Source organism: Streptomyces sp. NBC_01288 (genome assembly GCF_035982055.1).
In the GTDB taxonomy this organism is placed as follows: Bacteria; Actinomycetota; Actinomycetes; order Streptomycetales; family Streptomycetaceae; genus Streptomyces.
Genome location: NZ_CP108427.1, coordinates 7,312,862 through 7,428,204, shown reverse-complemented (window position 1 = coordinate 7,428,204; position 115,343 = coordinate 7,312,862). Strand labels below are relative to the sequence as shown.

Genomic DNA, 115,343 nt, shown 5'->3' with positions numbered 1-115,343 from the left:
TCCGGGCAGCCAGACCGGGACCTGCTCTCCTAGAGCATCGGCCAGCGCTGCGTCGACCGCGTAGACGGGCCGCTTGCTAAACCAACCGTGGCTGGTCCGCAAAGGCAGCCGTCCGAGGCGGGTGGCGTTCGCTTCCTCAGGTCGTGCCGTGGCCAGCCGGGCAAGTAGCTGTAGCGTCTGAAGCACGACGGCCTCGACCGTGCTGGCATCTGCCTCGGAGAGTTCTTGCCGTTTGGTCTCCTTGGCGATTTCTCTGATGACAGCGACGGCATCGTCCACACCGGGCTCTGGAACGCCAAGCGCCTTCCAGAACGCCTCGTCGTCGTCCAGGGCTGGGGCGAAGGTGCCCCAGCAGCCGAAGACCGCGAGTCCGCGGAAACAGTCCCGTGGCTTGCGCCACCCAGAGGTGGTGAGGACCAGCCCTGTTCCGCTGTTAAAGGCGCGGGTGATTTTTGCGAGCATGCCAGCCATTCGCCCGCGGTTCTCGGCGAGGCGTTCCGCCAGGGCCTGGTAGAGAATCCGGGCAGCCGGGTGATCATGCAAGCCGCTCCGGCTGCTCTGTTGTCGCAGTTCTCGCAGGCACTTGAGCAGGTCATCAACGCCAGCCTCACCGGTGACGCCGAGAGCGGTCAGCACCTCTCCCCGCTTACCCACCACTTCTTGCAGATCCTGGTGGAGGAACCCGGCCCCGTTGTCCCCGTAGACGGCGACAGTGCCGGTCGTCCGCTCCCGCAAGTCGGCTGGGGCGGTGGGCACCCCGTCCCGGTTGTCCAGCCAAGGCGTGTACTTGAGCTGCCACAGCCAGAAGGCGTCCGTCTCACCGAGGTCCACCCAGCCGTACGAGTCCTTCACTGCGCGGACCGTGGCGTGCTCGGAGAGAGTGCTCCAGGTACGTCTGAGTACCCGCAGGAGAGCGGCAGCCCTGCGTCGCCTCGCCAGCGCGTCCTGTTCCCGGGCAATGTCCCGCGCAACGGCCGCCAAGACGGGGCTGTCATATTCATGGAGGGTGAACGTAGCGCCCTTGGCCCGTAGATGGTCGCTGCGCTCCTTGGGGTGAGGAGTTTGGCTCACCCGCACGCCCTCGTTAGGGTACGAGCCGCTGTACCGGTGTTCGGCCTTCGGGTGCGCGCGAAGCCGGGGTGTCGTCGAGGCACCGAGCAACCGCAGGAACGCCTGTGCTCCCAGACCGGTGCCAGCGCCTCGCAGAACCTGGACATAGCGGGAACGCAGCCAGGAAAGTCCGCGTACCCGACCAGCGGCTAGCTCGAAAGTACCCTCGCGGTCCGCACCGTCCAGACCAGCCGGCAGATACGAGTCGGCAGGGGCGACCTCGACATCCTCGCGCTGCCCGTCAGATCCGTACCGCCGAGCCTTGAGGAGGATCGCCTTACCCACATCGCGGCCCAGCGCCACGCGTTCCTTCGCCGGCACACGCAGGAATCCGTCACGCAAGGCAAGCAATTGCCCGTCATCCAGGCTCAATGGGCCGTTGTCACGGCGGGCACCACGGGCCGCGAGCCGCCGAACGGCCGGCACCGGATCCTCGCCGGTGACAAAAACACCCCTCTCGCCTAGCCAATCACGGACCCTGCTCGACTCGGCCGTAGGCACCAGATAGGCCTGGTGCAGGACCCGGCTGAATCCCAGAGCTGCGGAGAGACCACGAGCCTGGTCCGTGAAGACGATCGGGGCGTCGGCGCCCGGGACGGAGTATCGCTCCCCGTCGACGTCAACCAGCCACCGCAGCCACAAGAGCGGGATCGCCTCATCGACCCCGATAGCCGTCGCGGCGAGGGCGACTGTGGCCTCCGGTGTACGGGACGTGTCATTGAGCAGTTTCAACGCGTCCTGGACACCGACGTTCGCTGGCGCCGCGCCGCCGTTCTCCGCCCAGTCCTCCAGAACATCGCGCCACCGGCCACCGGCATCCCGTGCCAGCTCCGGCAGGATTGCTTCGCGTTCCACCACACCGGCGATCTCAGCCTCGGTGAGCACGCCGATAAGTGCCGCGTCCGCCACAGCGAGGTGCGAGAGACCAAGGCTGCGGCCTTCCCCAGGCATCAGCAGACGTAGTTCGTGTGACACCTTCGCTCGGGCCCGGTCCAGCAGGAGTTTCTCCAGGGCGGATTCAGGGCTTTTGGTCTGCTGAACGTCACCAGGTAGCGGCACGCTCTGCCATGCCTCCGCCGGATCCTGCCGGAACTGCCGAATCACCGCCGCCGCCCAGAGATCTGCAACCAAGGGGCACAGGGCAACGTTCCAGTCGGTGTCATTCAGCTGCTGACGGCTGGGGTTGGGGTCGAACTGCGCGCTCACACAGACGGGTACGCCCAATTCCATGACAGGAAGCCCTACATGCAGGCGCCCAGGCGCCGCATGAAGGGCGGCCTCCACGCCGTGCTGTGGCAGGGCGACAGCGAGCGTTGTTTCGTCGCCAACGGCCTTGCGCGTTCGGCTTACTCCTTCGGGGCTCTGGATGACTGCATGGCTCACACTCCAGGACTCGCCATCCGTAGCACGTGCCGTCCTCGTCGTGACCGTGGTCGCGACACCGCCCACCGCTGCCTCGTGGTGCTGTGCCTCACCCCATTGCAACGCCAGCTCGCGCCGGGCGCTGCAGTCCTCATCCGTGTGGATTACCGTACGGACGCGGTCGAGGAACAGCAGCGCCCCGTCTCCCCAGTCGTCGAGCCACTCGTCCACATCCTCGCTGGCGATGAGTCCAGGCTCTGCGAAAGGCATCCGCAGAACGGTCCAACCGTCGTCGGCCACAGCCTTGGGGATCGGGTAGGGCTCCGGGACAGCCACGTGCGGATCACCGATCCGCACCCGGTAGTCGCAGCAGTACACCTCCAGTACGGGCGAGAGCCGTCGCAGAGTCATCAGCCCGATCCCGAAGCGGCCCGTCGAGTCGGGATCCTCGGCTTTGCTGGTCAACCAGGGCATGGCCAGCGCCATGACGTCCGGCAGCTGCACCGGACTCCCGTCATGAGCGACGAGCAGCTCTGTGTCACGTACGAGAATCCGAACCTGAGAGGCCCCGAGGTCATCGGCGTTCTGCACGATTTCCGACAACCCCTGCAGACGGTCGGTGGACAGATCCCCACCGTTCTCACGCTGACGCTCCAGGCCGTACCGCATCTGCCCGGGCAACCTGGCAAAGAGTTCACCCAACTTAGCGACCGCGGCATGCGTCGCATCCGCTCCTTCAGGCTCAGGTATATCCGCCGCGCCAGCCAACCCCTCCATGTCAAAGAGCTTCTCCGCAGCGCGAACCGCCCGCTCAATCGCCCCCGTCATCCCGCCCCCAGATCGGCAGCTCTCAGCCTACGAGCGTAGATGGTCCGCCCCGATCTAAACGGACAATGTCGCGTTCCGTCTCCGCGCGCTCGACCTACTCACGCAGTGCAGCGATCCAGGCAGCCTCCGGCCGTTCGGCCTTCTCTGCGGCCTACACCCAGCGCCTCAGCGTCTGGCAGCGATGCGCGCATCCATGGTGTGGCCAGGGGGCCATATCGTTCCGAGCAATGCTCATGACTTGTGGAGTGGCCTCGGATTGGAACGCGACGGACATACCTTTCGGAGTGATCGACTTCTGGTCATCGAGTAGGACCGCATAGCAGCACGGGTCGGGAAGGCACGCCCGTGCTCAACGTATTGAATGCCGACGGCTCCACCGAAACCGGCTCTCTGATGGACGACATCGTCCGCGAGGGCGCGAGGCGGCTGCTGGTCACTGCTCGGGAGGCCGAAGTCAACGCCTACATAACCGAGTTGGGCGATCAGCGTGACGCGGCAGGTCAGCGGCTGATGGTCCGCAACGCTACCCCCGGGAACGCGCGTGGCCGCCGGATCAGTGGAGGGGAAGGCGCCGCGGGTCGACGAGACGACCGGTGAGTGCAAGCAATTCCCCTCGAAGATCCTGCCTCCTGGTGCCGTCGATAAGTGATCTCCACCAGTACGCCGAGGCGCAAGCCTGCCCGGCCCATCTCGCCGCGGCACGCTCCCAGCACGCCTCTTCGCCTACCAGCTCAGCACGGTGTAGTAACCCGTTCCTACTGGCCCGCCGCCGAAGATCCTGTCGTGCCTCTTACTCGACTCCACGGCTGCACCAACCACCTGTGAACGACGCCCCACACCAGGTGCGGGACGTGCAGGATCTACTTCTCAGCGCGGATGCCGGCAGGTTCTACGTCCCATCCGGACCTGCCGACGGCTGAGCATCCGCCAAGTCCGCATCTCCTGCCACGATGACCTTGCCGAACAGCCACACCAGACGTGTTGCCCGCACTGTGCCGAGCGCCATGGCCAGCTCCGCGAGCCAGTGCACCCCGCGCGTGTCCCTCTCCGTAATGTCCAGAACCGTGGCCAACAGGCAGAGCCCCGAGACCACCAGAGTCGCCCCCAGGATGCTCACCCAGTTCCGTCTGAACTGCGGGCCCTGCATCGGATGTGTGCGCAGCGTCCGCATCCGCTGTCCGGTGGACGCGGCGTATTGAGCGATCGCCGCAGTGATGAAGCTGCCGATGATGGCTGCGACTGTCGCCGTCGCCGTGTAGACGTTGACGCGCTGCTCCCGCGCCGGCCAGCCCAGTACATCGCCTCTGCCGGTGATCAGCACAATGCCCAGATGCGCGCCGGTGATCACGAACGCGACAATCCAGTCCAGGCGCGGCCGCCCCACCCATCGGACCCACAGCCAGTCCAGCACCGCTTACTCACCCCCTGAGCTGCCGCTCAGGCTAGCGGTCGGTACTGGCAGGCTTCTTGCAACTCCTGCGCGTGCGTGCGCGCAGCTCCGAAGACAGCGTTGACCGCGAACTGCAGGTCCACCGACCGTCCATCGGTGAATGCGACCGGCACATCGCACTGGGCGGTGATGCGGTGCTCCAGAAAGTCGAGCGGCTCATACTCCAGGGACTGCCGGTGCGGGTCGCGGATCGCGACCTGCCCGTTGACGGAGCGCACCACACCCGACTCGTCCATCCATTCGTCGAGGTCGGGGATGAACTGCAGGACATCACTGCGTAGTTGGGTCGCGGCCCGGTTTCTGCGAACCAGGCTGAGGCGCCCTCCGCGCCTGGGGACTCGCAGACTGAGAGTGATGGCAGTGTCGGGGTGCCGCTGCCCGAAGCTGCGGAGCGAATGCCCCAGCTCGGATTGCGCGTTCAGAGCTCCGACACTGTCCGCCGGGGCACCCTCCAACTGCACGGTCAGCTCCGACACTGCTTCTATGCGGTTCAGTTTTTCGCGAGCCCGCGCATGGATGACCGGCTTCAAAACGACCTCACCCCACGGGAGTCCAACGCCGTTCAGCCACTTGGTGATGGCGCTGACCCGCGGTGCGGAGAAGCCGCCATGGAGGGTACCGATGATGTTCCCGTATGGCAGGAAGCAGAGGGTCGTCACGTGCACGACATCGGTGCCGGCCGCGAGCCGCAACGCTTCAATGGTGCCGTTGCTGTGATCGAGTTGGTGAGGCACCTCTCCAGTGATCTTAGCGAGGAGGAGATGATCCTCGGAGGTGGCCGCATCGACGGCCCCGATCAGCCGATCTTCACCACTCTGCACACTGCGTTCGTCAGGCGGTGCGGCCGAGATGCGGCCGAGGAAGCCCCGCCAGTCCTGAGGCTCCATGCGTGGCTGGTGGTTCTTGGCCTCGACGATCTCGAAGAAAAATACTGTGCGCTTGCGCATCGTTCCGGCCATTTCGCCTCCCCCTACTGCTGGCATGGCCCACATGATCGTAGGCACATTTCCCGAGGATCACCGAGCACCGTCCACAGATGGCCGAAAGCTACAGCCTGAGATGCGCCAACTACCGTGCGCGCAAGGGGAGTTTCACGCCCCAGGCCTTGTATGCGGCCTCCGATCTGGCAAGGTGATCGATCATTGGATTAGTTTCGAGAAGCCGTGATTCTCCGCCTCAGGCCAGTAGCACCGGCACACGTCGTACCGACGAGCGGATCCGGCTGCGAAAGGTGCGTGAACGGCGGTGGCGGCAGTAGGCGGCCCGGCGACCCCCAAGCCCGGCCAGCACCAGCCGAAGCGCTGGTACCAAACTCGGCCATCCCCCTTTCCGTGGGAGCAGGCGGCTCTTGACCACATCAAGCAGCGGATGCCGGTCACTGCCCCGAACTACTCGTGGTCGACCTTCTCCTTCACTGCCATGAGCGGCCGCATCAATGAGTGCGACCTGCTCATCGCAGTACCCCGGGGCCTATATCTGGTCGAACTGAAAGGGCACCCCGGCCGGGTCGCGAACAGCGGCGACACCTGGAGCTTCCACGCCCCCGACGGCCGGATCCGTACGATCCGCAACCCTCTGCACCTCACCGACCTCAAGTCCAAGGAGCTGAAATCCCGGCTCCAGGAAGCGGCCCGCGAGCTCTACCCGAGCCTCCGCGTCCCCCGTATCGACCCGGCCGTCTTCCTCTCCGACCCTCTACTCCAGAGCGAATTGGACACAGTTCAGCGCACCCATGTCTACGGACGTGACGGCGTCCGGAGCGGACTCCCGGGGATCTGGGACGAGTTCCTCAGCCTGCCGCCGGAGCGCGAGAACTGGCGGGTCAGGGAGGACTTCACCCGGAACCTGCCCGAGTTGATGAAGAAGATCGGGGTGCGGGCATCGACCGCTCACCTCGACTTCGGCGACGGCTGGAAGCTCGCCTCCCGCCCTCTGGACGCGGGCCCCACGTGGGAGGACCGGCTCGCCGAGCGCAAGGAGATGATCCACGAGGAAGGCCGGGTCCGGGTCTATCTCGTCGAGCAGCAGGCGAGCGAGGAAAAGCGGCGTTCTACGAGCCGTGCCGCCGAGCGCGAGTATCAGGTGCTGCAGGGCATCGCCCACCGAGGTATCGCCCAGGCCGTGGCCCTGCGCCAGCATCAGGGCGGCCCCGCTATCCTCTTCCGCCACCGGGAAAGCGATCTGCGGCTGGACAACTACCTTGCCGTGTACGGCGCGAAACTGACTGAAGCGGTACGCCGTGACATGGTGCGCCAACTCGCCGAGGCCGTCCGCTACGCCCACCGCCGCTCGCTCTATCACCGTGCGCTGGCGGCCCGTTCGGTATACGTCAGCGCACGCGAGAGCGGCAGCGACCCCGTTCTGCGAATCATCGACTGGCAGGCGTCCGCCCGCGACTTCGACACCACCTCACTGCGCTCGCTGGGCGAGAGTTCCTTCACTGGGGAGCACATCGAGGACGCCGCCCAGTGCTACCTCGCACCCGAGACCGACGCCGACTACCCGGACCCGGTGGACCTCGATGTCTTCGGCATCGGCGCGGTGGCGCATCACATTCTGACCGGGATGCCTCCCGCAGAGACCCGTACCGCGCTCAAGGAGCGACTCACGGCCGACGGCGGACTGCACATGTATGCGGTCAGCGACGCCATGGACGCCGGACTCGACGAGCTGGTGTACGCCGCCACCCGAGCCTCCGTCGACGATCGGCTGGACTCGGCCGACGCCTTCCTCAAGCAACTCGATAATGCCGAACAGGCCAGCGCCGCCCAGGCCGTCGCTGTGGAGGCCGACCCCCTCACTGCCACCCCCGGTCAGGCCGTCGACGGCGATTGGACCGTCGAGCGAGTCCTCGGCTCGGGTGCCACGGCACGTGCGCTGTATGTGACACGCGTTACCGAGGACGAGCGCGGCACAAGGGCGGCGGAAGAGCGGGTCCTCAAGGTCGCCCTGGACGCAGACAAGAACGAGCGTCTCGCCTCCGAGGCCGCAGCCCTTCAACAGATCAGCAGCGGACGCATCGTCAAACTGTACGAAGGTCCGCGGACCATTGGCGGCCGGACCGTCCTCGCTCTGGAGTACGCGGGCCCCGAAACACTCGGCCAGCGGCTGGCCAGCCATGGGCAGCTGGGCTACGAGGAACTGGCGTCCTTCGGCGAGGACCTTTTCACCGCGCTGGACGACCTTGCGGCCAGAGGTATGCGCCACCGCGACCTCAAGCCTTCCAATCTCGGGATCAAGGTCCGGGACGACGACGAGCAGCAGCTCGTGCTGTTCGACTTCTCCCTGGCCAATGTCTCCGATCGGGACATCAAGGCGGGCACCCGCGGCTATCTCGATCCGTTTCTGGGCGATGCACGGCGTCCTATTTACGACGACTACGCGGAGCGGTACGCCGCCGCCGTCGTCCTGCACGAGATGGCCGCCGCCGAGCGCCCCATGTGGGGCAACGGCGCGGACGATCCGCTCACAGCGCTGAAGGACGAGCTTCCGCTGCTCGCCGCCGACGCCTTCGTGGGGGTTTTGAGGCCCGGTCTCGAAGCATTCTTCGAGCGGGCCCTGCACCGGGACGTCAACCGCAGGTTCGAGTCGCTGCGGCAAATGCGGGACGCCTGGCGGGCGATCTTCACCGAGGCCGACCGCACCCAGCCTCCGCCGACCACCGACACCGTCTCGATACTGGGGGCCGGCGGGCTGCCGGAGGGGCTCTCCGAGGACGACATCCGGGATCTGTACGCGGAGAGGGCGAAGCTCGGAACGACCCTCAGGGATGCAGGGCTGACCGAGCGGGCGGCGGCTGTGGCCGAGGAACTCGGCGCGGTGACAGTCCGCGAGCTACTGGATGTGCCGTTGCCCCGCTTCCGGGGCAAGCGCGGGATCGGCGCGGTCGTCAAGAAGGAGCTCAACCGACGACACCGTCAGTGGACGTCTGCCCTGCGGCCGAGGAAGCCCAAGGCCGTGGCCGTGCCGGTACAGCCCACGGTGCCAGCGGCGGACGACATGCTCGGCGCCGAGCATGAGGCCCGGCAGAACGTGGAAAGGCTCGCCGCGCTCCTCAACCCGGTATTGGCCGGCCGCAAGGACAACAAGCGGCCGCAGGTCGTCGCGGCCTGGCTCGGGCTCGATGGAAAAGCGGAGCCGGGCGCCTGGCCGACCAACCGGCAGGTTTCGGAATCGGTCAAGGCCTCCGAGTACACGGTCTCCAGGCACCTAGGATCGGCGATCGGCGAGTGGGCCTCTGCGGACTGGATGACCCTCCTGTGCGGTGAGCTGGTGGAAGCCGTCCAGGATGCAGGACGCGTGATGACCGCCCGCGAACTGGCCCGGGTGCTCAGCGCGGGTCATGGCTCCGAGAGCGAATCCACCGAGGGCACGGAGGCCGCCGCGCTCGCCGTCGTACGAGCCGCTGTCGCCGCCGAGACCCTCCTCACCGGCCGCGACGAGGACCATGAGCCCCGGCTCGCGCAGATGCGGCGGCGAGGGCGTCTGATCGTAGCCCTGGAGTCGCTGGACGGCTCCGACGATCCGACTTCCGATGAACTCGCCGCATACGCCATAGAGTTGGGCGAGGCCGCCGAGAAGATCGCCGCCGCTACACCGCTGCCGGACCGCGCCGCGACGCTCCGTGACCTGCGTGCAGTGCGCACACCGGAAGGCATGGACCCGCTCCCGGACGCCCGGCTCGTCACCCTGGCCGCAGCGACTTCGGTAGGTGCCGCGGCCTCGCCCCGACTTGAGCTGTACCCCCGGACATTGGAGCTGTGGCGGGCTCTTCAGATCTCACAGGCCGCGGCGGGTGTACGACGCGAGGTCGGCATCAGCCTGGAGGGGCTGCTGGCTCGGTTGCGTTCCCGCTTCCCCGAGATGGTGCTGGGCAAGCCCACGTACATCGAGGTCGAGGACGCGCTCAAGAAGGCTGGCTTCCCGCTGACGTACGAGACGGCCGAGGCGCGCTTCAAGCCTCCAGTGCCGGTCTCGGCGGTGACCGGCAGCAGCTGGCTGTACTCCTCCACCGGCACGGTGACCGGAGCCTCTCGTGCGCTGGCGGCGGGAGCCGCCGCCGGGCGCGAGCCGTCGTTGCTGCTCGCCGCGAAGCTCGACTCCGCAGTACGGGAGGGCGGTTTCCTCGCACTGAACGTGCACGTCAAGCGGTTACGGGGTGAGACGGGTTCGGTTGCGGACGCGGTGGCCGAGGCATTCCCGGTCGTACCGGTGAGCCTGGCACGGGTCTTCCTGGAGGAGTTCCGGGCGCTGGCGGGAGAGCACGGCACGGACTGGTCCAAGGTGCTGGGCGCGGACACCCGGTACACAAGGAGCGGCGAACTCCCCGGCGGGCTGCGGTCGTTCGTGGTCCGGGTCTGGCCTCGCGTCGCTGCGCAGTTGGAGAAGACGGCTTCGCGGGAGCCGGGGACAGTGTTGTTCGTACATACATCTGGGCTGCTCGCGCACTACTACGAGGCGGGTGGGCACGACCTGCTGGTCGGCTTGCAAGCCGGTGCGCGCAAGCCAGGCGGGCGACCGCACGGACTGTGGTTGCTCACCCCTTCGCACAATCCGCAGGGCGGACCGGAGCTGGACGGTCGCACGGTAGAGATAACCGGCGGCGACGCGGAACGCGTGGTACTGACCGAGGGCTTCCTGAAGGACTTGGCCACCATCTGGGCCGCACATCGAGAGGGTTTGGGACAGTGAGCGCACGCGGTAGCGGCCAGGATGGATTACTGAAGGACCTCCGCAAGCAGGTCGCGCTCCTGGAGGACGACTTGCGGGCGCGCAGCGACTCGGAGGAGGAGTACCGGGACAGGCTCGCAGACGAGTACGCGCGCGCCTGCGCCGCCGGGCGGACAGCGGCCATGTACGAGGCATGGCGCGACGAACGGGTCATGCAGGTCGCGGCAGCGTGGGTGCTGGGATGCGTCTTCGTCCGATTCTGCGAGGACAACGGGCTAATCGCGCGTCCGTGGCTAGCAGGTGTCGGCGAGCGGCTCAAGGACGCAGAGGACCACGACACGGCGTTCTTCGCCGCGAACCCGGAAAAGAATGACCGTGACTGGATCATCGCGGCGTTTGATCATCTTGCTGGCACCAACCCGACGGTGGCGGGGCTCTTCGACCGCGTGCACAACCCATTGTGGGAGATCTCGCCTTCGTATGAGGCAGCAACGGCGTTATTGAAGTTCTGGCGGCGGGTTGGTTCGGGCGGCGAGATCGTGCACTCGTTCGTGAACGAGGACTTGGACACTCGATTCCTGGGTGACCTATATCAGGATCTGAGCGAGCACGCGAGGAAGACGTACGCGCTGCTCCAGACCCCGGTGTTCGTGGAGGAGTTCATCCTCGATCTGACATTGGAGCCGGCGGTGAAGGAGTTCGGCCTAGAGCCCGTCGTCTCCCTTGTCGACGGGCACGGCATCGTACGGGAACTCCCCGCAGGCCTGCGCACGATCGACCCGGCGTGCGGCTCTGGGCACTTCCTGCTGGGGATGTTTGAGCGGCTGCTGGAGAAGTGGCGCGACTTCGACAAGGGCGCGGATGACTGGACGCTGATCCGGCGGGCGCTGGATGCAGTGCACGGGTGCGACAAGAACCCGTTCGCAGTGGCTATCGCGCGGTTCCGGCTGATGATTGCCGCGCTCAAAGCGGCGGACGCGAAGCGGCTGGACACGGCTCCCGGGTTCCGGATCAACCTGGCCGTGGGGGACTCTTTGCTTCACGGACGCGGAGCCCCAGGGGTTCGCCAGGGGCTGTATTCCGATCATGAGCAGTTCTTCTACACCACCGAAGACATATACGACTTCACGAAGAGTTGCGACCTACTCGGGAGAGGTTCGTACCACGTTGTAGTCGGCAACCCGCCTTACATCACAGTAAAGGATAAGCAGGAAAACCTGGCCTACAGGGAACGGTACGACACGTGCGCAGGAACGTACGCGTTGTCGATACCGTTCGCGCAGCGGATCTTCGAGTTAGCGGTGCGCACCAGCGGGTCAGAGCGCGCGGCAGGATTTACGGGCCAGATCACGGCAAACTCCTTCATGAAACGCGAGTTCGGAAGAAAACTGATCGACTGGTTCCATCAAAAAGTTGACTTGACACATGTCATCGACACTTCCGGCGCCTACATTCCGGGGCACGGGACGCCAACGGTTATCTTGGTTGGGCGAAATCGCACGGCCTACCAAGAAGATTTAGTCCGTACTGTCATGGGAATACGCGGCGAACCCTCGCAGCCGGATGACGCATCAAGCGGTCTCGTCTGGTCCGCCATTTATCAGCAGATCGATCAACCTGGCAGCGAGAGCGAATGGGTCTCGTCAGTCGATTCTGCACGTAATCAGCTCGCAGAGTATCCATGGTCCCTAAGCGGTGGCGTGGCTGGGGAAATCGCCGAGGAGATCGCATCAGGACGGCAGAAGCTGGGCTCCAGGGCTACCAGCATCGGGCGAACCACAGCAACTGGCGCCGATGATGCCTTTTTCCTCCCGGACGTAAGTACCGCACGACGCCTCAGGGACCATTCGGCAATTCGAACGCTGATCACGGGTGACGTCGTTCGAGATTTCAGATTCACAGATTCGGTCGCAGTTCGTAACCCTTATTCAGGCCCAGAAAACCGACAGACCATCAATTCGGACCACCATCTCATCAAACACAGTTTATGGCCCTTCCGAACTCAATTATCGAAGCGCGTCATCTTCGGCAAAACTATAATCGAGAACGGTTACCCTTGGTATTGCCATCTCGAGAACTATTCGAGCAAGCTCACAACCCCGAAGGGAATATCTTTCGCCTTCGTTGCCACGCATAATCACTTCACTCTCGACACCCAGTCGCGCTTATTTAATCGTTCCGCGCCGGTGATCAAACTGCCGGATAGTGCGAGCGAGGACGAGTACTTGGCACTGTCGGGAGTACTCAATTCGTCGGCAGCATGCTTCTGGCTCAAGCACGTCTGCCACGACAAGGGTAGCCAGTCCGGCACCGGTGGCTTCATGCACGATGAATGGGAACGCTTCTACGAATTCGCCGGGGCTAAACTTCAGGATTTCCCCCTGCCCGACCGGCTTCCTCTATCCCTCGGCCGCATCCTCAACTCTCTCGCTCAAGACGTCGCCATTCACGAGCCCTCGGCCATATGCGCCGCGGACGAGCCGCCCACGCCCATCCGCCTCGATGCCGCCCGGGACACCTGGACCCGCGCCCGCCAGCGCATGGTCGCCCTCCAGGAGGAGCTCGACTGGGTGGTGTATCACTCCTACGGACTCCTCGCTGACGACGAGGTAGCCCGACTTACAGCCTCCTCGCTCAGCACCATTCCCCAAGTGAGCCTCGGAGAGCGGGCATTCGAGATCGTATTGGCTCGGAAGCAAGCAGCTGGCGAGGCTGAGACTGTGTGGTTCGGGCGGCACGGCTCCACCCCCATCACCGAGATCCCAGCCCACTGGCCGGACTGGTACCGGGATATCGTGCAGGCCCGCATCGACACCATCTCCGCCCGCCACGACATCGCGCGCATCGAGCGTCCCGAGTGCAAGCGCCGCTGGGCCACTGACCCCTGGGAAAAGCAGGAGAAGGCCGCTCTGCGGACCTGGCTACTCGACCGGTGCGAGAACAAGTCCCTCTGGTTCCACATCCTCAATGACTTCGAGCAACCCCGCACCCTCACCATCGGCCAGCTCGCAGACGAACTCGAAAGGCTCCCGTACGCGGACGCGATCCGCAACACTGCTTCGCTTTACGCCGCCCATCTTGGCAAGCCGAACCTCTCCCTCGCCCAAGTCCTCCAAGATGTGGTCGACGCGGAGCACGTGCCCTATCTCGCCGCGTACCGCTACAAGGACACCGGACTTCGCAAGCGCTCGCAGTGGGAGGACGTCTGGGACAAGCAGCGCAAGGAGGACCGCACCGGCGAGCACCTCGACATCGCCGTACCCCCCAAGTACGCCTCCGCGGACTTCACCAGGCAGTCCTACTGGTCGAACCGCGGAAAGCTGGACGTCCCCAAAGAGCGCTTCGTGTCCTACCCGGACGCGAACCCGGACTCCGACCCGACCCTCCTGCTCGGCTGGGCCGGCTGGGACCAACGCGACCAGGCCACTGCCTTGCTGAACATCGTCACCGAGCGCCGCAAACAGCAGGACTGGCCCGCCGAGCGCCTCGCACCGCTGCTCGCCGGAATCGCGGAACTGATGCCGTGGCTTCGGCAGTGGTTCGGAGACGCGGACGACGAGTGGGGCGAGGAGTCGGCAGCCGAAGAGTTCCAGAGCTTCCTGGACGGGGAGTTGGCACGCGAACAGCTCACCCCAGCCGCACTCACCGACTGGCGTCCAGCGAATGCGACCCGTGCACGCAAGACGAAGAAAACGGCAACGACGGCCATGAAGAAGGCGACGGAAGACGATGAGTAACAGTGGCAGCGACCTCTACCTCCGGGACGTGCTGGACCTGCCTGAGTCCGTGCTCGCCGGGTCATTCAAGGTCGAGCTGTCCGGCGGCTTCGATCAGACCGCCGAGCGAGTGCGCGAGTATGTGGTCACCCCGCAGCTGGAACAGTCCCTCCGTCGGGCGCTGAAGATCGTTGAGGCGTCCGTGCGTGCGGGGTCGTCCAACGCCGCGTATCTTCACGGCTCGTTCGGCTCCGGCAAGAGCCACTTCATGACCGTGTTGCACGCCATCCTCTCCAACGCCCCGGCCGCCCGCACCAAACCCACACTCCAGCCGATCATCGCGGACCACGACACATGGCTGCGGGACCGGAAGTTCCTGATGGTGCCGTTCCACCTGGTCGGCGCGACGGACCTCGACTCAGCGATCCTCGGCGGCTATGTCGCCACGGTTCGGCGGCTGCACCCGGACTCACCTGTGCCGCCGGTCTACCGGGCGGACGCGATGTTCGACGACGCCCGCCGCCAGCGGGTGTTCTTCGCGGACGACGCGCAGTTCGTACGCTGGCTCGGTAACCCCGCGCTGCCGGAGGAAACGAATACCGCCCCACCACAAGCCGCCGACGACGAAAGCGACCTAGAGGACCTCGACGTCAAGGAGGCCCCGAAGGTCTGGACCCCGGCCCTCCTCGACCTCGCCTTAACATCCGCCCCCGGCGAGCAGGTCCGCGACTGGCTGGCGTCCGCACTGCTCTCCGGCCCGTACTCCTCGTACTCCCGTGGCGCGCTCGGCGCGAAGAACGCCTTTCTGCCCCTCGAAAACGGGCTGGACACCATCAGCCGGCACGCCAAGTCCCTTGGATACGACGGCCTGATCCTGTTCCTCGACGAGCTAATCCTCTGGCTCCAGGCTCATCTGCGTGAGCGGACCTTCGTCAATGACGAGGTCAACAAACTGGTCAAGCTGATCGAGTCCGGTACGGGTGGCCGCGCGCTGCCGGTCGTCTCCTTCATATCCCGCCAGCGCGACCTGTCCGAGCTGATCGGCTCGGACGCAGTTGGCGCGGAGGCCAAGAACCTGGAGCAGCAGGTCAAATACCTGGCGGGCCGTATCGATCCAATCAGCCTGGAGGACCGCAACCTCCCGGAGATCATCAAGGAGCGGGTCCTCAAGCCGAAGGACGATGCCGCCAAGGCCGTACTTGAAGCGGCCTTCGCCCGGGTCGAGACATCCAACCAGTCAGTACGCGATGTGCTCCTAGACGCCAACGGCGCCACCCATGCCGACTGGGCCGACTTCAAGGCCCTTTACCCGGTCTCGCCCGTCCTCCTCAACGTCCTGGTCGCGCTCTCTGGCGCTCTCCAGCGCGAGCGCACCGGCCTCAAGCTGCTCCAGCAGATGCTCTACAAGAGGCGCGAAGACATGAAGGTCGGCGAGTTGATCCCGCTGGGCGACCTGTGGGACGTACTGGCCGAGGGGATGGGAGAGGCGTTCACGGACCGGCTGCGCAGCGAGGCGGAGGCGGCAACTCGCTTCCACGGCAAGGTGACGGAGCATCTGCTGCAGAAATACGGCTCCCCGGACGACACCAAGTTCAAGGCCGACGACCGGTTCGTCAAGACGATGCTGCTCGCCTATCTCGCCCCTGAGGTGCCGGCCCTCGCCCGGCTGACCGGGCCGCGCCTTTCCGCGCTCAACCACGGCTCGATCCGCTCCCGCACCGGGCAGGAGGACCGGATCGTGGTCAAGCGGATGCAGGAGCTCCAAGCACAGTTCCCCGGCGAGCTGCGCAGTGACGGCAACGACGTGGACCCGGTGTTCACGCTGCATCTGTCCGACCTGGATGTGGAACCGATCCTGGACAGCGTCGGCGAGAAGGACACTCTCGGTGCACGCAAGCGGTGGGTGCAGGAGTGGCTGTGGCGGGAGCTGGTGATCGCCGACAATGGCACGCTCGTCGCCGACCGCGAAATCGTCTGGCACGGCACCCGGCGGACGGCCGAGTTCGTCTTCGAGAACGTGCGCGATACGCAGATCCTCCCCGACACACAGTTCGAGCCGTCCGCGCCGGACCGGATCCGTTTCGTCATCGACTATCCCTTCGACGATGACGACAAGGGCTTGCCCAGCGCGGACGAGAACCGGGTCTTCCGGTTGCAGCGGGAGAAGCCGGATGCGCCGACCGTTGTATGGCTGCCGTCCTTCCTCTCCGCTCAGCGGGGGACCCAGCTCGGCCGGCTCCTGAAGATCAACTACCTGCTGGAGCGCGACCGGTTGAAGGACTTCGCAACCCATCTGTCCTCCGACGACCAGGTACGTGTCAAACATCAGTTGGAGGCGCAGCGCGAGACCCTCGTCTCGCAACTGGGTCAGGTGCTGCACCAGGCGTACGGGATCGCCAAGGCCAACGAGACCGACCTTGGGGCCCAGGTCACCGAGGGGAAACACGTCCACTCGCTGTATGCCGGACACGTTCCGCAGCTCCAGGGCGGCGGCGTCTTCAAGTACAACCTGCTGAAGCTCGCCGATGGCCTGCTGGACGCGATGTATCCCAAACATCCGAACTTCGACCGCCAGGAGAGCCGCAAACCGGTCACTCCCGCGAAGTTCAAGATGGCGTACGGGTGGATCGCGAAGGCTATGGACGACGGCTCGCGCCGGGTCGTCGTCGACGGCCGCGAACTGACGGATGTGGCGCGGATCGTGCATCCCTTGGAGTTGGGTGAGGTGCACGACGGGCCGCTGAACGTCTCCACGGACTGGCGCCGTCACATCGACCAGCAGGCGGCCAAGCACGGCGCGAAGGGCGACTTTCCGGTCGAGGACATCCGCACCTGGATCGCCGAGCTCGGCTGGACGGGCCTTGACAAGCTGGTCTCGAACCTGGTGATCGCGACGTACGCGCTGCTCTCCGACCGCTCCTGGATCTACCGTGGCAAGGCCGAACAGGCCCCTGCGCTCGATCAGTTCGGTCCCGGCTGGGCACTGCGGGCGCAGGAGCGGCCCAGCGAGGACGAGTTCACAGCGGCGCACACGCGGGCCGCCGCGCTGTTCGGCACGAGCGTGCCGCAGGTGCTGTTCACCAGGAATGTCAACGCGCTCGCGTCGGATGTTCGTGCGAAGGCCGAGGAGCGCGAGGCTGCTGTCAATGGGCTGCGGCGCGCACTGACCCGGTACCGAAGTGCCCTCGGCATCAGCGGGGAGGCGCTGAGCGCCCGCGAGCAGTCGGTGCGGGACGCTGCCGATCTGCTGGCGCGGATCAAACAGAACCTAGAGGCGACACCGCTCGCGCGGGATCTGGCGGCTGCGACATATCTGAGCACCGATGTGGTGCTGGCCAAGACGATGTCCTCGGCACAGCGGGTATTGGAGGCGCTGGAGCGTACCGACTGGGATCTCATCGACAGCGTACGCAAGTACACCGGGCGCGGGGACGGTCTCGCCGACCGGTCCGGGCTGCTGCTCGCCGAGATCGCGGACGCGGCAGGGGCCGACGAGTTCGACACGGATCTGGCCCCGGTACTGAGCAGCGCGCGCGGCCAGGCCGTGGCTCTGATCAACGAGGCAGCGCGGCTCAGCACGGTGACACCCGTGGCGCCCGTCGCGCCCCCGCCGCCCGCGCCTGTCGAGTCGGAGGCGATCGTCCCCCCTGCCCGGGCCGAGGACGACAGGCCGACCACGCACAGTCAGTCGCCATTGCCGTCCACGCCGACCACGCCGACAACCACCCGGCGGTCTCGGCGAGTGAAGGCCACGGACAGCGAAAGTGTCCTGGAAGCCGCACTCAGCAGGGCCCTGGCCGACGTACAGGGCGAGATCCGGGACTATGCGGCCGCGCACCCGGGCGTCGAGATCGAGATCAACTGGCAGGTGCTGCACGCGACTCAGGGCGACAGCGCGAGCGTGCCGGGCGGCGAGGACTGATGGGAGCCACAGTGCCCGAACTCGACCAGCGGGTCGTTACCGGGCTACTCACCACGCGCCTTGCCCACACGAAAGGCCGGCGGCTTGTGCTGGTCCACGGGAAGTACGCGTCCGACGGGCCCACGGAGTTCACCGTGCCGATCGGCGACGGCGAACGGCGCAGGGTTCGGGTCACGCACACCACTTCGGTGCTCGGCCTCACCGATGCCTGGCAGGCTCATCTGGCCACCGAAGGCGCGGACCTGCTGGTGGTCACCACTGATGTGCACGGTGACCGGATCGGCCTCGATCTGCTGGGCGAGATGGTGCGTTCGCAGATCATCGCCGTCGACGAGGCCGACATCGTCAAGCAGCTCTTCGGCGCCGCAGACCTCGACCCGCGGATGCGACGGGACCCGTGGCTGTGGCTGCCCGGCGCGCTGATCGTCGCCGAACCGGTGGCCGGCTGGCCGCAGCACGGGGCCGTGCTCACCCTGGACGCGGCGATGCGAGCCCTCGTCGGGGTGCGGCTCGGGCTTGAGGGCGTCTTCGAGGGTGGGGCATCGGTGGACGTCGATGCGCTGCTCACCTGGTCCCGTACGCCCGGCGGCCCGGAGCGCTTTGCCGCGCTGCCCGAAGCCGAACAGCAGGGCATCACCGACTGGCTGGCACAGAGCGCCGGCGAGGCCGCCCCTGTACTGCTGCGGCTCGCGCTCCGCGGCCGGGGGACCGAGGCAACCGCGCTCGGTGTGCTGGCGTCCGTCATGACCGGAAAAGCCGCGTCGGCCGACGCGGCCGTCGCACTGGGTACGGTCTTTGGCATGGTCGGTTCCCGGCCCTCCGAACTCCGCGCCTACGCACGGGCGGTGGAAGGCACGCTGACCCGCTGGATCGGTGAGGCGGCGGGGCGGGGGCCGCAGAGCATCGATGCCCGGCAGCGGGTGCTCGACGTACTGCTCCAGGCCGACGAGCTGGCGGGCAGCGCCCATCTGACATCTGCGCTCGCCGACAACCCGTTTCTTCCCTCCGGCTTCCAGTCACGACTGCATCGGCTGGCCGAGGCGCTTACTGAGGAACCGGAGGAGGCACAGGCAGCCTGGGATCACGTTCAGGAGCATCATCTCGCCGCCGACTTCTATCCGAAGCGGGTCGAGCTGGCGCGCATGGCGGTACGGCTGAGGCACTGGCTGGACGGGCAGGAGCCTGTGGTGTCCTCGGTCGACCAGGCCGTGCACACACACGTCGCCGACTGGGGGTGGGTGGACCGGGCGCTGGCCCAGCTGTGGGTGGGCGACGCCGAGGCCGAGGCCGCTCTGGTCGAGGCGTACCGCACCGTGCACGACGCGGCGCGACGGCGGCGAGCGGTGCTCGACGAGACCTTCGCGGCCGAGCTCGGGCCGTGGACGCAGCACGCAAGTGCTGCGCAGCCCGGTGGAGTGCTGCTCATCGAGGACGTACTGCGGACGGTCGCCTTGCCGCTGGCAGCCGAGCGGCCGCCGCTGGTGCTCGTCCTGGATGGGATGAGTAGCGCGGTCGCGGCTCAGCTCGGCGAAGAGCTGACAGGTGTGGGGCGGTGGCGCGAACTGTCCGGCGGGGGGCGGAGGGCGGCCGCGGTCGCGACGATTCCGTCGGTAACGTTGCTCAGCAGGGCCACACTCTTGTGTGGGCGTCCGGTGTCGGGCGGGCAGAGCGTGGAGAAGGAGGGATTCGCCGCTTTCTGGCAGGAGAACGGGCATGCTGCAGCCCTCTTCCACAAAAACGAGATTCCCGGGCCTGCGGGGCACCTGCTCGATCCGCGACTGGTCGCGGCGATCGCCTCGGACGCCGTGGTGGGTGTCGTTCTGGACGCCGTCGAAGAGAGCCTCGACCACGGCCAACGGAGCTCACTCGCGGACTGGGCTGTGAACCGTGTTAAGTACCTCCCCGAGCTACTCAACTCCGCGCGTGGGCAAGGGCGTCCTGTGGTGCTGGTGTCCGATCACGGCCATGTGCTGGACCGGCAAGGGTCCGAGGTGGGACCGGTGGATGCTGAGGGTGTTGAGTCGGCCCGCTGGCGTACCGGGACGACGGTCAGTGAAGGCGAGGTCGTGCTGGACGGACCGCGGGTGCTGGAGAACGGCGGCCGCGTCACCGTGCCCTGGTCGGAGGAGATCTGCTACACCCCGCGCAGAGCCGGGTACTACGGCGGTGCGGCGCTCGCCGAGATGACGGTGCCGGTGCTGGTGCTGGCGCCGTCTGCCGACCTCGCGCCCGTGGGGTGGGCCGAGTTGCCGCGTGAGTCCGTGCAACCGTCGTGGTGGGAGGCGAGTACCGCACTGGCGCCGGTGACGGCTCCCGCTCCCGCACCGTCCTCCAAGCCTGTGAGGAAAACGCCGTCAGCCAAGCCGAAGGCCCGGCCGCAGGAGGGTGAGCTCTTCACCGACGACGCGGTCCCGGTTCCCGTGGCCAAAGCAGCGCCCGCCGTGCCGGCTCCGCACACGCTCGGCCGCCAGATCGTCGACACCAAGATCTACGAGCAGCAGGGCAAGTTCGTCCGCAAAACCCCTGACCGCAAGGTGGTGGCCGCCGTCATCGACGCACTCGAAGCCTCGGGTGGCACGCTCTCGCTCGCGGCGGTCGCCGCGGCCGCTGTCGCTTCGGGCGGCCGCACGCACACGCGCCCCGAGGGCTTCGTCACCGTGCTGACCCGGCTGCTAAACATCGAAGGCTACGAGGTCGTCAGCCTGATCGACTCCCGGACCCGGGTCCGGCTCAACCGCGAGACATTGCGCGAGCAATTCGAACTGCCCAAGGGGAGCGCATGAGCGCCGCACCCGTGAGCGCGGCCCGCCGCCGCGAGGTCATTGACGCGCTGCGGCGCGGGACCGTGCCCCGGTCCGGCCTCGACCTGTTCGCAGTCGGCCTGGAACGCTTCAGGCCCGCGCTGGACGAGCGGATCGCCACGATCACGACAGGCGGCGCGGCCTTCCATGCGGTCCGGGGCGAGTACGGGTCCGGCAAGACTTTCTTCGCGCGCTGGCTCGCCGAACGAGCGAAGCGGGCGGGGCTCGCCGTCTCCGAGATCCAGATCTCGGAGACAGAGACGCCCCTTCACAAGCTGGAGACGGTCTACCGGCGGCTCACCGAACGGCTGACCACCGCGACCGAACCTGCCAGTGCGCTGCGCTCGGTGATCGACGGATGGTTCTACACCCTTGAGGAGGAGGTGAACGAGGCGCAGCCCGAACTCGCCGAAGACAGCGTGGCGTTGGAGGCGGCTATCGAGGCTTTGACGGAAGAGCGGCTACGTGTCGTCGCCCAGACCACCCCCGCCTTCTCCGCGGCTCTGCGCGGCTACCGCAAGGCCACGCTGGACGGAGACGCGGCGACCGCGGAGGCTGTCATCGCCTGGCTCGGCGGCCAGAAGTCGGTTGCCGCTTCCGCGCGGCGCACAGCCGGTGTACGCGGAGACCTCGACCACTTCGCGGCGCTCGGCTTCCTCCAGGGGTTGCTCACCGTGCTGAAGGACTGCGGGCATCCCGGACTTCTGGTGGTCCTCGACGAGATCGAGACCCTGCAGCGGGTGCGGGGAGATGTACGGGAGAAGGGGCTGAACGCCCTGCGGCAGCTACTCGACGAGATCGACGCAGGCCGCTTCCCCGGTCTCTTCCTGGTGATCACCGGCACCCCTGCCTTCTACGACGGGCAGCAGGGCGTTCAGCGGTTGCCCCCGCTCGCCCAGCGACTGGCCACCGACTTCTCCACCGACCCGCGCTTCGACTCGCCGCGTGCAGTGCAGCTGCGCCTAACCGGTTTCGACCTCCAACGACTGGGTGAACTCGGGCGTTCTGTAAGAGACTTGTATGCAGGAGCGGCCCGGAATCCTGAGCGTGTCGCCTCGCTCGTCGACGATGGGTACGTGGCAGAGCTGGCCACCGCGATGACGGGAAGGCTCGGCGGGCGGGCTGGGATCGCGCCGCGTCTGTTCCTGCGCAAGCTCGTCGCGGACGTACTGGACCGGGTGGACGAGTTCGAGGATTTCGACCCGCGTAAGCACTACGCGCTGACGTTGAACGCCGACGAGCTGAGCGAGGTCGAGCGCAACGCGGCGACGGACAGCGCCGACGAGATCGAGCTGGAGCTGCCGTGACGGGCGCCCCCGAGCCGTTGGATCGATTGCACCCCGGGCTGGTCCACCACATCGTCAACACCCTGGAATGGCCCGGGCTTCGCCCGCTTCAGGAAGAGTCGATCGAACCGCTGCTAGACGGCTCAGATGCCGTACTCCTCGCTCCGACCGCAGGCGGAAAGACCGAGGCCGCGTCGTTTCCTCTGTTGTCGAAGATGGCGGCGGAGAACTGGACAGGAACGTCGGTCCTGTACGTCTGTCCTCTCAAAGCGCTGCTGAACAATCTTCTGCCACGTCTGGAGACGTACACCTCCTGGCTGGGACGGACCGCTGCCTTGTGGCACGGAGATGTCTCACAGCCACGTCGTAAGAAGATCCTGCGCGACCGCCCGGACGTACTGCTGACAACACCCGAGTCTCTGGAAGCGATGCTGGTCAGCACGAACGTCGACCATCGGGCCTTCTTCTCCGGGCTGAGGGCGATCGTGGTGGACGAGGTGCATGCCTTCGCAGGGGACGACCGGGGCTGGCACCTGCTGGCCGTACTCGAACGGCTGGAGCGGGTTGTCGGGCGTCCGGTGCAGCGGATCGGGCTCTCCGCGACGGTGGGCAACCCGGAGCAACTGCTCACCTGGCTGCAAGGCTCGGGAAGCGGACAGCGCACGGCGCAAGTCGTCGCCCCGCATCTGCGCGAGGAAAAACCCGTACTGCCGCCACCCGGCGACGTCCAACTCGACTATGTGGGGTCGCTGGAGAACGCAGTCACAGTAATCGCCGCCCTGCACCGCGGCGAAAAACGACTGGTGTTCTGCGAATCGCGCCGCCAGGTCGAGAAACTCGGCGAAGGCCTGCGGGCGAAGGGTGTGACCACGTTCTTGTCACACGCCTCATTGTCGGTGGATGAGCGGCGGCGGGCGGAAGAGGCATTCGCCGACGCACGGGACTGCGTGATCGTCTCAACCAGCACACTGGAGCTCGGCATCGACGTAGGCGACTTGGACCGTGTCATCCAGATCGACGCGCCTGGCACCGTGGCCTCCTTCCTCCAGCGCCTCGGCCGCACCGGCCGACGGCCCGGCTCCACCCGCAACTGCCTCTTCCTCACCGTCGACGAGGACGGCCTGCTCAGTGCGGCAGCCCTGCTCCTGCTGTGGTCGCGCGGCTGGGTGGAACCTGTCGTAGCCCCGCCTGAACCCCGGCACATCGTCGCCCAGCAAGTACTGGCCCTCTGCCTGCAGGAACACCGCGTGGGAGACCGGCTCTGGCAGGAATGGTGGGGCGGGCTCGGCCCCTTCGGTCCCTCAGCCGAGCCCATCGTGCGTCACCTGCTCGACGAGGGGTACCTGGACCGGGACGGAGGCATGTTGTTCATCGGTCCCGAGGCCGAACGCCGCTTCGGCTACCGGCACTTCATGGATCTCACCGCGGTCTTCACCGCTCCCCCGGAATTCGCGGTCCTGTCGGGCCGTACCGAAATCGGCACGACCAATCCCGCATTGCTCACCGAAGAGGTGCCGGGCCCAAGGCGCCTGCTCCTTGCCGGGCGGAGCTGGCAGGTGACCTACATCGATTGGTCCCGCCGTCGATGTTTCGTCGAACCGGTCGAGAGCGGCGGCAAGGCGCGGTGGGGTGGAGCAGGCTCGGGCCGAAGCGCCTCGTATGAGCTGACCCGCGCTGCACGGGAGGTACTGCTCGGCGCCGATCCGCCGGTTTCCGTTACCCGACGCGCGGAGGCTGCGCTCGCCCAGGCCCGTGAGGACAGCGCGGAACTGGTCCACCCCGACGGAACAGTGATCGTGCGAGGCGGGCATGACACCAATGTGCGCTGGTGGACCTGGGCCGGCTACCGGGCGAACGCCACCCTCGCCGCCACGCTCACCACGGTCGCCGATCCGCTCCAGCGGCCCACCGACTCCTGCATCCGGCTCCGCGAGGACGTGACGCCCTCGGAATGGAAGAAGGCCACTTCCGAGGCCGCCGATCAGCTGTGTCTACCCTCGGTGGACTCCCGCGCGTTGAACGGCCTCAAGTTCAGTGCCGCACTGCCGCCTCGCCTTGCGGAAGCGACGCTTGCCGCACGTCTGGCGGACCTCCAAGGTGCAGCCGCTACCTTGCGAGAGACGTCCACGTTCAGCAAGCCTCGTGGGTAGTAGCGGTTCCTCGCGGATACCGCGCCCGGTACCGCATCGACGACCGACAGCGGCCAGGCCGAGGCGATCCGTGCCGCGATGCTTGGCACGAGCCGCTGCTCAAACAGCCGGCCTGTCTTCCCGAGGGCCTGCACAGCCAGGTTCAAACAGCGCCAGTGCGAACCGCACATTCCTTGAGTCCTGGGAGCCGGACTGTGAATCGCCCCGGGATGCGAACGTCGGCCGCACAGCGGAGCTACGCAGAATCGGGATCACCCACCTGCCTGAAACCTGAGTGCGTCAGCAGCCACTCGCCAACAGGTCGACACCGGCTCCGTACACCAGGTCCTCACCCATCGGACACCAGGTCGTCGAGCATCTGCGCCGAGAGGCCTTCAAGCAGCTTTCCCGGAAGGACATTGAGCCCTGACGCAATGCGAAGAAGAGTCAACACGCTCGGGTTGCGTTGCCCGTGCTCGATATAAATGAGTCCACGAAAACTCAGCCCGCTGCGTTCAGCCAGCTCCTCTAGGCTGTATCCCTGCTCCTCCCTGAGGCGTCGGATTTGCATGCCGATGGACAGAAGCCGGGGATCAGGCAGTGAGTGACTTTCAGGCACACAGCGACTTGACCGTCACACTTTTGCGCGCACCATGAACAGCTGTGCATAACTACCGGGTGTAGCGGAAAGCATTGCCTCGGCCGACAGCAACAGACCGATGCACGCGACGGCCTGAGGTTCGTCGCGCCGACGCGACCGTCGCCCTGATGAGTCTTCAGCCCCTTCGCGCCTTCGAGCCGGGCCAGCTTCAGGAGTCGGCGGCCGGCAGACGACACAGCACTCAGCCAGATCATTGGGTGGGACATATGAGCAGGCCAACGGAGCCGTTCGATCGCTGGCACAAGACCTATCCGAAGCCGGAACGCGGTGACACGCCGTGCCGCTGCGGCACCCCGAAACGCCCTCTGTACCCGTCCGCCGATCACGGCCGGGGACGGCGCTGGCAGGCGCGCTACACCGACGCCACCGGAAAGGAGAGGAGAGTTTGCCTGATTACTTGGGAGGAAGCCCGCAAGCGCCTGGACGCAGCATGTTCAGAATTCAAGGAGCCGACACCGGAAAGGAATGATGCCAGCAATGTAAGAGTTGCGTTCCATGCCATGGAAATGATCAGAAGGAAACGCAGCAAAAACAGGAATCCCCGTACCACCAACACCTACGAGAGCCACCTCCGCAACCACATCCTGCCGTTCGCCGGCCACCGCCTCGCGGGCACCCTCCGCCGCCGGGACTCCATGACCTTCGTCGATCACCTGATCGGCAAACCCGGTCTCGACTCCGCCCACACGGTCCACCAGATCTTCAAGACCTGGCGCATCCTCGTGCACTACATGCTCGACGAGGACGTCCCGCTCCCGCCCAACATCGTGGCGCGCATCGAACTCCCGAACGTCACACCACGCGTCACGGTCCCGCTGTCACCCTCGCAAGTCTCTGCGGTCGCCGCAGCGATGCGGAAGGTGGCACCACGCTATGAGGCTCTGATCTGGCTGGGATCCTGCGCCGGACTACGCCAGGGCGAGGCCTTCGGACTGAAACGAAGCCAAGTCGTCTGGGACCAGGACCTGCTTCGTGTCGCAGAGCAACGTCAGCAAGGCAACGCCGTACGCCTCAAGACCAAAGCCAGCTACGCAACCCTGCCCGTGGATCACTTCCTGATCCAGCGGCTGGCCCAGCACACAGCGCTGCATTCCGAGCCGCCGCCCGTTGCACCGCAGGCCGAACGCCGCCGCCGGGCCCGCGGCTACATCGAACCGCCGGACGAGGGCCTGCTCGTCACGAACAGGTTCGGTAGGCCCGTCCTCGACAGCGATTTCCATGAGAAGTGGCGAAAGGCCGTGAGGCTGGCCGGGCTTCCGGAACGCACCCGATTCCATGACCTCAAACACTTCTACACGACCACCCTCGGCGCCTCCGGCAAGCACGATCCCAAAACGGTGCAGGCACTCTCTCGGCATGCGGAGTTCTCTGAGACCTGGGACACCTACGCTCACCCTCCCCTCGCCGTGGAGGGAGTCACGGTCGCCGTATTCCGAACCGTTTTTTCGCACATCGACGCACCGCCGGCCGCACCGTGAACCGGCGCCACCCACACGGCTCGTACCTGTGGTGTGGCCCGACAACCGCGGACTTCCGTTGCGGACGTGCAACCACCCGGCAGACGCAGCGTGGTGGGCGATGACGTTGCAGGCGACCACTCTGTATGCGAGGTCGGGTGGATCCGCCGAACTGTCGGTCGGCTGATCAGTCCTCACGGCGAGGAGGAATGGGCGGCGAGTCTGGCAGCGGCCTATCCTGATCAACTTCTGGCGGCGTACTCATCGGGTGGCGTCCACCATCCCGGCCCGGGGTCTGCTGGAGTGGTCAGAACCTGGTCGAGGTAGTCGGTGATGGTGAAGGCTACTCTCGGGTCGGCGACGAATGCCGTGGGGTCGATGGCCTGGGTGACGATCAACGGCACGACGCGCCAGGTGCCGTCTGTGGGAGCAGCGCAGGCGAGCGCCACGGCCTGAGGGTTGGAGGCGACCGCGTCCACCTTGCGCAGGACCTTCGTCAGGTAGCCGTCCTTCGGGTCGGTGAAGCGTTTGATGTGCTGGATTACTGCGTGCGGCGCGTGCCCGGGGTGGGGGTGCTTGGCCTCTACAACCCAGAGGCGGGCGGTCGCAGGGTCAGCAATGAGCAGATCGATCTCCCCTCCTGTGGTGGGCAGGCCGGCACGCTCGGCGTCCTTCTCTCTGAAGTTGGCGACGTGGGGCAGTCCGAGACGGTTCGCGATGGCGGCGATGTCCCTCTCCAACTGCTGTTCTATGGCTTGGCGGTGCTTGGCGAGGGCGCCGCGGACCGGCGCGGGCAGGTCTCGATGTGGCAGGCGTCCATCCTGGAAAGCGGCTGCGTAAATCTCCTGCGCAGTGTGGATCACCCACGGAAGAAGCAGCAGTTGCCCGGGATCTGCGGAGATCAGCGGGTGGGTGGTGAGCCGTGGGCGCCGCTCGACCTCCGTGTACCGGTGCTCGCGGTCATCGGCGGCGTTGCCGCGGTCGAGGACGAGTGGGTCGATCGCAGCACGGGTTTCCGAGATGGGCACGCCTGACCAGGCGGCCGCCTCGCGGGCCAGCTCATCGGGCGTGGTGATGCCGTATCCCTCGGGACCAGTTGGCCAGTCCACTGCCGTGCCGAGCACTGCGCCGAGGGCGTCGAATCCGAAGCCCCACGCCCGGCACAGTTCCTGGTCAGCGCGGGCGAGGGAAGAGCCGGGGGCCGGCCGGAGGGCGGTGAACGCCCCCGGCGTCCTGTGCGGCCGGGGCCCGACGTGAGGCGGGGCCGGCAGATCAGCAAGGGTGCTCTGCCGACTCTGGGCCAACCAGTGGTGGTGGCGCGCGCGAGTCCACGCTTTCTGGTCCAGTCCAAGGTGTGTGGCGGTGGCGGTCGGGTCCTCGGCGTCGGGCTGGTCGATGTGAAAGACGCCGGTGGCGTGTACCTGGAGTTCCAGGCCGTGCAGTCCGCGGGCTCCTGCGACGGCTGTGATCCCGCTGTACAGAATCAGTTCGGCGAGGGCGATCAGGTCGGCCACGGCCAGTAGGTCGACGGCGCAATCTCCTTGGGGCGGCGTGGCCAGTGCCTCCTGCAGGAGCAGGTTCAGCGCGGAGGTAGCCACCGAGTCGTCGGATGTACGCCGCTGAGCCTCCCCTACCCAGTTGTCGGCCCAGGGCGCGGCCAGATTGAACAGCAACTCGTGGTGGCGGTGTGTCCGGGCGCACCAGGCGGCGTTGAGGTGACGGGCCAGTTCGGTGGTAAGTGCGGGCTCGAAGGAGCGGATCTCCGTGTCGAGCAACGCCTCCAGCGCGTGGAGGACCTGCTCGGCCGGGCGCACGGCGTCGCGCCCGCGCCACAGGCCGGCTGGGACCCCGGCTTCCCGGACGGCCGCTGCCGCGGAACGCAGGGCGCGGATCTGAACGTGTTCGCCGTCCGGCACGGCGTACTCGGGGGTCTGAGCGGGCCACGGGTTCTCCAAGACGTTGAGGGCTAGGACTGGGTCGGCCTGGTTCCACGCCTCGGTGAAGGATCCGGCATCGGGGCCGTTTCCTGCGTCTCGCCCTTCGCGGACCTGGCTGGCGCAGTGGTGGAGGGCGTGACCCAGGGCGCGGTGTCCTTCGCGTCCGTCACCCGCGAACGCCCCGAGGAAATCGGGCCCCATGACGAGTCGGATGGATGCGCTGGGCGGATCGACGGAGACAAGAAGGCGAAGGCCGTCGGCAGGGGCCTCGGTGTCTGTTCCGTCGTCGGGCAGCTGCGCCGGGTCCGCCAGGGCCTGGGCCAGATCCACGGTGATCGGGACCTGGTCGGGGAGGGTGAAGTGCCGGGCGATCACAGGATGGGCGGTGATGGTGGTGCGGATCGCGTCGGCCAGGCCGATCAGGCACGGGAAGTCCAGCGGCGCCTCACCGGGTTGGCCGGGGCGGACAGTCACGGCGAGCGGTGGGTGGGTACTCACGGCCGCAGCCGCGGTTGGAGTTGCGTAGTGGTGAAGGTCCGCATGCAGCCCCGCCGCTCCATCGGGGAGGTCGACGATCTTCGTGGCTGTCCACTCCACGGAGGCGGGCAGGCCCGCGTCCGCGAGGACCTTGTCGATCGGTGCCCAGGTGGCGGCCCGGTCCCAGGACAGGTCTCGGCCTTGCCGCGGGACGACGGCAACCTCTGGCACGGATTCGCCGGGCGCAAGGAGTGTGCCGTTACGGCGCCAGCCGCCCCACGCATCAAGCAGGTGGAGGTAGGCGATCGCATCCACTCCCGGATGCTGGGTCATCTCCCACACGAACAGGGCCAGCGTGGCTCGGTTCCCGGCGGCATCGGCTGCCATCTCGGCGAGCTCCTCGACATGCACCATGAGGGTGTCGGTGACCGCCTCGCGTACGAGGAAACGCGGCCCCGCATACACCACCAGCCGTCCCTGCTCCGGTGAGGTCTCCTCCCGCAGGGCCCTTCGGGCGGCCTCGACTCGCGGCCCGAGGTGCCCGTCGAGGAACGCGCTGACGACCGCGACCTCCAAGCGAAGCTGGGGCGCGCTGATCCGGGCCATTTCGTCAGGGCGGGGAACGCTGTCCAACTGCAGTACGTCGGCAACCCGTAGCACGGCTAGGTCCTGAACGCGCTGGGCCAGGTCCTGGTTGAATCCGAGGTGTCGCAGGAGCTGTTCGGCGGCAGCCGTGACGGCTTGGAGCGCTTCGCTGGCCGGTACGGGGATCCTCCGGCCGTGGGCCCGTACGGCCAACACGGGGCCGAGCAGCTGCCGCTTCGGGTCGTACTTCAGCTTCAACTTCCCAATGTCTGCCGTCAGCCACGCCAGCGCCCGGCGTGCGCGCTCCGGCTGGTCGCAGGCAGAGGCGATGTCGTCGAGGCAGTCGTACTCCGCTATCACGACGGCATCCACGCTGGCCTGGGCGAGCCAGCATGAGATCGTCTCGCCGTCCGGGCCTTCTTCGGAGGTCGGCCAGGCATGCACGGCCTCTCTCATCCGGCGGTCGGTGTAGCGCACGGCGAGCTCGATGACGTCGCCGAGGCCGAACCCGACCGCGCCGAGCAGGTGCTCGTCGACGGCACATGCCGTCAGCCGCAGGCTGCGGAGCACCAGAAGGGGGTGATCCAGGTCCCCCGGGTGCAGCAGCATTCCAGCGAAGCGCACACCAGCTCGTACGTCGTTCGGCTCTCCCTCAGTGAGGACGCCCCGTCCGGGAGCACCCTGCACCGCGGCCTCGACGAGGACCGGCAGCACCTCGGCCATGACCACCGCACCAGAACGGCGCCCGCTGCGAATGACGCGCGTCCACAGCAGCAGGAGATGGTCATGGAATCGCGAGCAGGTCGGTGCCATCAGCGCGGCTTCCAGCAAGACCAGCAGCGACTCGGTCGAGTAGGGGGCAAGTGCCGTGTCGATGGTCTTCCACTGCACGCGTCGCTGCTGCGCGGAGGTGGGCGGAGGCGGGCTGGTCATCGCGGTGCTCCCCGGGTGTGATCCTTACGATGCCAGGGTGGCAGCAAGTGCCCAGACAGCGCTCTTGAGTTGACAATCGCGAGTTCGCCGGTCACGGTCTGCGCCGCCCTGGTGCCACGGCTGGAGCAAGGCCTGGACGCGGTGTTGACCATCGTCAGCGACAAGATGCCGAGTCGCTGGGTCGCCGTTTCGGCACGCGGATCCTTAACGTTGGCGGCCCCAGAGTGGCAGAGCTCCGGGTTCTGGGAGGACTCTTCGATGCTGAACCACCTGCGGTCGCCGAGTAACTGCTCGGGCCCGCTTTGCCTCCTCGCGGATTGACATAGCGAGGCGGTGGCCCCTACCGGCGATCCATTGGCCCGTGCTGCCGCTGGTCTTCACCCGCATCAGTGGCTTCGCCGGTCGCGGCGTGGCCGCCGCTGCAACCGCCGGTGCGCCAGCGAGCACGACACGTAAAAGCCGGCGGCCGCGGTCACGAAGTCCAGTAGCGTCGTGACCTGCGGAAGCGCCATCCAGATTGACTCTGCCCAGGACGTGATCGTCGTGAACGACATCGCGAGCTCCTTCGCTCAGGGAACCGATGCCTTTACGGTGAGTGTCGGAGCGGTCACTTTCGACTAACCTGGAAATCTGGACGCTGGACGCTCAATGACGTCTCTCAATCGGGCGACCGCCTCCTGGGGGGAGACGGATGCTCGACGACCTGAAGCGGCTGCGCGCTCTGGCCGGATCCCCATCGCTGGAGGCCCTCGCCCGGCATGCTCAGGCCGAAGGATCAGCGACATCGAAGGCCACCTTCGGCAACCTGCTGAACGGCAGATCCACACGACTCGAAACGGTGGAGGTGTTCGTCCGGGCCTGCGCCCGGCATGCCCGCACCCGCCGTCCCCCCATCACCCTCGACTCCCAGGAAGTCCGCCTCGGCACATGGCGCGACCGCTACGCCGACAGCCACCGCTCCGGGGGCACGCACCGTACTTCGGCCGCACCCCGCTGGGTTGACATCACCGGCTTGCCGCACCGGCCGCAGCCGTGGCCACACCAGGTGGGAGTGCTGCCCTTGCTGGCCGACTGCCGCCAGGAGCGCCCCGCCGACCACGACCTCGATGCGTTCATGGCTACCGGCGGTGGCACCGCCGTGGTGTGGCAGGTGTTGTCGGGGATGGGTGGCGTCGGCAAGACGCAGATCGCCGCAGCCCTCGCTCACCGCACGTGGCGGGCGGGGCAAGTCGACCTGCTGATGTGGGTGACCGCTGCGTCCCGCGACGCCGTGGTCATCGCCTACGCGCAGGCCGCTGCCGACATCACTGGACTTCAGGATGACGACCCTGAGCAGGGCGCGGCGCGCTTCCTGGCCTGGCTGTCCGAACCGCATCGCCGGCGGTGGCTGATCGTGCTGGACGACCTGCAGAACCCTGCGGACCTCAACGGGCTCTGGCCTCCCACTGTCCACTCCGGCCGGGCGGTGGTCACCACTCGCCGCCGTGATGCTGCCTTGTCGAGCGGGCGGTACCTCGTGGAGGTCGGCCTGTTCACGCCTGGGCAGTCAACGGCCTACCTGAGTGCCCGGCTGGGCGGCGATGGCGATCTGCTCACCGATGACGACCGGCTCGCCGAGGATCTCGGACACCTCCCGCTGGCATTGGCCCAGGCAGGTGCCTACATCCTCGATCGGGGTTTGTCCTGCGCTGAGTATCGGCGCCGCCTGAACGACGCCCGCAGGCGCCTGGCGGACCTCACCCCCGAGCCCGAAGCTCTGCCGGATGAGCACCGAGCCACCGTCGCGGCCACGTGGTCGCTGTCCATCGACCACGCCGACACCTTGACCCCGCGAGGGTTGGGCCGCCCCGTCCTGGAGCTGGCAGCACTGCTCGACCCCAACGCGATCCCCGGCGAGCTACTCACCACGAGCATGGTCACCGGTTACCTCCGCGGCCGCCGCAATTCCCAGGAGCCCGTCGAAGCCGACGATGTGCGCGACGTCCTGCACAGCCTGCACCGTCTCAGCCTGCTCACGCTCAATCCGGTCGACCCGACCATTCGAGTGCACGCCCTGATCCAGCGTGCGGTCCGCGAGTCTACGCACCCGGAACACGCCAACGCGCTGGCGACGACCGTGGCCGACGCCCTGCTGTCGATCTGGCCGGACGTCGAGTGCGACCCTTCCCACGGGCAGGTACTGCGGGCCAACACAGCGGCCCTGCACGCTGCTGCAGGCCCAGCCCTGTGGAACACCGAAACAGGCGCCCACCGCGTCCTGTTCACCGCTGGCAACAGTCTGGGCGAGTCTGGTCTGGTCTCGGCGGCCGCCGCCTACTACGACGACCTGGGCTCCACGGCAGCGCAGCGGCTCGGCGCCGAGCACTCCCACACCCTCGCCGTCCGCGCCGGCCACGCACGCTGGCGAGGCGAGGCCGGGGACGCCTCCGGCGCTTTCGCCGCCACCGAAGCCCTGCTGGCGGACCGGCTGCGAGTGCTGGGGCCCGACCACCTCGACACCCTCACCACCCGGCACAACCTGGCCTACTGGCAGGGCGAGTCCGGTGATCCCGCTGGGGCGGCGACCGCGTTCGGCGCCCTGCTGCCCGACATGGTGCGGCTGCTAGGCCCCGATCACCCCGACACGCTCACCACCCGCAACGACCTGGCCTGGTGGCGAGGAAAGGCGGGTGACCCGGCTGGTGCGGCTGCGGCGCTGCGAACGTTGCTCGGTGACCGGCAGCGGGTACTGGGGCCCGACCACCTGCACTCGATGATCACCAGGAACGACCTGGCCTGGTGGCAAGGGCTCGCCGGTGACCCCAGCGGCGCCGTCGACGCGTTCAGGGCCCTCCTCCCCGACCTCGTACGGGTGCTGGGCCCCGACCACCCACGCACCCTGACCACCCGGAACAATCTCGCCTGGTGGCAGGGCGCAGCCGAGGATCCCCGCCGTGCACTGGCCGCCCTGCGGGAGGTCTACGCCGACCGCCTTCGAGTGCTAGGCCCCGACCACCCCCACACAATGATCACCCGAGGCAGCCTCGCCTATTGGACAGCGATGGCAGGTGACCCGGACGGTGCGGTCACGGCGTTCGAGGCACTCCTGACCGACCGACTGCGAGTGCTCGGCCCCGACCACCCGCACACCCGCACCAACCGCCATCAGATCGCCTACTGGACCGACTACCCGGGCAACCAGACCACCCCCGGAACCCTGCTGACCGACATATTGCGGGTGCTCGGCCCCGACCATCCCGACACGCTCACCGTGTGGAGCCACGACTCCACGCAGGCCTCGCCGCCCTAAGCCGGTCCTAGAGGGCGAGGTCGTCCACACCCAGAACCCTCGGCGTCTGCGGAGGTGGCAGCGGGATCCGCATCAGCTGTAACAGGGCGGTGCACCGCGAGAGCAGGGTCTGGTGCAGGTCAGGTTCGGTCACGCGGCCTGGAGGGCCGGTGTGGTCATGACTGTCTCGAATTCGATGGGGGTCAGCCGGCCAAGTGCGGCTTGTCTGCGGCGTCGGTGGTAGGTCCTCTCGATCCAGGTCACGATCGCGATGCGCAGTTCCTCGCGGGTGGCCCAGGATCGGCGGTCGAGGACGTTCTTCTGCCGCAGGCTGAAGAAGGACTCCATGGCCGCGTTGTCACCTGCCGCCCCGACCCTCCCTATCGAGCCGGCCATCCGGTGGTGGTCGAGGGCCCGGACGAACTTCCGTGACCGGAACTGGGCGAGTTCAACCAGTCGTAGCAACAATTCTGATCAGAGACGTGTGTTGCGGGACGACCAGCGGGTTGGATGGCGGAGTTGACGGGGCGGTCACCGATGAAGTCGCCGGGACAGCCCTCGACTCGGCGCGAGATCGAGCGGCTGTTCTGGGGCGAGATCGCCAAGGGCCTGACCAGTGAGGATGCGGCGCACTGTCGATGAACAAGGCACTCACGCCGGTCATCACAACGCTTCCCTACCAGCTCCGGCGGTCGCTGACCTGGGACCGCGGCAAGGAGCTCTCCCAGTACGCCCAGTTCAAGCTCGACACTGGCGTCGCGGTCTACTTCCCGGATCCGCACAGCCCCTGGCAGCGCGGGACGAACGAGAACACGAACGGGCTTCTCCGCCAGTACTTTCCCAAGGGCACCGACCTGGCCAGGTGGTCGCCGGAAGAGCTACAGGCCGTGGCTCACGCCCTCAGCAGGAGATCCCGGAAAACGCTCGCGCTCGGTTGGAAGACACCCGATGAAGCCCTGAATGAGCACCTACTATCGGCCCAGGAAGCCGGTGTTGCGACGACCGGTTGAATCCGCCCTGCGACGGTGACGCTGGTGAAATGCACTGGAAGCCGCGTCTGAGGTATCAGGGGGAGGCGTAGGGGCCTGCAGCGGTCTCGCGCCCAGTGCCGGAGCTCCCGTGTCCGCCCGAGCATCTCATTGCTCTCAGCGGGAGATATTCGCTGCTCAGCGGCTCTACGTACGGGCGCTGCCGGATACAAGATCCTTTAGTGTTTTCCGCCGCTGCGGGACGCCCCCTTCACCGAAGGCCGAGATGATCCGGATCAGACTGTCTGCTAGGACTTCGTCGCCGGGCAGGCAGGTGTGCACTTTCTGTTTCACGTCCTGCCACCGGTTCACATGGGGATCGACACCGTGAACCACCTGGCCCGTCAGAGCGCCGCCGGGATGTTTGACCAGCATTCTCCCGTACAAGTGGTCGCCGAACTTTTCCAGCCGCCCAGGGAGCAGCCCCAGAGTCACCCCGCGCATCAGCTCCTGGATCCGTGAGGTGTTCAGTTCGGTCTCCGTGAAATGCCTACTCTCGACGGTGCCGTAGGCCAACAGGCAGGCCACAAGGAACGGTAGCGAGAATCTGGCCTGGTCGACCGTCACCGGCAGGGGGTACCTGCTGGCGTCGAGCACAGTCTGCGGGACGTCGATCTTCACGGCGACTGCCTCGATACCCGGGTGCCGGCCTTCAGCGAACAGCTCTCTGAGCTGGTGGATGACCTGCACGAAGGACGCACAGGCGGGGAAGGGCTTGATCAAAACAGGATAGGAGTCGGACGCCCATGGTTCGGCGAACGAGTGCGGGCTGTCGTAGGAGGGTTCACCGAGCGGTTGCAGTAGAGGTGCGTACCAGTCGTCCTCAGGTTCGGCCCGGGAGAATTCAGCGAACCGCACAGCCTCGTATGCGGCCCTGGCGGCAGCTCCTACTTGGTACGGCTTCGCCGCGCTGCCGAAGGCTGAGGTGCTTCCCGCCACCGTGGTGCCGACGAGATGCAACGCCATGCGAACAGCGGAGGGTCGCAGCCTGTGGGCATGACACAGTGCGATCACCGCTGCGGCGGCGCCGAGGGTGGGTGTCGGGTGGACGCGACGAGCACGCAATGCGTCTCCGTAGGCGTTGCCGAGCACAGCCATGGCCTCAACGCCGACTGTGTAGGAACGCAGCACGTCGACGGCAGCGATACGACCTGTTTCGTACTCTGCCATCAGGCTCGGGAGAATGACCACACCAGGATGCCCGGCTGTCACGTAGTGCACAGAATCCCAGTCAGCAGCATGCGAGTGGTAGGCGTTGCAGAACACCGCATCCGACGCGGTGGCACTGCTGCCGGTACCCCAGACGACCGGGTCTTCTGCCGTCCCGCTCGGGCGTCGCAAGGCACTTCGGGACACAGCATCGAACGCACAGGCGATTGTGTCGAGCAATACCATGCGCGCTTCGACGAGCAGCCGATCTGGTACGTCCCGTACACCCATGGCGATGTCGGGCAGTGTCCTGATGTCCATACCATCCCTCACATGTACTCCCGGGGGGAGTGGTCGCCATGCTCGAACGAGGCGACCACTCCCCCCGGACCGGATCCGTTAGGCGGTGGTGCGGCCGTTGTCCGAGGACGCGTTGATCAGCGAGCGCCCGTTGTCGCAGCCGTTGATCAGCGCACGCCCGTTGTCCGAGGACGCGTTGATCAGCGCACGCCCGTTGTCCGAGGACGCGTTGATCAGCGCACGCCCGTTGTCCGAGGACGCGTTGATCAGCGCACGCCCGTTGTCCGAGGACGCGTTGATCAGCGCACGCCCGTTGTCCGAGGACGCGTTGATCAGCGCACGCCCGTTGTCCGAGGAACCGGCGCCCTGCGTGCCGAACTCGATGAACTCGAATGACACTTTGAATACCTTTCCACGACGGTCGGCGCCAATTGGCGCCGGGTGAGATGCTTGCATGATGTATCTGCATTCGACAAGAAGGCTTTTGGTAAACCGGATGCAAATAGTGCCCAGCCCTCGGGCCCGCACGCGAAGAATTGCCCGCAAAGCCGCAGGAAGGATGACTTGATTTCGGCGTACAGTTGGCTGAATACCTTTCCTGCTGGCGTCGGCAGTAGTTTTAGCCGCCCGGGCTGAGGTACCTTCGCCTCATGGTCACTCATTCACCTTCCGTAGCCGAAACTGCCCGTTGGGTCGCGGCTGAACGTGCCCGCGAATCGGTTCGCAGTGATGCACTCTTCAGCGATCCTTTCGCTGGCCATCTAGCGGGGGAAACAGGCCAAGAAATGGCCGATCGCATGACATCGCTGGCCGAGGGACGCCCGTCGTCGGTCGCTGTGCGGACCCGCTACTTCGACGATGTCGTCGAAGAAGTGCTCCGCTCCTCCCACATCGAGCAGGTCGTCATGCCGGCTGCTGGCATGGACGCGCGCGGCTTCCGTTTGGACCTTGCCGAAAACGTCAACTGGTACGAGCTCGATCAGCCTGACCTGCTCGTTGTCAAGGAGCAGGTACTCGAAGAGATCAGGGCCCGCCCTCGCTGCCGGCGTCACGTCCTCCCTGTCGACCTCACCTCGGACTGGGCGGCGCCGCTCCTGCAGGCCGGAATGGATCCCGAGCGCCCGACACTCTGGATCGTCGAAGGCCTGGTCTGCTATCTGACGGCGGAGGCCGTAGCCGGTTTCCTCGACTCCATCACTTCACTTTCCGCTCCTGGCAGCCATCTCGTGGCTGATATTCTCGGCCAAATGATGCTCGACCGGCGGCGCCCCTGGCTACGCAGTTGGCTGGACTCACTGGAGCAGGAAGGAATGGGCCAGCAGTTCGCCACCGACGATCCCGAAATGCTTTTCGAGAGTCGCGGTTGGGAATGCGAGGTAGCGCAGCACTCCGTGGTGGCCAGGGAATTCGGGCGGTGGCCCTATCGGGTACCGGTTCGAGGCGAATCGGACGCTCTCGACAGTTTCCTCGTTCACGCCAGACGGTAGTTCACGGGTGTGGCCGTGGTGCGGGATTCGGATGAATGCAAGTCCAACCTCGACTCCCGCACCACGGCTGGGCTACAGATATGGGTGAGGAAGCCTGTCTGCACGTGCCACGTCAAAGTGCCCGGCACCGGTCCCCTCCACGATTCGGCGGGTGAAACAACGGTGTGCCTCGGACAGGTGCATCGGCTGCAGCTCCGGAATGACGGCCTTGATCACACTCACCCCGAGCTCTGCGACGTCGGGCGTCGTGACATCAACGACGACGATCTCCCCCATCTGCTGCGTGAGGTGATCCAGAGTGTCAGTCAGGTCGTAGTCGGCGGTGCTCCAGTCCTGTGCCGCTTCGGCCGGTGCGCGGTTGAGGTAGTCCAGCTCCAGGGCCGCACCGCGCCGGCACCAGTAGTAGGTGCGGTCCTCCAAGCAGATGATGTCCGAGGGCTCAGCCAGGTTGTGCTCGGTGAACTCGCGTGCATGGGCGAGGCGTTCACGCAGACCTCGCCGGAAGCAAACGGCTTCGAAGAGGGCGCCCACCGCGCTCTCGGCCAGCGATCCCGACGCCTTGCTGCCGAGTGTGAACTCCGGCCCGACACCCGAGTCGTCAGTCACTTGAGCCACGACAGCGTGCACAGGAACGTCCGTGGGGATGCGGAACAGCCGAACAGTCAGCCGATAACGCTCGGCTTCATCGAGGAGCTCCCGCAGCTGGTCGCCCGGGAGCGTGCTTGCATCGAGCAAGTCGGGTGTGATGTCCCGGTAGTGCATCATCATCAGCGCGTCCCGCTCGACGACTTCCATGATGCCTCGGCGAACAGCGCCGGCCCAGCTGAGGCCGGCCGCGCCGCCGGTGGTGAGCGGATCACGCAGATAGACCTCGGGCCCTTGCACGTGGTAGGGGACGTACACCAGCTGAGCCGGGACGAGGACAGGTCTTCCGCTCACCAGCGACAGGCCCTCGACCCAGCGCATGTCCATGGTGTCGAGAATGTCGCCCAGCGCTGTCGTGTGGGTGAGCTGGCACCCCAGGTCGGCGGGACGGAGAGCTGTCTTGCCGGCGGCGGTCAGGGAGGCGTGGCTGCCGTATGGGAGAAGATCGCGGTGGAAGACGGACATGGAGTAGCGCTCAAGTCCCTCGAACACTCCCGCCACTTGGGTGTCGCGGTATGAGAAACCGCGGCCGCCCTCCGCCGCCCGGCGTGGGTAACCGTCGGAGGACAGAGCGACGGTCGGCGCGATGTCCGCCCGGGTCAACAACGTCTTCGGCTCGTCGTTGTAGTAGTCGCGTTCCTCCGCCAGCAGACGGATAATCCCCGTTCTCGGGCTAACTGCGCTCAGAAACCGGTCCAGGATCGGGCGGACGTCCGTCTCGCCGCCCTTGAGAACGCGAAGGCGCAGCTCCTGGGGGGAAGTGGTGTCAAGCACGGGCACCGCTCCGTCCGGTGCGGCCGTCAGCCAGGGAGCACGCGGAGCATCCCGGTACCGGGTAGACCGGGTGGATCTCGTTGCGGTAGTCCGCCTGGGAGAACAGGGCTGCTCGTCCGATCAGGGCGGGGCCCAGCGGCCTGGCCGCGAGTCTTGTCAGCTCGGAAGCAACGATGCCGGCCGCCACGCTGGCGCCCGGGGGTACCTCGGTGGAGATCGCGGTCCGCAGGCCTTGCGTGGTCAGTCGGCCGAAGTGAGCCATTGCGCCAGGCTCGTCTTCCAGTGTCAGGCGCGTCCAGAAGCAGCTGAAGCATGCTGATCCGCCTGGCAGGACGACCGGGCCCACGATCGTATCGGCCGGGGAGACGACCGCTGGGACGAAGACGGTGCCCGCTGCGGCGGCCATGCGGTTCCATGACTCCAGACGCGGGACTCCGTTCAGCGCCTCGATTCCCACGAGGACGTCGACGGATTCGACGGTGTCCGGATCCACGTCGTCCATCACGGTCAAGCCGTGCTCAGGCGCCACGATCCCTCGGAGGTCCTCGGCGAGGCGTTTGGCGAGCGTGGCGGCTCCCACGATCACGGTCTCCAGCCGTCGCTCCGAACCGATGCGGGAGGTCGTGTCCACCGATACGAGAAGCCCCCGGGACACGAACCCGTCCACGAGCTCCGGGGCGTGATCTCCTCCGACGTGCTCTGCCAGCGTCTCCACGGTTGCTGGCCGCCCGCCTTCAAGCAGCGACCAGACCTTCACCAGTGCCACGGCGGCGAGCCCGCGGGCGACGAACCCGGAGCGTGTGGAGGCCTGATAGTAGGTCACATCCGTGCCGTCGTCGGAGATGGCGCCGTCCGGATTTAGGACTAATTCAGTCATGAGATTCCCGTCGATTTTAAAAGATCTTGAACCTTTTTTGTATTATAGATAGGGCTTTCTTTACCTTCGTGGAACTGTGGCTGATTTTAGCCACTCGCCTCGTTCGTGAAGTTGCATGCTGGACTCACGGGTCATTCCCGCATGGCCTCGGCTTTATGTTGTGACGTAGATCACGACCGACTTCAATTACTGTCGGTGTATGATCCACAACGCCGCCGACCTGCGCGTTTCCTTCGCTTCGTGACGGGGTAATACTTTGCGGCCGAGCCTATGTAAGGTGCAATGATGGCTCGGTATTTCAGATCAGATTTCGCGTAGGACTATTCTCGGCCTCGTGTCTGATTGGAGCTGGTTCCTCCTGTTGACCTTCGATGAAAATGCCGAAAAGGTTCAGGAACCGCGTCTGTTAGCGGGCTCTTGGCAACGCGACTGGGGCGGCACCAGGCCGCCGAGAATCCTGGTGGTCGGCTCCGGGGATTTGGCTGCGCGTGTACTGTCCTTGCTGGCGCATTCGAGTACCCCCCGTGTCGTCGGCGTCCTCGGACGACGCGCGGACGCCGTACAGCGGCTCTCCAACCTGGTGCGCCAAACTGCGATCCAGCACGGAGGGCGTGTTGATGTTTCCGCCTTCCATGCGGATCTCAGTGACGAGGCCCGTACCGCGACCGCCCTTGGCAGCTTCGCTCCCGACATCATCTTCAACGCTGCCAGCATCCAGTCGTGGCACGTCGTCACTGGCCTGTCCGAGCGGCGGCGCCAGGCGATCGCCAAGGCGCACTTCGGTCCCTGGCTACCGATGCACCTGGCTCCGGTCCTCAAGCTCATGCGGGCGGTCCGCGCCTGCGGCAGCGACGCCCTCGTGATCAACGCGGCCTACCCCGACGCCGTACATCCGGTACTCGCGACCGCAAACCTCAGCCCGCACGCCGGTATCGGCAACGTAGCCAATCCCACGGCCGGCCTGCGCCTCGTGGCGGCGGCGGCCATCGGATGCTCCGTGCACGACCTCACCGTCAGGTTCATAGCGCACCACTACACCAGCCACCGGATAGGACGCAGCGGCAATTCCGGGGGGGCACCCTGTGCGTTGCGGTTCTTCCTGGACGGCGAGGATGTCACGCGTGCGGCAGGCGACCCGGAGAATCTTTTCGCGGAACTGGCCAGGCACCACGGACGGCCGTCCGGAATGACCGGCCAGACGATGACTTCGGCGTCGGCCATGAGCATCCTGCAACCCCTTCTCGACGGCACCTCCCGCCTGGCCCACAGCCCCGGCGTCGACGGCCGCGTCGGGGGTTATCCAGTCCGCGTGGCGAACCGGGCGATCCACGTCGATCTGCCGCACGACATCGACCTCGCGACCGCCCAGGAGATCAACACCCAGGCGCAGGTCTTCGACGGCATCGAACGGATCGACAGCGACGGAACCGTTACTTTCACCGACACAGCCGTCGACGTCATGCGGTCGGAGCTCCAATACCACTGCAAGCGCATGCCACTCACGGATGTAGACGAATGCGCGTCCGAGCTGCGACGGCGCTACCTCGACTACGCGAAGGTGGATGCGGCGGCATGAAGATGGCCATCACGGTACTGGACCGCCTCGGCTACACCTTCTACACCGACGAGGACGGGCAAAGCCTCTTTCCCGCCGACCGTTTCGACGTCCGCCTCGTCACCAGCCTGGAGAAATTGCCACTCGCGGTGGGCGAATCGCTCCAATGCGTCGTAGGCGTGCACCGTCTGGACCAGCAGGCATTGCTCGACGCGGCCAGGTTCGTAAGCGGCTCCGGCGCTCTGCCGTCGCAGCGGCTGCTGGTGCTGACCGAAAGGTTGCAGCTGCCGGTCGCCGAGCTCCGCGCCGAACTCGGCCTCGGCGGTCTTCAGCCGGACGAGGTCAGGCCCTTCCGGGACAAGGTGGTGATGAAGGAGCATCTGAGCCGGCAGGGCATCAGGGTTCCTGAGTTCGCCCCCTACTCCCACGACGCTGCCATGGCCCTGCTCAAGAAGTACGGCAAGGTGGTGGTCAAGCCGCGGGCGGAAGCCGGTTCCATGGACATCAACATCGTGTCTGGTGAGAGCGATCTGAGGGACGTCGAAGCCCGGCTGGAAGACCGGCTCACCGACTTCGAGGTGGAGGAGTTCATCGACGGCGAGCTCCACCACATCGACAGCGTCGTGGAGGGCTCACGGGTGATCACGGCTACCGCCGGTCACAGCATCCATTCCACGACGGCTTACCTGACCCAGGACCACTTCTGGGACATTGAGGTGGCGCCCGGCCCGCTCTTCGACCGGCTGCGGGCGTTCAACGACCGGGTGATCGCATGCTACCCGGGGTTCAGCGGGGTCACCCACCATGAGGTGTACGTAACGGCCGACGGCGAAATCGTCTTCGGTGAGATCGCTGCCCGGCTCGGAGGCGGCGGTATCAGAGCTGGGCTTCGGGCCCGTACGGGCATCGACCTGGTGGCCGCCATGATCGCCGCCCAGGTGGGTGACCCGCTCCCTCGGCCTACTCGCTGGAGCGAGCAGCTCAGCGGCTACACCTTGGTCTATGTACCCGGCCTGCACATGACCCGCGCCGTGGATCTCGACCACCCCTGGGTACTGGAGCAGCAGGTCTACGCGACCCCGGGATCCGCCATGGACCCGCCACGGGCCTGGGAGCAGGCCGCCGCCATCGTCACCGTCTCTGGCCGGGACGAGCATGAGGTGGCGGAGCGCCTCCTCCAAGTGCAGGACGAAGTGAGGTCCTGCTTTGAACAGCACTGACCCACAGACTCTCGCACGGTCCGGCGCTCACGCCCCCGAACAGTTCGGTGACCTGGAGCAGTTGGAGACCGTGGCCCGGATGGCGGCGGCCGTGGGCGCGGACGCCATCCGGCGAACGGCCCCGGACCGGCTCAACGTCCGGGTGAAGACAGATCCGACAGACTTAGTCACCACGGCGGATGAGAACGCGGAGAGCGCCGTCATCAGCATGATCCGGCGGCACCGGCCCTGGGACGAGATCACTTCCGAAGAACGCGGACTGGTCACGGGCGCGAGGAACATCCGATGGTCGGTCGACCCGCTGGACGGTACCGCCAACTTCACCGCAGGCAACCCCGACTACGCTGTCAGCGTGGGGTGTTTCGTCGGCGAGCTGCCTGCCTTCGGCGCCATTCATCGGCCAGCCGACGACATCGCGGTCAGCACGCGAACAGTCCGCCCCGACCAACTGCGGTGGCCCAGGCCCTCATCGGCGATCCGACTCGCTGTGGGTGTTCCCTACGGAGTCGCCACACACGCGGAGGCGTGGGACATCATCCACCGCTTAACCCCGTATCGCGCTGTCCTGGACCGCACCGGTTCAGCTGCCTGCGATCTGCTGAAGCTGGTCACCGGCGGCCTCGATGTGTACATCTCCGTGGGGTTGTACGAGTGGGACACCGCAGCCGGCCGTGCCCTTGTGCGGTCGGCTGGCGGCACCAGCGTCCAACTCCAGTCGGTAGGCGGCCAGGAGGTGTGGGTGTGCGGCAGCTCGGCCAACGTGGCCGAATTCCGCGCCCACCTCCTGCAGGCCAGCCTGTGCAACGACGCAGCGCCGGGCCAACCCTCCACGAGAACCGGCCCCCCTGTAACCATCAGCTGACGAAGAGGCATCGTGGTTTCCCGCTTCCTGGATTTCAACTCAACCAGCTCGATCGACGGCCGCTTCATGCAGTCCGAGCACTGGACGTCGAGCGATGACTGGCCGCGCGAATGGATCGACGTCGCGTTCAAGACCTATCCGCGGTTCCCCGCCGTGGCTCTACCGGACGTGCCGTGGAATCCTCGGCTCAACCTGAGCCAGGCCTTCAGTGATCGTAGGTCGGAGCGCGCGACGACGGCGCCGTTGGACCATGCCCGCCTCTCGGTGCTGCTCAAGGAGGCGCTGCGGGTCTGGCACACTCCCGAGAACCCCGGGGCGCGTCGCGCTTACCCGTCCGCAGGAGCACGTTTCCCGGTCGAGGCCTATCTGGTCTGGAGAGGCGATCCAGACCTCAAGGCTGGCCTGTATCACTACCGTCCGCTCGATCACCACCTCGAAGAGCTGACAGACCGGCCGATGGAAGAAGATCTGCTGGCCGTGTTCGGGCACGAGTGGATCAGCCGCGCACAGGCCGTCGTCCTCCTCACCGCTGAGTTCTCCCGCTCCGCGGTGAAGTACGGCGAGCGTGCCTACCGGTTCGCACTGCTGGAGGCCGGCCATCTGGCGCAGAATCTCCTCCTGGTGGCGGCAGATCTCGCGGTCGCTGCTACACCGGTGGGAGGGTTCGCCGACGACCGGCTCAATCGTCTGCTGGACATCGGCCGCACCGACGAACGTGCGATCTACAGTGTGGTTGTGCCGTGACCCGAACAAGCGTCACCAGCATCAAGGAGACGGCCGACTTCCAGCGCACGCTGATGCTCGTCAGCGTGGCCACGTTCTGCTCGTCGGTCGCCTTCTACATGAACCTCCCTGTCCTTCCGCTGCTCATCCTGCACCTCACCCGGGGAAACGGGGTGGCTTGGGTCGGACCAGTCATCGGTGTGACGTTCGCCGTCGCGGCGATCGTGAACCCCATCTGGGGCTCACTGGCAGACAAGTACGGCCGGTACCCGATGATGATCCGGTCAGTGGTCGCCGTGGGGCTCGTATACGTCGCCACGATCTTCTGCACGTCGGTTCACGAACTGCTCGTACTGCGCGTCTTCAACGGGCTAGCGTCGGGGTTCATCCCCGCCGCGACCGCGCTGATCGCCGTGCATGCGCCCGAGGGACGCACCGGCACCAGCATGAGCTATCTGTCCATCGCCCGGAACTCAGGCTCGCTCATAGGCCCTTCTGTGGGAGGGGTCCTCTTGTCGGTCTACGGTTTCCGAACGGTCTACGCGGTGGCGGCCGCGGCGGGAATGGTCACCCTGCTCACCATTTTGGTGATCCCCAGAAGATTCAAAGCCGCGCCCCCCAAGACCGAGGAGCAGGCCGCAGCGCAGCCCACGTCCCGCAGTTGGTGGCGCATGGACGGCGCGGTCAACTTGCCCGACGTCTGGTGGATTTTGACAGTATCTCTCATGGTCGCGGTCGCAGTGGCCGCGATCCAGACGGTGCTCCCCCTGTGGCTGACCCACCTCGGTTCACAAGGCAAGGCACTGACGGGCATCGCGTTTACAGCCGGCGGAGCCGCATCGCTTCTGACCGCCCTCGCGTGGGGCAAGTTGACCGACCGGGTAGGCGCGAGAAAGCTGAGTGGTCCCACCCTGGCCGCCGGGGGAGTACTCGCTGGCAGCCTCGCTCTCGTCTCCGGACTGACTCCGACCGTCGTCGCCTATGTCCTTTTCTGCCTCGCGATCTGTGAGATCGGCACGATCCTCGCCGTGGCCCTCAGCGAAGCCGCCGGGAGCGGAAACGCCGGAGTGGCGTTCGGGCTGAACAACACGTCTATCCAGGCAGGACAGGCTCTCGGCCCCGTCCTCGTCACGTCCACCGCCGCCTTCACCGGCCTCCAGCGGAGTTTCGCAGTTCCGGCAGCACTCCTCCTCGCCGCAGGGGCAGGAACCCTACTCCTGGCCCGGGCACGGACCGGACAGCAGAGGGGTCACTGATGCACATCCGGTCCTTGCCCGACGCAGCCTGCGCCCCCTTGGATGTGCCGTCCGCGCTTCTTGACGAAGCCGCCATGACGCTGGCCGACACTGTTGTCTGCGCACTGAACGGACGCCGTCGAAGTCCCGTCCCGGAGGGCGTCCTGACCCATCCGAACGGCGCGAGCGTCTGGGGCACAACCCAGCGGGTGGCTGGCGCTGACGCGGTGTTCCTCAACGCTCTGGGCGGGCACATAGACGACTGGGACAGCGTCCACTACATGACGGCCGGGCATCCCGGAGTGGTTCTCCTCCCGGGTCTCATAGCGGAATTCGAGCTCGGCCGCATCAACGCCGCCGACGTCTTACGCGGCTACGTGGCGGGCCTGGAGGCCATGGCCGTACTCGGCTACGCCTACGGCGAGCCGCTGCGCCTTCGAGGGCTGCACCCCACCGCCATACTCGGTGGTTTCGGCGCAGTACTGGCCCTGTGTCAAGCACGGGCGGAGGACACGAACGTAGCCCGGACCGCCCTGAGCCTGGTCGGTACGTCCGTGAACGGCAGCGCGGTGGCCTTCGGCGGTTCGGGGAAGGCCTTCCAGGTCGCCTCTGCAGCTCGTTCGGCCTTCGAAGCCGTGCACACCGCCACCACAACGCAGTACGGTCCGGCCGACCGGCACTGGTACACGACGCTGACCGAGCGCGTGGAGTCTGCCGAACTGACCAGCCCGCACGACTACGCCCAGCCCTGGGCGCTCACGGAACTCCGCACATATTTCAAGGATCTGCCCGTCTGTGCCTACTTCGCGCAGACACTTCAGGCGCTCTCTGTGATCGCCCGACGACACGCTCCGGGAACGATGAGCGGTGCCACGGTCGACGTACCCGAATATGTGCTGTCCGCCAGCAAGTACGCCGAACCGCGCACACCCGACGAGGTACGTTTCTCGCTTCCCCATCTCGCGGGCGTCATGCTCCACACGGGCGAGATCACACTGGCCGACCTGACGGTGGGGCGGATCGCCTCAGAAGCCGCAAAAGCCCGCGCCAAGAGCATCCATCTGCGGCTGCTACCAGGACACCTGGAAAGGTTCGGCGACGAACTCCACGGTGAGATCACTGTGCACACCAGCGCAGGCACTCATCCCTACCCCCTTGTCTATGGTGCGACGTCACCGCAGAACAGCTGGTCCCACATGGAGCGGAAAGCACGGCTCTGCATGTCCGGCGACACAGCAGGAGCAAGCCGGTTCGTCCGCTCGCTCAAGGCATTCGAGGGGATGGATCCGCGGAGTTGGCAACGTCTCCTGGAGAACGTCGCCCAAGTGGCCCATGTCCCGGTTGGAGTACGGTGACTGCCCCCCGCACCCTGCGAGCAGACGTGCGGACGGAGACAGCGGAGTCGCCGAGCGGCTTGCGGCTCGTGGTCCACACCGTCGATGTTCCGTCCACGGCTGTGTCCGTGGCCTGGCGCAACGGCTTCCGGTCCGAGAAGCCAGGTGAGGCGGGATACGCGCACCTGTGCGAGCACATGCTCTTCGAGGGATCAAAGATGATCCCGCGCGGGCACTACCACTCGGCTGTGCACCGCCTGGGCGGAGCTTCAGGAGCGCAGACGCGGCCGGACTTCACGGTGTTCAATCTCTGCTGCCAGCCGCAACGGCTGCCCGCCCTGCTGCGTCAAGAAGCCGACCGATTCCTCCGTCCTCTCTTCGACGGCACTGCCCTGCACGACCAGCTCCAGATCATCCGCAACGAAATACACGAGAAGACCCGGGCTTGGCCCCCCGTCACGGAGGACTGGGCCTTCGCCCCGCGGGCGCTGTTCACGGACTTCGCGCACTCCCATGACGGGTGGGGTGATGTGGTCGACATCCTGAACGCGACACCAGACTCGCTCCGGTCCTTCCATTCCCGCGCCTATCGGCTGGATCAAGCGGCGATCGCCGTTGTCGGCCCTCACCGTTTCGAGGACGTGTATGACGCGCTGCCGGCGGAACTCACGTCCGAGCCCCCGGCGCAAAGAGATCCAGCCGCTCCGTGTGCCGTACTCGCGCCGCGAACCGTCCGGTATCCCGGTACGCGGAACGCTCTCGTCTGGGCCGTGCCCGGTCGCGGCCGCTCCATGCTGTCCCCCGTGGACACCGTCGTCATGTCGCGTCTCCTGGCCGACCGGCTCCACCGCTTGGAGGGGGACGTCCAGGTGCGCTTCGGCATCTTCGATGACCCCCTGGAGAGCGCAGATCCTCTGTATCTCAGCATCAGTTGGCCCTCAGCCTCCGCCTTCAGGGAGTCGGATCTAATGGCTGTTCTGGAGAAACCAGGCATGCCGGACACCGAGGGAATCGCGCCACTACGCGGGCGTAGCGGCCAGCACCAATTCCTGGACGAGATACGCACTGCCAGTAACCCCCGTGCCTTGGCCCAGCGCCTGGCCGCCCGGACACTTCTGGGCAATGGCCCCACTCCCTCACAGGAACTGCTGGACGCACTGCGCAAGCCGCTTCCCCGAGCGATCCGGCAGGCCTCTCTCCGCTTGGTCGAGACACCCTGCGGTCGGCTGATCGGCGCGGAAGGCACAACAGCGTGACCCGACAGCCGACCACCCGTGAGTTGAAAGTCCTTCGAGCCCCATCGCACTGGCCGATCACCGAGATCCGCGGCTGGTTCCCCGCCGCACCCGTCGGGACGCAACCGGATGCGGAGCCGTTCGAAATCCTCGATCTCGGCAACGACACAGATCCCGTCCTCCTGAGCTGGCTGCAGACAGAGCGCGGACGGCGCTACAAGTCCACCTGTGCCCCCAAGCTCGCGCCCGCCGTGGTGGACGCGCTGGCCCGCCATGCCGACCGCTCGGGCCTGGTCGTCGTCGTCGGCCCATCGGACCCATCAGCGCTTTGCTCCGAGCCGGCTGACTGGGCCAGCACGGCATTACCACCGCGATCTGAAACGCCCGGTACAGCCGCGGGGCCTCAGCTCACCGTGATGAGTGAGGCTTCCTGGCTGAGCAGTGCAACCGTGGCCGGACTGGTCTGCGAGTGGAGTCTTCCCTCAACGGAGGACATCGTGGACTGGCATGTCGCGAGTGCCCTGTTGGCCGGCTGCCACACCGGTCAGCTCCACATCGCGTTGCGTCAGAATGCCCGGCTCTGCTACGGCCCTTACACCGAGATCCTGTCGGTCGGCGGGCGCAGCGTCCTGAGTCTCGACTTCCAGGCGGCCCGCGAAGGATACCCAGCCGCTGTCGGCATCCTCGACGAAGTGCTCAACACCGCACCGCTGTCGCTGACCCAAGCCGACATCGAGCTCGCGGCGCGGCACACAGCGGGCATGATCGCAGCCAAGCGCTCGGCCTCCGGCCCCCGAGCGGACATATTGCTGGACTACGCGGCCAATCCCCGCCAGTACCGGCGCCTCGCACTCGCACCGGCAAAGGAGCTGCGGACAGTGGGCGAGGCAGATATTCGTGCCAAGTTGGCGGCCCTCGCCCGCGCCTGGAACGCCTGGTGGCCCTCCATGGTCGAACAGAACGAGGAGACGGAGAAGGGAAGGGCGCAATGAGTCGAGCCGGCACGGCTTGCGACGTCGTAATCGTCGGCGGTGGCGCGAGCGGCGCCGTCACCGCCACGCGTTTGGCAGAGTCCGGATATTCCGTGATCTGTCTGGAGCAGGGCGACGACCCGAACTACTCCCGGCTCAGCCCTGACCAGCCGGGGCACGAACTGAACCGCACCCGGTACTTCTCCGCGAATCCCAACCGGCGTGCCGCTCCCGCTGACTATCCCATTGAAGTTACCGATGCCGACATCGTGCCCCAGATGTGGAACGGCGTGGGGGGTAGCACGGTCTTGTACGCCGCCGCGTGGCATCGCATGCGACCGAGCGACTTCCGCACCCGGACCGTAGAAGGGATCGGCGACGACTGGCCTCTGGCCTACGCCGACCTGGCCCCTTACTACCAGCGCGTCGAGGCCGACTTCGGGGTCTCCGGCGTGGGCGGTGACCCGCAGTACCCCGACCGGTTCGACCTGCCGATGCCACCGGCTGTGTTCGGCCCGCTGGAACAACGGCTGGCCGAGGCGCACAACCGCCTGGGGTGGCACTGGTGGCCCGGCTCCAACGCCATCGCGACAGCCCGCACGAGCACCCTGGCACCCTGTGTCCGTCGAGGCACCTGCATGACCGGCTGCACCGACGGTGCCAAGGGCTCGGTAGACCGGACGCACTGGCCGCGGGCGGAGCGGCTGGGAGTGCGGCTGATCCGCGGCGCCCGGGCCTTGAGCGTCGAGACTGACCAGCGGGGACTCGCCACCGGAGTGCTCTACGTCGACCGAGCCGGCGGGCCGCCGCATCTCCAGCGTGCCAGTGTCGTTGTCCTGGCAGCCAACGGAGTCGGAACGCCGCGGCTGCTACTGGCTTCGGCGAGCAAGGATCACCCTGACGGCCTGGGCAACTCCTCGTCCGGGCTGCTGGGCAAGCGGCTGATGATGCATCCGATGAGTTCGGTGGAGGGTGTCTTCGAGGATTTCTTCGACTCCTGGCAAGGGCCGAGCGGGCAGCGTGTGTACTCGCTGCAGTTCGCCGACGCTCACGAGGCGAACGGCGGCCGAGCACGTGGCGCCAAGTGGCAACTCATGGGCTCCGGCAGCCCTTTGGAGGTGGCCCGCCTGCTGCACTGGCGTGGCAGGGCGTCCTGGGGCGAGGCCTTCCACCGCGAGGTGGTCAAACGGTTCGGCCGCTCCGCGTTCTGGACCGTAATCTCGGAGGACATGCCGTACGAGGACAACAGGGTGACCCTCGACGCCTCACTCACCGACGCGCACGGCCTAGCAGCGCCGAAAATCACCTACCGGATCTCGGACGACACCCGCCGGGTGCTGCGCTTCAACGAGCAACGCGCGGCCGAGTCGCTGACCGCGGCGGGCGCGTACGAGACGACGACATCCACCGCGCCTCCCGAAACCGGCTGGCACCTGCTGGGAACAGCACGTATGGGGGACGACCCGGCAACATCGGTAGTCGATCCCTGGGGGCGGGCGCACGATGTGCCCAACCTGTACGTGTTCGACGGCAGCGTCTTTCCCACCTCTGGCCCCGTCAACCCGACGGGCACCATCGCGGCTCTGGCGCTGCGAAACACCGAAGCTCTCATGTCTTCATCGCGCTTTCAACCGACCTTGTCCGACTCATGACCCACCTACCGAGGGAGACCCGGCCAGTGGCAAACACCGTGCCGCCGAACCTTGCGACCGTGCAAGCTCAGCTCCGGTGGATCTGTGAAGCGCTCATCCCTGACGACCCGTCCGGAACGTTGCCCTCCGCCACTCAGGCGGGTGTCTGTGAGAACTGGTTCGCACAAGCCCTAGCGATTCGGGCTGACATCGCTGAACCGATACTCCTAACTCTGCACTCGCTTCCCCCGGAGGCACCGAGTGACCCTCTCGCCGTGCTGCGCGCACTCGGCACCTCCTTCGACCGCCTCACTTTTCTGATCACAGGTGCGTACTTCCTCAGTCCCGAGGTAAGCGAGTTGCTGCGCTACCCGGGCCAACGGGCTCTGCGCACGCCGGTCGACTATGACGCCGTCGCCCGGCTCATCACACCCGTCGAGGAACGAGGGGCATCCTCACGGGAACCGGAGGGTTAGGTTGCATAGCCCGGATCCACATCGTCCAGGTAGCTCCTCAGCGCCTCCCACTCCACCGGACCGGCCGCCGCGAAGTAGCCCGCTTGGTGTGGCACCTTCTCCTGGAACTCCTCCGGAATCGGTACCACCTCGGCTCCGCCGGCCAGCGCGGCAATCTGCATGCGGCAGGCGCTCTCCAGCAAATACGCGTAGACCACGGCCTGCCCTACCGACCGACCGCAGGTGAGGGAGCCATGATTGCGGAGCAGGACAGCCCATTTATCGCCCAGCGCATTCACCAGCTGGTGAATGTTTTCTCGTTCGACTTCAAGACCATGATACGAGTGGTAAGCCAGCACCGGCTGGAAGAAAAGCGAGCGCTGCGTAATCGGAAGAAGGCCGTGCTTCTGGGTCGCGACACCGACGCCAGCCGGTGTGTGCAGATGCACAGCGCTGTTGACGTCCGGCCGCTCTTGAAGGATCGCTCCGTGGATGAGAATCGCCGCTTCGTTGACGTCGTATGTACTTTCCGAGAACACCCTTCCTTCGATGTCCACCTTCACGAGACTCGAAGCGGTGATTTGCGAGAAGAGGACGCCCCACGGGTTGACGAGGAAATGATCTTCTTCTCCGGGAACCCTGGCGGAGAAGTGGCTGGAAAGCAACTCGTCCCATCCCCGAAGAGCTGCCAGACGGAAAGCGGCTGCCAGGTCTACGCGAACCCTCCATTCCTCTTCAGATACTTTTCCGCGCAGTGACGGAATAGGCCTCGCCGGCTTGTGAGTCGTCACGATTACTCTCCCCCCGTGAATTTAACCTTGAGCCTCTTCAGTAGCCGGGGAGAGCCCTTCGGAAAATGATCCCGGCCGTGCAGCATCCGCCAGTTGTCAACGATAATCACCGATCCCCGCTCGAGAAACGTACGTGATATCTCTGGGTGCTCCGCCGCGAGGTCTTCGAACTTCCGCAGGGCACGCAGCGACTCCTCATCCGCCTCCCCGCCGGACACATCACGGACGATCATGTCCGACCGGTACCGGATCATCGTGCGCTCCCGGTGGTTGGCAAGGACAGGTGCCGCCAGAGCTGCCGATTCCGCATCGCCGTTCACCGAGAACTGGACTCGGAGCTGGTGAAGACGGCGCTCCTCGTCCTCCGTCAGGCCGCGCAAAACCTCATAGCCGTCAACGAGCGTGGTCTCGCCGTGTCGGTCCGGGTCGTGTATGACGACGCCCATGACGAGATAGCGGTGCGGCTCCGCCATGAAACAGGAGTCAGTGTGTGGCGCAAACCGCTCGTTCTCCGCAGAGAAGAGACCGTTCTCCTCCTCCGGATCGTGCCGGATCTCCGAAATCGTCCGGCCCGGGAATCCGTTGCCTTCCGCGTCGACTTCACCGAATATGGCTGCCAGCGCCACGAGCAGAGGTTCAGAGTCTGTGTCCACGCCATCCACGACGAGCACTCCCGATTCATCCACAGCGGCCCGAGCCTGCTTACGAAAGTCGTCGAAACCCCTCTGCTCGGCCAGGACGCCAAGCAACTCTCGCTGCTCCTCAAGGCTATAGATGTCGGCGCCCCCTGTCCGTCTGAACGAGGAGGACAGAGACGTCGTATCGAAGGCCCGAAAAGATATGGTCTCCACGTGCACTAGCAGCCCCTCGCATTCACACTCACTGGAATGAGCCGATCGATTGCTACAGTCAACACTCATCGCATTGGCAATATCAGGCAGCGTCACCATCATATGGCGCCAGCCGCTCGGTTCGTCAACGTGCAGTGTGCAATAAACGCGTCAAACAAGGATTTCCCGCCAGATGCAGCATGGCGATTTAGCCATGCCTCACGTCACCTCAGCGCCCGGCATTACTGTGCGCCGCAACGGTCCAGGCAGAGAGCCGGGCAGCACACTGTCCCGCTACCGCATCCCACGGACTACATCCCCATGAGGCTGGGGAAAACCGTGTGCAGGGTCGTCGAAGCTGAGGCAAGGGATGGAGCAACCTCGCAGCAAGCGGGCATCAAAGCACGGACGGATATTGGCCATTTCGCGGGGCCCATGGACTGCTGGAATAGCGCGAACGCAAAAATTCACCTAAGGGGCCGCAAAGAATTAACAAGCAGGTTTGGTCTATGTCGTAGAGGGCGTGCCGTGTGCGGTGGTGCTCTTCAAGCTCAGCAGTTCGTGCCTGTCATCGACACCACCTTCGGCGGCTTCGCCTTCATGGTCAGGCCCCGGCTGGCTTCCTCCAGAGACCACCAGCAAGGAGGCTTCCAACCGGAACACCAAGACTTGGTGGAGAAGCACTTGCGGGACCATCAGGCGCTCTCACCCCGGCCTGGTGGTTGTGCGACTTAGACCGTGTCCTACATGGTCAGTTTGAGGAACCGTTTGTAGCAGCAGAGGGCGGATGCCAGGCCGAGAAAGGCCAGGTAGTTGCCTGGTTTCCGTTCGTAGCGGTGGTTGAGGCGGCGGTAGCCGGTCAGCCAGGACATGGTGCGCTCGATGACCCACCTGCGCCGGCCGAGTCGTTCGCTGGACTCGATGCCCTTGCGGGCGATCCGGACGCCGATGCGCTTGCCCCATAACCATCGGCGCAGGTGAGGCACGTCGTACGCCTTGTCGGCGTGCAGGCGTTGAGGCTTGGAATCGGCCGCGTGGGATTCGTGTCCCGTGTGGAAATGGGACAGCATCGGCTTCAGGGCCTGGCTGTCGTGGGTGTTGGCCGCGGAGACTCCGACGCGTAGGGGCAGTCCGTTCGCGTCCGACAGGACGTGCATCTTGGAACCGGGCTTACCCCGGTCCACGGGGCTCGGACCTGTGTGTTCGCCCCCGTTACCTTCTTCGTGGCCTCGCGATGAGGCTCCCGGCCTTCGGCCCCGGCATGACTTCGCCCCCTCGTCGACGATGATCGAAAAAGTGGTGTCACCGGGATCGAAGGCATTGGCAGACCGCTGATTAGAGGCTCGAGCGCCGAACCCGGACCGGGGAAGGCAGTCTCTTCGTAACGTGGATGCCGGCACGCTGATGCCGCAGGTGAGGGCCGGGCAGAGCACGAGCACGGGAGCGAAGGGCATGGCGGACGAAACTGGCGTCGGTGTCTATCTGGGACTGGATGTCGGCAAGGGCGAACACCACGCCACCGCCGTCAACCTCGCGGGGAAGAAAGTGTTCGACAAGCGGCTGCCCAACAACGAGCCGAAGCTGCGGGAGCTCTTCGACAAACTCCGGGCCAAGCACGCAACGGTGCTGGTCGTCGTTGACCAGCCGGCTTCCATCGGGGCTCTGCCCCTGGCAGTCGCCCGGGATGCGGGCTGCCAGGTCGCCTATCTGCCCGGCCTGACAATGCGGCGGATCGCCGATCTTTACCCTGGTGAGGCCAAGACCGACGCCCGTGACGCTTTCGTCATCGCGGACGCCGCCAGAACGATGCCTCACACCCTGCGGACGATCGATCCCGACGATGAGACCGTCGCCGAGCTCGCGATGATCGCAGGGTTCGACGACGACCTGGCGGGCGAGTCCACCCGGACCGCAAACCGACTCCGCGGCCTGCTCACCCAGATCCACCCGTCGATCGAACGTGTCCTGGGCCCACGGATCCAGCACCCGGCTGTGCTCAGGCTGCTGGACCAGTTCGGCTCACCGGCCCAGATCCGCAAAGCCGGAAGGCGACGGCTGATCACGCTGATTCGGCCGAAGGCACCGCGGATGGCCGAACGGCTGGTCGAGGACATCTTCACCGCACTCGACGAACAGACTGTCGTCGTTCCGGGCACCGATGCTGCCGCGCTGATCGTCCCCAGCCTCGCCAGCTCTCTCCAGTCCGTCCTTGACCAGCGCAAACTCCTCGCCGCCCGGATCGAGGAACTCCCGGAGGCCCACCCTAATGGGCAGCGAAGCGAAGCACCGCCAGGCCCACCCGGGCCCTATTGAGGCCTTGAAAGAGACTGCGGGCCTCGCTTCACCTTGGGAGTGGGCTGATAGCCCTGGCTCCACCCAGCGCCTCGAGCGCTAGCAATAGAGCGGGAGTCGGACCGCTCCCGAGGGTGGTTCCGGTCAGGGATCAAGGTCTCTCCGCCACCCGGGTCTTCAGCCCTCTACTGAGACGGATCCGGTCCCTGGCCGGTATCGCCCGGGCTGCCGTACGCGGCCGATCGGAACTTCCTCTTCGGACGGCAGAAATGTCCTGCTGTGGTCCCGGTGAGGCCAGTTTCGGCCGCCGCTCCCCTGCTGCTGACCTGGGCGGATTCGATGTCCGTGGCCTGAGCCATCTGCACGGATCACCTCTCATCCCATCGCGGGCCCGCCAGCCCTTGAGAAGACCGAGGGCCGTGCAGCTCGCTGGGGTTGTGAACGGCTGGTGGGATGTCGTGCCTTGAGCACTTCCATTAGGGAGCACGCGCACCCTGCACAGGCGCTGGCCTGCAGAAACATCGTGATGGAAGGAGTGCTGGATGGAGATCGTTGGGCTACCGACACCCGTGTTCTGCGGTGTGGACTGGGCCGAAGACCACCACGACATTGCCCTGGTCGACGCAGGCGGGAAGCAGCTGGCCAAACTGCGGATCACTGACGACGCTGCCGGGTTCGCCCAGCTCACCGGGTTGCTGGCCGAACACGGAGACACCGAGACAGCGCCGATTCCTGTCGCGATCGAGACCTCCCGCGGACTGCTCGTCGCCCGCCTGCGGGCCACTGGCCGGCAGGTGTTCGCGATCAACCCCCTCGCGGTCGCCCGTTACCGCGATCGTCATTCCGTCGCACGGAAGAAGTCCGACGCCGTCGATGCCGCAGCCCTGGCGAACATTCTGCGAGTGGACATGGCCGCCCACCGTCCGCTGCCTGCGGATTCCGAGCTGGCCCAGGCCGTCGCGGTGCTCGCCCGAGCCCAGCAAGACGCGGTCTGGGACCGCGGCCAGGCCCACAACAAGCTCCGCTCGCAGCTGCGGGAGTTCTATCCGAGCGTCCTGGCCGCATTCGCAGACAAGCGTGACAGGCTGTGTTCCCGCGAAGCCCGCACCGTCCTTGCGGCGGCTCCCACACCCACCGCCGCAGCAAAGCTCACGCGCCGGCAGCTCCAGTCCCTTCTCCGGCAAGCCGGTCGACTCCGCGGGATCGAGGCAGAAACCGACCGGCTCCACGAGGTCTTCCAGCGCGAGTACCTCCACCAGCTCCCACAGGTCGAAGCCGCCCTCGGCCAGCAGGCATCGGCCCTGCTACGGCAGCTCGACACCGCCTGCCGCAACGCCGACCACCTGGAAGAGGCCGCGGCCGAAGCCTTCGAGCAGCATCCGGACGCGCCGATCATCCGCAGCTTTCCCGGCCTCGGCTCCCTGACCGGAGCACGGGTCCTCGCGGAGATCGGCGACGACCGAACCCGGTTCGCAAACGCCGGCTCGCTCAAGGCCTACGCCGGAAGCGCACCCGTCACCCGGGCCAGCGGCAAGAGCTGCGTGGTCATGAGCCGCAGGGTCAAGAACCAGCGGCTGGCCGCGGTCGGCTATGTGTGGGCCTTCGTCTCCCTCACCAGGTCACCGGGGGCACGAGCCCACTACGACCGCCGCAAAGAAGCCGGAGACCGCCACGTCGCCGCCCAGCGGAACCTCTTCAACCGCTTCATGGGAATGCTGTTCCACTGCCTCCAGGCTGGAGCGACCTACGACGAGACGAAGGCCTTCCCGAACCAGCGCTCAACAGAACTCTCCAACGAGGCAGCTTGACTCCTTGTCCGCGTGGGATGTCTCTCTCCCACGTCCTGACCTCGATGCCCGGCATCGGGATCAGGACCGCGGCCCGCATCCTCGTCGACGTGGGCGACGGCAGCGGCTTCGCCACCGCCGGCCACCTCGCCGCCTACGCCGGCCTCGCACCGGTCACCCGGAACTCCGGCTCCTCCATCCGCGGCGAACACTCCTCACGACGCGGAAACAAGCAGCTGAAACGGGCCTTCTACCTCGCCGCGTTCGCCTCGCTCTCCCAGCCCGAGTCACGCGCCTACTACGACCGCAAGCGACGAGAAGGCAAACACCACGTCGCCGCTCTCATCGCGCTCGCCCGACGCCGCATCGACGTCCTCTTCGCCATGCTCCGCGACGGCACCTTCTACCAACCGCCCACACCGGCTACGGCTTGACGAAAGCCATAGAGGCACTTTTTTTAGCGCGGACATGAGCTGAGTCGAGGACTGCACGGGACAGGTCGATTAGGTCCTGCTCGTCCAGCCCCTCCTCCCCACACAGGCCATCGCCCACGATCCAGGGCCACGCTCCCACGCTCCACCACGACACGACTACGGAGGCTGGGTCGCATGATCGTGTTACGAGCTCTACACCTGGCACAAGAACAAGGAGACACGACAGCAGAGGGCGGATGAGGAAGAAGAACTGGCGCGGCAGATCCGGGAGATCCACACCGATTCCCGGGGCGCCTACGGAGCCCTGCGTATCACCCGTGCGTTTGCGGGTGCAGGGGCACGTCGTAAATCGAAAGCTCGTCGCGCGGGTCATGCGGGAACGGTACATCTCCGGAATAACACGCCGGAAATCACGGTCGCTGACGAAACCGGACCGTACGGCGCCACCGACCCCCGACCTCATTCAGCGGGACTTCACCGCACCGATGCCGGGCCTGAAGCTCGTCGGCGACATCACGTGCCTGCCCACAGCCGAGGGATGGCTGTACCTGGCCACGGTAATCGACCTGTGCACGCGTGAAGTCGTGGGCTGGTCGATGGCCAACCACATGCGCACGCAGCTGGTCGATGACGCCATGCGCATGACTCACGCCGGCGGTCACACGACCGGTAACGCGATTTTCCACACCGACCGCGGATCGCAATATACGTCTGCCCAATTCCGGGAAACATTGGCGGAGTTGAACGTCCGCCAGAGTACAGGCCGAACCGGCTCATACTTCGACAATGCGGCCGCCGAGAGCTTCTTCGCCGTACTCAAGTCCGAGATCGGCACCACCGCTTAGCCGACCCGGACGCAGGCCCGGCAGGACGTATTCGGATGGATCGCACAGTATTACAACCGAGAGCGGATCCACTCGACCATCGGCTACCTCACCCCGCATCAGGCACGGACCAGCTATCGGAAACGCCTCGACCTCGCGGCATAAAATGGAAGTGTCGGACCTCAGGGGGTCACTTCACTTCGCCGTAAAGCGTACAACAGCATCAACTCTTTCGACCAACTGCGCCGCCTGCGCGCCTAAGAGAAGGCTCACGCGATTGGGCTTCACAGACGTCGCACTGATCATCGGCTATTCGGCGCCAGGCGCAACGAGTTCACCAGCGAAGCCGCCGACCTGGTGGCCGACCTCCTCAAGCGCGAAGGCGGCTACTTCCAGAGGCCCGTGAGGCCCCGCCGGAAACACATCGGACGGGGCTTCCGGGGTTACATCCCGCGCATTTCACTTGCCATCAAGGCCGCTAATCAAGGTTTCCCAAGATCCCCTGCGGCCCTCCACTTTCCAAAACCGCTTCAAGCGCCTTAATCATTCCGGGAATACCTCCAGTGCGAACGATCACCAAATCCGGGCACTGGAAGTATGCCCCGCCTAGATTTTCTCCGGTATCAGCCCAATGCATCATGATGCGCTCAATCTCCAAGAGCGTCATGATTGTGGCACTCCATCTCGTTCCGTCAGGGAGCGTGACTTCGGCATCCACGTTCTCGACAGTCTCTACTCGATCGTCAGCGCCGAGCATGAACAAGGCCTTGAACTGCGAAGTCTCCACGACATGCAAAGGGCTACTGGCCATAGAGTTGCATCAACCTTCCGATAACTTTGGACTCGTTTCCCTTATCCGACTTGCCTACGATTTGCACCCCACCGTCGGCATTTCGGAAGAACAGACGCCCACCATTAGCTCCTCGCGCATAGGTGACGTCAGTCCCCGCGAGGGCCTTCGATCCGATGCCGGGATTCATGTTTCCATTGGCAAGCTGACTGAATAGATTGTCCAGATCCCGCTGGACCGCCTGATTCTTTCCGGCTTGCTGCGCGGCTTTCGTCAGCAATGAGTCATCGCCAATCGCAGACGACATCGTCACGCTACACGTGGAATTGTGCACCAGGATCGGCGCCGTCCCGGCAACCACATAGTACGTGTGCAGTTGCTCAACGGTGAGGTTGTACATATCGGCCTGACCGGGCCGGGTCTCGACGTCGATGACCTGGATGTGCTGGTTGGTGGCCGTGTTGAGGGTGTGGCCGGGCCGGAGGCTGCCGGCGAGGACCCAGGTGTGCGTGGTGTCGTCCCAGAAGGGGTGGTTGGACGTGGCGTGGAGGGTGGCACTCCGGCCATCGGCGCTGCGGATCGTCACGTCGACGAGGTCGTTGTCGCGGTGAACGATGCGAGCCGTAACGGTCCGCGCTCCCTTGCGCTTACCGGTCTGAGGGTCGGCCGCTGCGACCTGGTCGCCGGGTTTCACTTTGCCTATGGGTTTCGTCTTGCCGTTTTTCAGCAGGACCGGTGTGGCCGGGGTGAAGCTGCATGCCTCTCTCAGCATCGCCACCGTGGCGCTTTCCTCGGCCTCCGCTACGACCGTTCTCGACGCACCACGCGCCAGGAGCCCCCTGCTGACGGACCCCCACGCCAGCGTGGCCACGGTGATCACGTCTTCGACGGCCGCTTCGGCGCAGTCGCCGCGTCCTGTGATGCAGTGGATGGTGGCCTTGACGCCCCACGGGTCGTTCTGGGGGCCGGGCAGCAGGCCTGCTCGTTCAGCCGTGTCGCAGAAGCCGCCGTTCTTGTCGTCGCGGATGTAGCACAGATCCGTGGCGAAGCGGGCCAGGTACTGGCTGTAGGTGGTGTGGCGCGGGTCGAGGATGGCGTAGCGGGCCACGAGTTCTTTTTTCGTGGGGAGTCTGATCCCCTGGATGAGCGGCTGGCCGTCCTTGGCCGTTTTCACTCCGGACTTACTGCCGGTGGTTGTTTTGGTATTGGTGTCTTTGTTGGAGGACTTGTACCTACCGGTCTTGTTGATGCTGGCGATGTTGTCCTGGGAGCAGCCGGGATTGCTCGGGCCGCAGCTTTCGAGCCCGGTGGGGTCGGAGCGGGTGACGGGGCTGTTGTTGCTGTAGCTGTAGCCGTTGATCTGCTGCGGGTCCGCCGCGTCCAGCACCGGGTCGGCGGACAGGAATCGGCCGGTGGCGGGGTCGTAGTCGCGGGCGCCGAGGTGGGTCAGGCCGGTGCTGGTGTCCTGGGTGCCGCCGACGAAGCCCTTGTCGCCCGGCCAGTTTGTCGGTGCCTTGCCTCGTGCGGCGCCGAAGGGGGTGGAGCGGCGCTGCTGCAGGGTCAGGTCGGTGGCGTTGATGGCGAGTTCGGATGTGCCGTGGTGGTCGCCGATGAGGAAGCTGAGCTTGTTGTCGTCGGTGCGGATGGCCTGGTTGCCGTCGCCGAGGTCGTAGTAGCGGGTCGCCTTCGGTGTGGTGGCATTTTTGGCCAGGGTGATCTGGGTGCCGCCGAGGTAGAGCGTGGTGTCCGTGTCGGTGTGGGTGATCAGGCGGTTGCCGTCGGCGTCGTAGACGTATGAGGTGGTCTTGGTGCCGCCGCTACCGTCGGGCTTGCTCACCTGTGCGAGGTGGCCTTCCGCGTCCCAGGTGAGGGTCTGCTTGTCACCGCTGAGGGTGCGCGTCTGTGTGTTGCCCGCGCTGTCGTAGGTGTAGCCGTCCTGGGAGACGCCGTTGGGACCTGTGGTGTCGACCTGGGTCAGGATGTGGGGCTGCTTGCCGCCTGCGGCCGGGTACTTGTAACCGCGTTTGACGTCCTTGGCCGTGTCGCCGGTGGCGTCGTGCTGGGTTTCCGTGAGCCGGTTGCCGCTGAGGTCGTAGGTGTACGACTGCCAGTACGGGGCCGGGCCCCCGAGCACCGAAGCCGACGGGGTCGTGGCGCAGGTGGTGGTGTTCTGGGCCCAGGCATCAGTGAGGCGGCCGAGATAGTCGTAGGTGTAGCACTGGTTGTCGGTGCCGTCGCGGGAGACGTCCGAGAGGGAGGTGATGTTGCCGGCCTCGTCGTAGCCATACGTTGCCGACTTGTCGGTGCCCGCCATTCCGTCGCGGTACACGCTGGAGCTGTGGAGCCGCTGGGTGCCCCACTCGTATGCGTTGTAGATGTCCGTCTTCGCAGCTCCGGCGGCCTTGTACGTGTACTGCATCGCCTTGCCGGTGTAGCTGTAGACGGTGTTGGTGACGTAGGTGAGACCGCCGCTGCCGGAGAGGGTCTTGGGGCGCAGCACGTCGTCGTAGACGGGAGTCACGGCCTCGGCGGTCAGGCTGCCCGCGGCCGGGTAGCCGACCGACGCCACGGTGCCGTCGATGTTGTAGCCGACGTTTGTCTGGTAGGAGCCCTTGAGCCCGGTGCCTTCGGAGTCGGGAATCGTGACCGTGGTGCGGCGCGCCCTGTAGAGGGCGTCGTACTGGCTGTAGGTGGTGGTGTAGGCGTAACCGCTCGCCCCGCCGACGTAGCGAGTGGCGGTGGACAGCTGGCCCTTGAAGCCGCTCGGGTCCCAGACGTGCATAGTCAGCAGGGTTCCGGAGGCGTCGCCGTCGTGGGTTTCGGTCTCCCGACCGAAACCGTCGTAGATGTGCGTGATCTTCTTGCCGCGGCTGTCGGTGGTGGAGACCAGTTGGTTGCGGTCGTCGTACTCCGACGTCGCGGTGCCCTTGTCCGGGTCGGCTGCCAGCTTCTGGTTGCCGCGCTGGTCGTATTCGTACTTCCAGACGTTGCCTGCCGGGTCGGTGAGCTTGGTCAGCTTGCCGGCCGGGTTGTACTCGTAGTGCGTCTGATCGTAGGCGCCTGTCGGTGTGGCGGCGTGGTATTGGAGCAGGTCGGTGGTGTTGCCGCGGGCATCCGTGATGGTCGTAGTCGGAGTGGCGCCCTTGGGCGGGGTCACGGTGACCCGGTCGCCCCCGTAGGCGGTGACGGTCGTCGACAGGACCGTGCCGTTGTCGCCGTTGCCTGCGATCTGCTGCGATTTGGTGACGCGGCCGAGACCGTCGTAGGCGTTCCAGGTCTGTGTCTCCACCGCCAGCGCTTCATCCAGGGTCAGCAGGCTCGTGGAGGGGGCGCTGGTGTTGTAGTACGGGGCGAAGGCCTTGGTGGTCAGGCCGCGTTCGTCGTAGAAGGTGTCGCTGATCAGTCGGCCGCCGTCCGGTCCCGGAGCCTGGGTCTGGCGGGGGCGGAGGAAGCCGTCGTAGAGGGTGTAGGAGGTTTTGCGGCCCGTTCCGTACAGGGTGGTCGTACCCACCGCGAACGGCTTGCCGTCGGTGATGGTGTAGGAGAACTCGTAGTTCGGGGTCTCACTGTTGGCCTTGGAGCGGTTGGGCAGCCAGACCTTGAGTTTGCGGCCGAGCGCGTCGTACGTGGTGTCGGTGCGCTTGATGTTGGTGTCCACCACAGTGAGGGGGAGGCCCCTGACGGTGTCGTACGTGGTCGTGGTGGTCTGTGCGGTGGCTGTGTTTCCCGTTACGGAGGCCGGGGTGATGGTGATGGTGGAGCCGGTGGGGAAGCCTGCCGTCGGCGTGTAGGCCGTCGTAGTGGTGAGTCCCCCGGTGCGGTCGGCACGTACCGGCGCGGTGGTCTCCGTCGCGGTGACCGTGCCGGTGATGTCCGTCGCGGAACTCTGGCGACCGTAACTGTCGTAGGTCGCGCCTGCCTCGGTGTAGGTCGCGGTGGTCCCGTCATGGGACTTCAGCGTCGCCGTACGGGTGGCGTCGCCCTTGGTGGGGGCGGCTCCGTAGGCCTGCCCGTCGTAGGCATTGCGGATGTCGACGACGACGTCCTTGGAGCGGTCCGGGGTGTCCGCGCATTTGACCGCGACGGATTCCACCCGGGAGGGGCCGTCGAGGATCCAGGCGCTGGTGTTGTCGACGTAGGTGGTACGCGTGCACTGGTTGTCCGTTGAGATGGATTCGTCGCCGAAGTCGTCGGTCTGGGTGATGCGTCCGGCGGTGTCCTCGAAGGCATTCGTCTGATAGGTGGTGCGCCACTTGCTGCCTGCGCCATCGTCCAGGGAGGTCCAGGTGCGGGTGGAAGCGGTGCCGGTCAGGTTGGCGGTGGCGCTGCCCCAGATACGGAGACGTACCGCGGTCTGGTGGTGCCACGGAGTGCTGACGGTCTTGCCCAGGAGCCTGCCACCAGGGCCGCTGTACTGCTCCGTCTTGTACTCGAAGCCGGCTGCGGACTCGTGGTCGGTGATGGTCCCGCCGTTGTCGTCGGACACGGTGACGGATTTGGTGCCGCCGGCCGGAGCCGCCTTGTCGCCGTCCATACCGCGCAAGAAGTAGTGGTCGGTCTGCGACTTCATCCCGACCGGGTCCTGGCCGCCGGTCTGAACCCGCACATGGGCATAGCCACGCCAGGTTGACCAGGTCTTGTACTTCTCCTTGGTCAGACCGTCATCGTCGTCGTAGTGCCAGGCCGCTCCGTCGAGATAGCTGTAGCGAGTGACCATCTCCGGGGAGGCTTTGGTGCGGTCGGTCTCGGTGACCGAGTCGACCACGTACTTGTTGAACCATTGCAGGGTCGGATCCGCATCGCCTTCCTTGGTGTAATAGGCGGGGAAGCACCGGGTCGTGTTCGTCTCGGGCTTCGGCAAACTGGAGGCGTCACAAGCCGCTGCGGAGTACTGCACCGACACCTGGCCGCCGGATTCGTCGGAGATCCCGGACAGGCGCTCCTTGATGAACGCGGACGTGTCGTCCCCGGCTGTCTTGAGACGGTTGGTGCGCTGGTCGTAGGCGAAGGCGACCTTGGGCAGGGTGATCTCTGGGGTGGCCGCCTTGCCGGTGTGCTGGATGGACTCCAACAGCAACTGGTAGTCGATGTCCGACATGCCCCAACGGTGGTTGAGGGCCCAGGAGTCGATTGCCTGGTACGTGCCGTCCGACTGCAGGACCTTGGTCGTAACCGCGCTGAGCTGCTTGCGGGTCCAGAACGAGGGGCTGGCGGTGTAGCAGTCGGCGCCGGATTTGCAGTTCAGGTCCCACGGGGTGTCGTACCAGTAGAACTTTTTGTCGTCGATCGTCGAGGCGTCGCAGGTGACGCCTGTTTCGGGCAGGCAGCGCTCAAGGGAGGTGAAATCCACCTTGGCCAGCGCCGCCCCGTACATGGACGCGGACTTCAGGCCGTAGTCGATGTGGTCCAGAGACCCGCCGCGGTCATAGGGGGTCTCATCGGCCGCTGTCCGGTTCCGGGCGTAGTAGTTTCCCTCCTTGTTGTAGTAATAGGCGATCGCATTGCCGTGGGTGTCGACGGCGTAGTCCAGGTTCCATCGCCAGCCCTGCTGACACCACGAGCCGGCGAATGTGGCAGCGTGGCACGGGTCAGATTCGTCGTTGCCGAAGACCGGCGTGGTCCAAGCCGAGTTCGTCTCCGACTTGCCGGATGTCCAGCCCGGAAGCCGGTTGTAGCCGAAGAAGTACTGGGTGCCGTCCGTGGTCGTGACCCGCCAGTACTCGTCGTTGCGAGCATTGTTGGACCGGACGTCGTTGGTGTCCGCGCCGTAGACGCGATCGACCTTGGTGCCGTCGTCGCCCTTGATCCTGAAGGTGTTCTTGCCCGTTGCGATCAGCTCACCGGAGTGCCCGTTGAACGACAGCGTCGCGTTGTCGTACGCCCAGCACAGGTCGCCCGGTTTGGTGCCGTCAGCGTTCTTCACCCCGTCGTCGGCGCACGACTTGTAGCTGCGCTCGATGAAGCCGGGCCACAGGCTGAATCCGTCGCCTGCCCAGGAGGCCTGGTTGTTGGTGTTCGCCGTACGGCCGTCCACGGTCCCGGAGGCGTACGACAGACCCACCTGCGGGGTGAAGGAGCCCGGTACCTCGGGCACGGGCATGTCGTACGACCAGCTGAAGTCCCCGGTGTTCAGGTTGGTCTGCCACGCGGAGGAGGCCGAGAGCTCGGTGGCCTTGTAGTCACCCTGGTCGCTTGACGTACCGGTGGTCGCCGCCAGCAGCGTCGTGGCCGCACTGCCGCTGCTGTCCGCTGCTGACAACGGCACCGCGGCGGCCGTGAGGGTCTTCGCCTTCACATCGTTGTGGGTGGGGATCGTCTGCGCGGTGGAGCACTTTGCGGTGCCGGGGTGGGTCGCCGCGCACGCGGGCAGCCGGATCAGCTTGAGCCGCGCCGCATACGCGCCGCCGTACGCCTGCGCGAACTTCGAGTAGTCCACGCTGACACCGACCGAGTCTCCCTTCGTCCCAGTCTGGGGCCGCACGGAGAACAACACTCCGTCCACACCGGCGCGTTCGGTGCTCTTACGGTCCAGCACACGCACCGTGGCCGTACCGGTCAGGGATGTACGGGCCGTGGCTTTCTTGCCCTTGGCCGGAGGAGTGGCGGCCAGGGAGATCGGCAGGTCACCTGCCCGGACGGCTGTGATCCCTGTTTGAGATCGCAGTGTGACAGTCGCAGAACCGGCCTTCGCCCAGGCCCGTTTGGGCGCGGACTTCGGCGCGCGTGGCTGATGGTCCGAGACTCGCGGCAGTGGCTTGACGCTGTGCCCGGTCAACGGCTTCTCCGAGGCGGGAACCTTGATGTCGGTTGCTGCGGCGGGCTCGGCCACCGCCGCCTGGATCAGGGTGCCGACCAGTACGGCGGAAACCGTCAGGGCGACTCTGCGCCGGATGCACGTCCGTGCCCTCGCTGTCATGGCTCGCTCCATCACTCTGCCCGTCGTCCCGTGCCGCCTCACCCCGACTGGCAGGGCTTCGACCGGAAATGGCCTTGATGCTTGGGTACTTGCTGCTCGCTGCCGGTGCGGCTGCCTGTCTGTCGGCAGCCGCACCAGGCCGCCGTGTCAGGGGCCGGTCGTGGTGCCCAGGTCGACACCGCTGTTGAGGCTTTGGATCTGTGTGTCGGCGGCGGCGCCTTGGAGGACCCAGACGTCGTCGATCGCACCGCTCCAGTAATCGCCCCAGGTACTGGCGCCGGTCTTGAGCCGGCCCAGTTGCAGCCCCTTGGCCGCCGCGAACGGCAGGACCGAGTAGTTCCAGGACACCTGTTCCTCGCTGCACGTCGTGTCGTCCAGGCACGACATGCCCTGCACCTGGCCGTTCACATACAGCGCGATCCGCCCGGCGTAGGCGTCGTAGACGACCGCGACGTGGTTCCAGTCGTTCTCCTGGAACTGGGAGTGTTCAGCCGTGGAGGCGGTTGCCGTCGTGGAATCGGCGTTGCGCGTGACGAGTTGCCAGCGACCGGCGGTGGCCGGGGTGGTCGCGTCGGGCACGTACCGCACCGCGAACGCGTTGGTGTTCGCCCCGGCCATACTCATCACCGTCATCGGCTTCGTCGGCCGACCCGCTGTCGTCGCCCAGGCCGACGCGGTGAAACTCCTGCTGGTGTCGATGGGCGAGGTGCTGGTGGCCGCGTAACCGGTGGTGCCGTTCAACGTCAGTTCGCCGACGCCGATCTTCACGTTGGGGTCCGTCAGGTAGACGGAGGCCCCGTTCCCCAGTGTCAGTGGGTGTGCCGTGTGGTCTTCGCGGACCAGGTCGTCGGGGGAGAGCGTTCCGGACTGGGCGTCCAGCTTCCAACGGCCCTCCACCGCAGGTCGGTTCTCGAACGACTCAGCGATCTCCGGTGCGGACAGGGCCCTGTCGTACAGCTGCACATCGGAGATCTGGCCGGGAAAGAAACTGGATGCCGTACCGCTGAATCTGCTGGCCCCGATCAGTACCGGACCGCCGGCATAGAACGGCGCGTCGACCTTGGCCGTCGCCACCCATTTGCCCTGAACATACAGCCGCAAGTCATCGGTGACAGCGTCGTAGGAACCCACGACGTACGTCCACTCGCCCCCTGGCGCCAGTGCTGCGTCGCCCTGAGAGGCTCGGATGGCAACACCGTCCGTGCTGTCCTTCGAATACTGGTTGAACGTCCAGCCGTAGGAAGCCGAGTAGTACAGCTCGAACCCCGGCATCACGGTGCCGGCCTGAGTCGCGATCACCGCACCGTGTGTGGGCTTGGTCTTGGTCAGTTTCGCCCAGGCCGTCACCGAGAAACTGGTCTGGTTGTTCAGGTCCGGACCGGGCGTGGCGGCGTAGTCGTCCACGCCGTCCAGGCTCAGCGCCGTACCCGCACGGCCCGGATCGCCGAGCTTCGCCCCGCCCTTGAGAACCGCCGGATTCACATCCGCACGGCCCGTCACCTGCGCCGTCGGATTGCCGTCGGTGTCGGTGGCCGGCTCATCCAGCGGGAACACTGCCCGCGCCGGACGACCACTGCCGATGGAGTTCTTGTTGTAGAGGTCGCTGACCTCCGTGGCCGACAGAGGCTTCTCGAAGACGCGAACCTCGTCGATCGTGCCTGGGAAAAAGGATCCGGGTGTTCCGCTGTGCGAGCCGGCGCCGATCTGCAGACCCCGTCGAGCGTCCCAGGGGGTGGAATACGGCGCTGTCCCGGCCAACACTCCGTTGACATAGAGCGACAGTTGGTTGGCGCCCGCGCCGTAAGTGCCGACGAGATGCACCCATTGACCAGCCTTGACCCCGCCCGCGGCCGCCTGCTCCGCCTGCACGGGCGTCGCGGAGGCGGTGTCCGCCGTGTACTGGTCGAACGCCCACCGGTCACGGGACTTGGAGTAGTACAGCTCGAAACCCGGGGCGTTGTTGCCCAGCTGTGCCGCGATCACCGCTGCCGTGTCCGGCACCTTGTCGAGCTTTACCCAGGCAGCCACGGAAAAACTGATCGACGTGTCCACTGCCGGGATGTCCGACACCAGGTAGTCGTCCACGCCGTCCAGGGAGACTGCGGTGCCCTTCACGCCCGAGGCCCCCAGAGTGGGGCCTCCCTCCAGGTCCAGGGTGCGCGTGCCGGCGCTGCCTTCGGCCTGGGTGGCGCCGGACGCCTCGTCCAGCTTCCACTGCGCGCGCGTCGGCTGACCCGCCTTCACCCTGTACATGTAGCGGGCGATCTCGCTGCCGGTGCCCGCCGCGTTGAAAGACTTGACGGACAAGAAATTCGCGCCGGCCCTGGTCGGCCGGAAGGTAATCGACTTGGCGGCCCCACCGGAGGTGCTCACCTCGTTGTCCGCAGATGGATCAGCGTTGATCCCGTACCAGTACTTGGTCACGCCGTTGTCCGACGAGGACATCGTGAAAGTGCCGTTCCGTCCTACACCGTCGTACACCGGATCGTTCGGATCGCTGTCGTCGGCGGCCGGATAGTCGCCCGACGCGACGGTCGGCGCGGGCGGCACGGAGGTGTCCCAGACGAAGTAGCACCCCGTGGCCGAGCCCGCGGCCGACCATGGAGACGCGCTGTAGTAGGTGTCTTCGTCGTAGTCCCAGGCCCGCGCGAACCAGGCGATCGTCTTGTTCTTCGGAATCGCCTTCCCGGAGAGTGTCTCGGTCAACCTGGTGGAGAAGTCGGAGCCGGATGACTTCGGTGTCATTCTCGCCGAGGTCCACTGGGCGGCGAAGCCGCTGCCGGCGTCCCACCAAACCTGGAACTGCACACTGACCTGGTCCTTGTCCGGGTCCGTCACATCGCTCGCCGTGATGGTCGGAAGTGAGTTGATGGCCACCTTGGTGTCCGGCGTGTGGCACGTACCGCCGCGTGACATGGTCAGCTGCTTCATCGCGAGCTGCTTCGGCGTCTGGTTGTACTTCACCCGCAGATATGCGTCGTCCGAGAACCGCTTCCAGCCGTACTTGTCGTCCTCGCTTGCCGCCTTGAGCCCGAACGTCGTGTACGAGGAGTCGTTGGCGGCCGCGTACTTCACCCCGGCGGTCGCATCGAACTCCACATCGCCCGCCGGGCAACCGGAGCCTCCGCCCTTGGCCACCGACCGGGCATCCAGCTGATCGATCCAGAACCCGGTCCCCGAGGTCTGGTCGTTCCACGTCGTCGACGAGGTGATATTCTTGGTCCGCCACAACTGCACCGACCGCGCCTCGCAGGAGCCGGACCACGTCTCGTGCGCCACGAACGTCGCTTTCAGAACCGACTTGCCGCCAAACTTGCCGGTCGGAAACCGGAAGAGGACCCGCTTCAGGTCATACGGAGCGCAGTAGTCCCACCCGCAGTAGCCCACACCTGCATCCGAGTCCCCGTTGAACCGCCACTGCGGCGAGGACGCCCAGTAACGCGAGACCATCGTCCACTCCCCCGCCTTCGGGGTGTAGGTCTGCGGATCGATGTAGACCGGGAACGTCGTGCCAGGATCCGTCAGCAGATCCTGATCCGGCGTCAGCCTCAGCTCATCGCCGGCCGACGCCACCTCCACTCCGATCGGCGCGATGTTCGCCGCATCCCCCGGCCCATCCTCAGCAGCGGAGTCGGCGGCATCCACGGCCGTCTGCCCCGCACCTCGAACCAACTGCGTCTGCGGGCCCGTCGCCTCCGTCGAGTCCCACATGACGGGCTGCGCCGCCTGGAAGACGACGCCGCCCGCCGCCTCGTCCACTGCTTCCAAACCGCCGGACGTGCTCTTCTGCAGATCCAGTCCCGTGGAGCCGACGCCCAGCTTCAGTTCGGCGAGCGCCGGGTTCTTCGCCGCCTCGACGCTGTTCACGACCAGCAACTGCGAAAAGCCCTCGCCGGTCGCCCTCACCTTCAGATCGACGTCCGGAAGCACGTCCGCGTACGTCGCAGTGTCTGCATCCAAGGTCGGCGCAGGAAGCGTTGTCGGCCACGAGAACGACAGTTCCTTGCCCGTGCGCTCCAACGACACCAACGGACCTGTGCCGCCGCCGGAGAACACGATCCCGACCGCGGAGGCGTTCGGCGTCACAGTGCCGTCGGACCGACTGGCCAGGGTGTTGTCGATCGCCTTCCACTGTCCATCGGTCCAGGTACGCACCGGCCGAAGGTGCTGCACCGCCTCCAGCCGACCGTCGGGGGTCGCGTACACCTCACCCGACTCGGTACGCAGAGAGGTGACCTCGACGTTGGTACCGCCCGACTCGGCCGCATCCTCAGCAGCGGAGAGCGTCACCGCAGTCTTGGTTCCGCCCGTGCCGGTCGACCGCTCCTCGGCGTGGGCCGGGGCGCCGACGCCCGTCGACGGCACGACGCTCGCCAAAACCGCAGCCGCAATCACGGTGATCAGCGATTGGCCCACACCGCGCCGTCTTCGGAACACGCTCATTTTCCCCCGCCCCCGACCTCACAGAGTCCCCACCCGGAAGTCACAAGATCCTCAAAAGTAAGGGGACCTTACCCAGCCCTTACTCGCACGCGTCAAGGGCTGGCCACCAAAGCCTCCAGCGCACCTTTTGAGGCAAGCCGGGCCACTCCAGCCACATATCCGAAGCGTCGGATTGAAGCGCTAAATGAATCTTTAGCCCACTTCACACGAGGCTCATGTCCCGACATAGGCAGCATGCGCAACGTCGAGATCCGGACACCCACCACACGACGTCGACTGCACAAGTACGGCTTAGCTTTACCTGGATTTGAGATTCTCCACGGAGCGCGTTCAGTCACCGAATCGCCACCGACCGGTCCCAAACTCGCAGTCAGCGCAGGTTCCCACTGCCAACGCCCGCCTGCTGACCAGCAGCACCACCTGCAGACGCTGTGGGAGCGGCACGAGGGTCAACAGACTCGTCGTGCACCGTTTCGCCGGAGGCAGTCACCGGGAACCACCCATACGAAGCCGGATCAGCTCCTACGGCACAACCCCCGTTCCGGAAAGCACCAGCTCACGACGGCTGCAGGACCGTACAGATGTTGTCGGCGCCACCCCAAGGACTCGAACCTGCCGCCTGTCGGCGACGGGTGAATCGTTAAGCCGACGCCGACAGTAAGCGCCCCCGCTCGACACGTTCGCATGCCTCGCGTCGGACGACGGCGAGGACACGGTGCCGACCTCACACACGGCTGATCTGCAGTCAGCGCCATCGGCGGCCCCGAGCCGATTCGATGCGGGCAATGACCTGCACATTCCGCGCACTTGATCGACTACACCGTCGGACGGGACGCCACCTCCGCAGGTATGCCTTGCACTACTTCTCCAAACGCGGGAACGCCCCCAAGTCGCACGCAAGGCAGCACAGAGATGGGCAAGCCTCGGCAGTCGAACAAGGAGATCCCGACCACCACCGCCGCCGCCGCCGCACCAAGTCTGTGCGGCATACAAGCGCCTATGTCCAGTCTCGACAGATTTCACCGCCGCACGCGGGGGTTCCATCCGCCGCGTCCAACGACACCCGAGAGAGCGCTATCGGTAGCTGTCTCGACATGCTGCGCGAGTGACGTCACCCATCCTGGCCCGAGCACGGCTCGCTAGAGGAGGCGCCATCGGTGCTCAAGTTCAGCCCGAGCAGGTCAGCAAGAGGACACCGCGTACATGTACTTCAGCGTGCAGCCGGTGCCGGGATGTCCACTACAGATCGACATCGGACCGCATTTGATGCCCGGAATGCCAAATACGTCGCACGCGCAGTGGACAGGGACGACGATACTTGCAGCCCGAATTCGCCCCCGAATCGACCCGGACAGCTTGTTCAGCGAGAACACATGTCCTCTGACCTGCGAAAATAAAGAGCGGCAGACGAGTCAGGCTATACGCCGGGTTCTGTGTCCGGGAGGACCTCACGATCCCCCCGGCGACGGCCATCCATCTAGGACCGGTGTTGCCACCGGCCTCGTGCGGTCTACCCGCGGACTCGGGCGGGCAGCCCTCGAACGTCCGCGCAGGAGCCCCTTTCCATTCCTAGGAAGGAACTCCCTTTTGACCTTGCTCCGGGTGGGGTTTACCTAGCCGCCTGAGTCACCTCAGGCGCTGGTGGTCTCTTACACCACCGTTTCACCCTTACCGGGGACCGAGGTCCCCGGCGGTCTGTTTTCTGTGGCACTGTCCCGCGGGTCACCCCGGGTGGCCGTTAGCCATCACCCTGCCCTGTGGAGCCCGGACGTTCCTCGGGAAGTCCCCCTAGGGGCACTCCACGCGACCGTCCGCCCGGCTCGTCTGCCGTGTCGACCATGCTACCGGGCGGGCACCATCCCTCCGACCGGTGGCCGCCGTCGCCAGCACCGACCCCGCCAGGATCAACGTGAACGCCACCGCGATACCCACCGTCAACGCCTCCCCCAGGAACAGCGCCCCCGCCGCCACCGCCACCGCCGGATTGACGTACGTGATCACCGTCGAACGCGTCGGACCGACCTCCTTGATCAGCTCCAGGAAGGCCACGAACGCCACCGCCGTGCAGATCACTCCCAGGCCGGCGAGAGAGGCCAGGACCTGAGCCGAGGGCATCGTGGACGGCCAGGTCAGAGCCGCCGCCGGGGCGTAGACGATCGCCGCCAACGCCAGGCATGGGGCGGTCAGTTGGAGTGTCGGGACGTCCTTCAAGTGGCGGGCCGCTATCAGCGGTGCCGTCGCATAGCCCAGCACCGTCAGCAGCACCTCCACCAGCGAGCGCGCGTCGCCGCCCGTCAGATGCGGGACCGTGAGGACGGTGACCCCGGCCAGGCCCAGTGCCAGGCCCGCCACCCGCCGGGCGCCCAATCTCTCCGTCTCGCCGAAGAAGCGCGCCATCAGCACGCCCACGATCGGTACACCCGCGATCAGCAGGCCCGCCGTAGAGCTGGACAGGTGCCGTTCCGCGTCTGTCAGCGTGAACCACGGGCCGATGATCTCGATGCACGCGAAGGCCAGCATCGGGCGCCAGTGCGTCCGGACCGTGCGGGTCAGGCCGCCCTGGCGCAGGGCGAAGGGCAGGAGGAGTACGGCGCCCAGGGCGCAGCGCGTGAAGACGACCATGGACGGGGACAGCGGGGCGTCCACCGCCACCTTGATCATCAGGTAGGGGACGCCCCACACCACTCCCATCAGGGAGAACAGGAACCAGCCGCGTGCAGTCATACGGCGAGTCTGCGCCGGCCCCTCAGAGGGAGTCTTGAACGCTGTTGCGGTACGCCGCCGGCGTCACCCCCAGCACCCGCCGGAACCACCGCGTCAGATGCGCCTGGTCCGCGAAGCCCACCTGCGCCGCCACCTCGGCGGGCCGCCCGCCCGCGTCCAGCAGACCGCGCGCCCGGGTCACCCGGTACTGGGCCAGCCACGCGTACGGCGGTATCCCCATCGCCGTACGGAAGGCGCGGAGGAGCTGGTAGCGGGACAGGCCGAAGTCCGCTGCCAGGGACGAGAGGGACGGTGGGGTCAGTAGTTCGTCCGCCAGGCGGTCCCGCACCGCGTGGGCCACCCAGGCCGCGCCCGGGATCTCGTCCGACACCGGGCGCGATGCGGAGTGGCGGCGGACGAGGGCCGTGAGGAGCCACGGGAGGCGGGACTCCGCCTCCAACGGGTCCGGGCAGAGGCTGAGTTGGGTGTGCGCCGAGCGCAGCGCCACGGCCAGTTCGGCGTCGTCGAGGAGCGGCTCGCGGAAGTGCGGGAGGGCCGCGCCGAGGATGCCGTCCGTCAGCAGTCCCGGGTCGGCGTAGAGGGCTCGGTAGGCGTAGCCGTCGGTGGTGGTGCCGGGGCCGCCCGTGTGCATCTCGCCGGGGGCGAGTACGACGATGGAGCCCGGCTGCGTGCGGATGTGGCCGCCGCGGTAGTCGATGAGTTCCGAGCCGCCGACGCAGACGCCGATCGTGAACTCCTCGTGCGCGTGCGGGGCGTAGACATGCCGGTCGAAGCGGGCCGTCAGGAGGTCGAGCGGCGGGCCGCAGTGGCCCAGTCTCGCCCTCGTCCACAGTGCCTGCTCACGTGCGCTCACCGGCCGCACCCCCTCTCCTCCACAGGGTGCAACGCGCCGGGGCCGTATGTCATGCCGGGGTGAGCGCCCGTTCCAACACGTCGAAGGCCGCGCACACCCGTGCCCGATGGTCCGCTACGAGTCCTTCCGCGCCCTCTCCCGCGAAGACGCGGCGCGCGGTGGTGACGTAGACCGTGCGGTACGCGGCGACGGTCAGGGCCGCGGTCAGGGCGGGGTCGGGGGTGTCCGGGGCGGTCTCGGTGAGGGCGGTGGTCAGGGCGTTCTCTATCTCCTCCAGGGCTTCGCGGCCCCGGGCGCGCAGGGCGGGCGAGTCGGCCACGACCTCCCAGAAGTCCGGGAATCCGCTGTCGGGGCCGGCCAACGGGTGGCGCCGGTCGAGGAGTTCGAGGGCGAGGCGGCGGAGCGCGGCGAGCGGGGTCTCGCCGGGGGCGCGGTCGCGTACGGCCCCGCCGAACATCTCGACCGCCTCGGGGATGCGGTCGAGGAACAGGTCCTCCTTGCGCGGGAAGTAGTTGAAGACGGTCATCGTCGACACCTCGGCGGCGCGCGCGACCTCCGCGACCGACACCTGGTCGAAGCCGCGCTCCCGGAACAGCGCCGAGGCGACGTTCGAGATCCGCTGCCGGGTCGCCCGTTTCTTGCGCTCCCTCAGCGGCAGCTCGGCCGCGCCCTTGGTCTCGTTCCTGCTCTCGTTCACGTTCTCGTACCTGCTCTCACTCACGAGAATAGTGTAGCCAACATAATTTTTTAGTGACTACACTCAAGGCATGAGCACTGACACGAACACGAACACGAACGTCAGCATCGACACGAACTACGACGTCGTCATCGCCGGAGCCGGGCCCATCGGGCTGCTGCTCGCCTGTGAGCTGCGGCTCGGCGGGGCCCGGGTGCTGGTCGCGGAGCGGCTGGCCGGGGTGGACGAGACGATCAAGGCGGGCGGGATCAACACCCTCACCGCCGTTTCCCTCTACCGGCGGGGGCTGCTGCCCGCGTTGACCGAGGTGCAGGTCGAGACCGCGAACGGCATGAAGGAGTTCCTGCGGACGCAGAGCAGTGGAGACGGGGCGGCCCCGCCGCCGAAGTCCGCCGGGCACTTCGCCGGGATCACCCTGCGGGCCGATCTGCTCGACGCGTCGGACCCCGCCTTCGCGGAGGTCGGCCCGCCCGGCGAGGTCGGCCGGTTCGTCCCGCAGGCCCCGCTGGAGCGGCTGCTCGGCCGGCGCGCCGATGAACTCGGCGTCGAGGTGCGCAGGCAGGTCGAGTTGACCGGCTACGACGCGGACGACGAGGGGGTGACCGTCCACCTCGCCGCTACGGACGGATCGGCGCCGCAGTCCGTCCGCACCGGCTGGCTGGTCGGCTGCGACGGCGGCCGCAGCCTCGTGCGCAAGCTCGCCGGGATCCAATTCCCGGGCACCGCACCGGAGATCACCGGCTACCAGGCCATCGCCGACATGACCGGCACCGAGGGTCTGAGCAAGGGCTGGAACGCCACCGGCACCGGGATGTACACCTACGGCCCGATGCCGGGGCGGATGGTCTCCATCGAGTTCGACGGGCCGCCCGCCGACCGCCGATCCCCGGTCACCACCGAGGAGTTGCAGGCCGGCGTGCGCCGCGTGACCGGCGTCGACGTCACCGTGCACGCACTGCACACGGCGACCCGGTTCACCGACAACTGCCGTCAGGCGGACACCTATCGCGCGGGCCGGGTGCTGCTCGCGGGCGACGCGGCGCATGTGCACTCGCCGTTCGGCGGACAGGGACTCAACCTCGGTGTCGGGGACGCGATGAACCTCGGCTGGAAGCTCGCCCTGGTGGTGAGCGGCCGGGCCCCGGCCGACCTGCTGGACACCTACACGGCGGAACGGCATCCGATCGGCGCCTGGGTGCTGGACTGGACGCGCGCCCAGATCGCGATCATGCGCCCCGACGCACACGCCCGTGCCCTGCGCGGGATCGTCGGCGACCTCGCGGGGACGGCCGACGGCACGACGTACTTCGTCAAGCGGATCTCCGGCGCCTGGCAGCGCTACGACCTCCCCGGCGACCACCCGCTGACCGGCCGCAGCGCCCCCGACCTCGAACTCGCCGACGGCACCCGCCTCGGCGACCACCTCCACACCGGCCGCGCCCTCCTCCTCGACCTCGCCGACGACCCCAAACTCCGTGCCCGCGCGGCCGGTTACGAGGGCCTGGTGGACGTCCTCACCACCACCTGCCCCCAACACCCGGAACTGGCCGGGCTGTTGGTCCGCCCGGACGGGATCACGGCATGGGCCGCCGACACGGACAGCACCGAGGACGATCCGACGGAGGCACTGCGACTGTGGTTCGGCGCGCCGCTTGGCGCTTGACACTCACGCGACGTCAGCATCTGCAGTGACCCCATGAGGACCAACTGGGCAGGCGGCGGGCGGGTGTTCGGGTATGCGCGGGCGCGACGGGCCCTGGTGGCCGGGTCGGCGCTCGCGTGCGTCCTGGAGACCCTCACCATGTCGGTGCTGCTGCGGGACTGGCCGCTGCTCCACCAAGTGGTGCCGGTCCTGGGCCTCTTGGCGGTCACGTCCGTCGCCGCCCTGCACGCGGCCTCCGTCACCCGCCCGCACCAGCTGGACACCGACACCCATGCGCTACGGCTCCGGCGGGCCGCCCGCGCCGACGTGATCGTCCCGCTGGGTCATATCGCCTCCGCCGAGGGCGAGTTGCGGGTGGCGGCCCGACGCCGGGCCGACGGCGAACTGGACCTCCCCGTCGCCTTCCGCACCTCCGTCACCCTCCAACTCACCGAGCCCGTCACCCATTTCACCCTCCTCGGCCGACGGCGGGAGGTCGACACCGTCCACTTCCACGCCGACGACGCCGACCGCGTCGTAGCGACCCTTCAGGCTCATCTGCGAGCGGTCAGGCGGGCGCGAACCGTACCTTCGACGTCCCCGGGTCCGCCTGGGTGAGGCGGACGCGCAGGCGCTCCCCCAGCGGCAGCGGAGTCGTGCCGCCTTCGAGGCGGGCGACCACGGCCGGGGTGTCCAACTGCACCTTTCCCACGGTGGGTTGGCGTTCGTCCACGTCCACCACATAGCCGTCGAAGAGGTCGCCGACGCGGTCCTTCAGGAGCGCCGCCTCGACGATGTCGACGCACTCGCGCTCGACGGTGCCGGCGAGGCGGTTGCCGTCGGCCATCTGTTTGGGGAGGGCGTCGAGGCCGGCGAGGACCCAGGCGGGTGGGTTGCCGGGGGCGAGGCAGAGTTCGGAGGCGTAGCGGTCGACCAGGCGTCGTAGGGGTGCCGTGCAGTGGGTGTAGGGGGCGGCGACGGCCGCGTGGGTGGTGACGGGCGGGAGGTTGCCGTCGCGGAAGACCGTGTAGCCCGCGCCGCGCAGCAGGGTCGTGCACTCCTGGAGGAAGGCCGCGTGGTGCGGGAGGTGCGGGTCGAGGGAGCGGATGAGCCGCGCGTACGGCATGTGGTGCGGCCAGTCGATGTGGAGCGCGTGCGCGGTGCGGTGCAGGCGGCCGACCGCACCGTCCGGGGCGATGGGCAGGGTGCGCAGGACGCCGGTGCCGTGCGTGAGCATGAGGTCGGCGGCGGCCATGCCGGTGAGGAGGGAGATCTGGGCGTTCCAGCCGTCGGCGGGGAGCGGGGCGCGGTAGGCGAGTTCGTAGGTGTGGTCGCGCTCGACGATCTCCTGCTCGGGCACGTTGAGGGAGATGCCGCCGCGCTCGACCTCCAGGCGTTCGCGTGCCTCGCCGATGTCCTTGAGCAGCGCGAGCGGCTCCTCGGCGGTGCCCGCGTCGATCTGCCGCTGCGCGGTGGCGTAGTCGAGTTTGGCGCGGCTGCGGACGAGGGCACGGCGGACGTCGACGGCGGACGTACGGCCGTCCGCGTCCAGGTCGATCGTCCACAGCACCGCCGGCCGGGTCACGTCCGGCAGCAGGCTCGCGGCGCCCTCGCTCAGCAGCGGCGGGTGCAGCGGGGTCTTCTCGTCGGGGAAGTACAGGGTGGTGACGCGGTGGTGGGCCTCCGCGTCCAACGCGCCGCCGGGGAGCACGAAGGCGGCGACGTCTGCGATGGCGTACCGGACCCGGAAACCGGTCCCCCTACGGGACAGGTGCATCGCCTGGTCCAGGTCCATGGACGTGGGCGGGTCGATGGTGAAGAAGGGGATGTCGGTCGCGTCCTCGGCGGGCGGTGGCGGGGACTTCGCCGCCCGTTCCGCCTCCGCCAGTACCTCCGGCGGGAAGTTCTCGGGTACGCCGAGTTCGGTGCGCAGGGCGGTGAGGGCGGCGCGGAGCGGGGCTTCGGGGGTGCCGGTCACCCGGATACGGCGGCTGGGCATGTCACGAGCGTAGGCACAATCCGCAGGCCCGCACCCTTTACGCTGGCGCAGGCCCCCCACGTAGGCCAGAAGCTCCCCCGGAAGTCCCCTAAGGAGAAACCCGCCGTGCTCGTCCTGCTGCCTCCTTCCGAAGGCAAGGCCTCCTCCGGCCGCGGTGCCCCCCTCAAGCCGGAGTCGCTGTCGCTGCCGGGACTGACCGACGCCCGCGCCGCCGTACTCGACGAACTCGTCGACCTGTGCGCGGCCGACGAGGACAAGGCACGCGAGGTCCTCGGGCTGAGTGAGGGACTGCGCGGCGAGATCGCGAAGAACGTCGACCTGCGGACGGCGGGTGCGCGGCCCGCCGGGGAGATCTATACGGGGGTTCTCTACGACGCCCTCGACCTGGCCTCGCTCGAACCCGCCGCGAAGAAGCGGGCCGCGCGCTCGCTGCTCGTGTTCTCCGGGTTGTGGGGCGCGGTGCGGGTGACGGACCGGATTCCGTCGTATCGCTGCTCGATGGGGGTACGGCTGCCCGGGCTCGGGGCGCTGGGCGCGCACTGGCGGGGGCCGATGGCGGCGGTGCTGCCGGAGGTCGCCGGGGACGGGCTCGTCCTTGACCTGCGGTCCTCGGCGTATGCGGGGGCGTGGAAGCCGAAGGGGGAGGTCGCGGGGCGGACGGCGACTGTGCGGGTGTTGCATGCGCCGACGCGGAAGGTCGTCAGCCACTTCAACAAGGCTACGAAGGGGCGGATCGTGCGGAGTCTGTTGACCTCGGCGGGGGTGCCGGGGACGCCGGGTGAGTTGGTGGAGGCGTTGCGGGGGTTGGGGTACGTGGTGGAGGCGGAGGTGCCTTCGCAGGCGGGGCGGGCTTGGGCGTTGGATGTGTTGGTGGACGAGATCCACTGAGCGACCCATTGAGCGACCCATCAGGCGTGCGTTGCAGTATGCGCAATGAGCTTTGCGCACACTGCATCCCCTCGGCAGGATGAGGCTATGACTTCCTCCTCCCTGCTCGATCTCGCTCCCGTGCTGCCCGTCGTCGTCATCGAGGACGTCGCCGACGCGGTGCCGCTCGCGCGAGCGCTGGTGGCGGGTGGGTTGCCGGCGATCGAGGTGACCTTGCGGACGCCGGGCGCGCTGGAGGCCTTGCGGGCTATCGCGGGTGAGGTGTCGGGGGCCGTGGTCGGGGCGGGGACGGTGTTGACTCCGGGGCAGGTGAAGGAGTGCGTGGGGGCGGGGGCGCGGTTCCTTGTCAGTCCCGGGTGGACCGAACTTCTGCTGGAGGCCATGCAGGGGTCCGGGGTGCCGTTTCTGCCGGGGGTGTCGACCACGTCCGAGGTGGTCGCGCTGTTGGAGCGCGGGGTGCGGGAGATGAAGTTCTTCCCGGCTCAGGCCTCGGGCGGTACGGCGTATCTCAAGGCGTTGGCGGGGCCGTTGCCGCAGGCGCGGTTCTGTCCTACCGGGGGGATAGGGGTCAACTCCGCGCCGGAATACCTGGCGTTGCCCAACGTCGGGTGTGTGGGCGGGAGTTGGATGATTCCGGCGGATGCGGTGGCCGCGCGTGACTGGGGGCGGGTCGAGTCGCTGGCCCGGGAGGCGGCGGCGCTGCGCTCAGCGTAGGTGGGACGTGTCGTTGAAGAGTCGTACGCTCGCGTTGCCGTCGGCGTAGTAGGCCACGGCGGAGATCGAGGCGGCCGAGAGTTCCATGCGGAACAGGGACTCCGGTGGGGCGCCCAGGGCGAGTTGGACGAACGTCTTGATCGGGGTGACGTGGGTGACGAGGAGGACGGTGCGGCCCGCGTAGGCCGCCGTCAGCTTGTCGCGGGTGGCGGCGATTCGGGTTGCCGTGTCCGCGAAACTCTCGCCGCCGCCGGTGGGTTGGGCCGTGGGGTCGGCCAACCAGGTGGTCAGGTCGTCGGGGTAGCGGTCGCGTACCTCGCCGAAGGTGAGGCCTTCCCAGGCGCCGAAGTCCGTTTCGCGCAGGCCCTCTTCGATCGTCACGTCCAGGCCGAGGCGGTCTGCTACGGCTGCGGCGGTTTCCCTGGTGCGGGTGAGGGGGGAGGCGATGATGTGCTGGATCGTGCCTCGGGCCGCCAACGCCGTTGCTGCTCGGGTGGCTTGGTCCTGGCCTACGGGTGAGAGGGAGGGGTTGGTGCCGCCGCTGCCTGAGAAACGCTTCTGGGGGGTGAGGGGGGTTTCGCCGTGGCGTAGGAGGACGAAGGTTGCGGGGGCGCCCATGTCTGCGGGGGCCCAACCGGCGCTGGGGGTCGCTACGTTGCGGGCTGCGCGGGTGTCTGCGATGGCTTTGGCAGTGGTCACAGTTGCGGCCGGTGGGGGCTGGTCGCGCAGTTCCCCGCGCCCCTTGAGGGCGTCACCTGGGCCTGCACCGGAAAGCTGGGCGCTGCCGCGGCCCTGAAAAGCCTCGGCTGAGCCCTCACTGGAAAGTTGGGCGCGCCCCTGAAAAGCCTCAGCCGAGCCTGTGCTGCGGAGGTCCGCCGTTGACTCTGTCGCCGACCACTGCTCGCCCCGCTTTCCCGCGTCCATCGCCTCGTTGGCCAAGCGGTCCGCGTGTTTGTTCTGGGCCCGGGGGATCCACTCGTACGTCACCTGCGTCGCCGGATACACCCCGCCCGCCTCCGCCGCCAGGGGCTTCATGTCGGGGTGTTTGATCTTCCAGCGGCCCGACATCTGTTCCACGACCAGCTTGGAGTCCATGCGGACGTGGATGTGGGCGGTGGGGTCCAGGGCGTGGGCCGTGCGGAGGCCGGCCAGCAGGCCCCGGTACTCGGCGACGTTGTTCGTGGCGATGCCGATGTACTCGGCCGCCTCCGCCAGGGTCTCCCCCGTCGTCGCGTCGATGACGACGGAACCGTAGCCCGCGGGGCCCGGGTTTCCCCGGGAACCGCCGTCCGCCTCGACGATGAACTCCCGCACGGCGAACGCTCCTTACAGGCCGGACTCGGACGTGCGCACCAGGATGCGGCGGCAGTTCTCGCAGCGGACGACCGTGTCGGGGGCCGCCGCGCGGACCTCGTTGAAGTCGGTGATGGCGAGCTCCTGGCGGCAGCCCTGGCAGGTGCGCTGGTACAGCTTGGCCGCGCCGATGCCGCCCTGCTGCTGGCGGAGCTTGTCGTAGAGCTTGAGGAGGTCCGCGGGGATGGTCGCCGAGACGACCTCGCGCTCCTTCTCGGCCGTGGCCTCGTCGGCGTCGAGGGTCTCGTAGGCGGCCTCGCGGCGGGCGGTCGCGTCGTCGATCCGGCCCTGCACGGAACCGACCCGCTCGGTCAGTTCGGCGGTGCGCTCCTGCGCGGACTCACGGCGCTCCATGACTTCGAGGACGATGTCCTCCAGGTCGCCCTGGCGCTTGGCGAGGGAGACGATCTCGCGCTGGAGGTTCTCCAGGTCCTTGGGCGAGGTGACGGCACCCGAGTCGAGGCGCTGCTGGTCGCGGGTGGCGCGCTGGCGCACCTGGTCCACGTCCTGCTCGGCCTTGGTCTGCTCGCGGGCGCAGTCGCTCTCCTCGGTCTGCACGGCCACGAGCAGGTCGCGCAGCTGGGTGAGGTCCTTGGTCAGCGAGTCGATCTCGGCGTGCTCGGGCAGGGAGTTGCGCTTGTGCGCGAGCTGCGACAGGCGTACGTCGAGGGCCTGGACGTCGAGAAGTCGGATCTGGTCGGCGGGCGCGGCGTTCAGTTGGGGGCTCCCATTGGGTCAGGTGTGGTGGCGGACGCCGCGTGGGCGGTCCAGGGGTCGGTGACCGTCTTGGAGACGTGGACCCTGAGGTCCCATCCCTCGCGGTCGGAGATCTCGTCGAGCTGGGCGGCGGCCAGCTCGCACCAGGGCCACTCGGTGGCCCAGTGCGCCGCGTCGAGCAGCGCGAGAGGACTGTGTGCGCGGGCCTCGGACACCGGGTGGTGGCGGAGGTCCGCTGTCAGGAAGGCGTCCACGCCTGCCGCTCGTACGTCGTCGAAGAGGCTGTCGCCGGAGCCGCCGCTCACCGCGACCCGGTGGACCAGGGCGTCGGGGTCGCCGGCGACGCGGATGCCCTGCGCCGTGGCGGGCAGGCGCTCGGCGGCTCGGGCCGCGAGCTCGCGGACGGTCAGGGGGTGGTCCAGCTCGCAGATCCGGCCCAGGCCCCTGCGGCCCTCCGGATCGGTCGGGTCCGGTACGAGCGGTCCTACGACCCTGAGGTCCAGCGCGCCCGCGAGGGCGTCGGAGACTCCCGGGTCGGCGCGGTCGGCGTTGGTGTGGGCGACGTGCAGCGCGATGTCGTGCTTGATCAGGGTGTGCACCACGCGGCCCTTGAACGTGGAGGCCGCGACCGTGGTCGTACCGCGCAGGTAGAGGGGGTGGTGGGTGACCAGCAGGTCGGCGCCCAGCTTCACGGCCTCGTCGACGATCTCCTGGACCGGGTCGACGGCGAACAGCACGCGGGTGACGTCCTGGTCCGGGTCGCCCACAACGGTGCCGACCGCGTCCCAGGACTCGGCCCGCTCGGCGGGCCACAGGTTCTCCAGCGCGGCGATGACTTCGGACAGGCGGGGTACGGACTGACGGGGCACGGGGAAAGGCTACCTGGCTGGACCGATCGGCTGAACCGCTGAACCGGCCGCACGGAGGTGCGTGGCCCCGTTCAGCACACCCGCCCCCGTTTCCTCAGGCGAATCGTTACTTGGCCACCCTTATTGGTGAAGCGGCTGCTCATCGGTCCCACGTCCGTACGTGCGAAAACTAGTTTCGTGGCCGGAGGTGACCGAACCATGACGGCCTGTGCGATCGAGCCCACGGCGGCGGACGAAGACGGGGACGAGTGCGGCGACGAGTGCGGGGTCCCGCGGAACGGTGGCACCACGTGTGCGATCACCGCGGACGGGGCGTACGCCGCCCGCCTCGCGCCGGCCGGCGACTGTCTGTTCCCGGAGCGGTGGACGCTGGACGGCCCCGAGCCGTACGCCGTGCCGCTGCCCGGCAACCAGCCGGAGGAGCCCGGCACCGAGGTCCAGCCGATGAGCGACGGGCGGGTGCTCATCCGGCGACTGGTCGACGGGCGGCACGCGTTCTCGCTGCTCTACCCGACCGGCCCGGGCACCGGTGAGCTGCCGCTCGGCGCGGTCGAGTGCCCGGACCCGGACACCCGGCTACGGCTGCTGCCGCCCGCGCCGGGGGGCGAGAAGGCGTACGCCCTCGCCGTGGGCCGGCGCTCGACCGCCGTGTGGCTGGTGGCGGGCGGGGCGTTCGGGCCTGAGCATCTCGCGATGGTCCCGGGGCGGTGTTCGGGCGGGGTCTGGCTGGACCGGGCGGGGCGGATGCTGGCCCTGGACCGGGAGGTCGGCGGGCGGACCAAGGCGATCGTGGTCGACCTGGAGCGGGACGGGGAGGTGTCGCCGCTGCTGCAGATCGCCGCGGACAGCGACGACCGGCTGCTCGCGGCCGACCCCGACAGCGGGCTGCTGCTGATCCGCTCGGACGCGCCGTCGCCGGGCCGGGGGGACCGGCTGGGCTGGGGGGTCGTCGGCTCCACGCTGCCGGTGCGGTTCCCGGAGTGCCTGCGGCTGCCGGACTGCACGGTGACGCCGTTCGCGATCCAGCCGGGGCAGGTGCTGATGCCGGAGAACTGCGGGGTCGCGCTGCGCGTCGACGGGCCGGCCGGCACCTGGTTCGCCGTATGGCGGCCCGCCGAGCGGCAGTTGCTCCAACTCCCGGCGCCCGAGGGGTGGTTGACGGGTGCCGGGCTGTGGACCGAGAGCGGGGTGCTGCAACTGCCGTACGCCACACGGGAAGTGCCGTGCGGTGTGGCGCGGTTCGCGGTGCCTCGGGGGGCGGGGGGAACGGGGGGCCCGGGGGAAGCAGGGGACGCGGGGTCCCCTGGGGTAACGGGGGGCGTGGGGGGTACGGGGGAAACACGCCCGGAGGATCCGGTTCGGGACGGGACGGGGGGCGCGCCTGGGGAGGCCGCGCCGTCGCCGTCGGCACCGTCACGACCGGATCCTCCGGTGCCGGTCGCGCCGCGTCCGGTGCCCTTGCGGGAAGCGCCGCTCAACGGCCGGGTGGCCGTCGGGTAACAAAGTGGTGCGGCTCGGTAACGAACTCGTCCCGGACGGCGGTCCGCCTCGCTTCACCCCGTGCACGGCTGGATAAGATCGCCGGGCTGTAAGAAGGATCATGTTGCTACGGGGTGAACTTTCCGATGAACGACTCGAACACCGCGCAGACCATGTCTGCCGACACACACGACGCCTCCGGTCACGGCAAGCACCGGGGTCCGGTCTCGGCGCAGGACGGCGATGCGGCCGCCCACGGCCGGCACCGCAAGCCGTCCGAGCAGTCCACGCAGTCGAAGTACGCGGCTGTCTGACGACACGTCAGGCGCCTTGCACCATCTCGCACGACACGGCCCCGCTCGTCTCCGGACGGGCGGGGCCGCCGCGTTCCCTATGCCGTGCCCGGCTCCCGCTTGAGTCCCAGTACCTCGGCCGCCGCGAACGTCTCCCCCGGCGGTCGCTCCGCGTAGTGCGGAGTGAGTACGGCGTCCAGCTCGTCGTAGCTGAAGACGTCCTGCTTGCTGTCGAACTTGGCCTGGACGTGCGGGCGTTCGACGATCGCGACCATGCCGCCGTGGACGACGAGGAGCTGGCCGTTGATCCGTTCGGCGGCGGGTGAGGCCAAGTAGCCGACGAGCGGGGCGACATGCTCGGGGGCGAGCGGGTCGAGGCCGTCGTCGCTCTCCCCGAACCCGGCGAAGACGTCCTCGGTCATCCGGGTGCGGGCGCGGGGGCAGATGGCGTTCGCGGTGACGCCGTACTTGGCGAGGGCGAGGGCGGTGGAGGTGGTCAGGCCGACGATTCCGCCTTTGGCGGCAGCGTAGTTGGGCTGTCCGGCCGAGCCGGCGAGGTATGCCTCGGACGAGGTGTTCACGATCCGGCCGTACACCGGTGCGCCGGTCGCCTTGGAGCGCTCGCGCCAGTGCCGGGCCGCGAAGTGGGTCGTGTTGAAGTGGCCCTTGAGGTGGACCCGGATCACCGCGTCCCACTCGCCCTCCGTCATGGAGAAGACCATGCGGTCGCGCAGGATGCCCGCGTTGTTGACGAGGATGTCGAGCCTGCCGAACTCGGCGATCGCCAACTCGACGAGTTCGGCGGCCTGTTGGAAGTCGGCCACGTCCCCGGTGTGGGCGGTGGCGCGGCCGCCCGCCGCGCGGATCTCGGCGGCGACCTCTTCGGCGGGACCGGCGGACGCCTCCCCCGAACCGTCCCGACCCGGCTGCCCGTAGTCGTTGACGACGACGGCCGCGCCGAGCCGGCCGAGCTCCAGCGCCTCGGCCCGGCCGAGGCCGCGTCCGGCGCCGGTGACGATCGCCGCGAGTCCCTCAAGTGGCAACGACATACCCGGCCCTCAGATCTCGATGCACGTGCGCAGGGCCGTCCCCTGGCGCATCTGGTCGAGGGCCTCGTTGATGTCGGCCAGCGGCACCCGGTGGGTGATCAGGCTCTCCAGATCGACGCGGCCCGCCCGCCACAGGGCGATCGTGCGCTCGTAGGAACGCAGCACGTCTCCCCCGCCGTACATCGAGGGCAGGATGCGCTTCTCGTCGAAGAACAGCTCGAACATGCTGAGTTGGAGATAGTCGTCCAGGGCGCCCGCGCCGACGACGACGAGGGTGCCGCCGCGCCGGGTGTTCTCGTAGGCGGTGCGGGCGGTGGCGGAGCGGCCGACGACCTCGAAGACGTAGTCGAACCCCTCGCCGCCGGTGACCTGTTGCTTGGCGTCGGGCAGCTCGTCAGGTGAAATCGCCCTGGTGGCACCGAACTTGAGGGCGGCCTCGCGGCGGGAGGCGACCGGGTCGACGGCGATGATCTCGGCGGCGCCCTTGAGCCGGGCACCCTGGATCGCGGAGATCCCGACGCCCCCGCAGCCGATCACGGCGACCGACGAACCGGCTTCCACGTCAGCGGTGTTGAGGGCGGCGCCGAGCCCGGTGGTGACCCCGCAGCCGATGAGGGCGGCGATGTCGAAGGGCACGTCGTCGGGGATCGGTACGGCGCAGCCCGCGTCGACGACGACCTCCTCGGCGAAGGTGCCGGTGCCCGCGAAGCCGAACACATCGCCGCTGGGGCGCTTGAAGTTGGGGGTGCCCGCGTTCATGAACCCGGCCAGGCAGAGCTGGGTCTGGCCGCGCTTGCAGGCGGGACACACGCCGCAGGCCGGCAGCCAGCAGACGACGACCCGGTCACCGGGCTTCAAGTGGCTTACACCCTCGCCGACTTCGAGGATCTCGCCCGCACCCTCGTGTCCGGGTACGAAGGGGGCCGGCTGTGGCAGTACGCCGGCCATCGCGGACAGGTCCGAGTGGCACAGCCCCGTGGCGCGCACCCGGATCCTGACCCGGCCGGGCCCGAAGCCCGTCGCCTCGACGTCGTCGAGGACCTCCAGTTTGTCCTGGCCTATCTCGTGCAGTACGGCTGCGAGCATGATGCGGCTCCCCTCAACTCGGGTCAACTCTGGCCTGGCTCAGGCGTGTTCGACGATCGTGTCGGCGAGGACGGGTGCGTCGTCCCGTTCCACGGCGCTCACCGCGACCCGCACCACGCCGGCTCCGGCGTCGCCCTGCCGCCACATGCGGATGCGCAGCGTCTCGCCGGGGAACACCACTCCGGCGAACCGTGTGTCGTAGGCGCGCACCCGGCTCACATCGCCGTCGAGCAGCGTGTCGACGACCGCCTTCAGCGTCATGCCGTAGGTGCACAGGCCGTGCAGGATGGGCCGGTCGAACCCGGCGAGCTTGGCGAACTCGGGGTCGGCGTGCAGCGGGTTCCAGTCGCCGGAGAGGCGGTAGAGGAGGGCCTGGTCCTCGCGGATGTGCCGCTCAACCACCTTGTAGGGCTCGCCCGTTGGGGCCTCCAGGCGGGTGGAGGGGCCGCGGTCGCCGCCCCAGCCACCCTCTCCCCGTACGAAGATCTGCGCGTCGTTGGTCCACAACGGGCCGTCGGCGTCGGCGACTTCGGCGCGCATGACGAGGACGGCCGCCTTGCCCTTGTCGTACACGGCGGCGATATGGCTGGTGCCGGTCGCGGTGCCCTGGGCCGGGATCGGGCGGTGCAGGCGCAGGGACTGGCCGCCGTGCAGGACGCGGGCGAGGTCGACCTCGACGCCGGGCATGGACAGGCCGCTGATCACGCCGGGCGAGCCGTTGCCCGCGACGGTGGCGAAACTCGGCAGGACGTGCAGCCGGGACTCCAGGGTGTAGCGCAGCTCGTCGGGGTCGGTCGCGGGGGTGCCAGCGCCGAGGCCGAGGTGGTAGAGCTGGACGTCCTTGGTGTTCCAGGAGATCTCTCCCGAGCGGGGTTCGGCGGCGAGTGCCCTGGCGGCGTCGATCGGCATGGGGCTCCTGTTCGGTGGCGGCGAACGTCGGTGGCGGCGGCGTGCGTCGTGGTGGCGAGAGACCCCGGTGCGGCCGTCCGCACCGTCGGCCGCACCGAGGTCGTCACGGGCCGACCTAGAACGCGTTCCAGTCCGGCGCCCTTCTGTATAGCCGAGCGCCCCGCACTTGTGAAGGCTCCTGACGGTGCGTCAGGTCGGTGTCGGTACCGGCGACCGTACCGGCACCGGCACCGGCACCCGTGACATTTGTCCCGCCCGAGTCCGTACATGCGCATCTGCCGGGCGAGGGGCCCGAATCCGTAGCGTCGTAGCCATGACACAGACAGGTGGGGCGGCGGGCCGGACGGCGGGTTGGGTGCCGGGTAGGACGGCGGGGCGGTCGGCAAGCGGTTCGGCGGGACGAGCGGCAGACGGGACTGCGGGACGAGCGGCAAACGGGGCTGCGGGCCCGGTGGCCGGCGGTTCGGCGGGCCGGGCGGCGAGTGGAACCGCGGACCGGACAGAGCGTGCCGTGTCCTTCGCCGGGGCGGTCAAGACCTTCGGCGCGGTGCGTGCCGTGGACGGTGTGGACCTGGAGATCGGGCGCGGCGAGACGGTCGCGCTGCTCGGCCGCAACGGCGCGGGCAAGTCGACGACGATCTCGCTGCTGCTCGGACTGAACACGCCCGACGCCGGCACGGTCGAACTCTTCGGCGCCGCACCCGAGTTGGCCGTACGGAACGGCCTGGTCGGGGCCATGCTCCAGGAGTCGCGGGCGGTGCCCCGGGTCACCGTCGGCGAGCTGGTCTCTTTCGTCGCCCGGCGCTATCCGGCGCCGATGCCCGTCGCGCAGGCCCTGGAACTGGCCGGGATCGGCGACCTGGCCGGGCGGCGGGTGGACCGGCTGTCGGGCGGGCAGACACAGCGCGTGCGGTTCGCCGTGGCGCTGGCGGGGAACCCGTCGCTGATCGTGCTGGACGAGCCGACCGCGGCGCTGGACGTGGAGGCGCGGCACGCGTTCTGGCAGTCGATGCGGGCCTTCGCCCGGCGCGGGCACACCGTCCTGTTCTCCACGCACTACCTGGAGGAGGCGGACGCGCACGCCGACCGGATCGTCGTCATCGACCGCGGCCGGATCGTCGCGGACGGCACCGGCGAGCAGCTCAAGCGGGCGGCCGGCGGCAGCCTCGTCGCCTTCGACCTGGCGGGCCGCGCCACCGAGGGACTGTGCCTGCTGCCCGGCGTACGGACCGTCGAAGTACGCGGCGACCGCGCCCTGCTCCGCACCGACGACTCGGACGCGACCGTGCGCGCGCTGGCGGACCTGGACGCGATCCGCGGCCTGGAGGTCACGCCGGCGTCCCTGGACGACGCGTTCCTGGCGCTGACGTCCCCCGAGACCGACGTCCCGCGCACCGGAGCCGGTGCCATGAACCCGGTGGCCCTGAACGACACGTTCCTCGCCGGCACCGGCGCCGGGACGGAGACCCGCTGATGCTCGACCGTCCACGGCTCGAAGACCTCCGCCCCCTGCGCCACGCGGACCTCGCAGCCGACCGCGTCGCCGCGTCCGGCACGGACATCACCCGCCGCCGCCGCGAGGCCACCCCCGCACCCCCGAAACGCACCTCCCCTTCCCGCACCTCCCCCCGAGACGGAGACCGTCCGATGATCGACTACCTGCGCCTCGAAGTACGCCGGACCCTGCGCGACGTCGGCTTCGTGATCGGCGGGATCGCGATGCCCGTGATGATGTACCTGCTGTTCACGAACCTCGGCGGTGACGACAGCGGCTACAAGGCCACCGCGATGGTCGGCATGGCCGCCTACGGCGCGGTCGGTTCCGCCCTCAACACCGGCGGCGGGGTCGCCGAGGACCGGGCGATCGGCTGGCTGCGGCAGCTACGGGTGACCCCGATGACCCCGCGCCAGGTCGTCGTCGGCCGGGCGCTGACCGGTTCGGTGACCGTGCTGCCCGCGATCGTCGCGGTGCTCGCGGCGGGCGGGCTGGTCAACGGCGTACGGATGGACGCCTGGCAGTGGGCGGCGATCGCGCTGCTGCTGTGGCTCGGCTCGATCCCCTTCACCCTGCTCGGCCTCGGCAACGGCTACGGGCTCACCTCCCAGACCACCGGCGTCGCGAACATGGCCTGCACCATGGGGCTCGCGGTGCTCGGCGGCCTGTGGTTCCCGATCAGCCTCTTCCCCGGCTGGCTGCGCGCGATCTCCCACTACACCCCGACCAACCGCTTCGCCGAACTCGGCACGTCCGTCGCCGACGGGCACGCCCCGGCACTCGGCGCGATCGTGGTGTTGACCGCTTGGCTGCTCGCGTTCGGTTCGTACGCTGTGCTGGCGTACCGCCGGACCGGGCGGACCGTGTGACCGGGGGAGCGAGAGAGATGTCCTGGATGCGAGGGATCACCTGCCAGGTACGCCACTGGCGGGCGGAGCGGGCCCGCTGGAAGGCCGACATGGCGGAGTTCAAGGCCGCGCAGAAGGAGGCCCGCCGCAAGGGCGAGTGGCCCGAGAACCCGGGCCCGCCGCCGACCGGCTTCACCCTGCTGCCGTGGCTCCTGATGGGCATGGGCTCCTTCTCCAACCTCCTCCAGGGCAAGACCTCCAACCCCTGGATCGGCGGCCTGGGCCTGTTCGCCTTCAACTCCCTCTACATCTATGTCGTGTTCCGCTCCTTCGTGAAGGAGAAGCGCCAGGCGGTCTCGACCGTGGTCGCGCTGGTCGTGATGGGACTGATCACCTGCGGCCTCGCCCTCGGCTACGGCGGCAGCTGGCTCTACTTCTTCCCACTGCTCGGTCTCGCCACGGGCGCCGTCGTCCGGGGCCCGCGCCTCGGCCAGGTCGGCCTCGCCCTGACCGCGCTCGCCGCCGCGGTCTCCGTCTACCGGTCCGGCTGGGACGCGATCAACATCGCCTACGGCACGTTCCTGTCGACGATGGTGACCGCGGCGATCCTCTCCCTCTCCGAGGCCGTACGCGAACTGCGCGCCGCCCGCGAGGAGTTGGCCCGCCGGGCGGTCGAGAAGGAACGGATGCGGTTCTCCCGCGACCTGCACGACCTGCTCGGGCACACCCTCTCGGTGATCGTGGTGAAGTCGGAGGCGGCCCGGCGCCTCGCGCCCCGTGACATGGAGGCGGCGCTCGGCCAGATCACCGACATCGAGGCGGTGGGCCGGCAGGCGCTCACCGAGATCCGCGAGGCGGTCACCGGCTACCGCGAGGGCAGCCTCGCCACCGAACTGGACCGTGCCCGCTCCGCCCTGTCCGCCGCCGACATCGCCCCGGTGGTCCGCCAGTCGGGCCCGCTCCTGACCCCGCAGAACGAGGCCCTGCTGGGCTGGGTGGTCCGCGAGGCGGTCACCAACGTCGTACGGCACAGCGGCGCGACCCGCTGCGAGATCACGTTCGACGGGGTCATGGACCGCGTCCGCCTGACGATCGCGGACGACGGCCCCGGGGACGGAGGGGCGGCGGCGACCGGTCCCGCCGAGAGCATCGGCGGGACCGGTCTTAAGGGCCTGACGGAACGCCTCGCGGTGGCGGGCGGCTCCTTGCGGGCCGGCCCGTCACCACGCGGCGGCTTCACGGTCACCGCCGAACTCCCGGTGGAGTCAGCGGAGTTGACGTCATCTGTCGCGACTACTTCTGGGTCTACGGCGCCCAGGGAGCCGTGACCACCCAACTCACGTCGTCCGTCCACGAGGTGGCGCTGTCGAAGGCGTTCGAGCCGCCGTCGCTCGCGATGTAGACGTTGTAGTTGTAGTGCCGGAGATATCTGGTCGGGTAGTTGTACGACGCGAACGAGGTGCCCGTGCCGCTCTTGCCGGTCGAGGCGCAGAACGTGGCGTCCTGTCTGAACTGCGTTGTCCCGACCATGGGTTGGCGGTAGAGCTGGTAGTTGTAATGGCGCAGGAAGTCGCCGGGGTAGTTCCGTGACTCGAACGAATAGCAGGAGCTGTCGGCGAGTCCCCTGCGGACGATCCAGGTGGCGTCGCCCTTGTCGACCGCCGCGCTGCTGGACGTGATGGCCGAGAGGACCGCCGCGTTGTTCTGGTGGCGGATGTAGTCGCCGGTGCAGCACGAGGTGGTCGCGCGCAGCGAGATCTCCGACCCGGCCGCCAGCGTCCCGGTGGTGCCGGTCGAGGCGCCGTAGCCGACGGACACGATGTTCGCCTGTACGGAGTTGTCGGCGGCGTCGGTCGGGATGCCGGCGGTCATGACGCCCTCGAAGAACGAGCCGATGGAGCCGTTGCTGTTGTCCCCGCCGGTGCCCAGGACGATCGCGCCTTCCTGATGCATGGGCGAGTAACCGCTCGTGGTGGGTTCACCCCCGGAATAGGAGGTCGTGAGACTCCCCGACTGCGCGTTTCCGGATTTCAGCGCGAAATGGTCCTGACCGTTGTTCTTCAGCAAAGCGGTGACGAACGGTATCGCTCCGGTGCCGGTGTTCGCCGTGTTCTTGCTGTACCCGGAGTCCGACTGGAACAGCCCGTTCTCCAGGTCGGCCTGCACCCAGGGGCCTCCGCCGTAGCAGGGTGAGAACCAGCACTCGGTACCGAAGTTGATCGCGTCCATGTGACCGTTGCCGGTGTCCTGGTTGTTGGTCTCGGCGTTGCCGTAGTCGAAGCAGCAGCTGCCGTTGACGTGGGTGCCCGAGGTCACCATGTACATCCCCTCGGCGGCACCGTTGGTGGCCACGCCCGAGGTGGAGTTGTCGCGGTAGCCCATGCCGGCCGAGATCTCCAGGCCGTAGACCTGATGCCCGCCGGCGGTCACCGGCAGCGCGTCCGCGGGCGCCCCGACATCGGCGACACCGGCTCCGCCCGCGCCCTCGATCGTGAGGTCGTTGTGGCGCGCGGACTGGTCGTAGATCTTGGTGATGATGCACGTCGTACCGGCACAGAACGTGTCCTGCGCCGCCGCGTTGGCATACCCGCCGGCCGCCAGCAGCCCGATGTTCGCGGTGGCACTGTCGGAGGCCCGCCGCACCTGGTACAGCGAGCCGTTGTACGACGAGTAGAGCGCCCTGACGAGGCTGTGCGCGGCGACGCAGGGCGTCCCGGCGGTGGCGTAGATGTCGCACGGCAGCGAGGTGGCGGCCGAGGCCTGCGGCACGCCGACGGCCAGCGCGAGGACGGTCACGAGCGCGGACAGTGCGGCGAGGGTGGCGTTTCTCAGCCGGCGCGGCCGGGTGCGGAGGAATCTCAGGAACACGGTGCACCTCATTCTGTTGCGGGTAGGGCGGTGCGGGTGGTTGGTGGTTGGTGGTAGGTGTGACGGAGCACGCGGTGTCACATTGACGTCTGGTCGACATACCGAACGCCGTTCGATCGATATACCGAACCCATTCGCGATCGAAATGTCGAACTGTCGAGAGTTTGTCGAAAGGTTTCCGAAATCGACCCGGCATCCGGAAATTCCGAGGTGATTGCGGAATGCCGAGGCGATTGTTTGCCCGCAGCCGGGGACCGTCAAGACTCGCGGACGCGAACAATGAAGAGTTTTTGACAACCGCCCCGGGTCACCCTGGGCCTTACTCTTGCCCCGTGGATGAGATGCCCCGGGACCACCGGCCCGCCAAGTCCGTCAGAGTGCTGCTCGCCGAGGACCAGGGCATGATGCGCGGCGCGCTCGCCCTGCTGCTCGGCATGGAGGCGGACCTGGAGGTCGTCGCCCAGGTCGGACGGGGTGACACGATCGTGGACGCCGCCCTGACCCACCGCCCCGACGTCGCCCTCCTCGACATCGAACTCCCCGGCATGAGCGGCCTGGACGCCGCCGCCGAACTCCGCGAACAGGCCCCGGACTGCCGGGTGTTGATCCTCACGACCTTCGGCCGCCCCGGCTATCTGCGCCGGGCGATGGAGGCGGGCGCGGCGGGCTTCCTGGTGAAGGACGGCCCGGTCGAGGACCTCGCCGCAGCGATCCGCCGCGTCCTGACCGGCGAAACGGTCATCGACCCGGCCCTGGCCGCCGCCGCGCTGAGCGCGGGCCCCAATCCACTCACCGCCCGCGAGTGCGACGTCCTCAAGGCCTCGGTGGACGGCGCGACGGTCTCCGACATCGCCACGAAGCTCCACCTCTCCGAGTCCACGGTCCGCAACTACCTCTCGTCAGCGATCGGCAAGACGGGCACCCGCAACCGCATGGAGGCGATGCGGGAGGCCCGCCAGCAGGGGTGGCTGTAGGCCCCCGCCCTACGCTCCGGTCCCCCGGCGGAACAACGCCGTCCAGAGGAAGCCCTCCCCGAAGCACGGCGAGTCGTCAGGTTCGTCACGCATCCGGCGCAGCTCGACCACTTCCAACTCCCCGAATATCCACCGCAGTTCATCAGCCGTGTAGGCCAACCCGCCCTGAAGCCCGGAGCCACGGTAGAGCTCGGCATCGGGCACCTCGGACCCCATCCCACCCGCCGCGAAACAGGTGAGCGCGAAGTACCCACCGGGTGCGAGGACTTGGTCCAGCAGGGCGAGGTAGCTGATGCGCCGGTGCGGGGGCAGGTGATGGAAGCAGCCGGAGTCGTAGACCAGGTCGTAGGGGCCAGGGAGTTCTGTGGGGGCGAGGGCAAACACGTCGCCGCAGTGAAAGCGAACCTGGGGGCCTTCCCCCTCCCCTCCCCCCACCCCCGCCTCCCTTGCCCGCTCCTCCGCCCACACGACAGCCGTCGGCGACAGATCCACCCCGTCCACGTCGAAGCCCCGCCCGGCCAACTGAATCGCGTTGCGCCCCGGACCACACCCCAGGTCCAGCGCACGCGCACGGCCACCCCCGCCTATCAGCCCCAGGTCGAAATACCCGACCAGGTTCTCGTCCGGCTTAGCCACGAAGAACGGCACCGGCTTGTCACGGTCGGCATAGAACCCGTCCCACCAGGAGGCGCCCCGTGAACTCCAACGGTCGGCCTCCGGCGCGAACAGCCCGTCCAGGAGCCGGAGTACGTCGTCGACCGTACGAATGTCCCGCCCACGCCGGTTCCGATCCGCCCGGTCCATCCGGCCCCCTCTCCGATGCGCCGATCGTAGAAGCGGACAGACCGAAAACCCAGGTCAGCAGCGTCCAGGACACTCGCACGAACCCCGTCAACTCCCCTGTACGAGGCGGGAGTCGACGCCGAAAGGGCACCACCCCAGCGGTCCGGTGAAACCCTGCCGGCACCCCGCCCAAAGGCCACCAGGACGGCTCTCCCGGCCACGCCGACGGCCCTTCTTCTTACGGTTGGCGGCCTGGTTCATCTGAAGCATGGTCCGCTCAACTGGCCGAGTGGGAGACTCAGTTGGGACGTAGTGACCTAAGGAGTTCAAGGCATGGCAACAGATGCCCACGACGGACCGGATCCGGCCTCAGCCCCACGTGGGCAGCGAGCGCTCGACCTCCTGGACAAGGCAATCGACCTCCAGAGCCCGCTCGTTCGCAAGAACATCGCACGGGCCCGTCAGCGGAATCCGGAGGCGACACCAGCACAGGTGATCCGCGGTCTGGAGCGGATGTACGTCAGCGCCTTGACCGGGACGGGTGCCGCGGTCGGTGGGACCGCAGCCGCGCCCGGCGTCGGCACGGGAGTCGCACTGGCACTGTCGGCGGGCGAGGCCCTCTCGTCTCTTGAGCTGAGCGCCCTCTTCGCGCTCTCTGTCGCCGAAGTCCACGGCGTCCCCATCGACGAGATCGAGCGCCGCCGAACGATCGTGATGGGAATCATGCTCGGCGGATCCGGCTCGGCCACCATTGCCACGGTCGCCGAGCGTACGGGGCAGCACTGGGGACGTCAGGTTGTCGCCAAGGTGCCTGTCGAGACGTTGCGTCAGATCAACAAGATCTTGGGACGGAACTTCGTCACGAAGTACGGGACCAAGCAGGGAATCATCGTCCTCGGCCGAGTGGCGCCGTTCGGTATCGGCGCTGTGATCGGTGGTGGAGCCAATGCTGCCCTCGCCGCCCTGGCCGTGAGAGCCGGCCGTCGCGCATTCGGTCCGCCCCCGCCGTCGTGGCCATGGCTGACGCACGACGCGTTGCCAACGTCCGAGAACTCGAAGGACTGACCCCCTGGCGCGCTGAAGGGCGTCGAGCACCCCGCGTCCGGCGCCGGGGGCGGCTACGGCACCGACCTGCCCTCAGCCCACGCCCGCACCCTTCACCAGCGGTGCGTCCCGCGACAGCTCCCGGAAACCGAGGCCGTAGTACAGGCCGCGTGCCCGGGGATGTCCCGGCGCGCCCAGGCAGGCGACCGTCATGTGCGTGGCCCCGGCCGCTCGTGCCCGGTGCATCGCGTGCAGGAGCATCGCCCTTGCCAACCCCAGGCGCCGGTACTCCGGATGTGTGCCGACCGGCTCGAACTCCGCCGTCCTGTTCGCCTCGTCGAGCCACATGATCGTCGAGGAGGCCATCGTGCCGTCCGGTGCCTCCACCAGGATGTGCAGGTCGCCGCGGTAGCCCGGTGTCCGCCGGACGCTCTCGTAGCTCTCGGCTGTGTAGGCCGAGGGAGCCCAGGCGTCGAGGTGGGCCTGGACCGCGGCCTCGGGGCCGGCCTCGTCGGCGGTGCGGAAGCCGAATCCCTCTGGGAGTACCGGCTGTTCCAGGTCCGTCAGGTTCCGCTCGTTGAGCTGGGTCCAGGAACCGGTGTCGCCGAGCGCGGCCGAGTCGGTCTCGTAGCCGTGTGCCGCCCATCGCTTCAGGGCGAACCCGTCGGCGGCGCTGGGCATCACCGTCCGCTCGATGCCCGCCGCCGTGCCGTCGTACCAGTCGATCACCTCGTCGATCAGGCCGGCGTGGTCGGGGTGGACCTGGTACGTGAGGCAGGCCTCGGTGTTGTCCTTGACCGAGCCGTCGTTCCGCCGCACCCGGTGCGGAAGTTGGGCCCAGCCCCACGCCACCAGCTCCCCGCCGGAGAACCACAGCCGACGCGGCCGGCCCGTGTCAGCGGCGGCGTGCCCCTTGCCCCAGTTCCAGGCCAGCTCGCCGAACATCGCCTCGGCGTTCACCAGCTCCGGGCGGACGGCGGTGACGCGTTGCGCCAGCCCCTGCATGAGCCGCAGGTCCGCGGCGGTGACAAGCTCGACGTTCGTCATAGTGCGCCACCGTGTCAGAGCCCCGCGAAGTCGGCGAACCGTTTTCCGGGGCCCCGACATCCACCGCCGCGCGTCACGCCACCCTCAGGGCCGACATGCCCTGCTTCAGCGCCAGTTCACCTACTGCGGCGCTACTTCGTCACCTTCACCGAGTCGAACGTCGTCCCCTCCGGCCCGACGCACACGAACCAGTCGGACGATGAACCGGCCACCGGTCGGATCGCCGCTTCGTCGGTGTTGACGTCGGCGCCCTCCGCGACCCTGTGGGCAACGGTCGAGCTACCGTCCTTCCAGCTGCACGTGACCTCCTGGGCGGTCTTGGCGACCTGGCCGAACACCAGGCGCTGCGGGGTGGTGTGCTTCGGGTCCAGGGAGAGCGCGACCGAATCGAGGTCCGTGCCCGCCATGACGTCCTTCGTGTCGACCGAGTTCTGCGCGAGGGTGGCCGACTCCCCGTCCCCGATGCTCCGGCGCGTGAAGAACGAGTACTTGCCGACCAGTTGGGACGTCTTGCCCGCATGCACGCCTACCGGCACCTCGCCGAACGCCTTCATGCGCTGGAACTGGGCCCAGGCCTCCCCCTCGGTGCGCGGGGCGCCCCACACGTCGACGGTGATCCGCCACTCCTTGCCGCCGAGATCGCCGATGCCGATCTCGGTCCCCTGCGGCTCGTACACATGCCGCTCCTCGGGAGTCAACGGCTCGGTCGACTGCTGCTTCACCGCCGGCGACACCTCCACCCCGTTCCCATCACGCAGCCCGGCCAGGGCGAGCGTGCCCGACCCGCCGACGATCACCAGTGCCGCGGCCGTCGCGAGGGCCCAGCGGCGGGTCCGGCGCCGGCGGCCGCCGCGGATCACCGCCTGGTAGGGGGCTATGCCGATCTCGACCTCGTCCGCGGCCTCGGCCAGCAGGAAGGCGATGTCTCTGTCCGTCATGGTCTGGTTCGTCTCCCGGTCCGCGCTCATCACTTCCGCCCTCCCTGCGTCACCGTCTCGGCGAGTCCCGGTATGGCGCGGAGTTTCGCGATCCCCTTGGCCGCGTTGCTCTTCACCGCGCCGACCGAGCAGCCCATCGCCTGGGCCGTCTGTGTCTCGGTCAGGTCCTCCCAGTACCGCAGCACCACCGCCTCCCGCTGCCTCGGCGGCAGTTGGGCCAGCGCCTGCAACAGGGCGCTGCGGTCCTCGGCCTGGGCGATGCGGTCACCGGTGTCGGCGATCTCGCGCACCAGGCCCGAGTCGTCCCTGAGCGCCAGGAACTCCTTGAGTCGTCTGCGGTGTTTGCGTGCGTGCGCGTTGATCATCACGCGCCGTACGTACGCTTCCGGATCGTCGGCCGCGCCGACCTTGCGCCAGGCCACAAAGGTCTGTTCGAGCGTCGACTGGACCAGATCCTCCGCGGCGTGCTGCTCCCCCGTCAGAAGAAATGCCGTCCGCATCAGCCGCGGCCAGCGGCCGATGACAAAGCTCTGGAACCCGTCATCCCGAGCCTCCCGAGCCTGCTTGCGATCCCCCATGGGCACCTCCTAGATGTCTAAAGGAGTCCATGAGCCGCCCGAACCGTTGCCTCACTTCTCGAAACTCGTGGAAGCCGCGCCCTCCGCGTCCATCACGACCTCCGCGTCCACCACGACCTCCCCGTCCGCGCTCGCACTCACCCCGCTCACCCCCGCCACAGCAGGCCCCGCCCCCTTCCCCCACGGCAGCCACACCACCATCAGCGCCACCCCGCCGAGCAGCACCCCCGCCCCCGTACGGAACGCCAGCGCATACCCCTCTGTCAGCGCCTCCGGCGTCCCCCCACCGCCGCCCGCCACCCGCGCCGTACGCGCCGCGGCGATCGTCGACATGACGGCGAGCCCCAGCGAACCGCCCATCGTGCGCGAGGTGTTGATCAACCCGGAGACCAGCCCGGCCTCCCCCGGCGCGGCCCCGGACGTGGCGAGCGCGGCGAGCGGGGTGGCCGTCAGGCCCGCGCCCAGCATCATCAGGATTCCGGGGAACATGATCTCGGTCAGGTAGTCGCCCCGCGCGGTCATCAGGGACTGCCAGCCGAAGCCCACCGCCGCGATCAGCGTCCCGATGACCGCCACGTTGCGCGCGCCGAGCACCGGCATGAAGCGGGGCGCCGACTTGGAGCCGAGCAGGACCGCCAGCGAACTCGGCACCAGCGCGAGCCCCGCCTCCAACGGGCTGTACCCGAGCACGTTCTGTGCGTACAGGGTCATGAAGAACCACATGCAGAACATCGCGGAGCCGGACAGGAACATCGCCGCGTTCGCCGACGACACCGCCCGCGCCCGGAACAGCCCCAGCGGCATCAGCGGAGCCGCCGTACGCGCTTCGACGACGAGGAAGAGCGCGATCAGCGCGAGTCCGGCGGCCAGCGGCACCAGGGTGGCGGCGGCCGTCCAGCCCTCGGCCTCGGTCTGCGAGATGCCGTAGGCCAGGACGCCGAGCCCCGCCGTGACCAGGACGGCACCGGGCAGGTCGAGCCGCCGCCGGTCTCCGGCCCGGCTCTCCGGGAGCCAGCGCAGTGAGCTGAGCAGCACCACCGCTCCGACGGGCACGTTGATGAGGAGCACCCACCGCCAGGACAGGGTGTCCACGAGGACCCCGCCGACGAGTCCGCCCGCGGCCCCGCCGCCGGCGCCGACCGCCGTCCAGGTGGCGATGGCCCGGGCGCGGGCCGCGCCCTCCGCCACCGCCGAGGTGACGATGGTCAGCGTCGAGGGCGCCAGTACCGCGGCCCCCAGTCCCTGGACGGCCCGGGCGAGCAGCAACTGCCAGCCGTCCTGGGCCAGTCCGCCGCACAGCGAGGCCAGGGTGAACAGCGCGAGCCCGACCAGGAACATCCGTTTGCGGCCGTAGAGGTCACCGGCCCGGCCGCCGAGGAGCATGAACCCGGCGAAGGCGATGGCGTACGCGTTGACCACCCACTGCAACCCGGACGCGCTCATCCCCAGGTCGGTCCGCATCGACGGCAGTGCCACGTTGACGACGGACACGTCGAGCACGACGAGGAACTGCCCGGCACACGCGAGCGCCACGACCAGCCAGGAGGGCGGTGCCGTACCGCGGGGGAACAGGCGGGATATTCGGGAGACGTCAGCGGCTCGGGGCATGGTGGTCATACTCTCAACCGGCCCGCGCCCCTTGCATCGGCATTTCGCCCGGGCCGTGGGACGGCCGTAGGACCTAGACCCACAGGACCTCGCAGGACCTACCCCACGGGACCTGCACCACAGGACCTACACCGCCCGCAGCAAGGTCACCACGGCCGCCCCGCCCAACCCGATGTTGTGCGCGAGCCCCACCTCGGCCCCCGGCACCTGCCGCTCCCCCGCCGTCCCCCTCAACTGCCACACCAGCTCGGCGACTTGGGCGATCCCGGTGGCCCCCAGCGGATGCCCCTTGGAGATCAGCCCGCCGGACGGGTTCACGACCCAGCGCCCGCCGTAGGTCGTCCCCCCGGACTTGACGAGCTTCCCCGACTCCCCCGGCTCGCACATGCCGAGCGCCTCGTACGTCAGGAGTTCGTTGATCGAGAAGCAGTCGTGGAGTTCTACGACGTCCACGTCCTCGATGCCGAGTCCGGACCGTTCGTAGACCTGGCGGGCGGCGGCCCGGGACATGGGCTGTCCGACGACGTCGATGCACGAGCCGGACGCGAAGGAGTCCTCGGTGTCGGTGGTCATCGCCTGGGCGACGATCTCGACGAGCGAGCCGGAGCCCGCACCCGTGCCCGTACCCGTGCCGGTGCCCAACTCCCGCTGCTCCACGAAGCGTTCGGAGACCACGACCGCCGCCGCCGCGCCGTCCGAGGTCGGGGAGCACTGGAGTTTCGTGAGCGGGTGGTGGACGACCCTCGCCGCGAGGATGTCGTCGACGTCGTACACGTCCTGGAACTGGGCGTACGGGTTGTGTGCGGAGTGCCGGTGGTTCTTGGCGGCGACGGCGGCGAGCTGGGCCTCGGTGGTGCCGTACTTCTCCATGTGTTCGCGGGCCGCGTCGCCGAAGATCTGGGCGGTGGGCGGGGTCATCTCGAAGCCGTGCCGGGCGGCCATGACGCCGTAGTGCCGGGCGACGGGGGACGTGGAAAAGTCCCCACTGTCCGCTCCCCCGCCCAACGCGCCCCGCTTCATCTTCTCGAAGCCGAGGGCCAGCACGCAGTCGGCCGCCCCGCCCTCCACCAGCTGCCGGGCCAGCATCAGGGCGGTCGAGCCGGTGGCGCAGTTGTTGTTGACGTTGTAGACGGGGATGCCGGTGAGACCTAGTTCATAGGCGGCGCGCTGGCCGGCGGTCGAGGGCTGGAAGCAGTAGCCGACGGGAACCTGTTCTACGTCGGCGTAGGAGATCCCGGCGTCCGCGAGGGCGGCGTTCCCGGCCTCGCGGGCCATGTCCCAGTACTGCCACTCCCGGGTCTCGGGCTTCTCGAACCTCGTCATCCCGACGCCTGCGACATAGGCCTTCATGGCGGGCGAGATTAGAACACGTTCCAGTGAATGACCAGAGCTGACGACAGGTCAGATCTTCATGGGACGGTCAAGGATTCGTTAGTACGCCGAAGCATCGGAATAGTTGCCCATGCATACGAGGTTTACCGTGCACTTATCCCGCACGGATCACGCCACACCTACGGCCCGGAGGCCCTACTCCATGACGCACACGTCGACCGACCAGCCCGCACGGAGGCCGTCCGGCGCCGTCGTGCCGGTGCTCGCCTTCGCGGGCATCGTTGTCGCGGTGATGCAGACCCTGCTCGTCCCGGTCATCAAGGACCTGCCGCAGCTGCTGAGCACCGAGCCCAGCAACGCCACCTGGGTCCTGACCTCGACCCTCCTGTCCGGAGCCGTCGCCACGCCGATCATGGGCCGCCTCGGCGACCTCTACGGCAAGCGCCGGATGCTGATCCTCAGCCTGGCCATCATGGTCGTGGGAGCGCTGGTCAGCGCCCTCACCAGCGACCTGCTCACGATGATCGCGGGCCGCGCGCTCCAGGGCTTCGCGATGGGCGCGATACCGCTGGGCATCGGCCTGATGCGCGACATGCTGCCCCGCGAGAAGCTCGGCTCGGCGATGGCGCTGATGAGTTCCTCGATCGGCGTCGGCGGCGGCCTCGCGCTGCCCGCCGCGGCGCTCGTCGCCCAGCACGCCGACTGGCACGCCCTCTTCTACGGCGCCGCCGGCCTCGGCGTCCTCGCGATCGGCCTCACCCTCCTCGTCGTACCGGAGTCGCCGATGCGCGCGGAGGGCACCTTCGACGTGCTCGGCGCGATCGGTCTCTCCGCGGGCCTTGTCCTCTTCCTCCTGCCCATCACCAAGGGCAGCGACTGGGGCTGGACCTCCGGTACGACGCTCGGTCTGTTCGCCGCGGCGGCCGCCGTCCTGCTCCTGTGGGGCGTGATGGAGCTGCGCCTGAAGGCCCCGCTGGTCGACCTGCGCACCACCGCCCGCCCGGCGGTCCTCTTCACCAACCTCGCCTCGATCATGGTCGGCGTCTCCTTCTACGTCGTCTCCCTCGTACTGCCCCAGCTCCTCCAGCTGCCGAAGTCCACGGGCTACGGTCTCGGCCAGTCGATGGTCACCGCCGGTCTGCTGGTGGCACCGCTCGGCCTGACGATGATGTTCACGGCCCCCGTCTACGCCCGTCTCTCGGCGAAGTACGGCCCCAAGGTCACCCTGATCCTCGGCATGCTGATCATCGGTATCGGCTACGGCGCGGGGCTCGGGCTCATGAGTGCGGCCTGGCAGTCCCTGGTCATCGCCGTCGTGCTCGGTGCGGGGATCGGGCTTGCGTACTCATCGTTGCCCGCGTTGATCGTCGGCGCCGTCCCGGCCTCTGAGACCGGTGCGGCGAATGGGCTCAACACGCTTATGCGGTCGATCGGTACGTCCGTCTCCAGTGCGGTGATCGGGATGGTGCTGGCGAACACCGCGAACCATGTGGGCGGGGTTGCGATTCCGACCATGCACGGGTTCCACGTCTCGTTCCTGATCGCTACGGGTGCGGTTGCTGTCGGCCTGTTGATGGCGTTGTTCCTTCCCAAGCCGAATCGGGCGCCGCAGTTGAACTTCAGCAGCGAGGAGGAAGCGAATCTTGAGCGGGCCGAGGAGGTTCTTCGGGGGTTCCGGGGGCGGGTTCTTGGTGCGGACGGGTCGCCTGTCGCCCGGGCCAAGGTCACGCTGATCGACCGTCGTGGGCGGCAGGCGGGGGCGACGCTCTCCGAGGAGGACGGGAGTTACGTGCTCGCTGTGCCGTCTCAGGGGGCGTATGTGTTGGCGGCGCGGGCTTCGGGGCACGGTCCGTTGGCCTCGTCCGCGACGCACGCGGGGGACTCCGTCGCGGTTGCCCTGGATCTGTCGTTGCCCGGCGAGACCGTTAGCGCGTAGTCGGTAGTTCGTTGTCTGCGGGCGCGTGGGGGCTGGTCGCGCCCACGCGGCGGAGCCGCAAATCGACACAGCCCCGCGCCCCTAAAAACACCCGGCACCCCCTGTCGAATTGCTCAGCAGGGGGTGCGGCAGCATGTGGGTGCAGCCCATTGAGAGGAACTCCCATGCCACCGGCGCCCAAGCCCGAGATCCTCGCCGCGTTCGAAGCGGCGAAGGGATTCATGCCGGCCGGTGAGGGACTGGCCCTGTACGCAGCCGCCGTAGAAGCCGGAAGTCTCGGCCTCCCCCTCCTCGAAGTCGGCACGTACTGCGGGCGTTCCACGCTTCTCCTCGCCGATGCCGCCCGCGAGGCCGGTGTCACCGCGCTCACCCTGGACCATCACCGGGGCAGTGAGGAGCAGCAGCCGGGGTGGGACTATCACGACCCGGAGACCGTCGACCCGGAGATCGGGCTGATGGATACGCTGCCCGCGTTCCGCAGGACTCTGCACCGGGCCGGACTGGAAGAGCACGTAGTAGCCCTCGTCGGGCGCTCGCCGCAGGTGGCCCGCATCTGGGGCACGCCCCTCGGTCTCGTCTTCATCGACGGTGGGCACACCGACGAGCATGCGAACGGGGACTACGAGGGGTGGGCGCCCCATGTCGCCGAGGGCGGGCTGCTCGTGATCCATGACGTGTTTCCGGAACCGGAGGACGAGTTCACCGGGCAGGCGCCCTACCGGGTGTATCTCCGGGCGCTGGAGTCCGGCGCGTTCACGGAGGTCTCGGCGACGGACTCCCTGCGTGTCCTACGGCGCACCGGTACCGGTATCTGAGGTCAACCGGGCAGCTCAGCCAGCCAGTTGAGCAGGTGCTGGTTGACCTCGGCCGGGCGTTCCTGCTGGATCCAGTGGCCGCAGCCCTCCAGGATGTGCGAGCCGCGCAGGCCGGGCAGGGTCACCGGGTACGCGGCGATCGCGTCGGACAGCCAGGTGGTAGAGGCGTCCAGGGAGCCGCCCAGGAACAGGGACGGCTGGGTGATCAGAGCGCCGTCGTAGGGAGCCAGGTCCTCCCAGTCTCGGTCCATGTTGCGGTAGCGGTTCAGGGCGGTGGTCAGGCCGGTGCGCTCGAACTCGCCTGCGTAGACGTCCAGTTCGGCCTCGCTCAGCCAGGCGGGCGGCTCCGCCGGGAAGCGGTCGCGCAGGGTGCCGCCGACTCCCCTGCTCACGAAGTGCGGGTCGGGGGCGCCGGGTTGGGGCATCGTGTCGGCGGAGAACGCACCGTAGAAACCCGCCAGCCAGCCGCGTACGTCCGGTTCGATCTCCGCCTCCGCCCGGCCGCGCTCCTGGAAGTAGGAGACGTAGAACTCCTCGTCCCCGCCCATCTCCGCGAAGATCTCGCTGGGGCGCGGGCCGCCTCGGGGCGCGTAGGGGACGCTCAGCAGTCCTACGGCTCGGAAGACGTCCGGCCTGAGGAGGGCGGAGTTCGCCGCGATGCCGGCGCCCCAGTCGTGGCCGACGATCACCGCCGACCGCTCGCCGAGCGCGTGCACGACCGCCACGGCGTCCTCGACCAGGTCGAGCATCCGGTACGCCGACACGTCCTCGGGGCGCGAGGAGCGGCCGTAGCCGCGTACGTCGACGGCTACCGCGCGGAAGCCCGCCGCGGCCAGTGCCGGGAGCTGGTGGCGCCACGAGTACCAGGACTCCGGGAAGCCGTGCACCAGGAGGACCAGGGGGCCGGTGCCCTGTTCCACGAGGTGGATACGGCCCGCGGGGGCGGGGACGAGCCGGTGCGTGACGTCCTTGACCATGGTCATGAGTCCTCCGTGACGGGGGCTGGTCCCTCGATCGTCCGTCGGGGACGTGACGGCGCGCGACTCCTGTTGCCGGTTCAGCAAACGCGCCCCGCGAGGCGGCTAGGGTGGCTCCCGTGTCGTACGTAGGTCCGGACTTTGATCCTCCGCAGCCCCGCCGTCTCCGTCGAGGGCCCCTGACCGTGGCGCTGGCCGCGCTGGTCCCGGGGGCGTTGATCGGGTGGTTCGTGTACGAGGCCGTCGGCGGCCCGGGTGACAGCTCGGGCAGTGCGGCGGGCAACACGTCCTCCGCCTCCTCCACGGCGTCCGGCGCGCCCGCGTCCCCTACGGGTACCGCGTCCAACGACGACAAGCCGCCGGGGCCGAGTCCCCTCAAGGGCAAGGTCGTCGTCATCGACCCGGGGCACAACGTCACCAACTTCCAGCACACCGCCGAGATCAACCGCAAGGTGGACATCGGCACGAACTGGAAGGAGTGCGACACGACGGGGACGTCGACCAACGCAGGTTATTCGGAAGCCCAGTTCACGATGGACGTGTCCCACCGGCTGAAGGCGCTGCTCGAAAAGCAGGGCGTCACAGTGAAGTTGACGCATGACACCGGCTCCCCGTCCTGGGGGCCGTGCGTGGATCAGCGGGCCCGGTTCGGCAACGACGCGCACGCGGACGCCGCGCTCTCCATCCACGCGGACGGCGCACCGGCCGGCGACCACGGCTTCCATGTGATCCTGCCCGCCTCCGTGCACGCGGGCGGCGCCGACACCCGTGCCATCGTCGGCCCTTCGGCCGTCCTCGGGCGGGGCATCGCGAGCAACTACCGTCGCGTGACGGGCGAACCGTTCTCCAATTACGTCGGCGACGGCACCGGTCTCGACACCCGTAAGGACCTCGGCGGTCTCAATCTGTCAACGGTTCCGAAGGTGTTCATCGAATGCGGCAACATGCGCGATAGCAATGATGCCGCACTGCTGACGAACGGCGCCTGGCGACAGAAGGCGGCGCAGGGGATCTCTGAGGGAATCGTGAGTTTCCTGCGCGGGTAACGATCAGTGGGCTGATCCGGGCGGACACCCTGACGGGGTGGACGATAGGGTCAAGCGACGACGAGACGACCTACGAAGGACCTGAAGTGAATATCCGCTCCCTCACACGAGGCGACGGCGTGGTGATCGGAGCAGCGGTATTGCTCTTCATCGCGTCGTTTCTCAGCTTCTACACCGCCGCCGGTTTCAGCAACGCCCCGACCGCGTGGGACTACCTCGGCGACGCCCTGGGCCTCTACATCGGTGGGGTCATCGGCGCTGCCCTGATCGTCGTCAGTCGCGCCCTGCCGCAGCCGCGCAAGGTCGCGGGAATCGAACTGGGCCAGGCAGGCGTCGCGTTCTCGGTCCTGGTGGTCTGGTCCCTGTTCTGGACCCTCGTGGATGTCCCGGACGGCGCCAGCGCCGGTGCCGGTCTCATCCTCGGTTTCATCGCGTCCCTCGTCCTGGCCGGCGGCGCCATCGCCACCCCCCTGCTCCCGCCCCTCCAGGCCGCCCTCGTCCCGGCCCCCAAGCCGGCCGCCCCGCAGCCCTACGGCGCCCAGCCGCCCGGTGGTTACGGCTACCCGGGCGCCGGTCAGCCGCAGCCGTCGTACGGCACTCCGCCCCAACAGGCGCAGGCCGCGCAGCCGTTCGGGCAGCCCGCGCCGGCTCCGGCCGGGGACTTCTCGCCGTTCTGGTTCGCGGTGCCGGTGGCCCGGCCGCTGTTCGCGGAGGACGGTTCGCCGTCGCCGATCGCCGAACTGGCGCCGGGTACCTGGTACTTGGCCGTGGAGCAGCGTGGTCCGGCGCTCGTCGCGCAGACCCAGGACGGCCGCCGTGGCGTCCTTCAGGACACGTCGGGGATCCAGCGCGGCTGATACCCCTCCCCGCTTCGACCGCGGCCCCTCGCCCTTCCGGGTGGGGGGCCGTTGTCGTACAGTCGCAGCCGTCGATCGGTCGACTGACAGGCCGTCAGTTCTGTTGCTGCGGAGGCGATATGCGGCTCGGTCTCGCACTCGGGTACTGGGGGCGCGGGCCCTCCGCCGACCATGTGCCGCTGGCCCAGGAGGCCGAGCGGCTCGGGTACGACTCCGTGTGGACGGCCGAGTCGTGGGGGTCCGACGCCTTCACTCCCCTCACCTGGATCGCGGCGCAGACCTCAACGATCAAGCTGGGCACGGCCGTTGCGCAGATGGCGGCCCGCTCCCCGACCACCACCGCGATGCACGCGCTCACCCTCGACCATCTCTCCGGCGGGCGCGTGCTGCTCGGGCTCGGGCTGTCGGGGCCGCAGGTGGTGGAGGGGTGGTACGGCCGCCCCTTCCCCAAGTCGCCGCTGACCGCGACCCGGGAGTATGTCGAGGTCGTACGGCAGGTGCTGCGGCGGGAAGCGCCGGTCGAGGTGAACGGGCGGTTCCACGCGCATCCGTACCGGGGCGCGGACGGAACAGGGCTCGGCAAGGCCCTCAAGTCCATTACGCACCCGCTCCGTTCGGACCTGCCGATCCTGCTGGGCGCCGAGGGACCGAAGAACGTGGCGCAGACGGCGGCGATCGCGGACGGCTGGCTGCCGCTGTACTGGTCGCCGAGCCGACCGGAGGTCTACGGAACGACGACCTTCCGTGACACCTTCCTCGTCGCGCCCATGGCGCAGGTGAAGGTCTGCGACGACGTCGCCGAAGGCCTCCTCCCCGTGAAGATGATGCTCGGCTTCTACATCGGCGGGATGGGGCACGCGGCCCGTAACTTCCACGCCGATCTGATGGCGCGCATGGGGTACGAGGAAGAGGCCCGCCGGATACAGGAGTTGTTCCTCGCGGGCCGACGTGAGGAGGCCGTGCTCGCGGTGCCGGACGCGTTCGCCGACGAGATCTCGCTGGTCGGACCGCGTGAACGGATCGCGGAGCGGCTGGAGTTGTGGCGCAAGGGCCCGGTGACGGACCTGCTGGCCCTTGCGCCCGACCCGCACACGCTGCGGGTGCTGGCGGAGCTGAACTCCTAGGAGCCGCTCAACTCACCTTCAGCCGCCTGTCAGTTGGCCTGCCGACGGCACCTTGTCGGTCACCTCGGCGCCGGCGCTCTTACCGGCGTCCTTGACCTTGTTGATGATGTCGTCGAAGGAACCCGCCGTGGCGTCCGTCGAGTCGCCCTTGCGGAGCTTGGACGGCAGGTCCTTGAGGGAGTCGATGCCGGCGCTGAGGGGGGCGACCGCCTTGGCGAGCGTGGGGTCGCCCTTGGCGTTCTTGGTGGCCGCCTTGAGCCGGTTGTACGCGAACGCGCCCGCGAGGCCCGCCTTGACGAGCGCGAACCTGCGTCCGCTCGCGCCCTTCTTGAACTTGCCCGCCTTCCAGGGCTTCACGATCCACTGGTAGGTGGCACCGGCGGCGAGACCCGCGTTCGCGACGAAGCGGGTCTTGGCGAACTTCTGCCGTTCGGCGGAGGTGCTGGGGCTCGGGGTCGCGGCGGCGACGGCCACTACGGCCGCGGTGTCCTGCGTGGCGTCATCGGTGGCGCTGCCGCAGGCCGTGGCACCGGCGAGCAGGGCGCAGCACAAGGTGAGCGCCACGAAGAGGCGCCGTATCGGTACGGGCACGGGGTCCTCCGGGGTGTTCTCCCCGAGTGGGTGTCCTTACCCCGGCAGCCTCACCCGGCCGGGCCACTCGCGCCACCCGGGCGGGACCGTACGGGTTTCATCCCGCCGGAAGCGGCAATCCGCTTGGCATGTCCCCCTACTACCGACGCGGTTCGAATTCGGTCGGCAATGTCATCGTGATCATCGCCGACATCATGGCCCTCATCCTGGCCCTCTGGATTCTGATGTACCTGTTGGACGCCAACCGCGCGAACGACCTCGTGCAGTTCGTCCACCGCTCGGCCAACTGGCTCGCCGGCTGGTCCCGCGACCTGTTCACCTTCAACGAGGCGTGGGCGCGGGTCATCTGCGGCTACGGCCTGGCAGCGGTGGTGTATCTGTTCATCGGCCACGCGATCGCCAACAAGGTTCACCGTTAAGCATCGCCCCCGTGGGGGCTGAGCGCGCAGTTCCCCGCGCCCCTTAAAAGCCTGGCCCCGCTGGTGTTTTTAGGGGCGCGGGGAACTGCGCGACCAGTCCCCACCGGCCCGCGCTCAACAACAATCCGGATCCAGCCCCAACGGCAAATGCTCGGCGCCAAAGACCGCACAGGTCGCGTCATGGCCCCCCAACGCCGCCACCGCAAGCAGCAACGACCCCGCGGTCCACGTGGTCAGCTCCCGAGGCCACACCGCATCGTCATCGAAGACGTACCCGGTCCAGTACAGCCCGCTCTCCGCATCACGCAGATGCTGAATGGACTGGAGAATCTCCAACGCGCGGTCGGACTCGCCCAACACCCAGAGCGCGAGGGCGAGTTCGGCGGACTCACCCCCCGTGACCCACGGGTTGGGAACAACGCACCGCACACCGAGCCCCGGCACGACGAACCGGCTCCAGCCCTCCTCCACCCGGGACTTGGCCTCCACACCGGTCAACGCACCACCCAGCACCGGGTAGTACCAGTCCATCGAGTAACGGCCCTTGTCCAGGAACCGTTCAGGATGCCGACGAATCGCATGCCGTAGCGCCCCGACCGCCAACTCCCAGTCGGGCTGCGGCTCTTCCCGCTCCTCGGCGATCGCAAGGGCGCACCGCAGCGCCTGGTGGATCGAGGACGAACCGGTCAGCAGCGCATCGGCCGTGTCCGTACCGTCGTCCTCCCGCTTCCACCCGATCTGCCCACCCGGCTGCTGAAGCCGCAGCACGAACTCGACCGCAGCGAAGACATTCGGCCACAGCCGGTCCAGGAACGTGTCGTCACCGGTGGCGAGGTAGTGATGCCACACGCCGACGGCGATGTAGGCGACGAAGTTGGTCTCACGCCCCCGGTCGGTGACGTCACCCGGATCCCCGTCGGCGTAGGCCGCGAACCACGACCCGTCCTCGTTCTGGTGCCGGGCGAGCCAGTTGTACGCCCGCTCCGCCGCCTCGTGCTCGCCCGCCGCGTCCAGCGCCATCGCGGCCTCGGTGTGGTCCCACGGGTCGAGGTCATGGCCCCGGAACCACGGGATCGCCCCGTCCTCCCGCTGCACGGCGAGGATGCCGGCGACGGTCGCGGCGGCCTGCTCCGCGGTGAGGACCCCGGGCAGGACGAGGTGTTCTGTCCGGGGAGTGGTCACTTGGCTTCCGCCTCGGCGAGCCCGGGGAGATGCGGCTTGGTCGCGTAGGCCACGAAGCTCTTGCCGATCAGCGGGTTCAGCGCCTGTTCGGCGACCCGGGTGGCGAGTGGTTTCTTCATGATGTCCCAGACCAGGAGCTTGTGGTACGCCTGCACCGGCAGCGCCTTGTCGTTGTCCACGCCGAACGCGCACTTCAGCCACCAGTACGGCGAGTGCAGCCCGTGCGCGTGGTGGGTGCCGTACGGCTTGAGGCCCGCCTCGCGGATCTTGGCGAGGAGTTCGTCCGCCTTGTAGATGCGGATGTGGCCGCCCTCGACCTCGTGGTAGGCGTCGGACAGGGCCCAGCAGATCTTCTCGGGGCCGTAGCGCGGGACGGTGATGGCGATGCGGCCGCCGGGCTTCAAGACCCGGACCATCTCGGCGAGCACTCCCTTGTCGTCCGGGATGTGCTCCATGACCTCGGAGATGATCACGACGTCGAACGACTCGTCCGGGAAGGGGAGTTGGAGCGCGTCGCCCTCCATCGCGGTGGCGGTGGCTCCGGCGGGGGCCTCGCCGGCCTCCTTCATCGCCGCGAACCACTTGGCGACCTCGCGGATCTCCTCGGCGTTCTGGTCGAGGGCGACGACCTGTGCCCCTCGCCGATAACACTCGAACGCGTGCCGCCCGGCACCGCACCCGAGGTCCAGGACTCGGTCGCCAGGGGCGAGCGGGAACCGGGAGAAGTCGACGGTCAGCACGTGGCCCTGCTTTCGGGAGAGACGCCGGTAACACTGGTCGGAGAAGGGGAAGGGGACGGAGCCGCCGAGGGCGACAACCATGCCGGGGCCGCGCTGCCCGTCGGGCCGGCGGCGATCGCGGCGCGGTAGCGGGCCGCCGTGCCCTCCGCCGCCTTCGCCCAGGTGAAGCGGGCCAGGACGCGTTCGCGGCCCGCCGCGCCGAGGCGGCCCCGGAGTGCCGGGTCGGCCAGGAGTCGGCTCAAGCCAGAGGCCAGCGCGCCCGGGTCCCCCGGCGGTACCGCCAGGCAGGTCTCGCCGTCGCGTCCGGCGACCTCCGGGATGGCTCCGCCCGTCGTGGCGACGAGGGGCGTACCCGTGGCCATCGCCTCCGCCGCCGGGAGCGAGAAGCCCTCGTACAGCGAGGGCACGCAGGCGACCTCCGCCGAGCGGACCAGGTCGACGAGTTCGGCGTCGGAGATGCCCTTGACGAAGTCGACGGCGCCGTCGAGGCCGTAGCGCTCGACGGCCTGGGCGACCGGGCCCTCGGTGGGGCGTTTGCCGACGACGATCAGGTGGGCGTCGGGGTGTTCGGTGCGGACCTTCGCGAGGGCCTCGACGAGGAAGACGAGGCCCTTGAGGGGGACGTCCGCGCTGGACGTGGTGACGATCCGGCCCGGTACCTGGGGTACGGCGGGGTTCGGGGAGAACAGGTCGGTGTCGGCGCCGATGTGGACGACGTGGATGCGGTCGTCGCGGACGCCGAGGTGGTCGATGATCTCCTGGCGCGAGGTGCCGGAGACGGTGAGCACGGAGGGCAGGCGGCGGGCGACCCGCTTCTGCATCTGTGTGAAGGAGTACCAGCGGCGCTTGGACATGCGCTGGCGCCAGTTCTCGGCCGCGTCCAGCTCCAACTGCCGGTCCACGGTGATGGGGTGGTGGATCGTGGTGACGAGCGGGGCGCCGACGTCCCCCAACAACCCGTACCCCAGCGTCTGGTTGTCGTGCACGATGTCGAACTCGCCGCGCCGGGCCCGGAGATGGCGGCGGGCGCGGAGCGAGAACGTGATGGGCTCGGGGAAGCCGCCGGTCCACATCGTCGCGACTTCGAGGGCGTCGATCCAGTCCCGGTACTCGTCGCGCTTCGGGGTGCGGAAGGGGTCCGGGGAGCGGTAGAGGTCGAGCGAGGGCAGCTCGGTCAGGGAGATGCCGTCGTAGCCCTCGTCGAGGACGGGGTACGGCTGCGAGCCGATGACCTCGACGCGGTGCCCGAGGCGGGCCAGTTCGCGGGAGAGGTGGCGGACGTAGACGCCCTGCCCCCCGCAGAACGGGTTCCCTTTATAGGTGAGGAGTGCGATACGGAGCGGTCGCTCGCCGTCGGCTGCCAGGTCCTCCTGGGGACCCGCCTGACTGGCCTCAGCGGTCACTCTGAGCCCCCTTCTGCCTGCACTGTCCCGCGAGATTACGCCGGGACGCTAATCTAGAACAAGTTTCAGACTTGATCGTCCAGGAGGTTCTGAATCTACCGGCCGGTACGGGCGCTGTGAGAAGTGGATCAGGTGATTCACACCACGGCCGACGCCCTGCCATGATCGGTGTGATCACCCGCCCTCACCGACAGTCACGGATCGGGAGCCATGTCAGCGCAAGCCAAGCCCGAAGCCACTGCGCGGACCTCGCCGCCCCTCACCGAGCGGCAGGAGGCCCGTCGGCGCCGCATCCTGCACGCGAGCGCCCAGCTGGCCAGCCGGGGCGGTTTCGACGCGGTGCAGATGCGGGAGGTCGCGGAGTCCTCGCAGGTCGCGCTCGGCACGCTGTACCGGTACTTCCCGTCCAAGGTGCATCTGCTGGTCGCCACGATGCAGGACCAGTTGGAACACATGCACGGCACGCTCCGCAAGAAGCCGCCGGGCGGTGACACGGCTGCCGAGCGGGTCGCGGAGACGTTGATGCGGGCCTTCCGCGCGCTCCAGCGCGAGCCGCACCTCGCCGACGCGATGGTCCGCGCGCTGACCTTCGCGGACCGCAGCGTCTCCCCCGAGGTCGACCAGGTCTCCCGCCAGACCACGGTGATCATCCTGGACGCGATGGGCCTCGAACACCCCACGCCCGAGCAGCTGTCGGCGGTCCGGGTCATCGAGCACACCTGGCACTCGGCGTTGATCACCTGGCTCTCGGGCCGCGCGTCCATCGCCCAGGTGAAGATCGACATCGAGACGGTCTGCCGATTGATCGATCTGACTGAGCCGGACGGGGCCGGGGACCGATAATCCCCCCATGGCTGTCATCCACCAGACCTACGTCAAGCCCACCAAACTCGAACTCCTCACCCCCTGGCTGCCCACCCGCGCCTGGTATCACGGCCCCGCCGAACCGGAGTTGGTGAAGTCCGGCGGCTTCCGCCTCGACGACCCCGAAGGCGAGGTCGGCATCGAGTTCATGGTCGTCACCGACGGCCCGGGCGCCTACCTCGTACCGCTCACCTACCGGGCCGCCCCGCTCCCCGGCGCCGAACACGCCCTCGTCGGCACGATGGAGCACGGCGTGCTCGGTCCGCGCTGGGTCTACGACGGCTGCCACGACCCGGTGCTGACCGCCGGGTTGACGGCGTTCGTCGAGGGCCGGGTGGAGGCGCAGGCGCAGAGCGTCTCCCACACCCTGGACCGCGAGGTCGCCCGCTCCTGGACCGGTACGGCACCCGTCCCCGCCCTGGGCGCCCCGACCGACACCGCCGAGACCACCGAGTTCGCCGTACCGGACGGCCCGACCCTACGGCTGCACCGAGTACTGACCCCCGGCTCCACACCCCCCGAGGACACGATCGGCCAGATCACCGGCGCCTGGACACAGGCCGACGGCACCCGGGTCCGAGCGCTGTTCGCCACGCTCCAGCCCGGCTAGTCCGCCCAGCCCTGAACCAGGGCGAGTTACTCCTCCGGCGGGAACACCGGCTCCCCGCTCCCCAGCAACGTGATCATGATGGCCTCCACCGGGCACCCCTCCGCCGCCGCGATGATCCTCTCGTTGGCGTCGGTCTCCGGTTCGGCGGGGTGGGACTGCATGGCCGCGTCGAGGTGGAAGCGGCCGGGGGCCTGGTGGGTGCACTGGGCCGAGCCGATGCAGATGGAGCGGTCGACCTCTACCTGCCAGCGGTCGCCCGCCCCCACGCTCGAATACGCTCGCGCGGGAGGTACCCCCATCCCGGTCACCCCTCCCAGCCGGCCGGGAGGTGGATCATCTTGTGTTCGAGGAACTCGGAGAAGCCCTCGGGTCCGAACTCCCGTCCCAGGCCGCTGTTCTTGTAGCCGCCGAAGGGGCCGAGCATGTCGAGGCTGAAGGTGTTGACGTTGTAGGTGCCGGTGCGGACCTGGCGGGCGATGTCGATGCCGTGGGCCACGTCTCCCGTCCAGACGCTGCCGCTCAGGCCGTAGTCGGAGTCGTTCGCGATCTTCACGGCCTCGGTCTCGTCGCCGTACGGGAGGAGGCAGATGACCGGGCCGAAGATCTCCTCGCGGGCGATGCGCATGGAGTTGTCGACGTCTCCGAAGAGGGTCGGTTCGACGTACCAGCCGTGGTCCAGGCCGGGTGGACGGCCGCCGCCCGTAAGGATTTTGGCGCCTTCCTCCTGGCCTATGCGGATGTAGTCGAGGTTCCGTTGTTGTTGGCGCTTGGTGACCAGCGGGCCTACCTGGGTGGCCGGGTCGAGCGGGTCGCCGACGACGAGGGTGCTCGCCGCCGCCGCGAACGCGTCCGCGAACTCGTCGTAGCGCGAGCGCGGTACGAGGATGCGGGTCTGGGCGACGCACGCCTGGCCGTTGTTCATCCAGGCGGACGAGACGATGCCGGGGACGGCGGTGGTGATGTCCGCGTCGGGCAGGACGATCGCCGCCGACTTGCCGCCCAACTCCAGTGTCACGCGGGTGAGATGGCGGGCCGCGACCTCCATCACGCGCTTGCCGGCCGGGACCGAACCGGTGAAGGAGACCTTGTCGATGCCGGGGTGTCCGACGAGGTACTCACTGACCTCGCGGTCGGCCGGGAGGATGGACAGGACGCCGTCCGGGAGGCCCGCCTCCTTCGCTATCTCACCCAACAGGTAGGCGTCCAGGGGCGATTCGGGCGACGGCTTGAGGATCGCCGTGCAGCCGGTGAGCAGCGCCGGGGCGAGTTTGGCGGCCGCCACGAACTGCGGGACGTTCCACGGGACTACGGCCGCGACCACCCCAACTGGCTCCCGGCGGACGAGGATCTTGCCGAGGACTCCGTCGCGCAGCTCCTCGTAGGTGAAGCCCTTCGCGACGGTGATCGCCGCGTCCCAGACCATCATCGCGCCGAGGGCCTGTCCGAGGATGCTCCAGGAGTACGGCGACCCGTTCTCTGAGGAGATGACGCGGCCGATCTCCTCGTACCGGGCGGCGATCGCGTCCTTGATGCGGGTGACGACCGCGATCCGTTCGTCGAGGGTCGTGCGGGGCCAGGGCCCTTCGTCGAAGGCCCTGCGGGCCACGGCTACCGCCCGGTCCACGTCCTCCCTCGACGCGTGCGGGACGCGTCCGATGACCTCCTCGCTGTGCGGGGAGATCACCTCGATGACGTCCTTGCCCAGGGGGTCGGTCAACTCCCCGCCGATGAACAGCTGTCGGTGTTCCACGAGCTCTGTCATGGCCGAACGCCTCCCCGGTACCGCTGTCTGACGATCCATCAGATACGAAG

Annotated in this window: 79 protein-coding genes, 1 other RNA gene and 7 pseudogenes (1 of these 87 cut by a window edge); 45 read left to right on the top strand and 42 right to left on the bottom strand. The window is 67.8% G+C overall.

Annotation, left to right across the window (positions count from 1 at the left end; translation table 11 throughout):
- A protein-coding gene (locus OG194_RS33550; protein ID WP_327404506.1) for a sacsin N-terminal ATP-binding-like domain-containing protein crosses the window boundary here: on the bottom strand, positions 1-3,300 show its 5' portion. Its footprint begins 1,245 nt before the window's first position; only the first 3,300 of its 4,545 coding nucleotides appear in the window; the start codon lies at positions 3,298-3,300; the stop codon falls past the left edge of the window.
- Positions 3,301-3,645: 345 nt separating this feature from the next.
- Here OG194_RS33550 and OG194_RS33545 point away from each other — a divergent pair.
- Positions 3,646-3,931 (top strand): annotated as a pseudogene (locus OG194_RS33545) (IS256 family transposase); the annotation flags it as partial.
- Positions 3,932-4,189: 258 nt separating this feature from the next.
- On the opposite strand, the gene OG194_RS33540 reads toward OG194_RS33545, so the two are convergent.
- Positions 4,190-4,711 carry a hypothetical protein gene (locus OG194_RS33540; RefSeq protein WP_327404504.1) on the bottom strand — a complete coding sequence of 174 codons (522 nt, stop codon included), beginning with the start codon at positions 4,709-4,711 and terminating at the stop codon, positions 4,190-4,192.
- Between the two features lie 26 nt (positions 4,712-4,737).
- Complete coding sequence (locus OG194_RS33535; protein ID WP_327404503.1) at positions 4,738-5,709, bottom strand: hypothetical protein; 972 nt, start codon at positions 5,707-5,709, stop codon at positions 4,738-4,740.
- A gap of 286 nt (positions 5,710-5,995) precedes the next feature.
- On the opposite strand from OG194_RS33535, the gene pglW reads away from it, so the two are divergent.
- From pglW to OG194_RS33505, 6 genes are read left to right on the top strand one after another with little or no spacing between them, the layout of a single operon-like run.
- Positions 5,996-10,441, top strand: a complete 4,446-nt coding sequence (gene pglW / locus OG194_RS33530) for a BREX system serine/threonine kinase PglW (RefSeq protein WP_327404502.1) — start codon at positions 5,996-5,998, stop codon at positions 10,439-10,441.
- Positions 10,438-14,157: a BREX-2 system adenine-specific DNA-methyltransferase PglX gene (gene pglX / locus OG194_RS33525; protein WP_327404501.1), complete on the top strand. Its 3,720-nt coding sequence runs from the start codon at positions 10,438-10,440 to the stop codon at positions 14,155-14,157. The genes pglW and pglX overlap by 4 nt, the downstream gene beginning before the upstream one ends.
- Complete coding sequence (locus OG194_RS33520; RefSeq protein ID WP_327404500.1) at positions 14,150-18,058, top strand: PglY protein; 3,909 nt, start codon at positions 14,150-14,152, stop codon at positions 18,056-18,058. The genes pglX and OG194_RS33520 overlap by 8 nt, the downstream gene beginning before the upstream one ends.
- On the top strand, positions 18,058-20,841 hold the full coding sequence (gene pglZ, locus OG194_RS33515) for a BREX-2 system phosphatase PglZ (RefSeq protein WP_327404499.1): 2,784 nt from the start codon (positions 18,058-18,060) through the stop codon (positions 20,839-20,841). Before OG194_RS33520 ends, pglZ begins: the two co-directional genes overlap by 1 nt.
- Positions 20,838-22,166 carry a BREX system ATP-binding protein BrxD gene (gene brxD / locus OG194_RS33510; protein WP_327404498.1) on the top strand — a complete coding sequence of 443 codons (1,329 nt, stop codon included), beginning with the start codon at positions 20,838-20,840 and terminating at the stop codon, positions 22,164-22,166. Before pglZ ends, brxD begins: the two co-directional genes overlap by 4 nt.
- Positions 22,163-24,295, top strand: a complete 2,133-nt coding sequence (locus OG194_RS33505; protein ID WP_327404497.1) for a DEAD/DEAH box helicase — start codon at positions 22,163-22,165, stop codon at positions 24,293-24,295. Before brxD ends, OG194_RS33505 begins: the two co-directional genes overlap by 4 nt.
- 328 nt (positions 24,296-24,623) lie before the next feature.
- Here the strand turns inward: OG194_RS33505 and OG194_RS33500 are convergent, their stop codons facing one another.
- A complete protein-coding gene (locus OG194_RS33500; RefSeq protein ID WP_266768087.1) occupies positions 24,624-24,893 on the bottom strand; it encodes a helix-turn-helix domain-containing protein in 270 nt (89 codons plus the stop codon).
- A gap of 149 nt (positions 24,894-25,042) precedes the next feature.
- Here OG194_RS33500 and OG194_RS33495 point away from each other — a divergent pair, with 149 nt between their 5' ends.
- The gene (locus tag OG194_RS33495) at positions 25,043-26,413 is read left to right on the top strand and encodes a tyrosine-type recombinase/integrase (RefSeq protein WP_327404496.1); all 1,371 of its coding nucleotides are present in this window, start codon (positions 25,043-25,045) and stop codon (positions 26,411-26,413) included.
- A gap of 221 nt (positions 26,414-26,634) precedes the next feature.
- On the opposite strand, the gene OG194_RS33490 is transcribed toward OG194_RS33495, so the two are convergent.
- Both OG194_RS33490 and OG194_RS33485 read right to left on the bottom strand, forming a co-directional pair.
- A complete protein-coding gene (locus OG194_RS33490; protein ID WP_327404495.1) occupies positions 26,635-30,324 on the bottom strand; it encodes a hypothetical protein in 3,690 nt (1,229 codons plus the stop codon).
- A gap of 386 nt (positions 30,325-30,710) precedes the next feature.
- Positions 30,711-30,878: a hypothetical protein gene (locus OG194_RS33485; RefSeq protein ID WP_327404494.1), complete on the bottom strand. Its 168-nt coding sequence runs from the start codon at positions 30,876-30,878 to the stop codon at positions 30,711-30,713.
- A gap of 137 nt (positions 30,879-31,015) precedes the next feature.
- Here OG194_RS33485 and OG194_RS33480 point away from each other — a divergent pair, with 137 nt between their 5' ends.
- Positions 31,016-33,613: a tetratricopeptide repeat protein gene (locus OG194_RS33480; protein WP_327404493.1), complete on the top strand. Its 2,598-nt coding sequence runs from the start codon at positions 31,016-31,018 to the stop codon at positions 33,611-33,613.
- Between the two features lie 129 nt (positions 33,614-33,742).
- Here the strand turns inward: OG194_RS33480 and OG194_RS33475 are convergent.
- Positions 33,743-34,036, bottom strand: a pseudogene (locus tag OG194_RS33475) (integrase core domain-containing protein); the annotation flags it as partial.
- A 176-nt stretch (positions 34,037-34,212) separates the two neighbouring features.
- Here OG194_RS33475 and OG194_RS33470 point away from each other — a divergent pair.
- Positions 34,213-34,602: pseudogene (locus tag OG194_RS33470) on the top strand (IS30 family transposase); the annotation flags it as partial.
- A gap of 165 nt (positions 34,603-34,767) precedes the next feature.
- Here the strand turns inward: OG194_RS33470 and OG194_RS33465 are convergent.
- Both OG194_RS33465 and OG194_RS33460 read right to left on the bottom strand, forming a co-directional pair.
- On the bottom strand, positions 34,768-36,090 hold the full coding sequence (locus tag OG194_RS33465) for an MmgE/PrpD family protein (protein WP_327404492.1): 1,323 nt from the start codon (positions 36,088-36,090) through the stop codon (positions 34,768-34,770).
- Between the two features lie 78 nt (positions 36,091-36,168).
- Entirely contained in the window at positions 36,169-36,468 is a 300-nt protein-coding gene (locus OG194_RS33460) for a hypothetical protein (protein WP_327404491.1), read from the bottom strand.
- A gap of 251 nt (positions 36,469-36,719) precedes the next feature.
- On the opposite strand from OG194_RS33460, the gene OG194_RS33455 reads away from it, so the two are divergent.
- The gene (locus OG194_RS33455; RefSeq protein WP_327404490.1) at positions 36,720-37,556 is read left to right on the top strand and encodes a class I SAM-dependent methyltransferase; all 837 of its coding nucleotides are present in this window, start codon (positions 36,720-36,722) and stop codon (positions 37,554-37,556) included.
- 72 nt (positions 37,557-37,628) lie between these two features.
- On the opposite strand, the gene OG194_RS33450 is transcribed toward OG194_RS33455, so the two are convergent.
- Together OG194_RS33450 and OG194_RS33445 are read right to left on the bottom strand one after the other, a co-directional pair.
- Positions 37,629-38,975 (bottom strand): YcaO-like family protein, encoded by a 1,347-nt coding sequence (locus OG194_RS33450; RefSeq protein ID WP_327404489.1) that lies wholly within the window; start codon positions 38,973-38,975, stop codon positions 37,629-37,631.
- Complete coding sequence (locus OG194_RS33445) at positions 38,968-39,852, bottom strand: TOMM precursor leader peptide-binding protein (protein ID WP_327404488.1); 885 nt, start codon at positions 39,850-39,852, stop codon at positions 38,968-38,970. The genes OG194_RS33450 and OG194_RS33445 overlap by 8 nt, the downstream gene beginning before the upstream one ends.
- A gap of 334 nt (positions 39,853-40,186) precedes the next feature.
- Here OG194_RS33445 and OG194_RS33440 point away from each other — a divergent pair, with 334 nt between their 5' ends.
- From OG194_RS33440 to OG194_RS33395, 10 genes are all read left to right on the top strand, one after another.
- Positions 40,187-41,428 carry a hypothetical protein gene (locus OG194_RS33440; RefSeq protein WP_327404487.1) on the top strand — a complete coding sequence of 414 codons (1,242 nt, stop codon included), beginning with the start codon at positions 40,187-40,189 and terminating at the stop codon, positions 41,426-41,428.
- A complete protein-coding gene (locus OG194_RS33435; protein WP_327404486.1) occupies positions 41,425-42,627 on the top strand; it encodes an ATP-grasp domain-containing protein in 1,203 nt (400 codons plus the stop codon). The genes OG194_RS33440 and OG194_RS33435 overlap by 4 nt, the downstream gene beginning before the upstream one ends.
- Positions 42,614-43,489, top strand: a complete 876-nt coding sequence (locus OG194_RS33430; protein ID WP_327404485.1) for an inositol monophosphatase family protein — start codon at positions 42,614-42,616, stop codon at positions 43,487-43,489. The genes OG194_RS33435 and OG194_RS33430 overlap by 14 nt, the downstream gene beginning before the upstream one ends.
- 12 nt (positions 43,490-43,501) lie before the next feature.
- Entirely contained in the window at positions 43,502-44,233 is a 732-nt protein-coding gene (locus OG194_RS33425; protein ID WP_327404484.1) for a SagB/ThcOx family dehydrogenase, read from the top strand.
- A 53-nt stretch (positions 44,234-44,286) separates the two neighbouring features.
- Positions 44,287-45,468, top strand: a complete 1,182-nt coding sequence (locus tag OG194_RS33420; RefSeq protein ID WP_327404483.1) for an MFS transporter — start codon at positions 44,287-44,289, stop codon at positions 45,466-45,468.
- Positions 45,468-46,802: an MmgE/PrpD family protein gene (locus tag OG194_RS33415; protein ID WP_327404482.1), complete on the top strand. Its 1,335-nt coding sequence runs from the start codon at positions 45,468-45,470 to the stop codon at positions 46,800-46,802. Before OG194_RS33420 ends, OG194_RS33415 begins: the two co-directional genes overlap by 1 nt.
- Complete coding sequence (locus OG194_RS33410; protein WP_327404481.1) at positions 46,799-48,037, top strand: M16 family metallopeptidase; 1,239 nt, start codon at positions 46,799-46,801, stop codon at positions 48,035-48,037. The genes OG194_RS33415 and OG194_RS33410 overlap by 4 nt, the downstream gene beginning before the upstream one ends.
- Positions 48,034-49,008 carry an insulinase family protein gene (locus OG194_RS33405; RefSeq protein WP_327404480.1) on the top strand — a complete coding sequence of 325 codons (975 nt, stop codon included), beginning with the start codon at positions 48,034-48,036 and terminating at the stop codon, positions 49,006-49,008. The genes OG194_RS33410 and OG194_RS33405 overlap by 4 nt, the downstream gene beginning before the upstream one ends.
- Complete coding sequence (locus OG194_RS33400) at positions 49,005-50,639, top strand: GMC family oxidoreductase (RefSeq protein ID WP_327404479.1); 1,635 nt, start codon at positions 49,005-49,007, stop codon at positions 50,637-50,639. The genes OG194_RS33405 and OG194_RS33400 overlap by 4 nt, the downstream gene beginning before the upstream one ends.
- Positions 50,640-50,893: 254 nt before the next feature.
- A complete protein-coding gene (locus tag OG194_RS33395; protein ID WP_327404478.1) occupies positions 50,894-51,094 on the top strand; it encodes a hypothetical protein in 201 nt (66 codons plus the stop codon).
- Here the strand turns inward: OG194_RS33395 and OG194_RS33390 are convergent.
- From OG194_RS33390 to OG194_RS33380, 3 genes are all read right to left on the bottom strand, one after another.
- The gene (locus OG194_RS33390; RefSeq protein ID WP_327404477.1) at positions 51,091-51,864 is read right to left on the bottom strand and encodes a class II aldolase/adducin family protein; all 774 of its coding nucleotides are present in this window, start codon (positions 51,862-51,864) and stop codon (positions 51,091-51,093) included. The two genes, OG194_RS33395 and OG194_RS33390, sit on opposite strands and share 4 nt — an antisense overlap.
- Before the next feature lie 2 nt (positions 51,865-51,866).
- Entirely contained in the window at positions 51,867-52,715 is an 849-nt protein-coding gene (locus OG194_RS33385; protein ID WP_327404476.1) for a TauD/TfdA dioxygenase family protein, read from the bottom strand.
- A 722-nt stretch (positions 52,716-53,437) separates the two neighbouring features.
- A complete protein-coding gene (locus OG194_RS33380; RefSeq protein WP_327404475.1) occupies positions 53,438-54,148 on the bottom strand; it encodes an IS5 family transposase in 711 nt (236 codons plus the stop codon).
- On the opposite strand from OG194_RS33380, the pseudogene OG194_RS33375 reads away from it, so the two are divergent.
- From OG194_RS33375 to OG194_RS47720, 5 genes and pseudogenes are all read left to right on the top strand, one after another.
- Positions 54,147-54,989: pseudogene (locus OG194_RS33375) on the top strand (IS110 family transposase); the annotation flags it as partial. The gene OG194_RS33380 and the pseudogene OG194_RS33375 overlap by 2 nt on opposite strands.
- A gap of 539 nt (positions 54,990-55,528) precedes the next feature.
- Positions 55,529-56,794, top strand: coding sequence for an IS110 family transposase (locus OG194_RS33370; protein WP_327404474.1), 1,266 nt, complete (start codon positions 55,529-55,531; stop codon positions 56,792-56,794).
- 23 nt (positions 56,795-56,817) lie between these two features.
- Positions 56,818-57,207: pseudogene (locus OG194_RS33365) on the top strand (transposase); the annotation flags it as partial.
- A gap of 236 nt (positions 57,208-57,443) precedes the next feature.
- A complete protein-coding gene (locus OG194_RS33360; protein ID WP_327404473.1) occupies positions 57,444-58,052 on the top strand; it encodes an IS3 family transposase in 609 nt (202 codons plus the stop codon).
- Positions 58,053-58,067: 15 nt separating this feature from the next.
- Positions 58,068-58,196, top strand: a pseudogene (locus tag OG194_RS47720) (IS3 family transposase); the annotation flags it as partial.
- Positions 58,197-58,509: 313 nt separating this feature from the next.
- Here the strand turns inward: OG194_RS47720 and OG194_RS33355 are convergent.
- The 7 genes and pseudogenes from OG194_RS33355 to OG194_RS33320 all read right to left on the bottom strand — a co-directional run bounded on the left by OG194_RS33355 (position 58,510) and on the right by OG194_RS33320 (position 74,478).
- On the bottom strand, positions 58,510-58,818 hold the full coding sequence (locus tag OG194_RS33355; RefSeq protein WP_327404472.1) for a hypothetical protein: 309 nt from the start codon (positions 58,816-58,818) through the stop codon (positions 58,510-58,512).
- A 13-nt stretch (positions 58,819-58,831) separates the two neighbouring features.
- Entirely contained in the window at positions 58,832-65,737 is a 6,906-nt protein-coding gene (locus tag OG194_RS33350; RefSeq protein ID WP_327404471.1) for a polymorphic toxin-type HINT domain-containing protein, read from the bottom strand.
- A gap of 147 nt (positions 65,738-65,884) precedes the next feature.
- Entirely contained in the window at positions 65,885-70,180 is a 4,296-nt protein-coding gene (locus OG194_RS33345) for a LamG-like jellyroll fold domain-containing protein (protein ID WP_327404470.1), read from the bottom strand.
- Between the two features lie 1,404 nt (positions 70,181-71,584).
- Positions 71,585-72,003: RNase P RNA component class A (gene rnpB, locus OG194_RS33340), an RNA gene on the bottom strand.
- Positions 72,004-72,121: 118 nt separating this feature from the next.
- Positions 72,122-72,841: pseudogene (locus tag OG194_RS47715) on the bottom strand (DMT family transporter); the annotation flags it as partial.
- Between the two features lie 85 nt (positions 72,842-72,926).
- The gene (locus OG194_RS33325) at positions 72,927-73,757 is read right to left on the bottom strand and encodes a helix-turn-helix domain-containing protein (protein WP_327404467.1); all 831 of its coding nucleotides are present in this window, start codon (positions 73,755-73,757) and stop codon (positions 72,927-72,929) included.
- Between the two features lie 49 nt (positions 73,758-73,806).
- Entirely contained in the window at positions 73,807-74,478 is a 672-nt protein-coding gene (locus OG194_RS33320; protein ID WP_442811667.1) for a TetR/AcrR family transcriptional regulator, read from the bottom strand.
- Positions 74,479-74,524: 46 nt separating this feature from the next.
- Between OG194_RS33320 and OG194_RS33315 the strand changes: the two genes are divergently transcribed.
- Together OG194_RS33315 and OG194_RS33310 are read left to right on the top strand one after the other, a co-directional pair.
- The gene (locus OG194_RS33315) at positions 74,525-76,117 is read left to right on the top strand and encodes an FAD-dependent monooxygenase (protein WP_327404466.1); all 1,593 of its coding nucleotides are present in this window, start codon (positions 74,525-74,527) and stop codon (positions 76,115-76,117) included.
- 33 nt (positions 76,118-76,150) lie between these two features.
- On the top strand, positions 76,151-76,714 hold the full coding sequence (locus tag OG194_RS33310) for a hypothetical protein (RefSeq protein WP_327404465.1): 564 nt from the start codon (positions 76,151-76,153) through the stop codon (positions 76,712-76,714).
- On the opposite strand, the gene OG194_RS33305 is transcribed toward OG194_RS33310, so the two are convergent.
- Positions 76,665-78,095, bottom strand: coding sequence for an RNB domain-containing ribonuclease (locus OG194_RS33305; RefSeq protein ID WP_327404464.1), 1,431 nt, complete (start codon positions 78,093-78,095; stop codon positions 76,665-76,667). The genes OG194_RS33310 and OG194_RS33305 overlap by 50 nt on opposite strands.
- Before the next feature lie 105 nt (positions 78,096-78,200).
- On the opposite strand from OG194_RS33305, the gene yaaA reads away from it, so the two are divergent.
- A complete protein-coding gene (yaaA, locus tag OG194_RS33300; RefSeq protein WP_327404463.1) occupies positions 78,201-78,983 on the top strand; it encodes a peroxide stress protein YaaA in 783 nt (260 codons plus the stop codon).
- A gap of 87 nt (positions 78,984-79,070) precedes the next feature.
- Entirely contained in the window at positions 79,071-79,697 is a 627-nt protein-coding gene (locus OG194_RS33295) for a bifunctional 4-hydroxy-2-oxoglutarate aldolase/2-dehydro-3-deoxy-phosphogluconate aldolase (protein WP_327404462.1), read from the top strand.
- Here OG194_RS33295 and OG194_RS33290 read toward each other — a convergent pair.
- The 3 genes from OG194_RS33290 to OG194_RS33280 are packed head-to-tail and all read right to left on the bottom strand — an operon-like array spanning position 79,689 to position 82,636.
- Positions 79,689-81,011 carry a bifunctional RNase H/acid phosphatase gene (locus tag OG194_RS33290; RefSeq protein WP_327404461.1) on the bottom strand — a complete coding sequence of 441 codons (1,323 nt, stop codon included), beginning with the start codon at positions 81,009-81,011 and terminating at the stop codon, positions 79,689-79,691. The genes OG194_RS33295 and OG194_RS33290 overlap by 9 nt on opposite strands.
- A gap of 12 nt (positions 81,012-81,023) precedes the next feature.
- On the bottom strand, positions 81,024-81,767 hold the full coding sequence (locus OG194_RS33285; RefSeq protein ID WP_327407303.1) for a zinc ribbon domain-containing protein: 744 nt from the start codon (positions 81,765-81,767) through the stop codon (positions 81,024-81,026).
- A complete protein-coding gene (locus OG194_RS33280; RefSeq protein ID WP_327404460.1) occupies positions 81,764-82,636 on the bottom strand; it encodes a Nif3-like dinuclear metal center hexameric protein in 873 nt (290 codons plus the stop codon). Before OG194_RS33280 ends, OG194_RS33285 begins: the two co-directional genes overlap by 4 nt.
- 198 nt (positions 82,637-82,834) lie before the next feature.
- Between OG194_RS33280 and OG194_RS33275 the strand changes: the two genes are divergently transcribed.
- Together OG194_RS33275 and OG194_RS33270 are read left to right on the top strand one after the other, a co-directional pair.
- Complete coding sequence (locus OG194_RS33275) at positions 82,835-84,136, top strand: hypothetical protein (protein WP_327404459.1); 1,302 nt, start codon at positions 82,835-82,837, stop codon at positions 84,134-84,136.
- 125 nt (positions 84,137-84,261) lie between these two features.
- Positions 84,262-84,429 carry a hypothetical protein gene (locus tag OG194_RS33270; protein ID WP_318016017.1) on the top strand — a complete coding sequence of 56 codons (168 nt, stop codon included), beginning with the start codon at positions 84,262-84,264 and terminating at the stop codon, positions 84,427-84,429.
- Positions 84,430-84,506: 77 nt separating this feature from the next.
- Here the strand turns inward: OG194_RS33270 and OG194_RS33265 are convergent, their stop codons facing one another.
- The 3 genes from OG194_RS33265 to OG194_RS33255 are packed head-to-tail and all read right to left on the bottom strand — an operon-like array spanning position 84,507 to position 87,452.
- A complete protein-coding gene (locus tag OG194_RS33265; RefSeq protein WP_327404458.1) occupies positions 84,507-85,457 on the bottom strand; it encodes a 3-oxoacyl-ACP reductase in 951 nt (316 codons plus the stop codon).
- A gap of 9 nt (positions 85,458-85,466) precedes the next feature.
- Positions 85,467-86,543: a Zn-dependent alcohol dehydrogenase gene (locus tag OG194_RS33260; RefSeq protein WP_327404457.1), complete on the bottom strand. Its 1,077-nt coding sequence runs from the start codon at positions 86,541-86,543 to the stop codon at positions 85,467-85,469.
- A gap of 39 nt (positions 86,544-86,582) precedes the next feature.
- Positions 86,583-87,452, bottom strand: a complete 870-nt coding sequence (locus tag OG194_RS33255) for a MaoC/PaaZ C-terminal domain-containing protein (protein WP_327404456.1) — start codon at positions 87,450-87,452, stop codon at positions 86,583-86,585.
- Between the two features lie 511 nt (positions 87,453-87,963).
- Between OG194_RS33255 and OG194_RS33250 the strand changes: the two genes are divergently transcribed.
- The 3 genes from OG194_RS33250 to OG194_RS33240 all read left to right on the top strand — a co-directional run bounded on the left by OG194_RS33250 (position 87,964) and on the right by OG194_RS33240 (position 91,123).
- Positions 87,964-88,926 carry an ABC transporter ATP-binding protein gene (locus OG194_RS33250; protein ID WP_327404455.1) on the top strand — a complete coding sequence of 321 codons (963 nt, stop codon included), beginning with the start codon at positions 87,964-87,966 and terminating at the stop codon, positions 88,924-88,926.
- 173 nt (positions 88,927-89,099) lie between these two features.
- Positions 89,100-89,816, top strand: coding sequence for an ABC transporter permease (locus tag OG194_RS33245; protein ID WP_327407302.1), 717 nt, complete (start codon positions 89,100-89,102; stop codon positions 89,814-89,816).
- Between the two features lie 17 nt (positions 89,817-89,833).
- Positions 89,834-91,123: a sensor histidine kinase gene (locus OG194_RS33240; RefSeq protein WP_327404454.1), complete on the top strand. Its 1,290-nt coding sequence runs from the start codon at positions 89,834-89,836 to the stop codon at positions 91,121-91,123.
- Here the strand turns inward: OG194_RS33240 and OG194_RS33235 are convergent.
- On the bottom strand, positions 91,101-92,663 hold the full coding sequence (locus tag OG194_RS33235) for an alpha-L-arabinofuranosidase B (RefSeq protein ID WP_327404453.1): 1,563 nt from the start codon (positions 92,661-92,663) through the stop codon (positions 91,101-91,103). The two genes, OG194_RS33240 and OG194_RS33235, sit on opposite strands and share 23 nt — an antisense overlap.
- Before the next feature lie 341 nt (positions 92,664-93,004).
- Between OG194_RS33235 and OG194_RS33230 the strand changes: the two genes are divergently transcribed.
- Positions 93,005-93,637: a response regulator transcription factor gene (locus tag OG194_RS33230; RefSeq protein WP_033281879.1), complete on the top strand. Its 633-nt coding sequence runs from the start codon at positions 93,005-93,007 to the stop codon at positions 93,635-93,637.
- 9 nt (positions 93,638-93,646) lie between these two features.
- On the opposite strand, the gene OG194_RS33225 is transcribed toward OG194_RS33230, so the two are convergent.
- The gene (locus OG194_RS33225) at positions 93,647-94,441 is read right to left on the bottom strand and encodes a class I SAM-dependent methyltransferase (protein WP_327404452.1); all 795 of its coding nucleotides are present in this window, start codon (positions 94,439-94,441) and stop codon (positions 93,647-93,649) included.
- Between the two features lie 312 nt (positions 94,442-94,753).
- Here OG194_RS33225 and OG194_RS33220 point away from each other — a divergent pair, with 312 nt between their 5' ends.
- Positions 94,754-95,485: a hypothetical protein gene (locus tag OG194_RS33220; RefSeq protein WP_327404451.1), complete on the top strand. Its 732-nt coding sequence runs from the start codon at positions 94,754-94,756 to the stop codon at positions 95,483-95,485.
- Between the two features lie 72 nt (positions 95,486-95,557).
- On the opposite strand, the gene OG194_RS33215 is transcribed toward OG194_RS33220, so the two are convergent.
- The 5 genes from OG194_RS33215 to OG194_RS33195 all read right to left on the bottom strand — a co-directional run bounded on the left by OG194_RS33215 (position 95,558) and on the right by OG194_RS33195 (position 100,985).
- Positions 95,558-96,511 carry a GNAT family N-acetyltransferase gene (locus OG194_RS33215; protein WP_327404450.1) on the bottom strand — a complete coding sequence of 318 codons (954 nt, stop codon included), beginning with the start codon at positions 96,509-96,511 and terminating at the stop codon, positions 95,558-95,560.
- A gap of 131 nt (positions 96,512-96,642) precedes the next feature.
- Positions 96,643-97,479, bottom strand: coding sequence for a hypothetical protein (locus OG194_RS33210; protein ID WP_327404449.1), 837 nt, complete (start codon positions 97,477-97,479; stop codon positions 96,643-96,645).
- Entirely contained in the window at positions 97,479-98,027 is a 549-nt protein-coding gene (locus OG194_RS33205) for a SigE family RNA polymerase sigma factor (protein ID WP_327404448.1), read from the bottom strand. The genes OG194_RS33210 and OG194_RS33205 overlap by 1 nt, the downstream gene beginning before the upstream one ends.
- A 51-nt stretch (positions 98,028-98,078) precedes the next feature.
- Positions 98,079-99,644, bottom strand: coding sequence for an MFS transporter (locus OG194_RS33200; protein WP_327404447.1), 1,566 nt, complete (start codon positions 99,642-99,644; stop codon positions 98,079-98,081).
- A 117-nt stretch (positions 99,645-99,761) separates the two neighbouring features.
- Positions 99,762-100,985, bottom strand: a complete 1,224-nt coding sequence (locus OG194_RS33195) for a lipid-transfer protein (RefSeq protein ID WP_327404446.1) — start codon at positions 100,983-100,985, stop codon at positions 99,762-99,764.
- Between the two features lie 184 nt (positions 100,986-101,169).
- Between OG194_RS33195 and OG194_RS33190 the strand changes: the two genes are divergently transcribed.
- Positions 101,170-102,903: an MFS transporter gene (locus OG194_RS33190; RefSeq protein WP_327404445.1), complete on the top strand. Its 1,734-nt coding sequence runs from the start codon at positions 101,170-101,172 to the stop codon at positions 102,901-102,903.
- A gap of 164 nt (positions 102,904-103,067) precedes the next feature.
- A complete protein-coding gene (locus OG194_RS33185) occupies positions 103,068-103,718 on the top strand; it encodes a class I SAM-dependent methyltransferase (RefSeq protein ID WP_327404444.1) in 651 nt (216 codons plus the stop codon).
- A 2-nt stretch (positions 103,719-103,720) separates the two neighbouring features.
- On the opposite strand, the gene OG194_RS33180 is transcribed toward OG194_RS33185, so the two are convergent.
- Complete coding sequence (locus OG194_RS33180; RefSeq protein ID WP_327404443.1) at positions 103,721-104,701, bottom strand: alpha/beta fold hydrolase; 981 nt, start codon at positions 104,699-104,701, stop codon at positions 103,721-103,723.
- A gap of 113 nt (positions 104,702-104,814) precedes the next feature.
- Between OG194_RS33180 and OG194_RS33175 the strand changes: the two genes are divergently transcribed.
- The 3 genes from OG194_RS33175 to OG194_RS33165 all read left to right on the top strand — a co-directional run bounded on the left by OG194_RS33175 (position 104,815) and on the right by OG194_RS33165 (position 107,722).
- Positions 104,815-105,741: an N-acetylmuramoyl-L-alanine amidase gene (locus OG194_RS33175; RefSeq protein WP_327404442.1), complete on the top strand. Its 927-nt coding sequence runs from the start codon at positions 104,815-104,817 to the stop codon at positions 105,739-105,741.
- A gap of 86 nt (positions 105,742-105,827) precedes the next feature.
- Positions 105,828-106,598, top strand: coding sequence for a hypothetical protein (locus OG194_RS33170; protein ID WP_327404441.1), 771 nt, complete (start codon positions 105,828-105,830; stop codon positions 106,596-106,598).
- A 119-nt stretch (positions 106,599-106,717) separates the two neighbouring features.
- Positions 106,718-107,722: an LLM class F420-dependent oxidoreductase gene (locus OG194_RS33165; RefSeq protein WP_327404440.1), complete on the top strand. Its 1,005-nt coding sequence runs from the start codon at positions 106,718-106,720 to the stop codon at positions 107,720-107,722.
- 18 nt (positions 107,723-107,740) lie between these two features.
- Here the strand turns inward: OG194_RS33165 and OG194_RS33160 are convergent, their stop codons facing one another.
- Positions 107,741-108,313 carry a hypothetical protein gene (locus OG194_RS33160; protein WP_327404439.1) on the bottom strand — a complete coding sequence of 191 codons (573 nt, stop codon included), beginning with the start codon at positions 108,311-108,313 and terminating at the stop codon, positions 107,741-107,743.
- A gap of 128 nt (positions 108,314-108,441) precedes the next feature.
- On the opposite strand from OG194_RS33160, the gene OG194_RS33155 reads away from it, so the two are divergent.
- Positions 108,442-108,732, top strand: coding sequence for a hypothetical protein (locus OG194_RS33155; RefSeq protein WP_327404438.1), 291 nt, complete (start codon positions 108,442-108,444; stop codon positions 108,730-108,732).
- Between the two features lie 114 nt (positions 108,733-108,846).
- Here OG194_RS33155 and OG194_RS33150 read toward each other — a convergent pair whose 3' ends face one another.
- The 3 genes from OG194_RS33150 to OG194_RS33140 are packed head-to-tail and all read right to left on the bottom strand — an operon-like array spanning position 108,847 to position 112,057.
- Complete coding sequence (locus OG194_RS33150; protein ID WP_327404437.1) at positions 108,847-109,914, bottom strand: prenyltransferase/squalene oxidase repeat-containing protein; 1,068 nt, start codon at positions 109,912-109,914, stop codon at positions 108,847-108,849.
- The gene (locus tag OG194_RS33145) at positions 109,911-110,654 is read right to left on the bottom strand and encodes a class I SAM-dependent methyltransferase (protein WP_327404436.1); all 744 of its coding nucleotides are present in this window, start codon (positions 110,652-110,654) and stop codon (positions 109,911-109,913) included. Before OG194_RS33145 ends, OG194_RS33150 begins: the two co-directional genes overlap by 4 nt.
- The gene (locus tag OG194_RS33140; protein WP_327404435.1) at positions 110,648-112,057 is read right to left on the bottom strand and encodes a glycosyltransferase family 4 protein; all 1,410 of its coding nucleotides are present in this window, start codon (positions 112,055-112,057) and stop codon (positions 110,648-110,650) included. The genes OG194_RS33145 and OG194_RS33140 overlap by 7 nt, the downstream gene beginning before the upstream one ends.
- Positions 112,058-112,267: 210 nt before the next feature.
- On the opposite strand from OG194_RS33140, the gene OG194_RS33135 reads away from it, so the two are divergent.
- A complete protein-coding gene (locus tag OG194_RS33135) occupies positions 112,268-112,900 on the top strand; it encodes a TetR family transcriptional regulator (RefSeq protein ID WP_327404434.1) in 633 nt (210 codons plus the stop codon).
- Positions 112,901-112,907: 7 nt separating this feature from the next.
- Positions 112,908-113,531 (top strand): maltokinase N-terminal cap-like domain-containing protein, encoded by a 624-nt coding sequence (locus OG194_RS33130; protein ID WP_327404433.1) that lies wholly within the window; start codon positions 112,908-112,910, stop codon positions 113,529-113,531.
- 26 nt (positions 113,532-113,557) lie between these two features.
- Here OG194_RS33130 and OG194_RS33125 read toward each other — a convergent pair whose 3' ends face one another.
- Positions 113,558-113,830, bottom strand: coding sequence for a ferredoxin (locus OG194_RS33125; protein ID WP_327404432.1), 273 nt, complete (start codon positions 113,828-113,830; stop codon positions 113,558-113,560).
- A gap of 5 nt (positions 113,831-113,835) precedes the next feature.
- Positions 113,836-115,293: an aldehyde dehydrogenase gene (locus OG194_RS33120; protein WP_327404431.1), complete on the bottom strand. Its 1,458-nt coding sequence runs from the start codon at positions 115,291-115,293 to the stop codon at positions 113,836-113,838.
- Positions 115,294-115,343: the final 50 nt, after the last annotated feature.

What these genes read in the sequence shown, in the direction of transcription:
- OG194_RS33210 (WP_327404449.1), bottom strand. Translation starts at nt 97,479, where the DNA reads ATGAGCGCGGACCGGGAGACGAACCAGACCATGACGGACAGAGACATC.
- brxD (WP_327404498.1), top strand. Translation starts at nt 20,838, where the DNA reads ATGAGCGCCGCACCCGTGAGCGCGGCCCGCCGCCGCGAGGTCATTGAC.
- OG194_RS33420 (WP_327404483.1), top strand. Translation starts at nt 44,287, where the DNA reads ATGCTCGTCAGCGTGGCCACGTTCTGCTCGTCGGTCGCCTTCTACATG.
- OG194_RS33275 (WP_327404459.1), top strand. Translation starts at nt 82,835, where the DNA reads ATGACGGCCTGTGCGATCGAGCCCACGGCGGCGGACGAAGACGGGGAC.
- OG194_RS33190 (WP_327404445.1), top strand. Translation starts at nt 101,170, where the DNA reads ATGACGCACACGTCGACCGACCAGCCCGCACGGAGGCCGTCCGGCGCC.
- OG194_RS33245 (WP_327407302.1), top strand. Translation starts at nt 89,100, where the DNA reads ATGATCGACTACCTGCGCCTCGAAGTACGCCGGACCCTGCGCGACGTC.
- OG194_RS33220 (WP_327404451.1), top strand. Translation starts at nt 94,754, where the DNA reads ATGGCAACAGATGCCCACGACGGACCGGATCCGGCCTCAGCCCCACGT.
- OG194_RS33435 (WP_327404486.1), top strand. Translation starts at nt 41,425, where the DNA reads ATGAAGATGGCCATCACGGTACTGGACCGCCTCGGCTACACCTTCTAC.
- OG194_RS33370 (WP_327404474.1), top strand. Translation starts at nt 55,529, where the DNA reads ATGGAGATCGTTGGGCTACCGACACCCGTGTTCTGCGGTGTGGACTGG.
- OG194_RS33265 (WP_327404458.1), bottom strand. Translation starts at nt 85,457, where the DNA reads ATGTCGTTGCCACTTGAGGGACTCGCGGCGATCGTCACCGGCGCCGGA.
- OG194_RS33215 (WP_327404450.1), bottom strand. Translation starts at nt 96,511, where the DNA reads ATGACGAACGTCGAGCTTGTCACCGCCGCGGACCTGCGGCTCATGCAG.
- OG194_RS33195 (WP_327404446.1), bottom strand. Translation starts at nt 100,985, where the DNA reads ATGAAGGCCTATGTCGCAGGCGTCGGGATGACGAGGTTCGAGAAGCCC.
- OG194_RS33255 (WP_327404456.1), bottom strand. Translation starts at nt 87,452, where the DNA reads ATGCCGATCGACGCCGCCAGGGCACTCGCCGCCGAACCCCGCTCGGGA.
- OG194_RS33485 (WP_327404494.1), bottom strand. Translation starts at nt 30,878, where the DNA reads ATGTCGTTCACGACGATCACGTCCTGGGCAGAGTCAATCTGGATGGCG.
- OG194_RS33350 (WP_327404471.1), bottom strand. Translation starts at nt 65,737, where the DNA reads ATGACAGCGAGGGCACGGACGTGCATCCGGCGCAGAGTCGCCCTGACG.
- OG194_RS33135 (WP_327404434.1), top strand. Translation starts at nt 112,268, where the DNA reads ATGTCAGCGCAAGCCAAGCCCGAAGCCACTGCGCGGACCTCGCCGCCC.
- OG194_RS33155 (WP_327404438.1), top strand. Translation starts at nt 108,442, where the DNA reads ATGTCCCCCTACTACCGACGCGGTTCGAATTCGGTCGGCAATGTCATC.
- OG194_RS33165 (WP_327404440.1), top strand. Translation starts at nt 106,718, where the DNA reads ATGCGGCTCGGTCTCGCACTCGGGTACTGGGGGCGCGGGCCCTCCGCC.
- OG194_RS33465 (WP_327404492.1), bottom strand. Translation starts at nt 36,090, where the DNA reads ATGGACATCAGGACACTGCCCGACATCGCCATGGGTGTACGGGACGTA.
- OG194_RS33490 (WP_327404495.1), bottom strand. Translation starts at nt 30,324, where the DNA reads ATGACCAGCCCGCCTCCGCCCACCTCCGCGCAGCAGCGACGCGTGCAG.
- OG194_RS33380 (WP_327404475.1), bottom strand. Translation starts at nt 54,148, where the DNA reads ATGCCCTTCGCTCCCGTGCTCGTGCTCTGCCCGGCCCTCACCTGCGGC.
- OG194_RS33225 (WP_327404452.1), bottom strand. Translation starts at nt 94,441, where the DNA reads ATGGACCGGGCGGATCGGAACCGGCGTGGGCGGGACATTCGTACGGTC.
- OG194_RS33130 (WP_327404433.1), top strand. Translation starts at nt 112,908, where the DNA reads ATGGCTGTCATCCACCAGACCTACGTCAAGCCCACCAAACTCGAACTC.
- pglZ (WP_327404499.1), top strand. Translation starts at nt 18,058, where the DNA reads ATGGGAGCCACAGTGCCCGAACTCGACCAGCGGGTCGTTACCGGGCTA.
- OG194_RS33270 (WP_318016017.1), top strand. Translation starts at nt 84,262, where the DNA reads ATGAACGACTCGAACACCGCGCAGACCATGTCTGCCGACACACACGAC.
- OG194_RS33305 (WP_327404464.1), bottom strand. Translation starts at nt 78,095, where the DNA reads ATGCCCAGCCGCCGTATCCGGGTGACCGGCACCCCCGAAGCCCCGCTC.
- OG194_RS33205 (WP_327404448.1), bottom strand. Translation starts at nt 98,027, where the DNA reads ATGGGGGATCGCAAGCAGGCTCGGGAGGCTCGGGATGACGGGTTCCAG.
- OG194_RS33310 (WP_327404465.1), top strand. Translation starts at nt 76,151, where the DNA reads ATGAGGACCAACTGGGCAGGCGGCGGGCGGGTGTTCGGGTATGCGCGG.
- OG194_RS33415 (WP_327404482.1), top strand. Translation starts at nt 45,468, where the DNA reads ATGCACATCCGGTCCTTGCCCGACGCAGCCTGCGCCCCCTTGGATGTG.
- OG194_RS33400 (WP_327404479.1), top strand. Translation starts at nt 49,005, where the DNA reads ATGAGTCGAGCCGGCACGGCTTGCGACGTCGTAATCGTCGGCGGTGGC.
- OG194_RS33185 (WP_327404444.1), top strand. Translation starts at nt 103,068, where the DNA reads ATGCCACCGGCGCCCAAGCCCGAGATCCTCGCCGCGTTCGAAGCGGCG.
- OG194_RS33315 (WP_327404466.1), top strand. Translation starts at nt 74,525, where the DNA reads ATGAGCACTGACACGAACACGAACACGAACGTCAGCATCGACACGAAC.
- OG194_RS33445 (WP_327404488.1), bottom strand. Translation starts at nt 39,852, where the DNA reads ATGACTGAATTAGTCCTAAATCCGGACGGCGCCATCTCCGACGACGGC.
- OG194_RS33125 (WP_327404432.1), bottom strand. Translation starts at nt 113,830, where the DNA reads ATGGGGGTACCTCCCGCGCGAGCGTATTCGAGCGTGGGGGCGGGCGAC.
- OG194_RS33230 (WP_033281879.1), top strand. Translation starts at nt 93,005, where the DNA reads ATGCCCCGGGACCACCGGCCCGCCAAGTCCGTCAGAGTGCTGCTCGCC.
- OG194_RS33345 (WP_327404470.1), bottom strand. Translation starts at nt 70,180, where the DNA reads ATGAGCGTGTTCCGAAGACGGCGCGGTGTGGGCCAATCGCTGATCACC.
- OG194_RS33260 (WP_327404457.1), bottom strand. Translation starts at nt 86,543, where the DNA reads ATGCTCGCAGCCGTACTGCACGAGATAGGCCAGGACAAACTGGAGGTC.
- OG194_RS33240 (WP_327404454.1), top strand. Translation starts at nt 89,834, where the DNA reads ATGTCCTGGATGCGAGGGATCACCTGCCAGGTACGCCACTGGCGGGCG.
- OG194_RS33360 (WP_327404473.1), top strand. Translation starts at nt 57,444, where the DNA reads ATGAGGAAGAAGAACTGGCGCGGCAGATCCGGGAGATCCACACCGATT.
- OG194_RS33295 (WP_327404462.1), top strand. Translation starts at nt 79,071, where the DNA reads ATGACTTCCTCCTCCCTGCTCGATCTCGCTCCCGTGCTGCCCGTCGTC.
- OG194_RS33480 (WP_327404493.1), top strand. Translation starts at nt 31,016, where the DNA reads ATGCTCGACGACCTGAAGCGGCTGCGCGCTCTGGCCGGATCCCCATCG.
- OG194_RS33495 (WP_327404496.1), top strand. Translation starts at nt 25,043, where the DNA reads ATGAGTCTTCAGCCCCTTCGCGCCTTCGAGCCGGGCCAGCTTCAGGAG.
- OG194_RS33120 (WP_327404431.1), bottom strand. Translation starts at nt 115,293, where the DNA reads ATGACAGAGCTCGTGGAACACCGACAGCTGTTCATCGGCGGGGAGTTG.
- OG194_RS33455 (WP_327404490.1), top strand. Translation starts at nt 36,720, where the DNA reads ATGGTCACTCATTCACCTTCCGTAGCCGAAACTGCCCGTTGGGTCGCG.
- OG194_RS33180 (WP_327404443.1), bottom strand. Translation starts at nt 104,701, where the DNA reads ATGACCATGGTCAAGGACGTCACGCACCGGCTCGTCCCCGCCCCCGCG.
- OG194_RS33200 (WP_327404447.1), bottom strand. Translation starts at nt 99,644, where the DNA reads ATGACCACCATGCCCCGAGCCGCTGACGTCTCCCGAATATCCCGCCTG.
- OG194_RS33520 (WP_327404500.1), top strand. Translation starts at nt 14,150, where the DNA reads ATGAGTAACAGTGGCAGCGACCTCTACCTCCGGGACGTGCTGGACCTG.
- OG194_RS33535 (WP_327404503.1), bottom strand. Translation starts at nt 5,709, where the DNA reads ATGGCCGGAACGATGCGCAAGCGCACAGTATTTTTCTTCGAGATCGTC.